This window comes from Pedobacter sp. Hv1 (genome assembly GCF_001412215.1).
Taxonomy (GTDB): Bacteria; Bacteroidota; Bacteroidia; order Sphingobacteriales; family Sphingobacteriaceae; genus Pedobacter.
In genome coordinates this window covers 344,942-460,284 of the sequence record NZ_LLWP01000009.1, presented here as the reverse complement: position 1 = coordinate 460,284, position 115,343 = coordinate 344,942, and the positions used below count along the sequence as shown (strand labels likewise).

General features: G+C 37.2%; 96 protein-coding genes (2 of these 96 running past the window's edge). 53 read left to right on the top strand and 43 right to left on the bottom strand.

All coding sequences use genetic code 11. The annotated features are described in order from the left end of the window. Positions 1-50 carry the 3' portion of a branched-chain amino acid aminotransferase gene (locus AQF98_RS18170; RefSeq protein ID WP_055133382.1) on the top strand. 1,015 nt of this gene lie to the left of the window's left edge, so the window shows 50 of its 1,065 coding nt (coding positions 1,016-1,065); its start codon lies off the left edge, out of view; its stop codon occupies positions 48-50. Between the two features lie 133 nt (positions 51-183). Then, complete coding sequence (locus tag AQF98_RS18165) at positions 184-2,307, top strand: S9 family peptidase (protein ID WP_055133381.1); 2,124 nt, start codon at positions 184-186, stop codon at positions 2,305-2,307. 42 nt (positions 2,308-2,349) lie between these two features. Here AQF98_RS18165 and AQF98_RS18160 read toward each other — a convergent pair whose 3' ends face one another. After that, positions 2,350-4,149, bottom strand: coding sequence for a hypothetical protein (locus AQF98_RS18160; RefSeq protein ID WP_055133380.1), 1,800 nt, complete (start codon positions 4,147-4,149; stop codon positions 2,350-2,352). Between the two features lie 94 nt (positions 4,150-4,243). Continuing rightward, positions 4,244-5,959: a hypothetical protein gene (locus AQF98_RS18155; RefSeq protein WP_055133379.1), complete on the bottom strand. Its 1,716-nt coding sequence runs from the start codon at positions 5,957-5,959 to the stop codon at positions 4,244-4,246. A 140-nt stretch (positions 5,960-6,099) separates the two neighbouring features. Between AQF98_RS18155 and AQF98_RS18150 the strand changes: the two genes are divergently transcribed. From AQF98_RS18150 to AQF98_RS18110, 10 genes are all read left to right on the top strand, one after another. Further along, the gene (locus tag AQF98_RS18150) at positions 6,100-7,641 is read left to right on the top strand and encodes a MiaB/RimO family radical SAM methylthiotransferase (protein WP_055133378.1); all 1,542 of its coding nucleotides are present in this window, start codon (positions 6,100-6,102) and stop codon (positions 7,639-7,641) included. Positions 7,642-7,732: 91 nt separating this feature from the next. Beyond that, positions 7,733-8,965 (top strand): sigma-54-dependent Fis family transcriptional regulator, encoded by a 1,233-nt coding sequence (locus AQF98_RS18145; RefSeq protein WP_055133377.1) that lies wholly within the window; start codon positions 7,733-7,735, stop codon positions 8,963-8,965. A 10-nt stretch (positions 8,966-8,975) separates the two neighbouring features. Continuing rightward, positions 8,976-9,479: an LptE family protein gene (locus tag AQF98_RS18140; RefSeq protein WP_055133376.1), complete on the top strand. Its 504-nt coding sequence runs from the start codon at positions 8,976-8,978 to the stop codon at positions 9,477-9,479. Positions 9,480-9,512: 33 nt separating this feature from the next. After that, entirely contained in the window at positions 9,513-10,688 is a 1,176-nt protein-coding gene (locus AQF98_RS18135) for a hypothetical protein (RefSeq protein ID WP_055133375.1), read from the top strand. Positions 10,689-10,702: 14 nt separating this feature from the next. Then, positions 10,703-11,062 (top strand): preprotein translocase subunit SecG, encoded by a 360-nt coding sequence (gene secG / locus AQF98_RS18130; RefSeq protein WP_055133374.1) that lies wholly within the window; start codon positions 10,703-10,705, stop codon positions 11,060-11,062. A gap of 185 nt (positions 11,063-11,247) precedes the next feature. Then, a complete protein-coding gene (locus tag AQF98_RS18125; RefSeq protein ID WP_200911917.1) occupies positions 11,248-11,808 on the top strand; it encodes a transposase in 561 nt (186 codons plus the stop codon). A gap of 178 nt (positions 11,809-11,986) precedes the next feature. Further along, the gene (gene groES / locus AQF98_RS18120) at positions 11,987-12,277 is read left to right on the top strand and encodes a co-chaperone GroES (protein WP_055133373.1); all 291 of its coding nucleotides are present in this window, start codon (positions 11,987-11,989) and stop codon (positions 12,275-12,277) included. 88 nt (positions 12,278-12,365) lie between these two features. Continuing rightward, positions 12,366-14,006, top strand: a complete 1,641-nt coding sequence (groL, locus tag AQF98_RS18115) for a chaperonin GroEL (protein ID WP_055133372.1) — start codon at positions 12,366-12,368, stop codon at positions 14,004-14,006. A gap of 152 nt (positions 14,007-14,158) precedes the next feature. Further along, positions 14,159-14,290: a hypothetical protein gene (locus tag AQF98_RS22395; protein ID WP_255352938.1), complete on the top strand. Its 132-nt coding sequence runs from the start codon at positions 14,159-14,161 to the stop codon at positions 14,288-14,290. Between the two features lie 115 nt (positions 14,291-14,405). Next, positions 14,406-15,065 carry an MgtC/SapB family protein gene (locus tag AQF98_RS18110; RefSeq protein WP_055133371.1) on the top strand — a complete coding sequence of 220 codons (660 nt, stop codon included), beginning with the start codon at positions 14,406-14,408 and terminating at the stop codon, positions 15,063-15,065. 1 nt (position 15,066) lies between these two features. Here the strand turns inward: AQF98_RS18110 and AQF98_RS18105 are convergent, their stop codons facing one another. Both AQF98_RS18105 and AQF98_RS18100 read right to left on the bottom strand, forming a co-directional pair. After that, positions 15,067-16,125 carry a HEPN domain-containing protein gene (locus AQF98_RS18105; protein WP_055133370.1) on the bottom strand — a complete coding sequence of 353 codons (1,059 nt, stop codon included), beginning with the start codon at positions 16,123-16,125 and terminating at the stop codon, positions 15,067-15,069. Between the two features lie 22 nt (positions 16,126-16,147). Further along, the gene (locus tag AQF98_RS18100; protein WP_055133369.1) at positions 16,148-16,405 is read right to left on the bottom strand and encodes a hypothetical protein; all 258 of its coding nucleotides are present in this window, start codon (positions 16,403-16,405) and stop codon (positions 16,148-16,150) included. 121 nt (positions 16,406-16,526) lie between these two features. Here AQF98_RS18100 and AQF98_RS18095 point away from each other — a divergent pair, with 121 nt between their 5' ends. Next, positions 16,527-16,931 carry a helix-turn-helix domain-containing protein gene (locus AQF98_RS18095; protein WP_055133368.1) on the top strand — a complete coding sequence of 135 codons (405 nt, stop codon included), beginning with the start codon at positions 16,527-16,529 and terminating at the stop codon, positions 16,929-16,931. A 335-nt stretch (positions 16,932-17,266) separates the two neighbouring features. On the opposite strand, the gene AQF98_RS18085 is transcribed toward AQF98_RS18095, so the two are convergent. Together AQF98_RS18085 and AQF98_RS18080 are read right to left on the bottom strand one after the other, a co-directional pair. Further along, positions 17,267-18,667 (bottom strand): alpha-L-fucosidase, encoded by a 1,401-nt coding sequence (locus AQF98_RS18085; protein WP_055133366.1) that lies wholly within the window; start codon positions 18,665-18,667, stop codon positions 17,267-17,269. 11 nt (positions 18,668-18,678) lie between these two features. Further along, positions 18,679-19,680, bottom strand: coding sequence for an energy transducer TonB (locus AQF98_RS18080; RefSeq protein WP_055133365.1), 1,002 nt, complete (start codon positions 19,678-19,680; stop codon positions 18,679-18,681). Positions 19,681-19,776: 96 nt separating this feature from the next. On the opposite strand from AQF98_RS18080, the gene AQF98_RS18075 reads away from it, so the two are divergent. After that, entirely contained in the window at positions 19,777-21,204 is a 1,428-nt protein-coding gene (locus AQF98_RS18075) for an L-serine ammonia-lyase (protein ID WP_055133364.1), read from the top strand. Positions 21,205-21,429: 225 nt separating this feature from the next. Here AQF98_RS18075 and AQF98_RS18070 read toward each other — a convergent pair whose 3' ends face one another. Genes AQF98_RS18070 through AQF98_RS18045 form a run of 6 tightly spaced genes read right to left on the bottom strand, consistent with a single transcriptional unit; the run spans position 21,430 to position 27,561 of the window. Continuing rightward, positions 21,430-22,776, bottom strand: coding sequence for a DUF58 domain-containing protein (locus AQF98_RS18070; RefSeq protein ID WP_055133563.1), 1,347 nt, complete (start codon positions 22,774-22,776; stop codon positions 21,430-21,432). Positions 22,777-22,822: 46 nt separating this feature from the next. Beyond that, on the bottom strand, positions 22,823-23,800 hold the full coding sequence (locus AQF98_RS18065) for a MoxR family ATPase (RefSeq protein ID WP_055133363.1): 978 nt from the start codon (positions 23,798-23,800) through the stop codon (positions 22,823-22,825). A gap of 3 nt (positions 23,801-23,803) precedes the next feature. Continuing rightward, the gene (locus tag AQF98_RS18060) at positions 23,804-24,985 is read right to left on the bottom strand and encodes a DUF4350 domain-containing protein (RefSeq protein WP_055133362.1); all 1,182 of its coding nucleotides are present in this window, start codon (positions 24,983-24,985) and stop codon (positions 23,804-23,806) included. Continuing rightward, positions 24,982-25,725 carry a DUF4129 domain-containing protein gene (locus AQF98_RS18055; protein WP_055133361.1) on the bottom strand — a complete coding sequence of 248 codons (744 nt, stop codon included), beginning with the start codon at positions 25,723-25,725 and terminating at the stop codon, positions 24,982-24,984. The genes AQF98_RS18060 and AQF98_RS18055 overlap by 4 nt, the downstream gene beginning before the upstream one ends. 1 nt (position 25,726) lies before the next feature. Continuing rightward, the gene (locus AQF98_RS18050) at positions 25,727-26,608 is read right to left on the bottom strand and encodes a hypothetical protein (RefSeq protein WP_055133360.1); all 882 of its coding nucleotides are present in this window, start codon (positions 26,606-26,608) and stop codon (positions 25,727-25,729) included. Then, positions 26,605-27,561: a stage II sporulation protein M gene (locus AQF98_RS18045; protein WP_055133359.1), complete on the bottom strand. Its 957-nt coding sequence runs from the start codon at positions 27,559-27,561 to the stop codon at positions 26,605-26,607. The genes AQF98_RS18050 and AQF98_RS18045 overlap by 4 nt, the downstream gene beginning before the upstream one ends. A gap of 93 nt (positions 27,562-27,654) precedes the next feature. On the opposite strand from AQF98_RS18045, the gene AQF98_RS18040 reads away from it, so the two are divergent. Next, entirely contained in the window at positions 27,655-28,386 is a 732-nt protein-coding gene (locus AQF98_RS18040; RefSeq protein WP_055133358.1) for an RDD family protein, read from the top strand. A gap of 5 nt (positions 28,387-28,391) precedes the next feature. Here AQF98_RS18040 and AQF98_RS18035 read toward each other — a convergent pair whose 3' ends face one another. The 6 genes from AQF98_RS18035 to AQF98_RS18010 form a co-directional block, all read right to left on the bottom strand. Then, entirely contained in the window at positions 28,392-29,102 is a 711-nt protein-coding gene (locus tag AQF98_RS18035; protein ID WP_055133357.1) for an SGNH/GDSL hydrolase family protein, read from the bottom strand. 39 nt (positions 29,103-29,141) lie between these two features. After that, positions 29,142-29,450, bottom strand: coding sequence for a DUF2752 domain-containing protein (locus tag AQF98_RS18030; protein WP_235524262.1), 309 nt, complete (start codon positions 29,448-29,450; stop codon positions 29,142-29,144). 33 nt (positions 29,451-29,483) lie between these two features. Then, the gene (locus tag AQF98_RS18025) at positions 29,484-29,966 is read right to left on the bottom strand and encodes a DUF5684 domain-containing protein (RefSeq protein WP_055133356.1); all 483 of its coding nucleotides are present in this window, start codon (positions 29,964-29,966) and stop codon (positions 29,484-29,486) included. Positions 29,967-30,065: 99 nt separating this feature from the next. Continuing rightward, entirely contained in the window at positions 30,066-31,124 is a 1,059-nt protein-coding gene (locus AQF98_RS18020) for a serine hydrolase (RefSeq protein ID WP_055133355.1), read from the bottom strand. Next, on the bottom strand, positions 31,124-31,819 hold the full coding sequence (lipB, locus tag AQF98_RS18015) for a lipoyl(octanoyl) transferase LipB (RefSeq protein ID WP_055133354.1): 696 nt from the start codon (positions 31,817-31,819) through the stop codon (positions 31,124-31,126). The genes AQF98_RS18020 and lipB overlap by 1 nt, the downstream gene beginning before the upstream one ends. A 9-nt stretch (positions 31,820-31,828) precedes the next feature. Next, positions 31,829-32,470: a 4'-phosphopantetheinyl transferase superfamily protein gene (locus AQF98_RS18010; RefSeq protein WP_055133353.1), complete on the bottom strand. Its 642-nt coding sequence runs from the start codon at positions 32,468-32,470 to the stop codon at positions 31,829-31,831. Between the two features lie 70 nt (positions 32,471-32,540). On the opposite strand from AQF98_RS18010, the gene dcd reads away from it, so the two are divergent. The 6 genes from dcd to AQF98_RS17980 all read left to right on the top strand — a co-directional run bounded on the left by dcd (position 32,541) and on the right by AQF98_RS17980 (position 43,069). Next, entirely contained in the window at positions 32,541-33,077 is a 537-nt protein-coding gene (gene dcd / locus AQF98_RS18005) for a dCTP deaminase (protein ID WP_055133352.1), read from the top strand. Positions 33,078-33,155: 78 nt separating this feature from the next. Next, the gene (locus tag AQF98_RS18000) at positions 33,156-35,834 is read left to right on the top strand and encodes a TonB-dependent receptor (RefSeq protein ID WP_235524261.1); all 2,679 of its coding nucleotides are present in this window, start codon (positions 33,156-33,158) and stop codon (positions 35,832-35,834) included. Between the two features lies 1 nt (position 35,835). Continuing rightward, complete coding sequence (locus tag AQF98_RS17995; protein ID WP_055133560.1) at positions 35,836-38,514, top strand: TonB-dependent receptor; 2,679 nt, start codon at positions 35,836-35,838, stop codon at positions 38,512-38,514. Between the two features lies 1 nt (position 38,515). Beyond that, a complete protein-coding gene (locus AQF98_RS17990; RefSeq protein WP_055133351.1) occupies positions 38,516-41,263 on the top strand; it encodes a TonB-dependent receptor in 2,748 nt (915 codons plus the stop codon). A 112-nt stretch (positions 41,264-41,375) separates the two neighbouring features. Further along, complete coding sequence (locus AQF98_RS17985; RefSeq protein ID WP_055133350.1) at positions 41,376-42,143, top strand: enoyl-CoA hydratase/isomerase family protein; 768 nt, start codon at positions 41,376-41,378, stop codon at positions 42,141-42,143. A 50-nt stretch (positions 42,144-42,193) separates the two neighbouring features. Continuing rightward, positions 42,194-43,069 carry an SDR family oxidoreductase gene (locus AQF98_RS17980; RefSeq protein ID WP_055133349.1) on the top strand — a complete coding sequence of 292 codons (876 nt, stop codon included), beginning with the start codon at positions 42,194-42,196 and terminating at the stop codon, positions 43,067-43,069. A gap of 20 nt (positions 43,070-43,089) precedes the next feature. On the opposite strand, the gene AQF98_RS17975 is transcribed toward AQF98_RS17980, so the two are convergent. From AQF98_RS17975 to AQF98_RS17960, 4 genes are all read right to left on the bottom strand, one after another. After that, positions 43,090-44,043 carry a Smr/MutS family protein gene (locus AQF98_RS17975; RefSeq protein ID WP_055133348.1) on the bottom strand — a complete coding sequence of 318 codons (954 nt, stop codon included), beginning with the start codon at positions 44,041-44,043 and terminating at the stop codon, positions 43,090-43,092. 47 nt (positions 44,044-44,090) lie between these two features. Next, on the bottom strand, positions 44,091-45,677 hold the full coding sequence (locus tag AQF98_RS17970; RefSeq protein ID WP_055133347.1) for a DUF1501 domain-containing protein: 1,587 nt from the start codon (positions 45,675-45,677) through the stop codon (positions 44,091-44,093). After that, positions 45,674-47,245: a DUF1800 family protein gene (locus AQF98_RS17965; RefSeq protein WP_055133346.1), complete on the bottom strand. Its 1,572-nt coding sequence runs from the start codon at positions 47,243-47,245 to the stop codon at positions 45,674-45,676. Before AQF98_RS17965 ends, AQF98_RS17970 begins: the two co-directional genes overlap by 4 nt. Positions 47,246-47,311: 66 nt before the next feature. Continuing rightward, on the bottom strand, positions 47,312-48,358 hold the full coding sequence (locus tag AQF98_RS17960) for a 3-oxoacyl-ACP synthase III family protein (protein ID WP_055133345.1): 1,047 nt from the start codon (positions 48,356-48,358) through the stop codon (positions 47,312-47,314). Positions 48,359-48,468: 110 nt separating this feature from the next. Between AQF98_RS17960 and AQF98_RS17955 the strand changes: the two genes are divergently transcribed. Further along, positions 48,469-48,750, top strand: a complete 282-nt coding sequence (locus tag AQF98_RS17955; RefSeq protein ID WP_055133344.1) for an ATP-dependent Clp protease adaptor ClpS — start codon at positions 48,469-48,471, stop codon at positions 48,748-48,750. A gap of 201 nt (positions 48,751-48,951) precedes the next feature. Here the strand turns inward: AQF98_RS17955 and AQF98_RS17950 are convergent, their stop codons facing one another. Continuing rightward, positions 48,952-49,554 (bottom strand): thioredoxin family protein, encoded by a 603-nt coding sequence (locus AQF98_RS17950; RefSeq protein ID WP_055133343.1) that lies wholly within the window; start codon positions 49,552-49,554, stop codon positions 48,952-48,954. Between the two features lie 99 nt (positions 49,555-49,653). Here AQF98_RS17950 and AQF98_RS17945 point away from each other — a divergent pair, with 99 nt between their 5' ends. The 5 genes from AQF98_RS17945 (at position 49,654) to AQF98_RS17925 (ending at position 57,174) form a co-directional block, all read left to right on the top strand. Then, complete coding sequence (locus AQF98_RS17945; RefSeq protein ID WP_055133342.1) at positions 49,654-52,149, top strand: TonB-dependent receptor domain-containing protein; 2,496 nt, start codon at positions 49,654-49,656, stop codon at positions 52,147-52,149. A 21-nt stretch (positions 52,150-52,170) separates the two neighbouring features. Then, a complete protein-coding gene (locus AQF98_RS17940) occupies positions 52,171-54,585 on the top strand; it encodes an outer membrane beta-barrel family protein (protein ID WP_235524260.1) in 2,415 nt (804 codons plus the stop codon). A 406-nt stretch (positions 54,586-54,991) separates the two neighbouring features. After that, complete coding sequence (locus AQF98_RS17935; RefSeq protein WP_055133340.1) at positions 54,992-55,546, top strand: NUDIX hydrolase; 555 nt, start codon at positions 54,992-54,994, stop codon at positions 55,544-55,546. 6 nt (positions 55,547-55,552) lie between these two features. Then, entirely contained in the window at positions 55,553-56,299 is a 747-nt protein-coding gene (locus tag AQF98_RS17930; protein ID WP_055133339.1) for a 1-acyl-sn-glycerol-3-phosphate acyltransferase, read from the top strand. Next, the gene (locus AQF98_RS17925) at positions 56,296-57,174 is read left to right on the top strand and encodes a TraB/GumN family protein (protein ID WP_055133338.1); all 879 of its coding nucleotides are present in this window, start codon (positions 56,296-56,298) and stop codon (positions 57,172-57,174) included. Before AQF98_RS17930 ends, AQF98_RS17925 begins: the two co-directional genes overlap by 4 nt. Positions 57,175-57,189: 15 nt before the next feature. Here the strand turns inward: AQF98_RS17925 and AQF98_RS17920 are convergent, their stop codons facing one another. Both AQF98_RS17920 and AQF98_RS17915 read right to left on the bottom strand, forming a co-directional pair. After that, entirely contained in the window at positions 57,190-57,942 is a 753-nt protein-coding gene (locus tag AQF98_RS17920; RefSeq protein WP_055133337.1) for a LytTR family DNA-binding domain-containing protein, read from the bottom strand. After that, on the bottom strand, positions 57,939-58,970 hold the full coding sequence (locus AQF98_RS17915) for a sensor histidine kinase (protein ID WP_055133559.1): 1,032 nt from the start codon (positions 58,968-58,970) through the stop codon (positions 57,939-57,941). Before AQF98_RS17915 ends, AQF98_RS17920 begins: the two co-directional genes overlap by 4 nt. Positions 58,971-59,223: 253 nt before the next feature. Here AQF98_RS17915 and AQF98_RS22190 point away from each other — a divergent pair, with 253 nt between their 5' ends. From AQF98_RS22190 to AQF98_RS17905, 3 genes are read left to right on the top strand one after another with little or no spacing between them, the layout of a single operon-like run. Continuing rightward, positions 59,224-59,400: a hypothetical protein gene (locus AQF98_RS22190; RefSeq protein ID WP_161805889.1), complete on the top strand. Its 177-nt coding sequence runs from the start codon at positions 59,224-59,226 to the stop codon at positions 59,398-59,400. A gap of 2 nt (positions 59,401-59,402) precedes the next feature. Next, positions 59,403-60,311 carry an ABC transporter ATP-binding protein gene (locus AQF98_RS17910; RefSeq protein WP_055133336.1) on the top strand — a complete coding sequence of 303 codons (909 nt, stop codon included), beginning with the start codon at positions 59,403-59,405 and terminating at the stop codon, positions 60,309-60,311. 1 nt (position 60,312) lies between these two features. After that, entirely contained in the window at positions 60,313-61,113 is an 801-nt protein-coding gene (locus tag AQF98_RS17905) for an ABC transporter permease (RefSeq protein ID WP_055133335.1), read from the top strand. 69 nt (positions 61,114-61,182) lie between these two features. On the opposite strand, the gene AQF98_RS17900 is transcribed toward AQF98_RS17905, so the two are convergent. Beyond that, on the bottom strand, positions 61,183-62,544 hold the full coding sequence (locus AQF98_RS17900) for a M20/M25/M40 family metallo-hydrolase (RefSeq protein WP_055133334.1): 1,362 nt from the start codon (positions 62,542-62,544) through the stop codon (positions 61,183-61,185). A 94-nt stretch (positions 62,545-62,638) separates the two neighbouring features. Between AQF98_RS17900 and AQF98_RS17895 the strand changes: the two genes are divergently transcribed. Next, entirely contained in the window at positions 62,639-64,225 is a 1,587-nt protein-coding gene (locus tag AQF98_RS17895; RefSeq protein WP_082435154.1) for a M20/M25/M40 family metallo-hydrolase, read from the top strand. 99 nt (positions 64,226-64,324) lie between these two features. Here AQF98_RS17895 and AQF98_RS17890 read toward each other — a convergent pair whose 3' ends face one another. Continuing rightward, positions 64,325-65,476, bottom strand: a complete 1,152-nt coding sequence (locus tag AQF98_RS17890) for a pYEATS domain-containing protein (protein WP_055133332.1) — start codon at positions 65,474-65,476, stop codon at positions 64,325-64,327. Between the two features lie 440 nt (positions 65,477-65,916). Beyond that, positions 65,917-67,320 carry an MBL fold metallo-hydrolase RNA specificity domain-containing protein gene (locus AQF98_RS17885; protein ID WP_055133558.1) on the bottom strand — a complete coding sequence of 468 codons (1,404 nt, stop codon included), beginning with the start codon at positions 67,318-67,320 and terminating at the stop codon, positions 65,917-65,919. Between the two features lie 164 nt (positions 67,321-67,484). Between AQF98_RS17885 and AQF98_RS17880 the strand changes: the two genes are divergently transcribed. The 4 genes from AQF98_RS17880 to AQF98_RS17865 are packed head-to-tail and all read left to right on the top strand — an operon-like array spanning position 67,485 to position 71,230. Further along, the gene (locus tag AQF98_RS17880) at positions 67,485-67,862 is read left to right on the top strand and encodes a BlaI/MecI/CopY family transcriptional regulator (RefSeq protein WP_055133331.1); all 378 of its coding nucleotides are present in this window, start codon (positions 67,485-67,487) and stop codon (positions 67,860-67,862) included. Then, entirely contained in the window at positions 67,859-69,835 is a 1,977-nt protein-coding gene (locus AQF98_RS17875) for a M56 family metallopeptidase (RefSeq protein WP_055133330.1), read from the top strand. The genes AQF98_RS17880 and AQF98_RS17875 overlap by 4 nt, the downstream gene beginning before the upstream one ends. Positions 69,836-69,853: 18 nt before the next feature. Further along, on the top strand, positions 69,854-70,783 hold the full coding sequence (locus AQF98_RS17870) for a TonB-dependent receptor plug domain-containing protein (RefSeq protein ID WP_055133329.1): 930 nt from the start codon (positions 69,854-69,856) through the stop codon (positions 70,781-70,783). Between the two features lie 12 nt (positions 70,784-70,795). Continuing rightward, positions 70,796-71,230, top strand: coding sequence for an energy transducer TonB (locus AQF98_RS17865; RefSeq protein WP_082435152.1), 435 nt, complete (start codon positions 70,796-70,798; stop codon positions 71,228-71,230). A gap of 201 nt (positions 71,231-71,431) precedes the next feature. Here AQF98_RS17865 and AQF98_RS17860 read toward each other — a convergent pair whose 3' ends face one another. The 10 genes from AQF98_RS17860 to AQF98_RS17815 form a co-directional block, all read right to left on the bottom strand. Next, a complete protein-coding gene (locus AQF98_RS17860; protein ID WP_055133327.1) occupies positions 71,432-71,965 on the bottom strand; it encodes a hypothetical protein in 534 nt (177 codons plus the stop codon). Positions 71,966-72,015: 50 nt separating this feature from the next. Continuing rightward, positions 72,016-72,978 (bottom strand): DUF1735 domain-containing protein, encoded by a 963-nt coding sequence (locus AQF98_RS17855; RefSeq protein WP_055133326.1) that lies wholly within the window; start codon positions 72,976-72,978, stop codon positions 72,016-72,018. A 10-nt stretch (positions 72,979-72,988) separates the two neighbouring features. After that, a complete protein-coding gene (locus tag AQF98_RS17850) occupies positions 72,989-74,620 on the bottom strand; it encodes a SusD/RagB family nutrient-binding outer membrane lipoprotein (protein ID WP_055133325.1) in 1,632 nt (543 codons plus the stop codon). Positions 74,621-74,631: 11 nt separating this feature from the next. Continuing rightward, on the bottom strand, positions 74,632-78,018 hold the full coding sequence (locus AQF98_RS17845; protein WP_235524259.1) for a SusC/RagA family TonB-linked outer membrane protein: 3,387 nt from the start codon (positions 78,016-78,018) through the stop codon (positions 74,632-74,634). Between the two features lie 216 nt (positions 78,019-78,234). Beyond that, entirely contained in the window at positions 78,235-79,449 is a 1,215-nt protein-coding gene (locus AQF98_RS17840) for a FecR family protein (RefSeq protein ID WP_082435149.1), read from the bottom strand. Positions 79,450-79,656: 207 nt separating this feature from the next. Continuing rightward, entirely contained in the window at positions 79,657-80,271 is a 615-nt protein-coding gene (locus AQF98_RS17835; protein WP_055133323.1) for an RNA polymerase sigma factor, read from the bottom strand. A 147-nt stretch (positions 80,272-80,418) separates the two neighbouring features. Next, the gene (locus AQF98_RS17830; protein ID WP_055133322.1) at positions 80,419-81,189 is read right to left on the bottom strand and encodes a succinate dehydrogenase/fumarate reductase iron-sulfur subunit; all 771 of its coding nucleotides are present in this window, start codon (positions 81,187-81,189) and stop codon (positions 80,419-80,421) included. Between the two features lie 87 nt (positions 81,190-81,276). After that, the gene (locus AQF98_RS17825) at positions 81,277-83,256 is read right to left on the bottom strand and encodes a fumarate reductase/succinate dehydrogenase flavoprotein subunit (protein ID WP_055133321.1); all 1,980 of its coding nucleotides are present in this window, start codon (positions 83,254-83,256) and stop codon (positions 81,277-81,279) included. Between the two features lie 30 nt (positions 83,257-83,286). Further along, positions 83,287-83,961, bottom strand: a complete 675-nt coding sequence (locus tag AQF98_RS17820; protein ID WP_055133320.1) for a succinate dehydrogenase cytochrome b subunit — start codon at positions 83,959-83,961, stop codon at positions 83,287-83,289. A 582-nt stretch (positions 83,962-84,543) separates the two neighbouring features. Next, a complete protein-coding gene (locus AQF98_RS17815; protein ID WP_055133319.1) occupies positions 84,544-87,681 on the bottom strand; it encodes an efflux RND transporter permease subunit in 3,138 nt (1,045 codons plus the stop codon). A 301-nt stretch (positions 87,682-87,982) separates the two neighbouring features. On the opposite strand from AQF98_RS17815, the gene AQF98_RS17810 reads away from it, so the two are divergent. The 11 genes from AQF98_RS17810 (at position 87,983) to AQF98_RS17760 (ending at position 100,078) form a co-directional block, all read left to right on the top strand. Continuing rightward, positions 87,983-88,348, top strand: a complete 366-nt coding sequence (locus AQF98_RS17810; protein WP_055133318.1) for a hypothetical protein — start codon at positions 87,983-87,985, stop codon at positions 88,346-88,348. A gap of 192 nt (positions 88,349-88,540) precedes the next feature. Next, a complete protein-coding gene (locus tag AQF98_RS17805) occupies positions 88,541-88,846 on the top strand; it encodes a hypothetical protein (RefSeq protein ID WP_152969754.1) in 306 nt (101 codons plus the stop codon). Positions 88,847-88,863: 17 nt separating this feature from the next. Further along, entirely contained in the window at positions 88,864-89,976 is a 1,113-nt protein-coding gene (locus AQF98_RS17800; RefSeq protein WP_152969753.1) for a 6-bladed beta-propeller, read from the top strand. After that, a complete protein-coding gene (locus AQF98_RS17795) occupies positions 89,966-90,442 on the top strand; it encodes a DUF1573 domain-containing protein (protein ID WP_055133315.1) in 477 nt (158 codons plus the stop codon). Before AQF98_RS17800 ends, AQF98_RS17795 begins: the two co-directional genes overlap by 11 nt. Before the next feature lie 16 nt (positions 90,443-90,458). Beyond that, entirely contained in the window at positions 90,459-91,586 is a 1,128-nt protein-coding gene (locus tag AQF98_RS17790; RefSeq protein WP_055133314.1) for a lanthionine synthetase LanC family protein, read from the top strand. After that, entirely contained in the window at positions 91,583-92,395 is an 813-nt protein-coding gene (locus tag AQF98_RS17785; protein ID WP_055133313.1) for a galactosyltransferase-related protein, read from the top strand. The genes AQF98_RS17790 and AQF98_RS17785 overlap by 4 nt, the downstream gene beginning before the upstream one ends. Further along, a complete protein-coding gene (locus AQF98_RS17780; protein WP_055133312.1) occupies positions 92,388-93,638 on the top strand; it encodes a glycosyltransferase in 1,251 nt (416 codons plus the stop codon). The genes AQF98_RS17785 and AQF98_RS17780 overlap by 8 nt, the downstream gene beginning before the upstream one ends. A 203-nt stretch (positions 93,639-93,841) precedes the next feature. Then, positions 93,842-94,369 carry a glycosyltransferase gene (locus AQF98_RS17775; protein WP_161805887.1) on the top strand — a complete coding sequence of 176 codons (528 nt, stop codon included), beginning with the start codon at positions 93,842-93,844 and terminating at the stop codon, positions 94,367-94,369. A gap of 25 nt (positions 94,370-94,394) precedes the next feature. Next, positions 94,395-95,516 (top strand): efflux RND transporter periplasmic adaptor subunit, encoded by a 1,122-nt coding sequence (locus AQF98_RS17770; RefSeq protein WP_082435147.1) that lies wholly within the window; start codon positions 94,395-94,397, stop codon positions 95,514-95,516. Between the two features lies 1 nt (position 95,517). Further along, positions 95,518-98,607 carry an efflux RND transporter permease subunit gene (locus tag AQF98_RS17765; RefSeq protein WP_055133309.1) on the top strand — a complete coding sequence of 1,030 codons (3,090 nt, stop codon included), beginning with the start codon at positions 95,518-95,520 and terminating at the stop codon, positions 98,605-98,607. Between the two features lie 16 nt (positions 98,608-98,623). After that, complete coding sequence (locus AQF98_RS17760; protein ID WP_055133308.1) at positions 98,624-100,078, top strand: TolC family protein; 1,455 nt, start codon at positions 98,624-98,626, stop codon at positions 100,076-100,078. 230 nt (positions 100,079-100,308) lie between these two features. Here the strand turns inward: AQF98_RS17760 and AQF98_RS17755 are convergent, their stop codons facing one another. Next, positions 100,309-101,856 carry a trypsin-like peptidase domain-containing protein gene (locus AQF98_RS17755; protein WP_055133307.1) on the bottom strand — a complete coding sequence of 516 codons (1,548 nt, stop codon included), beginning with the start codon at positions 101,854-101,856 and terminating at the stop codon, positions 100,309-100,311. A gap of 173 nt (positions 101,857-102,029) precedes the next feature. On the opposite strand from AQF98_RS17755, the gene dapF reads away from it, so the two are divergent. Next, positions 102,030-102,812: a diaminopimelate epimerase gene (gene dapF / locus AQF98_RS17750; protein WP_055133306.1), complete on the top strand. Its 783-nt coding sequence runs from the start codon at positions 102,030-102,032 to the stop codon at positions 102,810-102,812. 243 nt (positions 102,813-103,055) lie between these two features. Here the strand turns inward: dapF and AQF98_RS17745 are convergent, their stop codons facing one another. Beyond that, a complete protein-coding gene (locus AQF98_RS17745; protein WP_055133305.1) occupies positions 103,056-105,353 on the bottom strand; it encodes a helix-turn-helix domain-containing protein in 2,298 nt (765 codons plus the stop codon). A gap of 262 nt (positions 105,354-105,615) precedes the next feature. On the opposite strand from AQF98_RS17745, the gene AQF98_RS17740 reads away from it, so the two are divergent. Both AQF98_RS17740 and AQF98_RS17735 read left to right on the top strand, forming a co-directional pair. Further along, a complete protein-coding gene (locus tag AQF98_RS17740; protein WP_055133304.1) occupies positions 105,616-108,411 on the top strand; it encodes an outer membrane beta-barrel protein in 2,796 nt (931 codons plus the stop codon). 6 nt (positions 108,412-108,417) lie between these two features. Further along, a complete protein-coding gene (locus tag AQF98_RS17735; protein WP_055133303.1) occupies positions 108,418-109,197 on the top strand; it encodes a GLPGLI family protein in 780 nt (259 codons plus the stop codon). Between the two features lie 67 nt (positions 109,198-109,264). Here AQF98_RS17735 and AQF98_RS17730 read toward each other — a convergent pair whose 3' ends face one another. The 3 genes from AQF98_RS17730 to AQF98_RS17720 form a co-directional block, all read right to left on the bottom strand. Further along, entirely contained in the window at positions 109,265-109,960 is a 696-nt protein-coding gene (locus AQF98_RS17730; RefSeq protein WP_055133302.1) for a response regulator transcription factor, read from the bottom strand. Between the two features lie 11 nt (positions 109,961-109,971). Then, the gene (locus tag AQF98_RS17725) at positions 109,972-111,807 is read right to left on the bottom strand and encodes a sensor histidine kinase KdpD (RefSeq protein ID WP_055133301.1); all 1,836 of its coding nucleotides are present in this window, start codon (positions 111,805-111,807) and stop codon (positions 109,972-109,974) included. Positions 111,808-111,958: 151 nt separating this feature from the next. Further along, positions 111,959-112,327, bottom strand: coding sequence for a DUF3127 domain-containing protein (locus tag AQF98_RS17720; protein WP_055133300.1), 369 nt, complete (start codon positions 112,325-112,327; stop codon positions 111,959-111,961). A gap of 195 nt (positions 112,328-112,522) precedes the next feature. Here AQF98_RS17720 and AQF98_RS17715 point away from each other — a divergent pair, with 195 nt between their 5' ends. The 4 genes from AQF98_RS17715 to AQF98_RS17700 all read left to right on the top strand — a co-directional run. Continuing rightward, the gene (locus AQF98_RS17715) at positions 112,523-113,716 is read left to right on the top strand and encodes a class I SAM-dependent RNA methyltransferase (protein WP_055133556.1); all 1,194 of its coding nucleotides are present in this window, start codon (positions 112,523-112,525) and stop codon (positions 113,714-113,716) included. 78 nt (positions 113,717-113,794) lie between these two features. After that, positions 113,795-114,037, top strand: a complete 243-nt coding sequence (locus AQF98_RS17710) for a helix-turn-helix domain-containing protein (RefSeq protein ID WP_055133299.1) — start codon at positions 113,795-113,797, stop codon at positions 114,035-114,037. A gap of 80 nt (positions 114,038-114,117) precedes the next feature. Then, positions 114,118-114,765 carry an HD domain-containing protein gene (locus AQF98_RS17705; protein ID WP_055133298.1) on the top strand — a complete coding sequence of 216 codons (648 nt, stop codon included), beginning with the start codon at positions 114,118-114,120 and terminating at the stop codon, positions 114,763-114,765. Between the two features lie 90 nt (positions 114,766-114,855). Next, positions 114,856-115,343, top strand: partial view of a cell wall metabolism sensor histidine kinase WalK gene (locus AQF98_RS17700; RefSeq protein ID WP_055133297.1) — the beginning only. The gene runs 538 nt beyond the window's last position; only the first 488 of its 1,026 coding nucleotides appear in the window; it begins with the start codon at positions 114,856-114,858; its stop codon lies beyond the right edge, outside the window.

The following is a 115,343-nucleotide window of genomic DNA, read 5'->3' as shown; positions in this document are numbered from 1 at the left end:
TTCGCAATGGTTTAGCTGCCGATAAATTTGGCTGGAACTGGATTGTTTAAAAGCTAAAGATAACTTACAAGCGTTTCGATTTAAAAATCGAAACGCTTTTTTTATGCCCCATGGGTAACAACTGTAACACAATTTTTGATAACCTCTTACAATTGGTAATTTCGACTTTCCAAATTTTAAACCATGAATAAATCACTACTCTTCGGCTTAGCCATGAGCTTATGTTTAAGCACTTCGATCCAAGCCCAACAAAAAAGATTGTCTCAGGCACAAGCCTTGGGTACACAAGCCTCTTTAACCAAAACCATGAACCCTACTATGGGTTGGAGCGATGGCACGCATTACATTGAAATGGATAGCAAAGAACGTAAAATGTATGCAGTTGATATTGCTACAGGTACGCGTACTGCTTATACCCCACCTCCAAAAAGCGATGTAAATGTGATGATCAAAGACAAAGATGTTTATATCCAGTATGGAAAAGAAGAAGCCAAACGTTTAACCAATAACCCTGCAGAAGAACTGAACCCAACTTTATCTCCTGATGGAAAATATGTAGCTTTTACAAGAAACAGCGATTTATATGCGGTTGAAGTGGCTACAGGTAAAGAGACCCGTTATACTTCAGATGCTACCGATGTTATTTACAACGGTTATTCTTCTTGGGTGTATTTTGAAGAGATTTTAGGCCGTGCTACCAGATATAAAGCTTTCTGGTGGGCACCAGATAGTCAACACTTGGCATTTATGCGTTTTGACGATACCAAAGTGCCGATGTTCCCAATTAATGGCTCAACTGGACAGCATGGTTATGTAGAAAAAACACGTTACCCAAAAGCGGGCGATCCAAACCCAGAAGTAAAAGTTGGTTTTGTACCTACACAAGGTGGAAAAGTAGTTTGGGCAGATTTTAATGAAAAAGATGACCAATATTTTGGCACACCTTATTGGAGCTTTGATGGCAAAACCATGATGGTACAATGGCTTAACCGTGGTCAGGATAATTTAAAATTCTATTCGGTTGACCCTATAACCGGTGCAAAAAAGGAGATTTACGACGAGAAACAATCTTCTTGGGTAGATTTAGATTTTGATGGTAGAATTGAATACCTGGGCGATAACAAACACTATATCCTTAAAAGCGATAGAACCGGGTGGGCACATTTTTACTTGTATACTTTAGATGGCAAACTGATTAACCCAATAACTAGTGGCAATTGGCAGGTAAGCAACTTATTGTATACCGATGAGAAAAATAAAGTGATCTATTTTACCGCCCGCAAAGAAGCAAGTACACGTACAGATTTATACAGTGTAAGTTATAATGGAAAGAATTTAAAACGTTTAACTTTTGGCGACTATACCCACCAAGTACAGTTATCGCCAGATGGAAAATATTTTATCACTACCTACTCTAATGTAGCCACCCCTCCAAAACGTACTTTATTAAGCAATACCGGAAAAATTATCAAAGAGCTTGGCGATAGCAAGGCTGATGATTTTGACCAATACATTTATGGCAAAACCGAATTGATTTTTATTCCTTCTGAAGATGGAAAATACCAATTGCCTGCAACCATCACCTACCCAACAGATTTCGACAAAACCAAAAGATACCCAGTTGTTTTCAGTATTTATGGTGGACCAAACGCAGGTACAGTTACCAATACTTGGAAAGGTACCAGCAACCAATGGTGGGCTAATGAAGGCATTATCCAGATTGCGGTAGACCACCGTGCTTCTGGCCAATTTGGTAAAGAGGGTGTAGCCTTAATGCACCGTAATTTAGGCAAGTGGGAAATGAAAGATTATAGTACTGCTGCTAAATGGTTAAAAGCCCAAACATGGGTCGACAATAAAAAATTATTGATCACTGGCCATAGTTATGGTGGCTACATGAGTGCTTTAGCTTTAACGATGGGCGCTGATGATTTTGATTTCGGTTACGCAGGTGCACCAGTTACCAGTTGGGAATTATATGATACACATTATGTAGAACGCTTTATGGATACTCCACAAGAAAACCCAGAAGGTTATAAAGCGGCATCAGTTTTAACTTATGTAGACAAATACAAAGGGCTATTGCGCATTATGCATGGCGATATGGATGACAATGTACACGTACAGAACACCATCCAATTGGTTGATAAATTGACCAACACCAACAAACATTTCGAACTGATGATTTATCCAGGAAGCAGACATGGTTTTGGCCCTTCTAAAGCTGGTCACGACCGTGCAGAAAGATATCGTTTCTATTATCAGAACCTATTGAACAAACCAGTTCCAGAGGGTTTGATCAAATAAACAAAAAGCCCCGCTCTACATGCGGGGCTTTTTTATGAAGTATTAATGTGGATTTTCTTTTTGTTCTTTCCTCATTTGCCGACGTAGCCTACGCCGATCGCGGTCGTCTTTCATTTTTTCAAATTTGGCCACCTGAGCTCTAATTTCTGCTTCCTTTTGTGGCGTTACACCCACACTATATTTTACACCTTGATAGAGTGTTTTCCAAATAAAGTTAAAAAATGAGGCCGTAGGCTTTCTTTCAAAATTAATTTTGGCCGAAGTAAATTTTCCTTCTGCATTTGGGTTATCAGAATAAATGATCAATGCATTTGCCAAAATGGAAAGCAAACTTTTTTTAACCAATCGCTCACGTCCTTCTTCTTTTTTCAGCAAAGCAACAGACAAATCATTAAACCTAAAATCTAAACTTCCTTTGGCTACATTCTGATTGGCTTTAATATCAAATGCCAGCTCTTTAATCATCCCCTTATCTACCTGAATCATACCTAAAGGTTTGGTAATCTGGTTCAGCCTTCGCCCATCTAAATTGGTAATTGCGCCCTTATAATCAAATGCCCCTATTGGAGAATTTAAGTAAAACTTAAAGTTGATCGCCAATTTACCCTGTCCCATTACATAACTTACCAAATCGGCTTCCATCATTGGGTTTGTAGCCTTGTAGGCTGCTTCATTTGTAGCGTTCGTAATTACCCCACTGGTTTTTCCGAAAGTAATTTTGCCAATGTGTTTGCTATTTCTATCAAACTCCGCATAACTGATGTCAATATTGCTCAATCTGATTTTTTTAAGCGTGAGCTGCATTTTTAACTGTTGCAGCAATTGATGTGGAAATCTTCCTGTTTTGATCCTTTCAAGCTTAGGAAAACTGTTATCGTTAAACACGGCCACCCCACCATCGGCAATATGCATTTCATTGGCAATCAATTCTTGTTTCTGTAAATAAGCAGGTAAATTCAGGCCATCAAGACTGATATTATTTAACAAAATACTAAACCTGTCTCTGGCATAACCTGCTACTTTTGCAAATTCGCTTTGGCTATAACGAGGCACCAAACCAAACTGTTTAATGTTTACCTTTCCACTCGATGCATTAAAATGCAATTGGTCTACTTTAATATGGTACATGCTATCTGGGGTAGCATAGGTATAATTGTTCAGATTCAAATTGATGTCCTTTAACAAGTATAATCTTGTGGTATCTTGAGCAGAAAGCGAGTCGATTAGCCAATCTTTTAAACTTACATTGAGGTTGGCTACGGAATCGATGTCGGGTATTGCTCCATTATTGTTGATATATTTAAACCGAGCGTTTTTAAAATCTATGGTCTCTATTCTTAAAGACTTAAATAACATTTTAATATAATCGTAAGGCGATTTTTTAGGACGGGGCGGTCTATTGTCGTTAAAATCAAAATGTTTGTTCACCATCGTAATAGTCGGTTTATCAAACAACAACAAGCTGATGTCTATTTTTTTATCAAAATAAATATCAAAAGGGTGAAATTTCTTTATATCAAGCCGCTTTAAACGAATGTAATATAAGTTATTAGGCGCCTTTTTAGCAGCAATCAACGTCCGATAAACATTGGTATCTGGAATTATAGCTACATCGTGAATTGTAGCAGAACCTGTAATAAAATTGGTGTGTATTTCAGAAAAATCTATACTGTATAAACCGTGGGTTGAGGTTTGCACCAACTCCTTTAATTCTTTCTTAATTAATGGTTTAAACTTTACACTAATGTACCACGAAGCACCAACCAAAACTAAAGAAATGAAAAGCAGTATACCAAGAATCCATTTTAAAACCTTAAATTTTCGAGGTGCTTGTTCAGCCATATCAGATGTTCATTTTGTGTCATCCAATATACGTTTTTTATTAAACATCTATCTTGGTTCGTGTGACAAGAACCAAGATAGATAGATATAACACTTACTCTTTTTTCTTTTTAGGCTTAGGTATAGGCTTCATTGGCACCGCTCCAATTCCTACTGTTTCTCTAATCCCTACAAAAACACTCTTCCACATCAGGTTAAAAAAAGAAGCCTGTGGCAATCTTTCGAAAGCAACATTTACACTTCGCACAGCCTCGCCCTTGCTAGGGTTATCATTCTTAATTAAAATAGTATTGGCCAAAAAAGACAACAGCCCTTTTTTCTCTTTGGGCTTGCCCATATCTCCTTCTTTAAGTAGGTTAACTTTAAGATCGCTATAATAAAATTGCAAGGTCCCTTTTGAGCTTTTTTCGTTTGCCGTAATGCTAAAATCTGCTTTTTGCACTGTCCCTTTTTCAATTTCTATTAAGCCTAACGATTTTGAAAGTGGGTTTAACACCTGCATGTTAAAAGTACCGATATGGCCCACGTAGCTAAATGCAGCATTTTTATCGGTCAGGTTAAAATCTATCTTCACATTCATTTTTCCTGTACCCATAATGTAAGTGCTCAGGTTGGCAAGGGCATGGTTATTTTTAGTGAGTCTTAACGAATCGTTAGTTAAATTTAAAACGTTACCACTTAAATTATCGAGCTTAAGCGTACCACGTTCTTTAGCTTTTGGGTTGTACTCTGTATACGCAATATCTACCTTGTTTAAACTCAGCGTATCTATTAAGGTTTCAATAGGCAAACGTTTCAAAGCATTATGGGGATAATTCCTTCCCTTATCAAAATTCGGCGGGGGTAATTCCCTATTCATAAAAATAGCCACCTTCGCAGGACCAATGGCCACACGTTTGATATGGAGGTTACCATCGTTATTTAAGGAGATAAAATCTACCCCACTCAAACTCAATTCGCTAAAATTTAAATCGTAACGGTCTTTTTGAACGCTATACTTGCGGCTAAAAGTTAAATCAGGATACATTGGAATCATTTTCAACCCTTTTACTTTCAAAGTTTTTCTGCTAATCGAACCACGAACGGTATCAACCTTTAGGGTGTACATCTTGTCTTTGGTAACCGATTTATACCCATTCAGTTCAAAACCAATATCCTTGGCATGAAAAAACCTAGTTGTGTCGCTTTGCGAAAGTGAGTCGATGAGCACATCTTTTACATTAACTGAAAGATGTTTGATGGCATTTAGTTTTTTCCCTCCACTATAATAGTCAAAATCGGCATCAATAATACTAATTCTTCCTATTCTAATGGCTTTAATAGCCTTTTCTATTTGCTGATAAAGGGTTTTCTCGGTACGGGCAGTATCTTTCTGTTTAGGCACTTTATGGTAAACCATATCAATAGAAGGATTCTCTAAGGTTAGCGAGTTGATGTTGATCTTTCTCTTAAAATAGGCCGTTAAAATTCCTACCCGGCTCAATTTCAAATGGGCCAACTTGATTCTAAACAAATGGGTAGGTGCTTTTTTTATGCTTTTGAGCTGATTAAAAACATTGGTGTCTGGCTGCAGTTGAATACTGTCTAACACAATATTGCCACTTACTAGATTTAAATGGATGTCTTTAAAATCGATCCGATATAAATGATTAGAGCCCTCATAAACTCCTTCTTTAATTTTTGTTGTAACAATAGGCTTCCATTTTGCACTAAAATAGATAGCTACAGCGCCAACTAAAAGTATGAACGTAAGTAAAATACCTACTACCCACCATACTATTTTTTTTGTTTTACGTTTTTGAATTGGCATAAACTTAAGTTGATTTAAACAATACAATATTTAAGCCGTATTGTTTGGAATTTGTAAGGAGAGTTATTTTTGATGCTGACAATTTGTCATTTATAAATTATATTTAGTATTTTTGAAACCCCATAAAATTTGAATAATTAATGATTGATTTACAGCTTACCGATAAGAAACACGATGAAGAGCGCCAAGGAGAGGCCTTAGTTTTAGATGCTGCTAAAAAAGGCGATGGCAGGAAACTGTACATTGAAAGTTATGGTTGCCAAATGAACTTTGCCGATAGCGAAATTGTAGCTTCTATTTTAGCCGATACGGGTTTCGAAACCACTGGAGATTACCACCAAGCGGATGTAATTTTTATCAACACCTGTTCAATTAGAGAGAATGCCGAGCAACGTGTACGTAACCGCCTGTCGCAATTTGGTGTAGAGAAGCGCAGAAACCCCAAATTAATTGTGGGTGTTTTAGGTTGTATGGCCGAGCGTTTAAAAGCTAAATTTTTAGAGGAAGAAAAATTGGTTGATGTAGTGGTTGGACCAGATGCTTACCGCGATTTACCACAATTGATCAGTCAGGTTGAAGAAGGACATAAAGCTGTAAATGTAATTTTATCTCGAGAAGAGACCTATGCAGACATTAGTCCGGTTCGGATCAATAGCAATGGTATTACTGCTTTTATTTCAATTATGCGGGGCTGCGATAATATGTGTTCTTTCTGTGTAGTGCCATTTACCCGTGGTCGCGAACGCAGCAGAGATCCATATTCAATCTTAAACGAAGCCAAAGAATTATTCGAAAATGGTTACCGTGAGGTTACTTTGTTAGGTCAGAACGTAGATTCTTACCAATGGAACCAGCCAAAGGCAGAAGAAACAGCTCACAACGATTTAGCAGACGATTTAAATACCTTAACAGGCGATGCCTTGTTAGATGCTTTGAGCAAAGAGAGCGAATTGCCTTCTCATCGTTTAAAAGCTGGTTTAGGACATGCTGAAGTGAATTTTGCCCAGTTGCTAACCATGGTAGCTGCCATTAGCCCAGATTTAAGGATTCGTTTTTCTACTTCGCACCCTAAAGACATTACCGACGAGGTTTTATATACCATTGCGCAACACGATAACATTTGTAACTACATTCACTTACCTGTTCAGTCGGGTAACTCGAGGATTTTAGCATTGATGAATCGTACTTATACCCGCGAATGGTACATGAACAGAATTGATGCTATCAGAAAAATTATTCCTGGTTGTGCAATTTCTGCAGATATCATCGCAGGTTTCTGCACAGAAACAGAAGAAGAGCACCAAGATACTTTAAGTATTATGGATTACGCAAGGTATAACTTTGCCTATACCTTTTCTTATTCTGAACGTCCCGGTACTTTAGCCGCCCGTAAATATACAGATGATGTACCTGAAGCCGTAAAAGCCCGTCGTTTAGCAGAGATATTTAAAAAACAACAAGAAGATTCGTTGGCTTGTTTAGAAGACTTTGTAGGCAAAACAGTTAAAGTTTTGATCGAAGGTTTTTCTAAAAAATCTGACAAAGAATATAGAGGCCGCAATGACGAAAATGCAATGGTGGTTTTCCCTGTTACAGATTCTGTAAAACCAGGCGAGTATGCCCATGTTTATATAGAACGTTGTACATCGGCTACATTGATAGGTAGAGTAATAGAAAATTAGTTGCGAGTTACAAGTTGCAGGTTATAAGTTTGGGCGGTTAAGCACGAGATCCAAACCTTTAACACGTAACACACAACCCATAACATAAAAAATGGATATACAAGATATTAAAAATAGGTTCGGCATTATCGGTGGTTCGCCATTGTTAAACCGGGCAATAGATACAGCCAGACAAGTTGCCCCTACAGATATGTCGGTATTGATTACTGGCGAGAGCGGTAGTGGTAAAGAGGTATTTTCTCACATCATCCATCAGATGAGCACCCGTAAACACGGTGCTTTTATTGCGGTTAACTGTGGTGCCATACCAGAGGGGACAATAGATTCTGAATTGTTTGGTCACGAGAAAGGCTCTTTTACTGGTGCACACGAAGCACGTAAAGGTTATTTTGAAGTAGCCAATGGCGGAACAATCTTTTTAGATGAGGTAGCCGAACTACCTTTGGGCACGCAAGCTCGCTTATTGCGTATTTTAGAAAGTGGCGAATACCTGCGTGTAGGCTCTTCTAAAGTTCAAAAAACTGATGTAAGGATTATTGCAGCTACTAACGTAGATGTATATAACCGTGTTAAATCTGGGAAATTCCGTGAAGATTTATATTACCGCTTAAATACTGTGCCTTTGCGTATCCCTGCCTTGCACGAGCGTAAAGAAGATGTGTATCTGTTGTTCCGTAAGTTTTCTGCCGATTTTAGCGACAAATACCGTAGCCCGGGCATCCAATTAGAGCCAGAAGCCATTCAGATCTTAAGTAATTACAGTTGGCCAGGAAATGTGAGGCAGTTGAAAAATATTGCAGAGCAAATTTGCGTTCTAGAGAAAGATAGAAATGTAAGTGCACAGGCTTTGTTAAATTACATCCCTAACGAGCAGACCAATAATCTGCCAATGACGATTAATGGAAGCAACAAAGAAGATTTCTCTGAAAGAGATATTTTGTACAAAGTGCTGTTCGATATGAAAAAGGACATGATGGAGCTTAAAAAATTGGTGGCAGAAATTATTCAGAATGGTGGCAACACTTCGCATATTATGGCTGATAACCCTCAATACATCAATCAGCTGTACCAAGAAGTAGATTTGCCAAACCATAACGAAGCTACCTTAACCATTAAACATCCTTCAACCAATGCGCCAACAGAATACAATTATGCGCATGATGCAGAAGAGGTAGAAGAGTCGCTTTCTTTAATTGACAAAGAATCAGACTTGATTAAAAAGGCATTAAAAAAGCATAAGGGTAAACGTAAATTTGCCGCACAAGAATTGGGAATCTCTGAACGTACATTGTATCGCAAAATCAAAGAACTTAACTTAAATTAAAAAGATACAAATGAAAAAAATAATCTATGTTTTGGTAGTGGTAATGCTAAGTGGTTGTTATTCATTTAAGGGAGCTTCTACAACGGGGCTAAAAACGATAAAAATCTCACTTTTTGAAAACAATGCACAATTGGTAATCCCTTATCTAAGTTCCCAACTTACTGAAGATTTTAAAGAACGTATCCGTAACCAAAGTAAGTTGAGCATCACGCAGACAGGAGAAGTTGACGCCTCTTTTGAAGGGCGTATTACAGATTATGATATCAAACCTATTTCCATTCAGGATAATGCCAGGCCCATTGCCGGTGCCAACCGATTAACCATCACGGTTTCTGTTAAATACATTAACAAGGTTAAAGGTCACGAGAAAGAAAGTTTCGAACAACCTTTTACTGCTTTTACAGATTTTTCATTGGCTGGCCAATCCCTTCAATCGCAAGAACAAGCATTGATCAAAAAGGTAACGGTACAGTTAACTGAAAATATTTTTAACCGTGCTTTTGCACAATGGTAAAGAATTTGAAGTTTCAATGATTAACTTAGCGGCATGGAGCTAGATTTAGAGACCAAACAACTATTAGCAGATTTAATTGCAAAGCCAGAATTGGTAACGCAAGCGCATGCTGGTATGTTAACAAATTTGGCGAATACTTATCCATATTACCAACCTTTACACTTATTGCTAGCCAAAGCGAGTTTAAATGATGAAAATCATACCAATACATTGGCCACTGCAGCACTTTATACCAATGGAACGTTATTGCATCAGGTAATTTATCAGCCTGAAACTTTAAGAACCGTTACTTTTGAACAAGCAAGTACTAAGGTCGAAACTGAAGAAATAGCCCAACCTTTAATTGCAGATTCTGAAGATGAACAAGAGGTTTTTGAAGAGATTACTGAACTCCATCATACACCTATTGTAGAAACTTCTACTCCAACAACTGCAAAAGAAACACATCACTCAGACGAACAAGAAGTATATGATGAGATTGTGGAAGTAGATACCTCTGCATTTCCAACAACATTTGCTCCTGAAGAAAAGGACGAAGTAAGTCCTATCTCAGAAACTGTTCCAGATGAGCTTGCCATTGAAAGTATTGTGGCTACAGATTTTTTTGCTTTCGAAAAAAGCTTTAGCACAGAACAGGCTACAGAAACTGCAAAAGAAGAAGTTTTAGCTGTTGCACAACCAGAAGAATACAATTTAGAGGCCGAAGCACAAACCGTAAGTAAATACGACGATGACAAGCTACCTTACACCTTTTTATGGTGGTTAGCCAAAACGCGTAAAGAGCATGCGCAGATCTTCCAGCCTTATGTTACGCAGAAAAAGAGCGACGATCAAAATCCTAGCGAGCTGCAACAACAATATGTAGAGCATATTTTCCATATTCAAACTCCTTTTAATGTTGCAGACGAAGCTGGAAAAGGGCCAATAAACAGACAGGTTGTACCGAAAGGAATTGACATTATCGATTCTTTTATCAAAAACGATCCGCAGATCAAAGTACCAAAAGCAGAACAGATCAATAACGAAAATAAAGCGAAGAAAAGTGCTGAAGATAATTACGACCTCGTTTCTGAAACATTAGCGGCCATTTACATCGAACAAATGCTTTATCACAAGGCGATAGATACTTATGAAAAATTAAGTTTGAAATTTCCAGAAAAAAGCCGTTACTTTGCCGACCTTATCCAATCTTTAGAAAAGAAAATTTAACAACATATTATACCATGACAACCTTATTAATCATTTTATTAATTATTTTTTGCGTAGCACTAGGCTTATTCGTTTTAATACAAAACCCTAAAGGCGGCGGTTTAGCTACAGGTGGTTCTGGTAGTAACATGTTTGGTGTACAACGTACTGGTGATGTTTTAGAAAAAGGAACTTGGGTTTTATTAACTTTAATTGTAATTGTATCATTAGCCATTACAACAGTTAGCAAATCTGGTTCAGGTGCTGGTAGCACTGGTTCTAAAATAGACTCTCAAATTGAGAAATCTGTAACGCCTTCGCCAATTGGTGGTGGTGCAGCAACTACTCCTCCAGCTACTGCTACTCCTAAAGCTGGCGATACTTCAAAAAAATAATTTCATTAAAAGAAATACAAAAAACTCTTTTGCCAGTGGCAAAAGAGTTTTTTTTTGCCTTTTTGGTTCGTGTCGACACGAACCAAACAAACAATTTTAATATCTCCTCATTTTTCATTACATTTAATTTCATCCCTTTATTTTTTTGTTAAAAACGGGTTTTCGCTAACCCAAACAAAAATATTATGGATGAAATCATATTTACCGCAAGACGTAAATCTTATATAAAAATAGGTAAGATCTATTTTTGGACTGCAACTATCAATCATTGGCAAAAATTATTAAAAGACATTCAGTATAAGGCTGTAATTTTAAGTTCACTTTCTCATCTAAGTGTTAAAGGGAAAATAGATGTTTTTGCCTTTGTTATTATGCCCAATCATGTTCATTTAATATGGAGAATAAATGATATGAATGGAAAAGAATTACCTCACGTCTCATTTCTAAAACATACAGCTCATCAGTTTAAGAAAATATTAAAGGAGAATGATCAATTAAGGTTAACCAAATACAGGGTTGCTGCAACAAATAAAAATTATGAGTTTTGGCAAAGAGATTCTTTAGCCGTTGAACTTCATAGTAGTATGGCAGCTTATCGAACAATGGATTATATCCATCTTAATCCATTGCAGGAACATTGGCAATTGGCAGAAATACCCACAGATTACCCCTACTCATCTGCAAGTTTTTATGAAAACAATGATCAATGTTTTACCTTTTTAAAAGATTTGCGTGAGGAGTTTTAAATCCATATTTTTTATTTTCTGCCAGACTGACACTCAAATTATTGCGTAAATTCCATTAACTGACATCAAATGCAAATTTGACAAGTAAAATTAACTTGGCACAAAAACTGTTTAATCCATTTCATCGTATTACATTTACGAGTTAACTCAATTATAAAAACTAAAAATAAAAGTATTTATGTCATTAAATCTTAAACCAGTTGCTGGCACAGCAAACAGAGTGATTGTTGAACCTGCTGCGGCAGAAGAAAAAACAGCATCGGGAATTTATATTCCAGATACGGCTAAAGAAAAACCATCTAAGGGTACTGTAATTTCAGTTTCTGATGAAGATTCGGAAGGTAAAAAACCAACTGTAAAAGCTGGAGATGTAGTTATTTATGGAAAATACGGTGGTACTGAATTTCCTTATAACGGAAAAGATTATCTAATTATGCGTGAAACTGATATCTACGCAATAGAAGGCTAACTATATTAATCAAAATCAATCATATAAATTAGATATGTTTTGAGCTAGATAGCCTTGTCTCAATACGCATATCTCAAATCTATTAATAATGGCAAAACAAGTAAAATATAACGTTGAAGCACGCGACGCCCTGAAAAGAGGAGTTGACATTTTAGCAAATGCAGTAAAAGTAACCTTAGGTCCTAAAGGTCGTAATGTAATTATCGATAAAAAATTTGGCTCACCAGCGATCACTAAAGATGGTGTAACTGTAGCTAAAGAAATTGAATTGAAAGACCCAATTGAAAACATGGGTGCACAAATGGTTAAAGAAGTAGCTTCTAAAACTGCTGATATTGCAGGTGATGGAACTACAACTGCTACCGTTTTAGCGCAAGCAATTGTAACTGCAGGTATTAAAAACGTAGCTGCTGGTGCAAACCCAATGGATTTAAAACGTGGTATTGACAAAGCTGTAAGCACTGTGGTTGAGAACTTGAAAAAACAATCTCAAGCTGTTGGCGATGATAACAATAAAATTAAACAAGTTGCTTCTATCTCTGCAAACAACGACGATGTAATTGGTTCGTTAATTGCCGAAGCAATGAGCAAAGTGGGTAAAGATGGTGTAATTACTGTTGAAGAAGCAAAAGGTACTGAAACTGAAGTTAAAACAGTAGAAGGTATGCAATTTGATAGAGGTTACCTTTCTCCATATTTTGTAACTAACGCTGATAAAATGGAGGCTGAATTAGAAAGCCCTTACATTTTGATCTACGACAAAAAAATCAGCAACATGAAAGAATTGTTGCCTGTTTTAGAAAAAACTGTTCAAACTGGTAAACCATTAGTAATTATCTCTGAAGATTTAGATGGCGAAGCTTTAGCTACTTTGGTAGTAAATAAAATTCGTGGTTCTCTGAAAGTTGTTGCTGTTAAAGCTCCAGGTTTTGGCGACAGAAGAAAAGCCATGTTAGAAGACATCGCTATCTTAACTGGCGGTATCGTTATCTCTGAAGAAAGAGGTTATAAATTAGAAAATGCTGATTTAACTTACCTAGGTTCTGCAGAGAAAGTGGTAGTTGATAAAGACAATACTACTGTAATTAATGGTGCTGGTCAATCTGAAGATATCAAAGCTCGTGTTGGTCAGATCAAAGCTCAAATTGAGACTACTACTTCTGACTACGATAAAGAAAAATTACAAGAGCGTTTAGCTAAACTTTCTGGTGGTGTTGCTGTACTTTATGTTGGTGCTGCAAGTGAGGTAGAAATGAAAGAGAAAAAAGACCGTGTTGACGATGCCTTACATGCAACTCGTGCTGCTGTAGAAGAAGGTATTGTTGCTGGTGGTGGTGTAGCGTTTATCCGTGCAGTTGAAGCTTTAGCTGACCTAAAAGGAATTAACGACGATGAGAATACTGGTATCCAGATCATTCGTCGTGCTATCGAAGAGCCATTACGTCAAATCTGCGAAAATGCAGGTATCGAAGGTTCTATCGTTGTACAAAAAGTAAAAGAAGGCAAAGCTGATTTCGGTTACAATGCCCGTACTGATGTTTACGAAAACTTAATTGGTGCTGGTGTTATCGACCCAACTAAAGTAAGCCGTGTAGCATTAGAAAACGCAGCATCTATTGCAGCAATGTTGTTAACAACAGAAGTTGTATTGGCAGATGAGCCAGAAGAAGCTGGTGCTGGTCATGCACATCCACCAATGGGTGGCGGTGGCATGGGCGGTATGATGTAATCAGATGTTCATTCATGTAAAAAAGACCGCTAAGCAAAAGCTTAGCGGTCTTTTTTGTTTGATGGTTCGTGAGGACACGAACCATCATATTTTCATATTGTAACAAATTGGCACAGCGTGACGTCTGAGCAGATAACCAACTCATTAAAATTATGACAAAGGAAGAATTTTTAAAATCGAAAGGATTTAAAATCGCATTACCGATTGTACTGATTGCTATGGCCATAGCTATTTATAAAAATGGCTATGCCTTTGGTCAATGGTTGCACCAAGTGTTCAATTAACTTTTATTGCTATTTTGTGTAAGCATGAAATAGGAGGTGTTGCAAAACTTTAACACTTGTGTTATCGTTATTCGAATATAATTTTCGAAATTAGTTGAAATCTACAACCTATCATATGTCACAAGGCTTTTTCGGCAACGAACATTTTATTACACAAGGAGAAATCAATAAGTTTTTATTGGCCATATTGCTCTGCGGCCTTATTGGTGTAGAGCGTGAGTTTAGAAATAAACAGGCCGGGTTAAAAACAATGATCATGATTGGCTTGGGCGCCACCTTGTTTACCATCTTATCGGTAAAGATTGGCTTGAGCAGCCAAGACCGAATTGCCTCTAATATTGTAACGGGCATTGGCTTTTTGGGTGCTGGTGTAATTTTTAAGGAAGACAACCAGGTTAAGGGCTTAACCACCGCTTGTGTAATATGGATTGTTGCCGCTATTGGCATGGCCATAGGTGCGGGTTATTACGAGCAGGCCATTAGCGTAACCGCAATTGTGCTCCTTGCCTTATTGATTTTCCCTTTTGTAGAGAATTTTGTAGAGCATCGTTTTACAAAAAGAACTTATCGAATTGTTAAAAAGTATGAGAATGAGAGTTTAGATACTTATGAGGAACACATCAGAACATCTAGACTTAAATTGTACAGAGGTAAACAAGAGCTGGCAAATGGCATTATCAGCGGTACATGGACAGCTATAGGGAGCCCTAAAAACCATAAAAGATTTGTAGATAAAATGTTAAGAGACCAAAAGATTATTGCTTTTGATTTTTAGATCAATTAACGCCAAACTCCATTATTTTCCTATCTAAAATATCCATATTATATTGAAATAAATGCGTTGCCTTTTGTTGAAGCAATGCTACACTATTATTGAGATGCACAATTGAGGTATGGGCTATTTTATAGTGCTGGTTGTATCTCGAATTTACATAGGCATCTTCTAACAATTGTAGGTATTTGATTTCTTCTTCTTCAATAGGCGAAAATACCCCTATTATTTCTGGAGCAAAGCGTTTCAAGTGCTTCCTTAACAACATGGGCGAATGGCTTTTTACACCTTTGCCACGCAATACATGGAGCAAACAACGGTAGGTTAATTCGCAGGCTTGTTGTAGCATAAACATGGCGATATCATCGAGACCATTTTTAATATAGAGCTGTGCACCCTCGTAAAAATGTAAGGCTTTGTCCATGCCTACTTTAAACTGTGTTTCTGCCTCTAGCTTTATTTTTTCGAACAGACAGCTACTTGCAGGGTTAAAAAGCACTTCGTTGTTTTTTTGATAGATTACATTACGGGCCACACAGGCAGTGTTGTAAAAAACATGGCCGTTGTTGATCAAATGATGTAATAACCCATAACTATGTACCGTACATTGTCCCTTTTTAAAACCCAGTTGCGCTAAATCCAATAAATCTTCAAACTCTTGGTAAGCTTTGGTACAATTCTTTTCTAAAACAACCACCAGATCTAGCTCATCTGCACTGCGGCTTAGGTTATAGATAATGCCTACTGGTATGGCTCTTTTGATCAACTCTATCACCCCCTCTAATGACACCAGACTGTTTTCGACAAAATAGGGCTGTAATTTTATAGGTTGAGCTATGTCTATGTGGTCTTTTAGCTGTTTACAATGTTGCAATACGTTTAACAAGTCGTTGTAAAAGGCTCTATCTTGTGTACTCGCCGTTCTGTTTACCCGCTCTGCATACAATAGGTGGGCCCGGTAAAAACTCCAAAGTTTATCGGTGTATTGGCTTTTATTGTATTTATCAAAAAATGCCGCAAGTACATTATCGTTATACGGGGTGTTATCTTCTAGGGTTTGCATAGGCTGGATAGTTTAGGCTAAGCTAATTGAGTTCTATTTCTTTGCCTTGTATGCCATCTAACAGTTCGTGCAACCAATAGAGATCTGTTAAAAGGTCTTTAAAATCTGTAGGTAGCGCTTCTATGTTATAGAACAGGTAATCTATCAGCAACTTTCGCAAACCTTTACTTAACCTATTTGCGGGTACTTGTTTTAAGAATACCTTAAACTCGTTGAGTACTTCTTCGGGTATTTCGCTACCTATGGCGGTATTGATTGGGGGTTGGTTAATGCTGTCCATATCTGGTAAGATGGTTAATTGTTAGTTTTAAAGTTGTTTTTTCACTATTTTTAGATTTGCCAAACAATTATATCCACAAAAACTGAATATATCAAGCAAAAAAGACTAACAATCCACAATAATGGTAGAAAAAATAGATAAAACCCTGATTTTAAACAGAATAAAATCTCATTACAAGTTTAAATCTGATGTACAATTAGCTAAATTTTTTGGCATTGCCGGCACTACACTTTCAAATTGGTATGTTAGGGACACCATGAATTACGACTTAGTCTTCACAAAATGTGGAGAATTGAATCCAAATTGGATTGTTTTTGGCGAAGGGAAACCTACTAAGGGTTATCCTAATCTAGAAGATACTCCTTTTTCAATAACTGAAGAAGTCTTAGAAAAGATCAAGTCGGCCAAGGATATGGAGATTGCAAGACTACAAGAGTTGCTGGCATCGCACGAGGCTACTATTGCTGCACAGGCCATAGCCATGGAGGCCATGAAAAAACTACTTGATTTGCAGGGTAAGGGGTAGAGGTTAAAGGCGCATGAGAGCTCTAGTTTTTAGGCTATGGTTCGTGGGGACACGAACCACGGGAGTAATTCAAGTAATGATGGGGGTTGTTCAAGCAATGGTGGGAGCAGTTTGAGCGATGGTTGAGACAGTTCAAGTGATAGTGGAAGCAGTTCGAGCAATGGTGGGAGCAGTTCAAGCAATGGTGGAGGCTGTTCAAGCGATAGTGGAGACAGTTCGAGTGATAGTGGAGAGAGTCCGAGCAATGGTGGGAGCAGTTCAAGCAATGGTGGAGACAGTTCAAACAACGACCGGAGCCACTCAAGCACTCAGGCCCATTGTTTGATATTCTTTGCTTAATCCATTTTAAATACTAAAGCATGCTTTAATTCTTTTACTACTGTTGGCAGGGTAATTTCTAGGTCGTTCCCTACCTGTTTCCATTTAATACTTGCTTTTACACCTAACAAACTGATCTTTTTTGGGCTTTGTGGTGGGTTTTTAAGGGTAATTTTTTGGGGCGCACTATTTTTATCAGCTATGAGATAAAGGGCATAGGTACTTCCGTTTTTGCTTTTGGTAAAGCACACATTTTCGGTTTTATAGGGTGCAATGGGCTGGGTTGCATAAATGGCTTCTTTGTTAATGTCCATCCATTGGCCTATTGCGGTTAAGCGCTCTAATACTGGTTCCGGAAATGTTCCATCTGGTTTGGGGCCAACATCTAATAGCAAATTACCTCCTTTGGCTACAATATCTATCAGTAAATGCACTAGGGTATTTGTGCTTTTATAATTATCATTAGGTACGTATCCCCAGGCATCGCCCATAGTCATACAGGTTTCCCAAGGGTAGTCTAAAGGTTTTTCTGGCACTTTTTGTTCGGGTGTTTGGTAGTTTTCGTACTCGCCATGTACTGTTCTGTCTACCATAATTAGGCCCGGTTGTTTGGCCCTTGCCATAGCCGCAATGTTGGGCATGTTAATGTCTTGGTCCCAAGCGGGTATGGGTGCACCCCACGATAGTACTTCGGCATTTATCGTTGCTTTTGGCCTAACCCAGCCCCCATCTAACCACAAAATATCTACCTTGCCGTAATCGCTCATTAGCTCTTGGATCTGGTTATAGGTAAACTGCTTAAACTGTTGCCAACGTTGCGGGTGCAGGCGGATATCGTAATTGTTGTTTCTATCTGGTGTAGCGTAACGTGGCCACCAGTAATATTCGCTATGCCAATCGGGCTTTGAAAAATAGGCTCCAATCATAAATCCTTCATTCCTAAAGGCATCGAAAACTTCTTTGGTAATATTTGCTTTAGGGCTAGTAGAAAAAGGCACCTCTTTAGCTGTAATTTTATAGTCTGATTGTTTGGTATCGAACATCGCAAATCCATCGTGGTGCTTGGTGGTAAATACCACATACTGCATGCCCGCCTTTTTAGCATAGCTTGCCCAAATATTGGGATTAAAGTTTACTGGGTTAAATTGCTTGTTGAGGTTAAAATACCATTGCTTATAGGCCTCGTAGTTCTGGGTACTATCTCTAGGGATCCATGAGGCATCTTCTGAGTTGATGCTCCACGACTCTACAATACCCGGAATGCTATAAATGCCCCAGTGCATAAAGAGTCCAAATTTTTTATCGCCCCATTGGGTTAATTTGGCTGCAACTTTTGCATCGGTAGGCGCTTTGTAGCTTTGGGCAAATAATAGCCCACAGCTTGAAATTAGCAACAATAAACTCAGCAATTTTTTCATCAACGTTATGGTTATAGTTTAAAGCTAAAGGGTTGGTTATATTTTACCCTTACTGGTATGCCACGCATTTTAGCTGGTATCCAAAGCGGCGAGTAGCGCAATATCCGCCTTGCTTCTTCATCTAATAGCGAGTCTGCAGATTTGGTAATCGTGATATCTACAATCTTCCCATCTTTGTCTACTGTAAAAGTGGTCTGTACACGTCCTTGAATACCATTTTTGTAAGCCTCTTTCGGATAGCTGAGCGTGTTTTTAATGTAGTTGCTCCAAGCCTGGCTGCCTCCTTTAAACTGTGGTGGTTCTAAAGCAGTTTTATAAGTGTATTTTTTCCCGTTCTGAGTACTTTCTCCTGAAACCAGCTTACCCATTTGGTAAATTTCTGTATAGCTCATTCCATTTACCTCTTCTGTACCTGTCCAGGTGCCCTCTTTAAGACCATCTTTATAATCGCCTTCTTCTCTTCTTTCGCCTTTTGGCAAATTGCTGGTTTCTACTACATGCCCATTCCCATCTTTTACATAAACAGTACCTAACGAGTCTGCCAGATAAATCAGTTTATTGCCTGTATTAAATATTTCTCTTACAAATCCTGCATCATTGCCAACCATTTGGTCTATGGGTTGTGTATACTTGGTATATTCAATTTGTTTACGCAAGGTTCCATCCCCAAAATATTGATAGTTCATTCCAATTGGTATACCACGCTCGTAAGTTGATATATTTATTCTACGTCCTGCTTCATTGTATTTAATAAGTGGGCCTTCAAATACAAGTTTGGGCTCAAAGGCAGAAACCTTTCCTATCGTCTTTTTTTTGCCATTCAAATAAAGCTCTTGGAACACAAAGTTGGTCTCTCCAGAATCTGGTTCTTGAATTACACGCACAAAATCTGCACTATCTTTTATATTTACTTCTTTTCCATTGTTCTTAAAAAAGTAAACATTTTGTTTTTTTTGGGCTTTAGCTGCACTTAGTGTAAAAAGTAGGGCAAATAGGATAAATACGTTTTTCATTAATTCATTTTATTTGCACGAATATAACCGATAAAATACACATGCACAATGGCTGATCTTATTGTAGAATAACATAAAACTATTGTAAATTTGTGTATGCCAAATGAACAGATTTCAGTTTTCGATATTTTTAAGATAGGGATTGGCCCTTCTAGCTCGCACACTTTAGGCCCATGGAGGGCAGCACAGCAGTTTACTACTTCTTTAAAAAAACAGGCCCAACTAAGCGAGGTTGAGCAGGTAAAGATTCTGCTCTATGGTTCTTTGGCAAAAACTGGAAAAGGGCATGGCACCGATATTGCCATTTTATTGGGTTTGGCCGGTGGCGATCCGGTAACTTTTGATGTGAATGCCATTGACAGTACGGTTGCCGAAATTAAAGACACCCAACGTTTATTATTGGGTGGCGAGTACCAGATTAATTTCTCTTATACTGACGATCTTTTGTTTTTGTTTACCGAGAGTTTGCCTTTTCACCCGAATGCGGTTACTTTTCAAGCCTTTTTAAGTTCTGGAAAGGCTTTTTCTGAGACTTATTACTCTATTGGTGGTGGTTTTGTGGTAAAAGAGGGCGAGAATGGCAGTGAGAAAGAACAAGTTGATCTTCCGTTTCCGGTAGAGAAAGCAAGCGAACTTTTACATTGGTGCTTATCTACCGGTTTAAAGGTAAGTGAAGTGGTGATGGAGAACGAGGCTGCTTGGCGCCCAGAGGCTGAAACCAAAAAAGGTGTACTGCAACATTTTCAGGTAATTAAAGAATGCATCTATCGTGGTTGCCATACTGGTGGATTTTTACCTGGTGGTTTGGATGTGGCCAGAAGGGCATCGAAATTGAACCAACGCCTAATTGGCGAACAGGTTTATACCGATTATGATACTTGGCTTACTGCAATTAGAAGTGGTGGCAATGGCTTTAATTATATATTGGATTGGGTAAGTTGTTTTGCACTTGCCGTGAATGAAGAAAATGCTGCTTTTGGCAGGGTAGTTACAGCGCCTACCAATGGTGCCGCTGGTGTAATACCTGCAGTTTTACAGTATTTTATTGCTTTTTGCGATGGTTATACCGAAGAGAAGATTATCCAGTTTATTACCTGTGCATCTGAAATTGGTAGCATCTTTAAAAAGGGGGCAACCATATCTGCTGCTATGGGTGGCTGCCAAGCCGAAATTGGGGTATCATCTGCCATGGCTGCTGCTGCTTTAACCGAATGTTTGGGCGGTTCGCAACGACAGGTTTTAATGGCGGCCGAGATTGCCATGGAACACCATTTGGGTTTAACTTGCGACCCTATAGGTGGCCTAGTGCAGATTCCTTGTATCGAACGCAATACCATGGGGGCAATTAAAGCCATTACGGCTAGTCAGCTGGCTTTGCAAAGCAATCCTGATAAGGCCAAGGTAAGTTTGGATGCGGTAGTGAACACCATGTGGGAAACGGCTTTGGATATGAACTCTAAATACAAAGAAACTTCTGATGGGGGCTTGGCCACGAATATCCCGTTGAGTTTACCGGAGTGTTAGTATTAGTAATTAACCACAAAGGCGCAAAGGGCACTAAGCTTTTACGATCTATGTGAACTATGTTTCTATGTGGTCAGTTTTAAACGCAAACGCCGAAAGATAATTGGTTCGTGGAGACACGAACCAATGTTTATGTGTGGACGCGAACCAATGTTTGAATGTGGATATGAACCAATGCTTGGGAATAATACACCTTAAACCCTACACCTTTTGCCTTACACCTCTTTAAATCTGTTGCCTAGCTTTAATAGCCAAGTATCTGTTCACAACATTTACGGTTAGGTTTTGCGGTACGGTAAGTAAACTAAGAATTCCATGTTTGGCCAGTTCTTTTACCATTAATTTCTTTTCGAAGGTAAATTTTTCTGCAATGGTTTTAACATAAATGCCCTGTACATTTTGGGCCGGTTCTTCGCTCAACGATTTTAGCGTTGTATTTTCAAAAAACACCACCATTAACAAATGAAACCTAGCCATTCTTTTTAAAAACGGCAATTGCCTTTCTAATGCAGACATGCTTTCGAAGTTGGTAAAGAAAACCATTAAGCTCCGTTGTTTTAAGGTAGCTCTTACACTTATATACAAAGCTTCCATATCTGTTTCTAGGTAACGGGTTTTCTCTTTGTACAACACTTCCATAATCTTGTTCAGCTGGGTGGGCCTCCTATCGGCCGGCACAATACTTCCTGTTTTTTCCGCTATGGTAATGAGCCCTGCCTTATCTTGTTTAACCAAGGCTACGCTACTTAAAATTAGGCTGGCATTAATGGCATAATCTAACAAACTTAAGCCTTCAAAAGGCATTTTCATTGCCCTAGACTTGTCTATTACACAATAAATATGCTGCGCTTTTTCGTCGGTATAAGCATTCACCATCAAATCGCCTTTGCGGGCTGTGGCTTTCCAGTTTACGGTTCTATAATCATCGCCAGCTACATAGGTTTTAACCTGATCAAACTCCATGCTATGGCCAACACGTCTGGTCTTCTTGATCCCGATATCGGTTAAACGGTTTGAAACAGCCATCAGCTCGTACTGCCTCATCTTTAAAAACGATGGATAAACAGGCACTACTTTATCGGCTCCAATGTTAAACCTACGGCTTAATAAGGCCAAAGGCGATTGTACATAAAGTCTGGTTAGGCCAAAATCGTATTCACCACGTTTAGTAGGGCGTAAATAGTAGGTAATTGTTTTCTGTTCTCGTGGTGCCAGATGGGTAGTAAACCAAAGGTCTCTTTTCTGAAACTGGAAAGGGATTTCATCAATAATACCAATGCTCACTGGAAAAGGATAGAAGTTTTCGAGGTAGATTTTAAGTTCATTGTCATCGCCATTGCTCAAACGTTCTGGCGCATCCCTACGTAGAAAAACCTTACTGCCCTTGCGGTGTAGTAAAAACAGATCTATAAGAATTAAAACCATTAATGCACCAAAAGCAAAATAGGGCAACTGGGCCAATATGGGGGTGAAGAACGAAAATAAAAACAGGCATACACAGCAACCAAGGGCAATAAATAGCCTTTTGCCCAAAAATAGATCTATGTAATATTTTCTAAAAAATTTCTTCATCTCCATTTATATTCGTCATGGTGTTGCACAACGACGGTATATTTTACTATCTAGGTACTTCTATCTTTTTAATAATTTGTGCCACTACATCGGCCGTAGTTAGGCCTTCCATTTCTTTTTCTGGACTGAGCATAATGCGGTGCACCAGTACTGGGGTTGCTACTTTAATAATATCATCAGGGGTTACAAAGTCTCTACCCGCCATTGCCGCTATTGCTTTTGCACCATTTACAATAGCCAACGAGGCTCTTGGCGAAGCGCCCAAATACAACGATTTGTTATGACGCGTTTCGTGAATAATCTGCGCTACATAGGCCAATAATTTAGGCTCTACAAAAAGGGCTTTAATAGTTGCCCTTAGGCTCTTAATCTGATCAATTGTTAATACGGCTTTGATCTCTTCTAGCTGATCTTCTGTTTTATGTTGGTGTTGCTGTGTTAATATTTCTATTTCTTCTGCTAACGAAGGGTATTTTACCTCAATCTTAAACAAGAAACGGTCTAACTGCGCCTCTGGCAAACGATAGGTTCCTTCTTGTTCTATTGGATTTTGGGTAGCTAATACCATAAATGGTTCTTCTAATTTATAAGTATGCCCATCTACCGTAATCTGGCGCTCTTCCATGGCTTCGAACAAGGCCGATTGGGTTTTTGCAGGTGCTCTGTTAATTTCATCGACCAAAATAATGTTGCCAAAAATTGGTCCTTGTCTAAACTGAAATTCTGCTGTTTTAGGGCTAAATACCGCTGTACCCAATACATCAGAAGGCATTAAATCTGGCGTAAATTGGATTCTCGAAAATGTAGCCGAAATACATTTGGCAACCAATTTGGCACTTAGGGTTTTGGCCACTCCCGGCACTCCTTCTAATAAAAGATGTCCATCTGCCAATAAACCTGCAATTAATAAGTCTATGGTATCTTTTTGACCAACTATAATTTTGCCTAATGATTGTCTGATCTGCTCTACCGCTTGGTTCAGTTGGCTTAAATCGGTTCTTTGGTTAAACATTTCCTGTTCCATATGTTATTGGTCTTGTTTATAAAATTGTTCAATTAGTTTATTTAGGCGAATGAGCTGATTGTCTTTTACTACCTGCCCTGCTTTAAGGTTTGTTATTTCTTGTAAAAGTTCTTGAATAGTAGTTGCATCGGCACTTGATATGCTGGTTAACGCTTCTACAAATTCTGCATTAAGATCTGAAGTTTTTAGCCTGTATTTATTGCGGATATATTCGAGCAGGTACACCACCTTTTTCTCTGCAATATCTCTATTGTTTCTTTGTTGGTAATATACCCTACCCACTACCTCAACAAATTCTACTGAAGTATTTTTTGGCCTTTCTATTACCGGAATAATCCGCTGTCTTCTTTTAATTTCAAACAACACAAAAGCAACCAAACTAAATAAGGCAATGTAATAGGCCCATCTCAATTGATCGTATTCAAAAAACACCCGTAAAACCGAACTATTGTTCTGAGCTTTTTTGGTAAAATATTCGTCCCATATTAAATGTTGGGTTTTTGGCAGGTAAGAAAGGGCCTTAGCTGCATAGTCCATTCCATCTTCCTTAAGTAAGCTATAGTTGGTAAACAACTGTGGGTTGGCCATAAGGTACAAAGAGCCTTTGCCAAATCTGTATTGCACAAAATTGGCGTGGTATTGCTGTACCTGTCCCAATACAATTGCCCTTGTGGTATCTAAATCAGAAAAGTATTGTGCACTGGTTCCTTTATCGAAATAGTAGTCGAACTCTCTTTTTAAAGTAGGGTTAACAAAGTTGACAGGGAATTTTCTCTTGCCCGTAAAACTAAAATTGGCTTTTACCTTTAGCTTTAGGGTATCTAACAAAATACCTTTAATTTGATTTGCAGCAATGAAAATGTTATTGCCACTTTGCATGTACTTTACCATTTCGCTATAGTCTAGCGTATCAACCTTAAGGCTAGCCGCAATAAGCAGATAATTAGACTGGCCTGCTGGTTTTTCTTGTAAAGTATTGTAAATATCTGTTTGTGCAGTATTAACTTTTGTAGTCGGAAAAAGATCTGAAATTCGTTGACGTAAAATATAGGTTCCGAACGGAATTTTATCTTCGGCCAAATAGCTTGGTTTCCAATCTGTAGGTTTCGGACTAAAGTATTGTGCCATTAAGTAGCCCACCAAAAGAACAGCACCAATAATGAGGTATTTTCTTAATCCATTCATGCCTTCTGTTGGTTAAATTGTTGAAAGGATTCTTGAATTGGCTCGAAACTGCTTTTATCTATAAAAAACTCGCCATACCAAATGTATTCGAATTGGTTGGTAAGTTGGGCAAATTCTTGTTGTTGGGTTTGATTGGCAATTTCTAACACATAGGCTTGGTTGGTTTTTTCTGGCAGCCAGTGGATCAACTCTTTATCACTTAACTGTTTTAAAGTTTTAAGGTACAACAACCTTACTACCAAACGATAATTGCCAAGCTGCATGGCCTGTTCTATCTGCTCATCGAAATCAATTTCGTGAATATTTTCCAGCCCTTCTTGGTAAGGCACATTAATGGTTTTAGATTTACCGGTTAACAGTTTAAAATCTATCCCCATTAATTTAAGTACAATAAAAACAATAAGGGCAATTACCAATGCTACAAGCACGTATTTGATAATTGTACCTCCAATTTTATTACCCAGCACTTCATTAATTAAGCTCCATATCCAGCGCCAAAACCTATCCCAAAGGCTGGGTGCTTGTTGCGAATCGTCGTAAATGAAATCTCTTTTTTTGCTATAGTTTTTAATCGCTTCGTTGTCAAACTTCCGCAATTCTACTTTGCTATTGGTATCTACTTTTAAAGTTGGTTTTTCTTTTTTAGCCACAGCATGTTGTACAACTGGTTTTTGCAAAGCAGTGGCATGGACAACAGGTATTGCCCCACAGAAAAACAGCAAAAACAAGAGGATACGCATACTAATATTCTTCTGGGCTGGTAGTTGATTGTTCGGAGTTGGTATCGCCAAAACCCTCAATTCTATCAAGTAAGCCTGTACTTTCTTTCTGCTCTACCAAACTAAAGTAACACAAGGCTGAACATATTATGGGAATGATTAAAAAAACCTGAGCAATGTAACTTGAAAGAGAACTGATAATGGCATAAGATTTAGAAATAGGATTTGATGGGTTGGTAAACGTATTCACCATGGTAATGATAATAGCAGGAAGCTGTACAAAAGTGGTACAGGCATAGGTAATGATCCAAATCACCACTAAAATACCAAAGGTGATCCACCAGTTGTCTTTTAGTAGTTTAAAAGAACGGGTAAAAGAATAGCCTAAAGAAGCGTTTTCTAAAATTAGAATAGGATAAACAAGCGTTACTGCCGGAAAAACGTAAACTCCTGGAAAGAAACAGAATAGCAGACATACGAACAGGAAAACAGTCATAATTACACCACTCCCTAACATTCGAAAAAAGTAGTATTTAAAATAGCTCCAAACTTCTTCTACGGTTACTGGCACATTCCCTTTTTGAATGTATATAGAGATATAGCTTAAAACCGTAACATAAATTGCGGTATAATTAAGCACCATAAAAACGATTAAACCTAAATAATGCCAAGAAAAAATTGCACCCAATCTCGAGTATGGTGTATAATCTCCCGGATTTGCTGCAATGTTAACCAAACGCAATTGTACTACCATTGCATTGGCCATTCCGGCTAAAATAAAAAACCCGCAGAGGTAGATAAATGCTTTTAATAAGGGCTTAAAATTCTGCTTGACAAACAGGAAGGTATCTCCTATAATCTCGCCAAACTCGCGTACTTTTCTAAATTCTACTTTGTCTTTCATGGCAACATATTTTGATTGCGTTTGTATAGTTGGATAGGATAGATAATTACATACCAGATCATAAATGTTAATGATCCGATTAAAATACTAAGGCTTAACCAAATTGGCATTTCGGTATGGCGGGTAATGTAGCCTTCGAAAAAGGCCGCCAAGAGAATAATGGGAATGAGACCCAAGCCAATTTTAGCGGCATCTTTTGCACTGTTTCTAAAAGCCACCAAACGGGTATAAGTTTTAGGGAAAAGCAACCCATGGCCAAGCACTAAGCCTGCCCCTCCGGCAATAATAATAGCCAATATTTCTAGGGTACCATGTATCCAAATTACCAAAATAGATTGTGCACCCAAGCCTTTGCTAAAAAAATAATACTCAAATGCACCCAGCATAATCCCGTTCCTTAACAGAAAAAAAACAGGACCTATGCTAAATAAGGCGCCACTAATTACCATTAATAGCGTTACCCAAGTATTGTTGGCCGCAATGCGAAAAAACATGCTGAACTCGTTGTCTTGTTTGTACACGCCAAAAGGATCTCCTTTGGCAATATTTACATTGGTCATGTTTACATACCCATCGCCTAAAATTAGGCGGATAAAAGTATCATCATATTTAGCAGAAATAGCACCAATACTTGCCGAAATAAAGAAAAAGATAAAAGCATAGCCTATCTGTTTACGGTATTGATGAAAGAGCAGTGGTAGCTCGTATTTCCAAAAACGGATAAAACGACCTGTTTCTTCTTTTTTGTTCTTATAGATAGATTGGTGCAAAACCGAGGCAATGCCATTAAGGTACGCCGTAGTTTTAGATTTAGGATAAAACGTTTTTGCGTAAGCTAAATCGTTGGTAATATCAATAAAACGGTGTGCTAATTCGTCTGGATTGTTAGTTTGTAATTGCTCGTAACTCTTCCATTTTTCAGAATTCTGCTTTACAAACAGCGCTTCTCTCATAAAATTATCTTCCGGTGCTTAAATATTCTGTTAAAATAAAACAAAATTCTTATTAGTCAATAAAAAATAAAAAACCCTATTATATTTGGGCAAATGGAAACAGTAAGAGTAAGTACCAGCCAGCATGTAGATATTGATTACCCTGTTGCGGGCCTAGGAGAAAGGGTTGCAGCCAGATTAATAGACTTTGGGCTGTTTATAGTGGTATTCTTGATCTTTTTGCTTTTCTTTTCCTTAACAGGACTCATCAACTCTGGCCGGATGGTAATCATTGTGATGCTGTTGATATTTGGTGCTGGCTTTGTGTTTTACGACCTGATTTGCGAGATTTTTATGAACGGACAGAGCATTGGCAAGCGACTGTTAAAAATTAAAGTAGTTAGCTTAGATGGCGCTCAGGCTACATTAGGCCAATATTTTATCAGATGGGTTTTTAGAATTGTAGATTTTACCCTAACCTCTTGGGTGGGTGCATTAATTTGTGTAGCGGTAACCGAGAACAAACAACGCATTGGCGATATTGTAGCTGGTACCACTTTAATTAAAACCGTACCCCGTACGCAATTTCAGCATATTGCCTTTCACCCTACAATTGAGGAATATACTCCTGTATTTGATACCGTAAATGAAATGAGCGACCGTGATATTGAACTGATCCACGAAGTGCTCAATACTTATTACAAAACACACAATACCGACCTGATTTACCAAATGGCCGCAAGAGTGAGTACCCGTTTGAGCATTACTATACCAGAGGGAATGAATGAGCTTGAGTTTTTAAAAACTGTGGTTAAGGATTACAACCAGATTACGGCCAAAATATAACAAGCTTATTTAAGCGCTGCCATTACTGCTGGTGCCACTTTTAAAGCCCATTCGTTATACATTTTACCAGAGGGATGCAAGCCATCTGAAGCTACCAATGACAAATCTGTAGCCGCATTTCTAGAACCTGGTGTAATATCTGTATAACTTACACCCATAGCAAGGGTCTCTTCTTTAGCTATCGCATTAAATGCATCAATTTCTTGGGCAATGGTTTGCTGGTTTCTAACCCCCGATTTACCAAATGGTGTTACGCCCCAATCTGGAATGGAAACTACAAAAACCATTTTTTTATTCTTCCCCGCAAAATTGATCGCAGTTTGCAACAACTCTTTAAATTCTTTGCGGTAGGTAGTTTGCGAGTTGCCTCTATATTGGTTATTTACACCAATGAGCAAAGTAACCATATCAAAATTCTGATTGAGATTTTCGGCCTTAATTGCAGCCTGCAGTTCATCAGTTGTCCAACCAGTTTTGGCAATAATTTTTGGCGGAACGATATTTTTACCCATCGTATTTAACTGAGCGGCTAATTGATACGGAAAAGATTCCTTTTGGCTTACGGCCTCGCCAATGGTATAAGAATCGCCAAGGGCTAGGTAAGTTAAGGGGGTACCAATTGTTGGTAGCGTTGGCGTTGTTATCATTGTTTGTTCTGCTTTTTTATCACAGGCCAATAATAAGCATAAAGACAAAAAAATACTACTCCATTTCATATCTTAATTTACGAAAAAAAGCATCCAACAGATGTTGCGCTAATGCAACTGGTGTGTTGCTATCTTATAAGCATAGTTAACTACAACAACAATGCCTGTTGCGATGTACATCAATTTTAGCTCCTTTGCATTTTTATTCCATTTTAAAGTATATACAGTTAATGTGGCCACTGCACTTAATAAAAATGGAATAGCTGGTGGATATAACTGAAAACTCTCTGCTAGCCTTCCATGTACTAAGGCAAGTACCGCACGCTGAAAGCCACAACCCGGACAATCTAAATGGGTAAGGTACTTAAATGGGCAAGGGATTAAAAAATAATCCGCTTTGCCCAATAAGTTAGACAAAGCGGATACAATATAAATGACAAATAGTTGCAATTAAGCTTCTGGATTTGGCGGTGGACTAGGTGGATTGTTAAACGGATCGTTAGGCCGATTAAAAGGATTGTTTCCAAAACCGTTTTGTGCTTCTGCAGCCGAAGGGCCCAAGTATTTAGCGCTTCCGAAACCCAAAATTGGCCAAAACACAAAGCCCAATAAAACAAGACCTACGGTAAAACCTTCATCTTTACCATAACTCTTACTCATAAGGTTGTATAACCAGATGATAAACACAAAGTTGACACAAGGAATTAATAACCATAACAACCAAATGGTAGGTTTCCCTACAATCTCAATCATAATTAAAATATTATAGATTGGGATAATGGCGGCCCAGCCTGGTTTGCCAGCTTTTTCAAAGGTTTTCCATAAACCAATTATGGCAATAACACCTAGTGCAAGGCAAACAAGCCAAATCATTAAAATGATACCAGCAAGTGCGCCAAATGCCGATGAAGAGTAGTCTGATGAATATTCCATAGTTTAATTTTTAGTTATATAAAGATAAGACTTAAACTAAAACATCAAAATATTTTCAATGTTTAAACATTGATAACAAACAACTTACAACAGAACCTTTTATTTTAATTCCTGGAGTAATTTTTTTCTAAAAGTTGAACTGGTTAGTATACTGGCTTCAAAATCGCCAAAGTTTTTGTTAATGAGGGCACTTTCTGTTTGGCTTAGCCCGTTAAAGAAAAACGAACAGGCCAACTGAGCGCCTTTTTTAGGAACCGCATAAAATGCATCTGTTAATATAAAAGCAGTTGAGCCTCCCTTTTGGCCGATGTGGTTAAACTGCGCCTTATTATCTGGATAAGCCATTGGCCATTCTAAAATACTTTCTAGCACAGCTTGAGTTTCTGGAGCGAAAAATTTTCTACCAGCTATTTTTTGCATCAATTGGGCATAATTAGCGGTAGTAGATGCCACCAAGCGATCAGACCATAGCCTTTGTATATTTAAGGATAGGTTAGCGGGATTAAACTTTTTTATAAATGAAGGATCTGTTTTGAGCTTTTGGTGTGCTTCTTCACATTTTTGATGGTATTCGATTGCAGACATTGCCTTTAGCTGTTTGATCCATTCTCCTTCATTAACACCAGTTGGTTTTAAACAAACCATTAAGGCCGAAGCTGTAAAGTAATACAAGGGCTGATGTTCTTTTAGGCCTAGCTCTTTTAAGTTTTTGTTGATATTGGTTAATCCCAGGAGGTCTTGTAAAAATTCGGTATTGGCATTTGAGCTATACATGATCATCCCTTTAGCGATATCTAAAAGTTGAACACTATCTGCAGCACCTTTACCAATAGATTTAAGCCAGCTTGGTTGTGCACCACCATCGGTATTGGGAACATAATATTTGGCCAGATCTTTTACTGCTATTTTGGTAAGTGGCGATATTTTTTTAGCTGTACATTGTTTGGCAAACTCTATGGCAATTATTGTTTTAACTGCACTTGCTAAGGGCATTTGTTGTTTACTGTTAAAATCGATCACTGTTTTACCGTCTTCTATCAGGTAAAGTGAAGCTTTGCTAGGGTTTGCTTTAATAAACTGAATTACTTCATCTAGGTTTTGTGCTTGGGCAGCTGTTTGCACCAAGACTGCAATTAAAAAAAGAAGGCATTTTTTCATTAGCATAGATCCATTTTAAAGAGCACAGCAATGTGGTTTTTTAACTTGTTTTTTACCTCTTCCATATCCAATTCAAAGCCCAGCTCATTTTGCATAGAGGTTACATCTTTATCGTCGATGCCACAGGGAACAATATTTTTGAAATAATTCAAATCGGCATTTACATTAAATGCAAAGCCATGCATGGTTACCCAACGGCTGCAACGTACGCCCATGGCACAAATTTTACGGGCCTTTTCATTATCTGGATCTAACCAAACGCCTGTATAACCGGGGTATCTACCTGCTGAAATTCCATAATCGGCAAGGGTTAAAATCACGGCTTCTTCCAATGTGCGAAGGTAGAGATGGATATCTGTAAAAAAATTATCTAGATCAAGTATGGGGTAGCCTACAATTTGCCCAGGGCCATGGTAAGTAATATCGCCACCGCGGTTAATTTTGTAGTAGGTAGCTTTTTTCTCTTTAAGACCTTGTTCATCTAACAATAAATTTTCTGGATGTCCGCTTTTGCCTAAAGTATACACATGTGGGTGTTCGCAAAAGACCAAGTAATTTGGAGTTGCCAGATTGGTATTTTCGGTTCTATTTTTTGTTTTTAAAGCAACTGTTCCATCAAACAAAACTTCTTGTTTGGTCCATGCATCCTGATAATCTGTTAAACCCCAGTCTATAAACTCAACCGCTTTATTCATTGTATTTAATTACGCAACTACATAACCCAACATGTAATCGTCTTTGGTCTTAAAATAGTTCACTTCCAATTCTTTCAGTCCTTCTGGTAATTCTACCAAAACTTGTAAAGAACCAGCTTCTTTTAGCTTAAATGGTTTAATATGGATATGCTGCTTAAACTCCAATCCTTTTTTACCATGCCATTTGTAAATGGCCTCTTTTGCACACCAGCTTACGTATAAGCCATTGGTATTGTCGCCAATCTGTTTTTGCGCCAATTCTATATCCGACAAAAATTTATGTTTGATACTTTTAATTTTGTGCTTGATCAGTTCAATATCTACCCCAACTTTTTTATCCTTGCTGATAATTACTGCAGCATAATCGTAAGAGTGGCTTAAAGAAATATGGGTATCTGAATTTACCAGGTAAGGCTTGCCATGTTCATCCATTCTGCAATCGATATAATCGGCAGTGTTTAACATGGTTCTTAATAATACTCTGGTACTTAACCAATGTAATGCTCTTTTCCCATTACTTAAAGAAGCGATCACATCTAGCTCGTGCTGTTTCAGTTGTAAGCTAGAAATGAGTTGTTCTTCCGTTTCTTCAATTTTCCATACAGCTAGTATGGTTTCATCATCAATTCTTTTATTGAAAACTATTGGCATGTCTTATTTAGAAAATCAATACAAAAGTATCTTAAATTAATCATAATTTAGTCCAAAATACTTCACAAAAATGATACTCTCTGATAAACGAATACTTGAGGAAATAGATAAGGGCACCATCATTATCGAACCATTTAAAATAGACTGTTTAGGTACAAACTCTTACGACGTACACTTAGGCAAATATTTAGCTACTTATACCGACCGTGTTTTAGATGCCAAAGCACATAATAAAATAGACCATTTCGAGATTCCAAAAGAAGGTTACGTTTTACAGCCAGGCACTTTATACCTTGGTGTAACCTTAGAATATACAGAAACGCATGCGCATGTTCCGTTTTTAGAAGGGAAAAGCAGTACCGGCCGATTGGGAATTGATATCCATGCCACAGCAGGTAAGGGAGATGTAGGTTTTTGCAATACTTGGACTTTAGAAATTTCTTGTGCACAACCCGTTCGTATCTATGCAGGTATGCCCATTGGACAATTAATTTATTTTGCGGTTGATGGCAGTATCACCAACATGTACAACACCAAAGACAATGCAAAGTACAACAACAAAACTACCAAACCAGTAGAGAGCATGATGTTTAAAAATACATTTTAGGCACACCAACTAAATTTTTAATTCGATTATTTCTATAAAGCCTTATGTTTTCGTAACTTAAGGCTTTATTATTTGGTAATGAAAAGGAACTTAGTCATTTTATCCGTTGCATTTCTTGCTTTTTTTAGTCTTTCGGCATTTATAACTGACAATGATCCTTTGGCAGCCTTGCTCAAAAAACTGGAAGAGTATACCAAAAAATATCCTCAAGAAAAGGTACACCTCCACTTAGACAAACCTTATTATGCTGCAGGTGACGATATCTGGTTCAAAGCTTACATTGTAGACAGTCGAACATCAGAACCCACCGCCATTAGCAATATCCTTTATGTAGAACTGATCAATGATAGGGACTCCATTGCCAAACAGATTAAACTATCGGTAGAAGCAGGCATCTCTTGGGGCGACTTTAAGCTAGCAGACACCCTGAGCGAGGGCAATTACAGAATAAGGGCTTACACTCAATGGATGAGGAATGCTGGAACAGAATTCTTTTTTGACAAGACGGTAAAGATTGGAAGCTCTTGGAACAACGAAGTATTTGTTAAGGCAACAAACCTTTTAAGCACCGAAGGAGGTAACAATAAAATAACCAGCACCATTAAATTTACCGATAAACAAGGTAACCCCTATGCCAATGCTGCAGTAAACTACCAGGCACAGGCCAACAATAAAACCATTACCAAGGGTAAAGGAATAACCAATGGCAATGGAGAACTGATCATTAATACCAATAATAACCAGCTAGGTAAATCAGGTAAAATCATTGCAGCCATTACCGTAAACAAACAGAAAATTGTAAAACGCATTCCTCTTAAAACTACATCAAACAGTGTAGATGTACAGTTCTTTCCAGAGGGGGGATCGCTAATAGAGGGCTTACCAACAAAAATTGGGTTAAAAGCAATCAATACCGTGGGTATGGGCGAAGATATTAGCGGAACCGTTGTTGATAGTGACGGTGCTGAAATTTTAAAGTTCGAGACCACTCATCTAGGAATGGGTTCATTTCTCTTGAGCCCAACTGCTGGAAAGACCTATATGGCCAAGGTAAAGTTTGCCAATGGCACCGAGAAAACCTTCACTCTACCTAAAATAGAAAAAAGTGGCTATGCGCTCTCTATCAATAATACAGATACAGCCAAGGTGGCCGTAAAGGTAATGCTAAGCGCAGACCTGCTCAATAATGGAGAACTCAAGTTGGTTGCCCAGCACAATGGAGTAGTTTATTTTTCAAGTACTGTACCTACCTCTAAACAAGTGGTATCGGTAGCGGTAGCTAAAAGTGCATTGCTATCGGGCATTACCCAGTTTACCCTTTTTTCTCCAGCTAACATTCCGGTAAGCGAACGCATTGTATTTATAGACAATAGCAACAACAAAATCAATCTAGAGGTACAGCAGCTCAACTCAAGTTATCTTAAAAAGGGAAAAGTTGACCTTGCCCTTACCGCCACCAACAACAACAAACCCATACAGGGAAGTTTTTCTGTTGCGGTAACTAATACAGCTACGGTAACACCAGACCTAGAAAACGAAAGCAATATTTTAACCAGACTTTTATTAACTGGTGATCTGGTTGGTTATGTAGAAAAACCCAATTATTATTTTTTAGCTAACGATTCTAAAACCCAGACCGCACTAGACAACCTGATGCTAACTCAGGGCTGGCGCAAAATCAATTGGAAACTGGTTGATGATAACCAAGAACCTGTTATTTCCTTTCAGCCAGAAAAGACGGTAAAGATCAGTGGTAGAATTACCAGAGGTGGAGAACCTGTGGCTAATGGAAAAGTTGCGCTTTTCTCGGCATCTGATGGCCTTTTTGCAATTGACACCTTGAGCAATGCCAAGGGAGAATTCAACTTTGACCAAATTATATTTACAGATAGTGCCAAATTTGTGGTACAGGCCAGAACCGAAAAAGGCAAAAAAAATATACAGATAGACCTCGATTTGGTTCCTGGACAGGCGGTAACCCCGAACGAAAATACAGGCGATGTAGTGGTAAATGTTCAGGAAACCATGATGCCCTACCTGAACCAGAGCAATGATTATTTTGAGGAACAGCACAAAAAAGGACTCAAGGACCGAACCATTATGCTCGACGAGATCAAAGTAATAGAAAAGAAAAACATAGCCCCTGGATCTAAGAACCTGAATGGCCCTGGAAATGCAGATTATGTCCTTACGGCCAAACAACTGAAAACTGCCTATTCTTTAGCTCAATATATTGGTGCCCGTAGGCTTCCAGGTGTTACCCTTAGGGGGGGGCAAGCTTATTTGAAGGCTGGACCTATGAGCGTTTTTTTGGATGGGAGTAAGATGTCTCATGATTTTAAATTGAGCGAGCTAATTGATAGTGATATAGAAAGCGTTGAGGTTTTAAGATATGAATGGTATACCGCCATGTATGGTTTTGACGGAGGTAATGGCGTTTTGGTCATTACCACTAAAGGAGCAGCTGGCACAAGAATTTACCATAGATATACCCCTGGCATAGTAACCTTTGAACCAAAGGGCCTTTACGCAGAGCGGCAGTTCTACTCTCCGAAATACGATGTAGAACCTAGTGACAAGCCCGACCTGAGAACAACCGTATATTGGAACCCAAACCTGATTTCTGATAGCAGTACCGGCAAATTAGCTTTTAATTATTTCAATGCAGATCAAATAGGCACCTACAGGGTGGTAATAGAAGGAATTGACATGGATGGTAATCTGGCCAGAAAGGTCTACACGTATCAAGTTAACTAATATGAACAAAAAAATAATTTTTCTTTTCTTCAGCTTTCTCGCTCTCATCAGTTTTTCTGCTTTTGTTGCAGCAGACGATCCTTTGGCAACTTTGCTGAAAAAGCTGGAAGAGTTTACCAAAAAATATCCTCAAGAAAAGGTATATCTCCATTTAGATAAACCCTATTATGCTGTAGGTGATAACATTTGGTTCAAGGCCTATGTAATTGATGGCAAAACATCAGCACCATCTACGTTGAGTAATATTCTTTATGTAGAGTTGATCAATGAAAGAGACTCTATTACCAAACAGCTTAAACTGCCCATGGAAAGTGGAATTACCTGGGGCGACTTTAAGCTTGCCGATACCTTAGCAGATGGAAATTACAGGATCAGGGCTTATACCCAATGGATGAGAAATGCTGGGCCTGATTTCTTTTTCGACAAAACCATCAAAATTGGCAACGCTTGGGCCAACGAAGTATTTACCAAAACAACAAATGTATTAAGTACCGAAGGCAATACCGACAAAGTAAGCAGCACCATTCAATTTACCGATAAGAAAGGCAGTCCTTATGCAAATACGCAAGTGATTTATGAAGCTTTGATCGGCAATAAAATTGTTGCTAGGGGTAAAGAGCTCACCAATGGCAATGGAGAAGTTGTCATCCATATCAACAATAACCAAGCAGGTAAATCGGGTAAAATAATTGCCTCTATTATGGTTGATAAGCAAAAAATTGTGAAAAGCATTCCTATTAAAACTACTTCCACTGCTGTAGATGTTCAGTTTTTTCCGGAGGGTGGTACGCTTGTAGAAGGATTACCAAGTAAAATTGGGATCAAAGCAATTAATGCAATTGGTTTAGGCGAAAACATCAGTGGCCAAGTGATAGACAATGATGGTTCAGAAGTTTTAACGTTTGAGACTACCCATCTAGGAATGGGATCGCTCTTCTTGAGCCCGGTTGCTGGCAAAACCTATTCGGCCAAAGTAAAGTTTGCCAATGGAAGCGAAAAAACTATCCCACTACCCAAAGTAGAAAAAAGTGGTTATGCACTCTCTATTAACAATAATGATAGTGCTAAAGTAGCTGTAAAAGTAATGTTAACTGCTGATCTATTGAACAAAGGCGAGCTGAAATTGGTAGCCCAACACAATGGTGGTGTTTATTTCTCAAGTACAATACCTACCACCAAACAAATTGCTTTGCTCTCTATGCCCAAAAAGGAATTCATTTCTGGCATTACCCAATTTACACTCTTCAATGCAGACAATGTTCCGATAAGTGAGCGAATTATATTTATAGCAAACAATAGCGATCAAATTAAGTTAGATGCTCAAAATCTACAATCGAGCTATACTAAAAGAGGTAAAGTAGATTTAAATTTTATTGCTACAAATAACAATAAACCTTTGCAGGGTAGTTTCTCTGTTGCAGTAACCAATACATCGGCAGTTACTCCTGATCTAGAAAACGAAAGCAATATTCTAACCAGACTCTTGTTGACAGCAGATTTGGTTGGTTATGTAGAAAAGCCCAATTATTATTTCTTAAATCATGATTTAAAAACACAAACCGCATTAGACAATTTGATGCTTACCCAAGGTTGGCGTAAAATTAATTGGAAGCTAATTAATGATAATCAAATGCCTTTTCTTGCTTACCAGCCAGAAAAAACAATGAAGATAAGTGGAAAAATTACCAAAGGTGGCAAACCTGTTGTTAATGGTAAAGTGATGCTCTTTTCAACTTCTGGAGGCTTTTTTACAACCGACACTTTGAGCAATGCCAAAGGTGAATTTAGCTTTGACGATATTTCTTTTAGAGATAGTACCCGATTTGTTGTACAAGCCAGAACAGATAAGAACAATAAAAATGTACAAATAGATCTTGATATCGTTCCGGGGCAAGTAGTAACACCTAATAAAAATACCGGCGATGTAGAAATCAATGTAAACGAGGTATTGATGCCTTATTTAAACCAGAGCAACAGCTACTTTGATGAGCAATATAAAATGGGTTTAATGAACCGTACCATTATGCTCAAAGAAATCAAAGTTGTAGAGCAGAAAGTGTCGGCACCAAATTCGCAAAATCTAAATGGCGCTGGTAATGCTGATGCCGTAATTACGGCCAAAGACTTGCAAAACTCCTTCTCATTATCGCAATATCTATCTGGCAGACTTGCGGGCATTACCGTACGCAATGGCAAGGCCTATTTAAGATCGGGGGCACGACCAATGAGCATTAATTTAGATGGGATGACCATGAGTGATGATTTTATGCTTGATGATATAGTGGTACAAGATATAGAAACTGTTGAGGTTTTAAAAAATATTGGGAACACTGCAATATACGGTTCTGCAGGTGCAGGTGGTGTGTTGGTCATCACAACTAAACGTGGGGCTGGTACTAGCGATTATAATAGGTATGCCCCTGGCATTGTAACTTATTCGCCAAAAGGATTTTATGTCAATCGTGAATTCTATTCACCAAAATATGATGCAAACCCAGATCCTAAACCCGATCTAAGAACCACTGTTTATTGGAATCCACATCTGGTTTCGAATATTGAAGGGAAAGCCACATTAACCTATTACAACACAGACCAACCGGGTACTTATAGAATAGTGATAGAAGGAATTGATGTTGCTGGTAATTTGGCAAGAAGAGTTTATACTTACCAAGTAAATTGATATGCGTAAAAAACTTGCCATCCTTATTTTTAGCTTAATTAGCAGCATCTCTCTATCCGCTTTTGTAACAGATGATGACCCATTTACGGCCTTGCTTAAAAAGCTGGCCGAATACACCAAAAAGTATCCTCAGGAAAAAGTATACCTCCATTTAGACAAGCCCTATTATGGCATTGGAGATAACATCTGGTTCAAGGCCTATGTGGTAGACAGTAGAACCTCAGAGCCAACTACTACAAGTAACATTTTATATGTAGAGCTCATTAACGATAGGGATTCATTACAGAAACAGCTCAAACTACCCATGCAGGCAGGTATTACCTGGGGCGATTTTAAACTGCCAGATTCGCTAAGTGAGGGAAACTATCGCATCAGGGCCTATACCCAGTACATGCGCAATGCCGGTCCAGATTTTTTCTTTGATAAGACCATTAAAATTGGCAATGCCCTAACCAACAAGGTATTTACCCAAACCAGTTATCAGTATACCACTGAGAACAATGTAGAAAAAGTGAACAGTAAAATCCTGTTCAGCGATAAAAATGGAAAAGCCTTTGCCAATACAGAGATTGGCTACAATGTTGAGCTAAACGATAAGAATGTTTTTAAGGGCAAGGGGCTAACCAATGCCAACGGAGAGATCAATATTGCTTTTTTAAACACCCAGCCAAGTTTAGTTAAATCTGGAAGGATCATTGCCTCAATTTTGGTCGATGGACAAAAGATCACCAAGTTCATCCCCATCAAAACAACGGCTAAGGCAATTGATGTACAGTTCTTCCCAGAAAGTGGGTCGCTCATTGCCGATCTGCCCGCTAAGATTGCCATCAAAGTGGTCAACTCTAACGGCCTTGGAGAAAACGTAAGTGGAACCATTATAGACAACGATGGGGCTGAGGTACTAGCTTTCGAAACCACCCATTTGGGCATGGGCTCTTTTTCTTTAACCCCTGCAGCCACAAAAACATACAGTGCCAAGGTAAAAATGGTCGATGGTACTGAAAAAACAATCCAGCTCCCTAAACTGGAGAAGAGTGGATACCTGTTAACTGTAAACAATGCCGATAGCCTTAAGATGGGCATTAAGGTATTGCTAACTGCCGACCTGCTGAACAAGGGCGAACTTAACCTGGTGGCACAGCACAATGGCAATGTCTATTTTACCACCAAGGTACCTACCGGCAAACAGATTGCAGCGGTAACCATCCCTAAAAACGAACTTCCATCGGGCATTATACAGTTGACCCTCTTCTCGCCAGAAAACATCCCTGTTGCCGAACGTTTAACTTTTGTAAACAATGTAAACGATAAAATAGCACTCGAAATACAGCACCTCAAGCCCAGTTATGGCAAAAGGGAAAAGGCAGCTTTAACACTATTGGCTTCCAATCAGGCCAAGCCCCTACAAGGTAGTTTCTCCGTATCGGTTACCAATGCATCTGTAGTTACTCCCGATCCAGAGAACGAGAGCAATATCTTAACAGGGCTTTTATTAACTTCAGATCTGGTAGGCTATGTAGAAAAACCTAACTACTACTTCCTGAACAATGATGTTAAGGCCAGAGCGGCTTTAGATAATTTACTGCTTACCCAAGGTTGGCGTAAAATAGACTGGAAAGCAATTGACAATGCCCAGTTGCCAGCTATTAATTTCCCTGCAGAAAAGAGCATGAAGGTGAGTGGCACCATTACCAATGGTGGAAAACCAGTTGTAAAGGGCAAGGTCTCTCTTTTTTCTTCTTCTAGTGGCATTTTTGCTACCGATACCCTTACCGATGCCAACGGGCGTTTTGACTTTGACAAGATCGCTTTCAAGGACAGCACCAGGTTTACCATAAAAGCGGTAACCAGCAAGGACAATAAGAATGTGAGGATTAAGATGGACGATGCCCTACCACAGGCCATTACCATCAATAAAAACTTTGGAGATATAGAGCCCAACATCAATGTGGCCATTAAAGAGTACCTCATAAAAAGCAACGATTTCTTTGAGGAGCAATCCAATAAGGGTTTTCTTAGCCGTACAAATATGCTCAAACAGGTTGAGGTAGTTAAAAAAGTGAACAAAGCACCCAATTCTTCCAACTTGAATGGCGGCGGCAATGCAGACGCTGTGTTTTCTGCAGACGAACTTGAGAAGACCCCTTCCCTAACCCATTTTTTGCAAGGTAGGGTTGCTGGTATTCAGTTATATAATGGTGCTTTTTATTTAACAAAGAATAATCCCGGAATGACATTGCCGCTGACCGTTAATGCTCCACAACCAATGATGGTTATTGTTGATGGCGTAAATCTGAATCTTGGTGAGGAAAAATTGCCAGAAGATAAGTCTCCCAGTGCTTCTATTGATGACATTACGTTATTGGATATTGAAAGCGTTGAAATTTTAAAATCTGTTGGCACCACTGCTGCTTATGGCACAAGTAATGGTGTAATTGTAATTACCACAAAAACCGGAAAAGGAAGAAGCGATTTTAACCGTTATGCACCGGGTATGTTAAGCTATGCACCAAAAGGATTTTATGTAAACAGACAGTTCTACTCGCCAAAATATGATGTTAAACCAGATAACAAACCAGATTTAAGAACCACCGTTTTTTGGGACCCACATTTGATTTCTGATGTTAATGGAAAAATACAGCTCGATTATTTTAACACCGATCAGGTTGGAAACTATAGAATTGTAATTGAGGGTATTGATGCTGTTGGTAACCTGGCTAGAAAAGTATTTACCTACAAAATTAATTGACCCCAGAACTCTGGTGACATAAAAAGAGAAATTACATCATAACTATACAAGCTATCAATAATCTTGGTAATTTGGCTCGAAAGGTTTATACTTACGAAGTAAAATAACAATTATGAAAACGATCGAAGTTACGATAAAAGACCGCTTGGCAATTATTACACTTAACCGTGGAAAATCTAATTCATTAAACCGCGAAATGGTAATTGAATTAACAGATATGTTAACCAATATAGACAACGATCCAAATATTGGTGGTGCTATGATTACTGGTAAAGAACATTTCTTTTCTGCTGGCTTAGATCTAATTGAGCTTTATAATTACAATGAGCAGGAGGCCAAAAGTTTTTGGGATTTATTTTTAAATTTTATTTCCAAAATTACCTCCTTTAAAAAACCGCTCATTGCTGCTATTAATGGTCATAGCCCCGCTGGTGGTTGTGTAATTGCTCTTGCTTGCGATGCAAGGGTAATGGCCGAAGGAAAATACATTATAGGCTTAAATGAGGTACCTGTTGGAATTATTGTTCCGAATAGCATTTTTAATCTGTACGCATTCTGGTTGGGTAAAGCAAATGCAACCAGAAGTTTGTTAGAAGGTAAGTTATTTAATCCTGATGAAGCCTTAGCCATTGGCCTTGTTGATGAATTGGTTAACCCAGAAAGTATTTTAACCGCAGCAGAACGTAAAGCCAGAAAGTATATGGCCTACGAAAGAAATACATGGTCGCAAAGCAAATTGAATATACGCAGAGAGCTAATTGCAAGTACAAACGCCGACCAAAGTGCAGACCTAGAGGTGATGTTAAAACAATGGTGGTCACCAAGTACAAGAGCTATTCTAAAAACAATTATCGATAGCCTTCAACAAAAAAAGGCCTAAAATTTTAAACAACCTAAGTTGTAATTTTCTTATTTAAAATTTAAACTACCATGTATAATCAACCGATGTTAAGAGACGATGCGTTAAAAGGCAAAACCATTGTAGTAACTGGTGGCGGCACAGGCCTGGGCAAGGCAATGGGAACATATTTCCTAAAGCTTGGCGCCAACTTAGTCATCACGAGCCGTAAACTAGAGGTACTTCAAAAAACTGCAAATGAGATGTCGGCAGAAACTGGCGGACAGGTTTTAGCCGTACAATGTGATGTGAGAGATTATGCCCAGGTAGAAAATGTTTTAGCACAAACCATCCAAAAATTCGGAAAAGTTGATGGACTATTAAATAATGCTGCTGGCAATTTTATTTCGCCAACGGAACGTTTATCTGCCAATGCATTTTCGAGCATTATCGACATTGTTTTAAAAGGAACTGTAAACTGTACCCTGGCATTTGGCAAACATTGGATTGCAGCTAAACAACCTGCCAGTATTTTAAATATTGTAACCACTTACGCATTTACAGGCTCTGCTTATGTAGTGCCCTCTGCTTGTGCAAAAGGTGGTGTTTTAGCCATGACAAGGTCACTAGCAGTAGAATGGGGTAAATATGGCATTCGATCTAACGCTATTGCTCCAGGCCCATTCCCTACCAAAGGGGCTTGGGATAGGTTGTTACCTGGAGATTTGGCCGAGAAATTCGATTTCAAAAACCGTGTCCCTTTAAAGCGAGTAGGCGAAAATCAAGAATTGGCCAATTTAGCGGCATTCTTGATCAGCGATTTTGCAGGCTACATCAATGGCGAAGTGATTACCATAGATGGTGGCGAGTGGCTACAAGGCGCTGGTCAGATGAATGGTTTAGAAGCTATCCCTAACGAAATGTGGGACATGCTTGAACAAATGACCAGATCGGCAAAGGGCAGCTAAATAGCTTGACCATTAATTCATCACGAATTTTTAAAAATAACTTCGGTGGCCCCGAACCCAAACTTTTCTTTGCGAGCATCCATAAAGGTTTTTACCTGAGGGTGCTTGCTAATGATTTTATGGATATGATGCCTTAAAGTACCGTTTCCAACACCATGAATAAAAATGATAGAAGGCAGTTGATGAACAATGGCAGCATCTAACATTTGTTGGAAATGGGCCAACTGGATATTGATGATCTCAGATTCTGCTAAGAACTGATGATCATCTCTTAACTTTTCAATGTGCAGGTCTATTTCATTACCGGGAATTTTAACCTCTTGTTTCACTTCTGACCCTCTAAAAAAGCTCTCTTTTAGCTTTTGTGCATCTATTAACGGCACAGGTTCATCTAGTTGTAACAACCATGCATATTTATTGATCTCTTTTACCTCTTTTTTAGCGCCATTAAAATCTTTTGATTTAAACTTTTTAATGATTGCCAATGGCGATTTAGGTTTCAGGTTAGTTGTGGTAAAACATAGAATCTGAAAAATAAACTCTGGCCAGATTTCAATATCTGCAAGGTTGGCGCTATAAATCTGTTGCGTGGTTTGAGGTTGAATAGTGCTGGCGAACTCCCCTCTATAAGCTCCTTTTTTATCGGTAGTTAAGCTCAATAATAACTGATAAGAAGTCCTATTGATCAATGTAAAATGGACTACTGCACTGGCTTTATGGTCTTCGGCTACTGCCAAAAATATACCTGTATCTTTAAATTCTGCTGTGGCAATTACAGGTTGTTGTTGATCGTTTCCTCGAACAACAGCGCCAGAAGAATGTCCATGTACATGGGTAAGGTTACTGATGGCTACGGGTATTTCAAAACCATCTGTATCGGTAACGCCCAGTGTAAGTGCATCAATTATTCGGGTAATATAGCCTTCTCGTTTTTCGTCAACAAAACGGACAAAATCGCCAAGTTTAAAATTCATGTTTCTTGATTAAAATATTAGATTATTGTGCAATATCCGTTAAATAATTAACGTACAATCATCATATTGCGTACTTGCTGAAGCTCACCATTTTGCAAACGGGCATAATATACCCCTGCAGGGTAAGCTCTATTCTCGAAATTGATCGAATAAGTTCCTTCTTCTTTTATTCCATCTATTAGTGTAGTAATCAATTTACCCATGGTATTGAAAACCTGGATCAGTACATGCCCACCTTTAGAGGTATATTTAATGGTTGTGGAGTTGTTAAATGGATTGGGGTAATTGGTAATTAGATTTTTTCCGCTTTCGTGATTGGCCTGTGATAAATCTGTAGACATGCAGTTCGTTCCTGCTTTGATAATAGGTAACGATTGAAAGTTTTTGAGCATCACGTTCTGCAATATCGTTTGATCTACGCAAAACCACTTCTCTAATAAAGTAGCATATACAGACCTGAAATCGTATTGCATCGGAATGTTATCATTAACCGTAGTTGAAGCGCTGATGACAGGATTTGTACCCAAAACACCTCCTTGTATAGCATCGCCAAAAACAATAATTGGGGCAGCCGCACCATGATCTGTACCTGCGCCTGCATTTGATTTAATCCGGCGGCCAAACTCAGAGAAGGTCATTCCGGCAACTCTTTTCGAAGCCCCTAAACCTTCCAGATCGTCCATAAATGCTTTAATGGCGGCACTTACTTTTTCTAATAAAGTAGCATGTGTACCTGTATCTGTTGCTCCGGCATTTACTTGTCCGGCATGGGTATCAAAAGAGCCAATGTTTACCATGTACATTCTGGTTTTTAACCCTCCACCAATTAAGCGGGCTACAACTTTTAGCTGATCTGCCAAAGAATTGCCTGTTGGATAAGTGCCTTGTACTTTAACTTTATTGGCGGCATTTTTAATTACATTGGCATATTGTTGGGTTTGCTGCGAAACTTGTCTAATGTAACTCAGCTCCTTTCCTGCATTTGTATTTGGCGCAGGAGTTTGTATGCCATTGATAAGATTATAGAAATTAACAGGGTCTGAAATGGCCATCCCCATGTTGATAGCTGGGCCCTGAAATGCAGGCGATAGAAACGACCCTATTTGAATAGCCAAAGGGTCTGGCATTACCGTATTCGGATAACCGATTGGGAAATTGCTATATTCTTCTCCTAAATATCTTCCTCCCCAGCCCGTATTAATGATCTTATCAGAATCTGAAGCAGTTAACCAAATATCAGTTGCTCTAAAATGGCTAAAATTTGGTGTTGGATAGCCCACCGATTGAATTACCTGAACTTTTCCATCTTTGTACAGATCGCCTAATCCAGTCATTTTAGGATGGATACCCGTATTGTAGTTGCCCAGTTTGATGATTTTATTTTGAGGTAAAATAATATTTGGACGAGCCAGGTTTAAGTTGTCATAGTAATCCAATGGGATTACCATATTCAGTCCATCGTTACCCCCATTTAACTGAATAATAACCATCACATGGTCTGTTTCTTGGCTGGCGGCTGTAATTGCCGATAATAAACTTGATGCACCAAAAGCCTTAAGTGAAAAACCACTGATCAGTGAGGGTAGCAATACACCCGCTGGTAATGTTTTGGATATAAATTCTCGCCTTTTCATGACAATTGATACTCTTCAAGGTTCATAATGTATTTATAAAACTCCTTTAAGCGGGTGAGCACAATGGTAGTTCTCCCGTTATCATTAGGGCTAAGTTTATAATTGGTCCAAGCCTCAGTCCAATAATTATTGGTAACTTGGTTACTCAACAAAATGCTCTTCAGAAAAGTTTTCACTTCAGCGCTTACATCTATTGTATACAGGTGAGCGATGACTTCATTGATCAACTGGTCTGGATCTTCTGGTTTATTAAATTTAGCGGTATAGGCCAATGGATCAATCACAATTTTCTTATTGTTACGGGTATAACCAGTAGAGATAAAACGGTCTGTAAAAGCATTCCGTTTAGGTAAGGTATCAGAATTGATCCAAAGCTCGTAAAACTGGGGCACTTGATAATAGGCAGGCCAACCAGAAACATTGGGCGGATCGCCAATACTTTGTTGTAGGTTTTGCGCCTGCGATCTCACATAATCCCACATGTAATAAAGATTCACATAATCCAGCTGATCTGGAAATGCAATTTCAAATTCGCGACAAAGACTAATGGTAAAATCGACAGGAGATTTGATATTACACGAGCGGTTCTGTGTTAAAAAGAAATGGCTACTTGTAAATAAAGCTTTGAGTACAGGCTTGATTTGATAGTTATTATTCCTGAAGATTTCGGCCAGTGGTACAATTACATTTTGTTCGACATCTGCGGTAATATCATAATATACAAAAAAGCGGTAAAGCCTGCGACAGATATATAAACTCAGTTCGTTCTGCGCAAACAACATGTCCATCAAATCATCAACCTCTTTGGCACCATCTACTCCTGTTCGGCCTTTGATTAGTTTATTATTGTAAAAGGCTGAAAATTGTTTATCCGTTGTGTCGTGTCTGGTAGCATCAAATACCGAACTAATGGCAACCGCATCTAATCTATATCCGGTAAGCAGTTTGGCCGCTGCTTTTACATCAGCCTCATTATATTTAGAATTTGGGCCTTTACCCATGGTAAACAATTCTTGTAGCTCCCGAGCATAGTTTTCATCGGGTGCCGATTTCGTGTTGACATAGCCATTGAGGTAACGCAGCATGCCAGGATCAATAGTGACCTGTTTTACCAATTCTTTAAAACTGCCAAAAGCAAATGTCCGCAGTAAGTTGTTATGCTTATAAATATACCTGCTGTCTCCAATGGTTGCCGTTTGAGTAGCAAAATGGTTGTGCCAAAACAGCACCATTTTTTCTTTTAACGAAACTTGTTGGCTCAACATCTGGCCAGTCCACCACGATTTGAAGGAAGCTACACGCCTACTATTTACTGTACCATCGCCATAAGGGGCATTTACCCAAACGGCACCTGCTGGTACATCAGCATCGGTAGAGCTGGCATCATTGTAATTATTGATTGGAGGTGATGGCAAGGGTACATCTTGCAATAGGTAATCTACTACATAAGTTAGGGTTCTTCCGGTAAGCGAAGTGATATCTGCTCTTTTAACCCCAAATAAGCAACGTTTTAACAGATGCGTTAATTCTTTTGCGCTAAAATCTCCTCTATAAACATCAATTGCCATGTATTGTCACAATAATTAACTTAAACTTAAGACAATTAATCGACTTCTAAATAAAAAATTTAACAATTACCATCTAATCAGAGCACTGGCCCAAGTAAAGCCAGATCCAAAGGCTGCCAAGCAAACCAAATCGCCCTCAGCAATTTTACCTGCCTCCCATGCTTCGCACAAGGCAATTGGAACAGATGCCGCTGTAGTATTGCCGTATTTTTGAATGTTATTGAATACTTGGTCATCTTTTAGCCCAAGCAACTGTTGCACATATTGGCTAATGCGTAAATTGGCCTGATGTGGCACCAATAGATCAATGTCTTTTGCAGTGAGGTCATTTGCTTTTAACGCTTCTTTAATTACCTCAGGGAATTTAACTACCGCTTTTTTAAATACAGCGGGTCCATCCATATAAGGCAATGCCGCTCCACTTTCCAACTGCTCGGTTGTCATAAACAAACCGCCTAATTCTTGATCAGGATATCCTGGTTTTTCTGGCATCCATTTATTGGCATGTGAGCCAGGGTAAAACATGGCTAAGATTTCTGCATCGGCACCGTCACTATGTAAATGTGTACTTAATATTCCTTGTCCCTCTTTTTGAGTAGGCTGCAATACAACTGCACCAGCACCATCGCCAAAAATGACCGATACATTTCTGCTCCGCGTTTCAAAGTCCATGGCAAAAGAATGCTTCTCGCTACCCACTACCAGAATATTTTTATACATTCCAGTTTTAATAAACTGATCTGCAATAGATAAGGCATATAAAAACCCCGAACATTGGTTACGCACATCTAGTGCACCAACTTCTTTCATTTTCATTTCTCGTTGCAACAAAACCCCACAGCCCGGAAAATAATAATCTGGACTTAAGGTAGCAAAAATGATAAAATCAACATCTTGTGCAGTAATTCCAGCTCTCTCAATTGCAATTTTAGCGGCCTCAACTCCCATCGTAGTGGTGGTTTCTTCCAGCCTATCTGCAAACCTACGTTCTTTTATCCCTGTACGTTCCTGGATCCACTCATCATTGGTGTCCATAAACTTTGATAAATCATTGTTGGTATACACATTTTTAGGAACGTAGTAACCGATACCCGCTATTTTGGAACTTTGCATAATTTTGGTTTGAAAAACAAATGTAATTTAATTAAAAAGATTTTAGAAATCTGAAAAGTACCGTAAAGTTTAATATCTAAAATCTTCGATTTAATGCTTATTTTTGTAACATGGCAACAGAAACCAAGGAAGAAACGTTTACATTAGAAGAGATTTTAACCTCTCTTAAAACCGTTCATCGATTGATTTTATGGAACGATGATGTAAACACCTTTGAGCATGTTATTTGGTGCATGATGAAGTACTTGGACTATTCTGAAGCCCAAGGCGAGAAAATAGCCTGGGAAGTACACAACAAAGGCAAGTGCGCCATTTTAGAAGGCTCTTTTACTGAAATGGAAGTCTATCGTAAAATTTTACAACAAGAAGGTTTAACCGTTTCTGTGGATTAATTCATATTGTTCCAACCACCTCAGACACCTTAGAAAGGCTAAGACCAAAGCTCACAAACTACAAGCCTATGTGTGCTATGTTTCTATGTGGTCACAAATGCCATAGCTTAGATGGTAAAACAATATTAACCACCTCAGAAAGGCTAAGATTTACGGGCGAACAAAAATCTATGTTTTCTGTCTATTTAAAACCAAATTGATCTATTTCAGTTGAGCCAATACCTGTGTAAGTTCTGCCTGTGTACTTTGTGTTTTATCTTTAGCATACCAACCATGTAGCTGTTCGGCAATCAGCATCATATCTGTACTGTCTTTTTTCCATTGGGCCAATAAAGTTTGTAATACTTCTGGTCTAGGCCCCCATTTTGGCAATACAGGTTCTTTATTTTCATCTAAAATCAATAATACGGGGATTGCTCTTCCGCCATTGGTTAAATGTGCATCTATTAATGGCAAATGTTGATCTCTCAATACCAGTTTTAAATCGAACTTATCTTCAGCTGCCAAAACAATCTTGTTGATTATCGGAACAATCTGAGCAGCATCTCCACACCATCCTTCGGTAATCACCAAGAAATGATATTTCCCTTTCACCTCACTAATTGCCTTTAACATGTCTTCATTGAGTACAGTAGTTTTATCAACCCTGTTCATTCGCTGAACATTCATTTTGGTATAGTGCAGCATGGCATCAGAATCATCTGGACCAGTGGTTTTACCCTCCGTTAAAAGTTTGTTTACCAATTCACGATAGCTGGTATAGTCCAGTCCATCAGCATCAAAAATATTACTGTAATTAAGCATGATATAGCTGTAATAAAATAGTTACGCCTCTTTTTTTAAACCTCGAAGCCCGAACTTTGTCTTCCCCTTAAGGAAAACATTAAACGAGAAAAGATTTAGATGAGAATTATTACACACAAAGTTCTATTATTAACGTTAGCTATTTGTATTTTAACTGTAAAACTTTTTGCACAAACTGCTGGAGAAGGCAAAATAAGTGGAAAAATTGTTGAAGCAGCAACCAACGAACCAGTTTCTTATGCAACTGCATTTTTGTTAGATAGAAAAACCAAAGCCAATGTAAAAGTTGTGCAATCTGATATAGACGGAAATTTTGTAATTACAAATTTGCCAAAAGGCGTATTCACTTTTAAAGCCAGTTCTATCGGTTTCCAAACCATGGTTAGAGATTCCATTTCGATTACAGATTTAGTGAAAGAAATTGCCTTAGGCACTATTAAAATGAAACCTGCAAAGGGCAACCTCTTAAATGAGGTAACAGTAACAGCTCCTAAAGCCACCATGCAAATGGGGATTGATAAAAAGGTTTTCTCAGTAGATCAAAGTTTGGTTAGTGAAGGAGGTTCGGCATCTGATCTTTTGCAAAATGTACCATCTATACAAACTGATATTGACGGTAATGTAAGTTTACGTGGTTCTTCTGGTGTAAAGGTTTTAATAGATGGCAAACCATCATTAATTGCTGGTGGTAGTGTGGCTCAGATCTTACAATCTATTCCGGCAAGTTCTATCGAAAGCGTAGAGTTGATTACCAACCCATCGGCAAAATACGATGCAGAAGGGCAATCGGGTATCATCAATATTGTTTTAAAAAGAAACAAAAAACTGGGCTTTAATGGTTCAGTTGCTTTAACTGCGGGTAACCGCGACAATTACAATGCAAACACCAGCTTAAGTTTCCAAAACAAAAGAGTTAACCTTTATGGCAATTACAGCTACCGTTATGGTAACAGAGTTGGAGGTGGCTACAACAATATCAATTATACAAAGGCACCTCAAGAATCATTAACTTTTGCCAATCAAAATACAGATTCAAGATCTTTAGATAAGGGCCATAACCTTAAAGCGGGAATGGATTATTATCTAGCAGAAAAAAGTGTACTTAGTTTCTCTGCCAGCACTAACATTAGAGACAATAACAGAAATGAACTTTTAGAGATTGATCAATTTAATGGCATTCGTAATCCTTTACAATTAAGCAATCGCTCAAACATTAACAATGGCAGCGGAAATAGCTATGACTTAAATTTAGATTTTACGCAAAAATTCAAGAAACCTAAGGAGGAATTGACCATGAATTTTGGTTATTCTGAAGGTAACAATGATAATTTTCAAGTTTACAATACACAAATTTATAACGTAAACGGCAATACTGTTAATCCATCACCAAACATTCAGCGTAATGATGGCTATGGTTTTAACCGCAACTACAATGCGCAATTAGATTACAGCTTGCCAGTTGGGAAATTAGGTAAAATTGAAGCGGGTTACAGAAGCCAGATTCGCATTTCAGAAAATAGTGCCATTGCCGATATTTTCAATACCACTTCTGGTCAGTACGATTTCAATTATGCATTAAGTAATGAGTTCAACAGCAAAGATCAGGTACATGCCATTTATGCAAACTATCAGAACCAGATCAAAAGCTTCGGCTACCAAATTGGCTTGAGAGCTGAAGATGCTGCTTTAAATACACGTTTAGGTGCTTACAACATCAATAGCAATTTAAATTATACGCCAGGTAAAGTGGCTTATACCAGATTATACCCAAGTATATTTTTAACCCAGAAATTTACTGGCGAACAACAATTGCAATTGAGCTATAGCCGCAGGGTAAATAGACCAAGGGGATGGGATACCAATCCTTTCCTTGATGTTTCTGACCCATTAAACTACCGTCAGGGTAATGCAAATCTAAAACCAGAGGATGTACATGCCTTTGAATTGAGCTACAGTAGATATTGGACCAAGTTCTCTATCATTTCATCATTATACTTCCGTCAAACCAATGATGTGATCCAAAGGATCAGAACCGAGCCTAATGCCGAGGGGATTACTTTAAGTACACCACAAAACTTAACCAAAAATATTTCTAGTGGTGTAGAGTTAATTGGCAAGTACGATGTTTCAAAATCGTGGAATTTTACTACCAACGTTAACTTGTACCAGAGTAAAATTGAAGGTGTACCTGCCTTCGGAATTGTAGAAAACTCGGGTTTTAGCTACAATGCCAATCTTACCAACAACTTTGTTTTGCCTTATGGCATTACCTTGCAGGTTAAAGGCGATTATCGTTCAAGAGAGGTAATGGCTCAAGGGATTAGAAAAGCTAATTTCGGAATAGATGCTGGTGCTAAATATGATTTCAAAAATAGGAAAGCAAGTTTAAGCTTAAACATCAGAGACGTTTTTGCAACCAGAAAATGGCAGATGACTACAACCGGAGAAACATCGGTAGTTGATTTTAGCCGTTACATGCAAAGAACAATGGCCAACCTCACTTTCTCTTATCGTTTTGGTAAAACAGATTTCAACTTTAAGAAAACCAAAAAAGGTGATGAGCAAAGTTCTCGCCCTGACGAAGAATCATTTTAATATTTTTATCTTAGTACTATCTTGAAAAGACCATTCCTCAGTTTCTTTATTGTTATTGTACTAAGCTTGTTATCTTTTGGTGCCTTTGCTACCGAAAAGGGAATCATTAGAGGGAAAGTTGTTGAAGAAGATGGAGCACTACCAGTAGCTTATGCCAGTGTAGTGCTTTATAACGCTCTTGTTGAACAGCCCTCTTTAGCCAATACACAGACCGACGAAAATGGCTTTTTCAAACTGACGAATGTTAAACCTGGCACCTATAAAATAAAGGTAAGCTACGTAGGTTTTACCAATCTTGTTGTGAATGAGATCTTTATTACTGATAAAGAATTTGATAAAAATCTGGGCACTTTAAAGTTGAGTAGCGAGGCCAATAGCCTTACTGAGGTGGTAGTTACCGCACCTAAACCATTGGTAGAATTTGGGGCCGATGTAATTACCTATAATGTAGGTTCATCTATTTTGGCAGAAGGAAGTACTGCAACAGACATTCTAAAAAATGTGCCTATGGTACAGGTAGACATTGACGGCAATGCTACCATTTCTGGTAAAAGAAGCACCAGGATATTTATAGATGGTAAACCATCTGATTACATGACCTCTAACATTGCCGATCTTTTAAATGTACTGCCTTCTGATGCCATAGAGAAGATCGAAGTAATGACCAATCCGCCTTCTAAATACTCTGGCGATGGAGAGGGCATTTTGAACATTGTAATGAAAAAGGGCTTTAAAGTTGGCTTTAATGGCAATGTAGGCATAACTGCAGGTGTGCAGGGCAATACCAACACCAATGCCAATGCCTCTTACAAAGGCAAAAACTACAACATTAATGGAAGTGGTGCATTTAGACAAAATATTGGCAAAGGAAACAGCGAGAGCTACAGAACCAACTTTTTTCCAGATACTACCTTTTATTACAACCAGTTTAACAATAACAGAAATGAAGGTAATGGCGGTAATTTTAGGTTAGGTTTTGACTGGGACATTACCCCAAAACAAGGGCTACGTTTTTCTACCAATTACAATATCAATAATAACAACAATATAGCTGGTAACGATTTTTATTACCTGAACGAAGCGCAAATTGCCACACGTTTACGCAATCAACAAAATTTGGGAGAGGGCCATAGCAACAACTTTGTTTTTAATGCCGACTATAACTTGCAAACGGATACCAGTGGTGGCAAATTGTCAATGGGCATCACATTCAACACCAATAAAAATAACGATCTCCGCTCTTACAATAGGACTTATGCTTTCCCAAGTAATCTGAACCCAAGTTTGCAGCAAAATGACAATGAGGTAAGTAACCGTGGCTTAAATTTCAACCTAGATTATGATAAACCCGTATTTAATAAACGTGATCAACTGGAATTTGGAATTGCCTACAACTACCGTAAAAATGACAACGACCTATTGGTCCAGAATTTCAATTTCAAAAACCAAGAATACATTACCGATCAGAATTTAACCAATAAGTTCTTTTATAACGAAAATATCTTATCCGGCTATGCCTCTTACAATTACCGAAAAAAGGGATGGGGTTTAAAAGGTGGTGTAAGAGCCGAATATACAGATGTAAATTTCGATCTTTCTACAGGTACAAACTACCATGTCAACCCTTACCTAAGTTTGTTCCCCAACTTCTCTATCAACCATTTTTTCAAGAAAAGATACAATTTTGGTGCTACTTACAGTGTTCGCATTAACAGACCCAGAGAAAATGCCTTAAACCCCCAGGTAAATAATTCTGATACTTTAAACATTTCATACGGCAACCCAAATCTATCGCCCGCCTATACCCATCAAATGGATTTCAGTTTTGGTGCCTTTGGCAAAAAATGGTCATTTACTCCACGCATCTCTTACTCTACAAGCAAAGGGGTAATAGAAAGATACCGTATGGTTAAAAGCAACGGTATCTCAGAAAGTACCTTTGACAATGTTGGCACCAATTATTCGATGGCATTCATGCTGATTGGTAATTTTAGGCCAACCAATAAAATTTCTGCAAATGGCAATTTCAGTGTCATCCAAAGCAGGTATGCTTCTAAAATAAATTCTTCGCTCAACAGAGATGGCTTAAGTGTAAGGGCTTCTATGGGTTTTTCTATGCAACTCCCATACAAAACCGCTTTCGAATCTAACTTAAACTATGCCAACAACATCAATGCTCAAGGCCGTAACAAAGGTTCGATCAATAGTAGTTTTGGCGCAAGAAAGAGCTTCTTTAAAAACACGCTCTCTGCACGTATCAGTACCAACGATCCATTTGGTCGCAGAAACAACAATTCGTTTAATCAGGGCAGCAATTTTACCTCTCAAAGCTATTCTACCAATAACTCTAGTAATGTATCGTTTAGCTTAAACTATCGCTTTACCAAAGTAAAAACCAACAAAGTAGCTATTCCCCCACCACCAAGTAAAAAGTAAGGTTGAAAGCTTAAAGTAGAAGGTGTAAGGTAAAAGGTGTAGGGTATAGGGCGCAATGCTTAAAGCAGAAAGCCTAAAGCGGATAATAAGGTTAGGGCCTAGGCCTTACAACCCACAACCTGCAACACATAACCCTCAACTGATCATTCACAAAATGTGAGTATATTCACGGAATTGGAAAGTAGATATACCCCAATGAACTATTGCACCAATGAACAAATGAACTAAATATTTTGTCAGTCTGAGCCTTTCGAAGACAATGAACCTATGATAAGGCAGAAAGCCCAAACCCACAACCTGTAACACATAACCCACAACTGATCATACATCATCCCCTCAATGAACTAATGACTAATGAACCAAACTGACAACTGGTAAATTAACCTAAAGTCCGTATCTTGCGGCCATGAGCACCCACAATCCTTGGAAAGTCTTAAACAGTAAAAAAATTTACGATAACAATTGGATTTCCTTAACCGAGCATCAGGTAACCAATCCCTCTGGTGGAGAAGGAATTTATGGTGAAGTGCATTACAAGAATATCGCCATTGGTATTTTGCCTTTAGATGAAGCATTGAACACTTGGCTAGTAGGGCAATACCGTTTCCCCCTCAAAGCCTACAGTTGGGAGATTATTGAAGGTGGTGGTGCATTAGATACAGACCCCATTACAAGTGCTCAACGCGAATTGGCAGAAGAAAGTGGTTTAACCGCTCAAAAGTTTACAGAAATCCAAAGATTGCACCTCTCCAATTCTGTAAGCGATGAACTCGCTATTATTTACCTTGCACAAGGTTTACAAATGGGGCAATCCTCACCAGAGGAAACCGAAGAATTGGTGATCCGTAAACTTCCGTTTAATGAAGCTTACGATATGGTAATGGATGGGACCATTACCGATAGCATGAGTGTAGCAGCAATTTTAAAAACTAAAATATTAATCCAAGAAGGCAAGATTTAAATTAACATGAGCAAATTTTTAGGTTACCTATTTACGCCAATCTTTTACTTTTTCTTTTTCTTAATGTTGGTCATTTTCCAACCCATCCAGTGGGTTTGTTATCGATTCTTTGGTTACAAAGCGCACAAGGTTTCGGTTGATATTTTAAATTTTTTCTTAACCTATTGCAATTGGTTTTTGGGTAACTCGGTAACCTTTGTCAATCAGCAAAACTTGCCAACTGATAGGCCCATTATTTTTGTGGCCAACCACCAAAGCATGTATGATATTCCTGGTCTCATCTGGAACCTACGCAAACATCAACCTAAGTTTATTTCTAAAATTGAGTTAACCAAAGGCATTCCCTCTATTTCTTACAACCTAAAATATGGTGGCGGTGCCAATATAGATCGCAAAGACAGTAAACAGGCCGTGTCTGAAATTATAAAACTTGGCCGCAGAATGAAAGAAAATAACTGGAGTACCGTGATCTTTGCCGAAGGTACCAGAGCTAAAGATGGCCAGCTAAAAACCTTTCAGGTGGGTGGTATCGCCACGCTTTTAAAAGTAGTACCCAATGCCTTAATTGTACCGGTTGCCATTGGAAATTCTTGGAAAATTGTGCGTTATGGTAAATTCCCACTAAGCTTTGGCGAGCAGATCCGTTGGACAGTTTTAAGCCCAATAGATCAAACAGACAAAAATGCCGAAGAAATTACCTTGGCTGCAGAAAATGCCATCAGAGCTCAATTGAACCAAAACACAGCTTCATGAAATTGATCAAGTATCTTTTAATTGGTTTTTTAAGTATCGGCCTAAGTGCCTATGCACAAAAGAAAGCTAATGAAAACACCCTTTTGTGGGAAATTTCGGGCAAAGGTTTACAAAAACCATCTTACCTATTTGGCACTTACCACTTTGCCGGAAAAGATTTTATTGACACCATGCGTGTGCTCAATGCCAAGCTCAAACAAGCCGATGCTGTGGTAGGCGAATTCGTAATGGATAACACTATGGCGGCCAAACTCATGCCCCACATGTTAATGAAAAACAATTTTTTAGATAAATTACTCACACCAGAAGAATATCAACTGGTAGCGAATTATTTAAAGAAGGTATCGGGTTACGATCTAAAATTATTCAATTCTATGAACCCCGCAGCGGTCCAGCTAACACTTTTGCAATTTACGGCTCCTAAAACTTTCACTAAAGATAATCCTGCATTAGACCAATACTTTCAAGATTATGGCAAAACAAACAACAAAAAGGTATTAGGTTTAGAAACCGTAGAAGACCAAGCTTCCATTTTGTTTGGCAGCAATTTACAAAGGCAAAAAGAGCTGCTGCTTAAAAGTGTACAAAACGAAGAGAAAAATAAAGCAGAAGGTCAGAAACTGTACGATTATTATATTGCCCAAAACATGGAGCAACTAACTGAGCTTTTCAACAGTACTGAAGATTATACTGAGAAAGAAATGGATCAATTGCTCAAAAACCGTAATCAAAAATGGATGGCCCAACTTCCCACTTTAATGCAAAAGCAATCTTTGTTTATTGCTGTTGGTGCTGGGCACCTGATTGGCAAAGATGGCCTCATTAAAGGACTACAAGCAATAGGTTATACCGTTAAGCCTGTTGCTACAAATTAAACTCTATAATAGTAATTAGATATTTTTTCCGTCAATTAGTTTAAAGAATTCATCTCTATAGGTATCACCTATTGGGATGATCTTAGCAGCGATAGAAATTCTACTCCTTTCAATGCTTTCAATCTTGTCTAATGCAATAATGTAAGATTTATGTACCCGAATAAATTCTCCCTTAGGTAAGGTCTCTTCCATTTTTTTCATATTCTGCAAGGTAATTACCCTTTCATTTTTGGTAAAAATAGAAATGTAATCTTTTAAGCCCTCGATATACAAAATATCGTCCAATTGAATTTTTTGAATTTTATGTTCGGTTTTTACAAAGATAAAATCTTGTACTGGCGCTACATGATTGGCGGCAGCTACAGGAGCTGCTACTGGTTCTGGAACCGCCACTACAGCAGGTTCTGCCTTTTGTAACTGATGATGAACTTTTTCTACCGCTTTGTAAAAACGATCAAATGCAATTGGTTTTAACAAGTAGTCTGATACATTCAAATCATAACTCTCCAATGCATATTGAGAATAAGCTGTAGTTAAAATATAATTTGCTTTTCCGCTGGCAATCTTTAAGAACTGAATTCCGGTTAGATCAGGCATTTGGATATCAAGAAATACCAAATCTATCCCTCCTGCCTGTACCAACTGTAAAGCTTCAATTGCATTTTCAGTACGTTTTACCAATTGCAAAAAAGGCACTTTAGAAACGTAATCTTCAATAATGTCGAGCGCTAGTGGCTCATCATCTACGGCAATACATTTTAATATCATAAGTCTAACATCAGTTCTGTGGTGTAATGGGTAGCCGAATTTACAATATTTAATTTATACCTATTCGGATAAAGTAATTGTAAGCGACGTTCAACATTGTTTAAGCCAACTCCGCCCATGGCATCTTTATTGGTTTTACTCTTTTTATTGCTTACGCTAAAGTGCAATATTTTTTGGTTGGCAATAATATTAATTTTTATCGGATCCTCATGATCGTTCGCCACACCATGTTTAAAGGCATTTTCTACAAAAGATATCAAGATCAATGGTACAATCTGTTGCCCATCAATTTCTCCATTTAGAGTAAACTGTACAGCGGCTCCATCTTTAAACCTCAATTTATGTAATTCGATATAACTTTGTACATATTCTACTTCTTTGCTTAAAGCTACCCAGCTATCATTACTTTCATAGATCATGTAGCGCATAATTTCAGAAAGTTTTAAAATCGCATCTGCAGTTTTATCAGATTTCTGATAAGCTAGTGAATAGATGTTATTTAAGGAATTGAACAAAAAATGCGGATTAAGCTGAGATTTCAAAAACTGCAGCTCCATGTCTTTTTTCTCACTTTCTAAGTTGCGTTGCACACTTTCGTTCGAGAACCAATCAACAGAAAATTTAATGATACAGCTACTCACTAAAATGAAACCAGAGAAAAAAGTACTAATCACTGCATATTCATTGATAGACATGTAATGCACCTCATTTTTTCTGTTTATTGTTTTAAGCATATCTTCTGGATAGAGCGCAGAAATTACGGTTTTAACAAGAACACAAATAAGGATGATAAGGATAAAGGACAATACATAAAGCCAATATTTTTTCCTTTTCTGGATTAGCTCTGGAATAAGGATGATATAGTTAATGTAGAACATGGAAAGATTAAGTACGCTAAACAACCCATAAGAAAAAACATAATCTTTAGTAGTTGTTTTAGTATTACCTAGAAGGATTCCTGCAACAGCAAGCAATAAGATAATCCCCCAAAATATGGAATGGATAATAATTGCCCCTTTATTCTTCATGTTGATATTCATCTAAAAATGCCTTTAATTCTATCCAAAGTAATTAATCTATTCATTTTTTACCTTTCGCTTTCGACGAACTGGCATTTTTTTTCTACCAAAAGGCCAATTTAAACAACGAGTTACAAAACTATCCATTTTAACCGTTTATCTAGAATAAAATACACTTGGTCTAAAAGATTTTAGCATGTTTTTTTTAATCATTCTATTTGTTTCAACAAACCAGAACAATAAGACCTAAAATAGAAGAACCATGAAAAAGTTATCAAACGTATCGCCATTCTTACTTTTATTATTTCCAGTATTTATCATGATGGTATTGGCTTTTGCTACCAGCACTAACCATAACCAAAATGAAGAAGTTGCTTTAAAAAGCACACCTTCTGCTACAAACACAATTGTAAAAGCTACTACTGCAATCTTAAAATAAGTATGAGTAACTTCGCTATAGAAACAGTAGGCTTAAACTATCACTTTGGTGCACAAACCGTAGTGAAAGATCTTTCACTGCAAGTACCAAAAGGAAGCATTTATGGTTTCTTGGGGCCAAATGGCGCCGGAAAGACCACAACCATAAAAATCCTTTTGAATTTGTTAAAGTCGCCAGCAGACCAAGTATTTATTTTTGGCAAAGAATTGAATGCCAATCGCATTGCCAGTTTAAAACGCATGGGCTCTTTAGTAGAGCAACCTGCCATATATACCCACTTAACAGGAAAAGAAAACCTGATTAACCGTTGTACACTTTTGGGCATTCCTAAAAGTAAAAGTGCCGAGATGTTGAGCTTGGTTGGTTTAACAGAAGCTGCCAATAAAAAAGCGGGCAAATACTCTTTAGGCATGAAACAGCGCTTGGGTATTGCCCTTGCATTAATTGCCGACCCCGAACTTTTATTATTAGATGAACCTACCAATGGTTTAGACCCCAATGGAATTATTGAAATCAGAAACCTAATGATTGAATTGACTACCAAACATGGAAAAACCATTTTGGTATCAAGCCATCTTTTAGCAGAAATAGAAAGAACAGCTACCCATGTAGGTATTATCAATAAAGGTGAATTGCTTTTTCAAGGCACCATTGGCGAACTACATGACCTGAGCAAACCAGTTGTTAAAATTGAGACCAATGACCAAGCTGCTGCCGCCAATATATTAGGAACCGCAGGCGCAGAACTTGTTCAACAAGATGAAAACACCATTTCTGTAACCTTTAAAGGGAAAGAAGACATGGGAAATTTGAACACTTTATTGATACAGAACGGACTTGTAGTTTACAGTATCAATAAAGAAAGAAAAGACCTTGAAAATTTATTTTTAGACATTACCTCAAAAAACTAATATGGTACGCTCATTATTTATCTCGCTGAACTCAGAGTTCTACAAATCTCGCAAAACACTTGCCTTTTGGGCGGCCATTATTTTACCAGTTTTAATCTGTGGCTTAGTTGCCTTAGGTTTTTACGGTAACGCCGACAAAGTATTAAAAATGAACTACCCAGGCCTTATCCTTTGGGCACAATTTAGTGGTGCTACATTGGGTGTAATGGGCATGCTGATTTTGCCTTTTTATGTCATGTTTATGGCCTTTTCGGTTAACAACATCGAACATAAAAACGATACCTGGAAAACCCTCTTTACCCAACCTTTGAACAAGTTCTCTATCTACGCTGCCAAATACCTGTATGCGGTAATGCTATTGTTCATCTGTCTTTTTCTATTTGAAGTATTAACCATTACAAGTGGCTACCTTTTGCAGGCCTTGGTTCCAAAATTCACTTTTAACGATTATAATCCACTCGTTCTACTCACCAAATTTTATAGCAAGTTATTCTTGGCCTCGCTAGGTATCCTTTCTATCCAATTTGTATTGAGCTTGCTTTGGTCTGATTTTTTAAAACCAATGGGCATTGGATTTGTAGCTACAATTGCTGGAATGATTACTGCAAATTTAAATTGGAAATATGCTTACCTTATTCCATATAGTGATCCAACCTTGGCCTTACGTGTAACCAGAACTGGTAAAAATGCAAAAATTGAAGACTTCCCTGTGTTTTCGCAAGAGATCTGGGTAAGCTTGATCTGTGCAGTAGTGATGTTTATTATCGGCTACTTTATCTTATCAAAAAGAAATATCAAATAAAGATTTTAGTTTAGTTTTTAGTTTAGTATGAAAAGGGCAGTTTAACACTGCCTTTTTCATTTGCTAAAATTATCTACCAGGTTTTGGTGTAATTACTAAACTTTCGTGTCCATCTTCATCTACAGACTGCACGCCAAAATAGTAATTGTCTTTAGAGTAGGCCAAGGTAGCAGCGTTTTCTTTTACAAAAAACTTCCTTTCCCAAAATGGGCTGGTTGTTTCACGCATCAACACATAATAGCCTGCTGGCTTTTTACCTTTTGGTGCTTCCCACTTCAATGCGGTTTTATTGGTTAAACCTGCAGTAAGTACTACCACATTTTCTGGCTCTTGGGCAGATAAAGCAAGGTTTGCCATTACAGACAAATTCATTCTGGTTACCTTTTGCAAGTAGTTATAATCTACATATTCAGGCAAATCGCCATATTTAAACCCATTTTCTGTTCTAATATCCTGATGTTGTCTGTTAAAGTCTTCATTCATCTCTGTAATCCTAACCGCAGCAAATCCCTGTTGCGAAAATGGAGTATGATCGCCCCCACGTAGAAAACGATCGCGACGATAAATCAATTTTACTTCCAGTTGGTCAACATAACGCTCCGCTACTTCTTTAATGTATCTTGCTGCCTGACGGGCTTTACCGTCATTCTCAGTACCTGCAGACTGACGTGCCGCCGCTTGTGCTGGGGTTTCTAAAGCAGAAACACCTTCGCTAAACACACGCACACTTTTATTGTCTTTCAGGTCGGTTTCCATTCCATAAGAATTACCTACAATATCATTGTTCATTAATAGATGTACATTCCAACCTTCTTCCTTTGCCCTTTTGGCCAAATTTGTTGCGCCGTATAAGCCTTGTTCTTCGCCTACCATGGCCACAAAAACCAAAGTAGCGCTAAATTTTTGCTTGCTCATGATACGGCACATTTCCATTACGGCAGCTACACCAGAAGCATCGTCATTTGCCCCTGGGGCAAAATCTTTTATGTTCATCACATCGGTAACCCTCGAATCGTAATGTCCAGAAACCATGAGCATTCTTTTATCATTAGGGTCTGTACCGGGTAAAATAGCCATTACATTTTTAAGCACTACTGGTGCGGTAATTCGTCTGCCATCTGCAGCTTGTACAAAGGAATCATACGATACCTGTAACCTGCCTCCGCTGGCCGCTCCATACTTTTCAAACTCACTTTTGATCCACGTTCTTGCAGCTCCAATACCTGTTGTTTTACTTACGGTGTCGCTTAAGGTGTGTCTGGTTTGAAATGAAACCAGTTTTTTGATGATTTGTTCTAGATTAGCAGCTCCAACCTCGTTTACCATTGCACTGATGTTGGCATCTCTAATTTCTGTTCGTTGGGCATATAACCTTTTACCTGAAAAAGCTAACAATAATAAAAGGATGCCAAAATGTTTTAATCTGACCATAAAAAGGATGTGTAAAAATATGAATAGAAAGGTACAAATATTTAGCATTACCTGTAAATTCACCCACAACAACGTTACTTAAACTAAATAAGATATGATGAAAAAAATTACTTTTAGTGCACTGGCTTTAGGCTTGTGCTTTTCTGCATTTGCACAAGAGCCTTTAAATACGGCTATTGTACAAAAGATCAGAACAGAGGGCTTAGAAAAATCTAAAGCCATGGATATTGCCTACCACATTACAGATGTTGCTGGGCCACGTTTATCTAACTCTCCTGGCTTAAAAAGAGCACAAGATTGGGCTGTTAAATATTTTAAGGAAATGGGCCTTAAAAATGTTCATTTAGAGGCTTGGGGCGATTTTGGTAGAGGATGGCAAGTTGACAAATATTATGCAGCTACTACAAAGCCTTTCTATCGTCCGATTATTGCTTCTCCAAAAGCATGGACACCTGGCACAAACGGCCCTATTAAATCTGAGGTAGTATTGATTAAAGCAGATACCATTACCGATTTGGCGAAATACAAAGGTAAATTGACTGGTAAAATTGTAATGATTGAATCTGCAACTATCCAACCTTTAAAAAACTCGTACGTAGCAGATGTAGTTAGATACACTGAAGAAAAATTAGCAGAAATGGCAGCAGCCCAACCAGCTGTTCCGGGTGCAGGTAGACCAGGCAATGCGGGTAACCGCCCAGGTGCCGATGGTAACCAAAGAGCCATGATGATGAGAATGGTATCTGTTAGAGCGGCGATTGACAGCATGTTATTGGCTGAAAAAATTGGATTGAAGTTAACATATGCTAGAGGTAGCTATGGTACTTTCTTTACCAGCAATGGTGCTTCTTATAAATTAGATGCTAAACCAGTTAACCCAGAGTTAGAGGTAAGCAGTGAAGATTATTTACACATTTTACGTTTATTACGTGGTGGCGAGAAAGTAGAAATTGAAGCTGAAGTTAAAACTTCATTTTACGACAAAGATCCAAAAGGATATAACGTAATTGCTGAAATTCCTGGAACTGATCCTAACTTGAAAAGCGAAATTGTAATGCTTGGTGGCCACTACGATTCGTGGCACTCAGGAACTGGGGCTACAGATAATGCGGCTGGTTCTACAGTAATGATCGAAGCCATGCGTATTTTAAAAGCGATTGATTTTAAACCGAAACGTACTATCCGTATTGCTTTATGGAGTTCTGAAGAGCAAGGTCTATTTGGTTCAAGAGGTTATGTGAAAGAACATTTTGCAGATCCAGCTGATATGAAACCAAAAGCTGAACACGAAAAATTAAGTGCGTATTACAACTTAGATAATGGAACAGGAACCATTCGTGGTGTATATTTGCAAGGCAATACCGCTGTTAAGGATATCTTCCAAACTTGGATCAATCCTTTTGCAGACCTAGGTGCTAAAACCATTACTGTTGGCAATACAGGTGGTACCGATCACCAATCTTTTGATGGTGTTGGTTTACCTGGCTTCCAGTTTATCCAAGATCCGATGGATTACAATACCCGTACCCACCACTCTAACATGGATACATTTGACCGTTTGGTAGAAGATGATTTGAAAAAATCTGCAACTATTGTTGCTTCTTTTGTTTACCATACTTCAGAAAGAGCAGATAAATTACCACGTAAAGAGATGCCTAAACCAGCACCTCCGCGTCAGTAAGCAATTTTAACAAAAAGGCCACCCTAGAGGTGGCTTTTTTGTTGAGTTAAGTACGTATCATTAGTCTTGCTTGTAGCCAAAATAAAGTAATAGTTGAGCTTATCGTTTCCTGAACAGTTCCGGCGCATCTGTCAATTCAGCCAAATCCAATTCGAGTTTTGTTTTGCCTTCATCACATTCTACCCCAACGGTAAAAGCTCCCCACCCAATAATATTGTATTGGGCAACACCATCTAAAACCTTTACTTTTTGTACCTCGTTCATAAAAGAGGGATGCAGGTTAAATACAACTTCTCCTACCAATGGCTGATTTGGATCTGTAGAAGTTACTGATAGATTGATATTGAACCAATTCGGATCGAAGCTACTTTCTCTTATTATGGCAGTAACTTTTCGGTCTCTGGCTTCCGCTTTTCCTCCCCATTTGCCTTTTTGAGGGTCGTCTGGGAGTTGTTGAGACTGTTTAAACTCTTCTCTTTTGCCTTTCATTGAATCAGTTGCTGGTGTAAATGTTTGTACTAATGCCTGCAGATCTTCTTCCTTTAACTTATTCAACTCCCTGGCCCTATTCAGTTTGTTTTCAGCCCTATCTCGTTCTCTGTTTGCTTCTCTTAGGTCTCTATCTTTTTGATCCAATATATATGGAAACTCTATCCTTGTCCATAAATAACCAATAATAGCCCCCACTATCGGATAGAAAATAATGAGTGCATAACTAAATACATAGAAATTTAAATGGCAAGACTGATCGGCACATATTGCCCCTTTCAAACTGGTATTTATATTGTCCGCCGCATCCGCTATCATTTTTAAAATGGCGTGAAATTGCACCATACTTAATCCAATAATAATTTTGGTAATCCAATCAGAAATTTCTTCCAAGCTACTATTATCGGTATAATTAGGGTCTGTTGGCTGCAAAGGTTTTCCATATTTGTCTAATTGCACTACAGCCTGCTTGTTCTGATACTTTTTAGGAATGCCAAAAATGAACCCTAAAACACAGCCAGCAATAAAAAATGCTGCAATAACCGTAAGGATAGAAAATATAACAAAGACCTTATTTTCTTTAAAGGACAGATACATCGCTAATAACAATAGCAATGTGATCGCTGTAGCGAAGGATATAGAATTTTTTATAGCCGACCTCACAGACCTTGTCTGATTTACTGGATCTATCTGATCTGTTGGATCGAGAGTTTTTTTGTTTCTGGTTAAGATCGTGTTAAACCAGTTGAAAAATCTTTTCATGACAATAAGCGTTTGAGAGTTATTTAAATAGAATTTAATTAGCACTAGTCTTTATTTACTCAGATTTGCTGTTAAGGTAAACAGGCCAAGGAAGTTCCCATTATCAACATCATATTTTAAAGTAACCGGTAGCCACAGTGATTTAGATTACTCAAAGCTATATCGAGAAGCAAATGAAACTGAGGTGGCAATTACCTTAGTTCTCAGGGTATTTTTACGGTAGTGAAATGGGAGTTTTACAGTTGATCGGCTTCTAATAATGAAAGGATTTCACGATTATTCATTATAAAAGTAACCGCAGAGGGTTTTCCTTTTGATAAAGCAAAAGTAATGGCGAACCATTACATGAAAAATGCAAAAAGCCGCTATTAGCGGCTTTGTAGATATAATTTGGTATGGTTTAATTAAAGCAATATCAACTGATTAACATTTAGATCCTGCTAACTCAATGTAAACTCTTGGTGTCTATCCGGAATTTCTACATTTTGATAACCTTTGGCTATTAATTTTTCTCTGAAAACCTGCTGTACATCATAATCGCCATGTACCAAGAATATCTTTTTTACTTTTGCTGGGTCTTGACCAGATATAAACTTCAATAGGTCTTCATAATCACCATGTGCGCTCATAGACTGGATACTTTGCACTTCTGCAACTACCTGAAAACGTTCTCCATAAATGCTCACTTCTTTGGCCCCATTTTTTAGTTGCCCACCTAAAGATCTAGGTTCGCAATAGCCCACCATTAAAATGGTATTTTTGCTATCGCTAATGTTGTTTTTAATGTGGTGTTTTACGCGTCCGGCCTCGGCCATGCCCGATGCAGAAATAATGATGCAAGGTTCTGGGTTGGCATTTAAAGCCTTAGATTCTTCGGAATCTTCAATGTAATGCAGGCCTTTAAAATCAAATGGATTATCATCGATCTTTAAAATATCTAATACTTCCTCATTGTATCCTTCTGCATGGTTTTCGATAATCTGGGTTGCCTTAGCCGACAAGGGACTATCTACATACACTTTAATGGCAGGTAATTTCCCTTCTAAATCGAGGTTATTTAAAATATACAAAAGTTCTTGAGTACGCCCCACGCTAAAAGCCGGAATAATTATCTTTCCCTTTTTCTGCACGCAGGTTTTTAAAATTACATCTAAAAATGCCTGTTCTGTTGGTTGTGCATCTTGATGCAAGCGATCACCATAAGTAGATTCTAATAAAATATAATCTGCTTGAGGAAATGTTTGTGGAGACCTAAGTAACAGATCGCCATATTGGCCAACATCTCCGCTAAAACTTAAATGTGTGGTCTGGCCATTTTCTACAATTGTTAAATGCACAGAGGCACTCCCAATAATATGTCCGGCATCAATAAACTGTAAGGTTACACCATCCATTAACCTCGTTTCATTGTGATAATCTACTGCAACAAAATATTCCATTGCTCTTAACACATCTTCTTCTTCATAAAGGGCTTTTTCTAAAGGTTGACCTCTTTGTTGCAACTTCTTGTTTTTATATTTCAAATCGCCGGCTTGTATTTTAGCAGAATCGAGTAATAATATTTTACTGAGTTCTTTGGTGGCTGGTGTTCCATAAATTACACCCTTAAAACCTTGTGCAATTAAACGAGGGATTAAACCACTATGGTCTATGTGTGCGTGCGACAATACCAAAACATCAACTTCTGCTGCATTAAAGCCAAAATTTTCATTCAACTCATCAGTTTCCTGTCCCATTCCCTGAAATAGGCCACAATCGAGTAATATCTTTTTGCCATTTTGCAGGGTAATCAAATGTTTGCTACCTGTAACATTGCGAGCAGCGCCGTGGAAGGCTATTTTCATATGTTTTTTAAATTTATTTTTCAATATAGTAAAAAAATATCTCGAAATATTTCGCAAACTAATATATTAGTTTTAGATTTAGATAAGTATTTGGTGTACAAATGCTAAATTAGTCTCTATAAAAAAATAAAAAACGCTCAGGAAAGCGCAAAACAACAATTATCATGGAAATTAAAGATTTAACGAAGGCAGAGGAACAGATCATGCAAATTGTGTGGCAACTAGAAAGCGGATTTGTAAAAGAGGTGATGGATTATTTACCCGAGCCGAAACCGGCTTACAATACCGTTTCTACCATTATCAGAATTCTAGAGGTGAAGGGCTTTATTGGTCACGAAGCTTTTGGAAAAGCACACAAATATCACCCCTTAATTAGTAGAGAGGAATATAAAAGACATGCTACCGAAAAATTATTAGGTAGTTATTTCGAAAACTCTGTAGAAAGCATGTTCTCATTTTTTGTAAAGGAAGAAAAATTAGACTTAAGTGATGTGGATGAAATTTTAAAAATGATCAATAAATTCAAAAACAAACCAAAATGAGTTGGGCACATTATCTCTTGCAGGTAAATATTTACCTGGTTATTTTTTACTGTTTTTACAAGCTGTTACTAGATAAAGAAACCTATTTTGTTTTAAACCGCATTTACTTAATCGCATCAGGTGTGCTTTCATTAGCCATTCCCTTTTTGCGGTTCGAGTGGTTCAATAAACAAAAGGTTACTCAACACATTTATACTAGTGTAGACCAACTCAATAGTTTGGTCAATAAAGCTACAATTGTAGAAGACGCCAAAGAAGAATTTAACTGGGGCAATTTAATTGTTTTGATTTATTTGTTAGGGATCTTGTTTTGTTTAGCTCGATTCATTTTTCAACTGGTTGCTGTAAGAAGGTTATTAAAAACCATTGGCAATGGCATGGCGTTCTCGTTTTTAAACAAGAAAGTCATTTCCAATAATGTCCCAGAAGCCGCAACGGTTAATTTACATGAAGATATTCATGTTAAACAACTGCATACCTTAGATGTCTTGTTTTTCGAATTTTTAGGGATCATTACTTGGTTCAACCCAATTATCTATGCCTATAAGAACACCATAAAAAACATTCACGAGTATCTTGCAGATGAAGCTGCCGCCAAGTTTCAGGGCGATAAAGAGGAATATGCAATGTTATTGCTCAGCCAAGCTTTTGGCGTAAGACCAAATTCTTTAACCAATGGTTTTTTCACCAAATCGTTAATTAAGAAGCGGATCTTTATGTTGCACAAGCAACGCTCTAAAAAAACAGCCATTTTAAAGTATGGATTATTTGTGCCGCTTTTTGCACTTACTTTAGTATTATCATCGGCCACTATCCGTAAAAATGATCAAATATTAGGTGTTGTAGATAAACTATCCTCAATTACGGCCAAGTCATTTGTGAAAGATGTACTGGCTACACCATTAAATGTGGTGCAATTGATCTCGCCACCACCACCAAGAATTGAGCAAGCACCACAAGCACAAACCGTAATTTATGATGTAGTTGCTGAACCTACAGAGAGTAATAATGAGGTAGATCCAAATGCTTTTGAGCCATTTTACAAACATGTTTTCAATGCCATCATCTATCCTGTTGCCGCAGCAAATAACAAAATTCAAGGTAATACGATTGTTAATTTCACCGTTAAAAATGGAAAAATTACCGATGCTGTTGTACAAACCGAATTGGGCCATGGGCTTGACCAAGAAGTCTTAAAACCCATTTTAAATTATACAGATTATATTAAAAGGGACGGCAATTATAGCTTAAAAGCTACTTTTAAATTAGATGGTGCAGACACACCTCTACAGAATGAAAATGCAACTACAGCAGACGGCTATACCCCATTAGCCATTACCATTACTGGAATGGCACCAAAGGAAGAAGCTGTTGAAAAACCTGCACCTAGCTTTGTAGCTGTATCTGCTCCTCCGGTGTTTCCTGGGGGCATACAAAAGCTGAATAGTTACTTAGACAAGAAAATTAAGTACCCTATTGCTGCTTTAGATAACGACGTACAGGGAACTGTAATGGTGAACTTTATTGTAGAGAAAGATGGCTCATTAAGCAACCTTAAAACAGACCGAAAATTGGGCTTTGGCCTTGATGAGGAAGCGATAAGGGTATTAAAAATGAGCAAATGGCTTCCAGCTATCCAAGATGGCAAAACGGTAAGAGTCAACTATAGTATTCCTATTAAGTTTACTTTAGATCAGGACAAAGGCGAAAATAAAGCCAATGTAATTGCCAGTATTCGACTCAAGAATTTCCCAGAAGGCCCAAATAAAGAGCCATTGTTTATTGTAGATGGCGAGGTTAAAGAAACGGTTAATGTACTAAAAGACCTTGATGCCAAAAAAATTGATGCCATTGATGTATTAAAAGGGCCAAGTGCGATCGCCTTATATGGCAAGAGAGGCGAAAATGGGGCAGTGATCATCACTTCTAAAAATCCAGAAAAAGCAAGAGTATCAGCTACTCTTTTTAAATAATACCAAAAACTGAAGCAGATGAAAAAGATCATTCCTTTAGTATTAGTTACCTTGTTGATGTTGGTTTCATTACAAAGCACATCAGCCAATACTGTGCAGCAAAATGTAAAAAACAATGCTGCATGGCTTGATTTTTATAAACATGTTTTTTTCAATGCTGCCTACACTGAAAAAGCAAAAGAAGCCAACTTACAGGGAAATAGCTTGGTATTATTTACCATTGCGGCAGGAGGGCAACTTAAAAACTTAAAGGTTGAAGCAGAGTTGGGTTTAGGTTTAGACCTCTCTATTGTGAATGGTATTCTCTCTTACGCAAATTTTAAAAAGTTAAAAGTTGGCAAATATGCTTTAACCACATTGTTTTTAATTGACGAGAGCAAGGCAGAAATTAGAAACAAAGACATTAAAATCCCCCAAGGTTATACTGCATTAGAAAAGATAGTGGTTGCTGCTTTTGCTCTCATTGGTTGCGGCCCCGGCCCTAGTACTTCTCGGATTGTCTCCACACCAAAATTATATACTTTTTCTTCTGATATAATGGTTGCTTTAGAGGGCAAAGTACTCAACAGCTTTAAAAACAATACCAAAGACATTCAGAACATTAAGGGACTTCGTATTTTAAAGCGTCCACCTCCAATTACCGATTATGATAACATAGGTAAAAACAGCATAATTGTTAGCCCTATAAAACAAAAAGAAAATGCTGACACTACCCAAAAGAAGAACACAAGCATTCAACTGCGTGGTACCAGTAGCCAAATCAACAGTCCACTATATATTGTTGATGATGAATTAGTAGACAGTATTAATGCAATAGATCCCAACAAGATTCAAAATATCACTATACTCAGAAATGCCTCCGCTTTTGCCTTATATGGAGACAGTGCAAAAAACGGTGTCATTATCATTACAACCAAAAAAGAAACTAAACAAATAAGTAAACCCTAAAACCAAAATCACATGAAAAAAATGTTTTTCTCATCGCTATTTGCGATGCTAATGCTCGTAGTATGCCAAAATGAAACGGCCTATGCACAAAAAAAAGCCACCGACGCTAAAGCAAGTGACGTTACTGTGCATGAGTTCCAAAAAATGAAAACTCCACCTGTCTATCCTGGCGGCATTGCAAAATTCTATACCGCTGTTTTTAAAGCCGTTAAATATCCAGAGGCAGCTGCCAAAGATCATAAACAAGGTACCGTGGTGGTATCATTTGTGATTGAAAAAGATGGTAGCATGGCTAACTTTAGTGTAGATAAAAAATTAGGCTATGGCACTGATGAAGCAGCCATTTCGGCTCTAAAAAGTGCTAAAAAATGGAACCCGGGAAAAGTTGATGGTAAAGCTGTACGCGTGAAAATGAATGTACCAGTTAAGTTTTCTTTGGCAAGCTAGACCCTTACTTTGCTAGATTGATACTCCACAAAAAACCCCAGCCTAAATGGTCGGGGTTTTTTGTTGTTTAGTCTCCTTTGTCTCGGATATTTAAATCTACTGAATTTATAGCTCAAATACAAATTACATTTACTAGCCGTTTTTCATGTCTAGCGTATAAGTTGAGTTGAAAATGGTCAACTTATCGCTACCAGAGAGACCTTATTGTACTACAAACATGAGTGGGCTTTCTAAAGTATTCATGTTGGGAAAGGTTACAAAATTGAGCGACAATCGGTATCTTTTACCTACAACCAATCTATATTTCGAAAGATCGATTGTACCTGTAACAGTATACTTTGCATGTTCATTCATATTTCCAGTTTTAAAGTTGTCTTGTCCATTGTAAACAATGTTAACAGCTCCATCAAAAACGGTATTGTTTTGTTTATCGTTAATTTTATTGGTACCAATAAAAAACTTATTTCCTTCTGATGCAGGATTTCCGAAGGAATTTATGGTCAACACTTCGATAAGGTAACCCGATACTTCCTTAATGTCGTCCATTGAAACCAGATTTGCCTTAAAAGTTATTTTATCTTTTATTCCCACGGTGGTATTGGCCAGTGGTTCGTAATTGATACCAGGCTGCTTGCCATATTTTGCCTTGGCAACATTATGGCCATCTTTTTTACAGGCACCCAAAACAAGCACCAATAACAGCATTGTGCCATACTTATATAATATATTTTTCATATTACTTTTTTAAATTAAATCGTTTTTGACTTTAGGTTAGTTAAATACAATTAGCGCATTTGTTTAAATGTCCATTTTTCGTGGAAGAAGGTTCGATCCTCATCATTCTGAATCATCACATATTTAACTTCTAATGTTCGTTTACCTCCTACAAGTGTCCATTTATTTACGCCACTTGGATCTAACCTCGCCGCTCTTCCATTGGCGTTGTTGCCTTGTCCGTAGTAATTTTCAACCGCAATTACTTCTTCATTATCGTTCATAATGAATACTGGAGAAAAGTTGCCATAAACCGATGGATTACCACTGCTTCTTATTGGATGATAATAAGAATAAGGTGCCCAATAGTTTTGATCCCATTCGGCCACAGAGTTGGCTGTTCTTGTTCTCAGCTCTTGTTCCATCGGATATAGGCCAGTTAGGGTAGAACTGATCAAATCTTTCATTGGGCTAAGTGCTTCAACATCATAAACACCATCGTACTTGTTCTTTGCATTGATATTGATCAAGATTTTACTAAAGTTAGCACTGATAATACCGTATGAAGACGATTTGATGACCAATGGGAATGCGTAAAGTTTACTGATATCAAACATGGTGGGTTTAAAACTCATCGTAAACGCTGCTCTCTTTTTTCCTTTTGGTATGGTAACCGAACTAGTCGACAAACTATACATCGACGTTGGAAGTGGAAGATACGTTGTTTTGTTTTCCGTATTATACTGTGTAAGGATATCGTCTGTACCGATACCAATGTCTACTTTGATATCTTGTGGTGCTTCTTTTTCGGCACCAGAATAGCTCACCTCGAAAGTTACCGAACCATCTGGCGTTAAGCTCAGTGCATGGGTAAACATTGCCGTTGTTGTTCCTGCTTTTACAATGTTAGAACTATTGGCAAACTCGATGATATTTTTGGTCTTTGCAGGGTCTAAGATTAATCTGTCGTCTTTTAAGCACGAAGAGAAAAATATCGTTACCAGACCTAATAGGGTATAAAGTTGTTTTTTCATGGTTTATTAATTAATCTAAGTCCCAAAATATGCGTGACAAGAAAGGAGAAATTCCCTTTGGCACATTACTTTCATTGTAGGTTACTTCAGTAGATGGATAAGGGATGCGTGAAGGGAGTTTGTCTGCTCGAGAAGATAACGATTCGAGAGAAGCAAACGAGAGCACAGGATCTGCCGAACCATTTACAATATATGGATAGGTAGTCCTTCTAAATTCATTAAAGGCCTCATCACAATTGATGGTATTTAAAGCAATGTACTTTTGCGTAATAATAGCTTCTAACCTTCTATTGGTTACATCGAGGTTATAATCTCCTGCTAATGGCGTAGCTGTTTTATTCCAGTTTACAATATAACTTAAAGGATTTGCAGCCTTGTATGCAGCAACATCAGTAGCTACATTTTTAGTTGCATCAACAACATCGCTTACATTTTTATACAAATAGGTAAACGAGGCTTCAACTCCTTTATTAAAGGCTGTTTCTGCATCTCCAGCAATGTAACCCCTTAAATGAGCTTCTGCTTGCAAGAACCATGATTCTGCTGCCAACATCACCACTTGACTTTGTGTTGGTCCTTTGGCAATACCTAGCGAATTTGTGGTACTATTTGTTCCGGTAAACCATGATGACAAACCTGCAGCTGGCGCAATAGGTACCGTAGATGAAATATTACCTAATTGCGATATTGGCCCATTGGGAAATCTGTAATAGATCACTTTCCCTCTCCAAGAGTCGTTGAGCTTTTGGCCATTATAAAAAGAATAAATCCATCTGCTAGGTATTCTGCTTGTACGTGCCCTATTTCCTTCATTGTCAAAAGCCAATGTATTAAATGTTGGGTTTTGTTTGGCGGCCTCCTTTAAATAACCAGGATTAACCACAGCATCATCTGTAATAAAGCCAGCATTAACATCTAGTTTGGCAAATTCGGCCATGGCATACGACTTCAGTTCTGGCACACCAGCCATTTTAATCAATAACCTTAATTTTAAGGTATTTGCAAAAGATTTCCATTTGCTCATATCCCCTTTAAACATCGGGTCTATGGTTGGTTTCACATCTGCCACACTACCTGGCTTACTTACATTATTGGCAAAACCATCATTGATAATCTTAATTGACAATGACAGTTGAGACACCAAATCCTTGTAAATGTCTTCGGCTTTATCGTATTTAGGCGTAAGCATTTCATTGCCTTTAAATGCGTCAGAATAAGGTACATCATTGTACTGATCAACTAAACGGGCAAAGGCAAAAGATTTCATAATCCGGGCAATTGCAGTAAAATTGCTCGAACTCATCTCATCTTTATTGTAATTAATAATGTATTGATAATCTATCACATTTCTATAGGTGCTTGAAAAAAGTGTAGTAAAATCTGCACTGGTATAGTTATAGAAAATTACTGGCGATGTGGAGAAATTTGCACTCCCAGAATTGGCAAACTGGCCACCTGCATCTGCCAGAGAAGTATTAAAAGTAGAAGTTAATGCCGCTGAGGTAACAATTGCCTGTGGCAGTACCAAAGCTGGCGTAACAGAGGTTGCTTCATTTGGATTGTTACTATTGATATCCAAAAACTTTTTGCACGAGGCTAAAGAAATGCAGCTAATCAGTAATAAAAAAATATGCTTTTTCATTTGAGTTGTAGTTATAAGGTTAATGATACTGATGCTCCATAAAAACGAATTGGAGGTGTTTGGCTCAACGTTGTAATACCAATAGCGTTTAAGCTAGAGTTTACACTATTGCTATACTCAGGATCAGTATACATGTTTGTTTTAGGTTTCCATATAAATAAGTTCCTACCCTGTAAACCCAGTCTGATATCTTTGATAAAACCTAATCTGTTAACCAAAGATTTAGGGAGGTTATAGGAAATGGCTACTTCTCTCAATTTCCAGAATGCTCCAGAAAAAGCATAGTTTGTAGCTACACCGGTATTATAAGAAGCACTTGCCCAAAATTCACTGCCACCATTTCTAACCGAAATATTTGTATTTTCTACATAGGTATTGGTAACTGGATCTAAATAAGATGAGTTAGGGATCACAAAACGCTCGCGGTTAAATGATGTTGTTTTTAAACTTGCACCAGAAAAATCAAACCCAGCACCTACTTCAGAGTACATTACATTGCCAGCTCTATACTCGAACAAAGCTGAGAATCTGAAACCTTTAAAGTTAATCTCGGCATCTAAACCTAACCTATGTCTAGGCTCGGTATTACCAAGTTCTGTATAAGTAGCTGTATTTGCAGTTGGATAACCAGTAAGTCTATTTACAATGATCCTACCTTCGGGATCTCTGTAATAATCAGAACCACGTAATGTTGGGAAGGTCTTTCCTTTAAGTGCGTATACACCACCATAAGTAGTTGTGGTAAGGATAATCCGATCTAAGTCGTTATTAAGGTCAACCACTTTATTGGTATTGTAAGTATAATTGGCTCCTAAGATCACATACAGGCCATTATTTAATCTTAATGGTTCTACTTTAACAGCAGTCTCTAAACCTTGGTTACTTACCAAACCAATGTTGGTGAGATAAGAAGTGAAACCGGTAGCTGGAGAAACCCCAATAGCCATGGTTTGGTTGGTGGTATTGGTTTTGTAATAGGTTGCACTTGCCGTTAAACGAGATTTAAAGAATTCCACATCAAAACCTGCTTCGAAAGACTTGGTCATTTCTGGGGCGATATCTTTGGCCACAATTCTACTGCCAATGGCATAACCCGGAACCGCATTATAAGGGAAGCCTGCTGCTTGTCCAAAAGTTGGAATCAATGCATAAGAACCGATTTGTACCGATCCTACTTGCGAAACGCTGGCACGTAACTTTATACTTTCGACATTTTTTACATCTTTAAGAAATGGGATGGCTTCTGAGGCAATAAAACTTAAACTTGCAGAAGGGTAAAAGAATGACCTGTGTTTAGGGTCAAGTACCGAGCGCCAATCATTTCTTCCGGTAAGATTTAAACTGAGGAAATTTTTATAACTAAAACGAGAGTCGAAGAAAATACCAATTTGTCTACTTCTTGTGATCGACTCATTGGCCAATGGTTTTTCAATACTATTGTTCACATTAAATAAATCTGCAGTTATCAACCCTCCTTGGGTTTGACTAGACAAACTTTTAGCATTATTATCTCTAATACTGGCCCCAACAATAATATTCATGTTGATGTTTTTGGTAATTTGCTTAATGTACTGAGTCTGTAATTCGGGATTTAACTGTGTAGAGAACGATGCTCCATCAGAAACAGAACCTAATATATTGTTCAGGTAATTATTTTTGGCCAATGCAAAATCGGTGTAGGTAAACTTATTGCTCCAGTTTTTATTAGAGGCATTCTGCGTAGCTAAACTCACCCTAAACATAACCGATAGATCGTTAATAGGGAACCATTTCAATTGAACGTTTCCTGTCAGATAATCGTTTCTGGTAGTTCCTCTATTGTTGGCTAAAGAAAAATATGGGTTTGTATAATATTTATTAAAGTATCCATTCGGGTCTGCAAAGGGATTGTTTTTCCAATCTTCATAACTGGTAATTGGAATATTGGCTGGGGTTTGTAAAATATTGTTGTAGGTACCAGATACAGAAGTTGATGTATTGTATCTATTTTGTACATAGTTGGCACTAAATGATAATTTGATATTCTTCGCTAAATCTTTATCACCATTTACCCTAAATGAAAAACGATTGTATTGATCGCCAGGAACAATAGATGTTTTATCAAAGTATTGTGCAGATATATAATAAGAGGCTTTTCTTTCGCCACTTGAGATGTTAAAGTCTGTTTGGCTGGCCACCCCTAAATCCCAAAACTTATCCCTTTCATTGGTATAAGAATAAGGTACGCGTTGTACAGATCCGTCTGCCAAAGGTAAGCCTACTACTTTTAAAGAACCGTCAAAAGCTGGTCCAAATTGTTGGTTTTCTTGTGGGTCATAAGTTGGCACATCATCTGGGCCTGTACCAGCTCCATAGGTTTTCTGTAATTGAGGGAAATAACTTACCGTTTCGAAACTGGTGGTTTGAGAAAGCCCAATCCTGGTTTCTCCATTTTTAGCTCTTTTGGTGGTAATCATGATTGCACCATTTGCTGCACCTGAACCAAAAAGTGCTGCAGCACCGGCTCCATTCAAAACTTGGATATCCTCTACATCTTCGGGATTTAAATTACCCAAAATTGTATTGGGCACCACAACGTTGTCAACAACAATCAAGGCTTCATTATCGCCCAAAATTGATCGATTGCCACGCAGTACTAGCCTTACAGTTGGGTTAACCCCACTGCTTACCGTGTTTACCTGTAAGCCAGCAACCTTACCAGACAAAGCACTCCCAATATTGAATGCTTTAGATTGGTTTAATTTAGCACCAGAAATGGTAGTACTTTGTGTACCTAGTTGCCTTCTTGCAACGGATGCACCGCCTGCGGTAACCACCACTTCATTTAATCCATTTTGGTTTGAAGCTAAGGCAATATTTACATTTGAGGTTTTACTGATATCTACTTCTAAGGTGATGAAACCTACATACGACACCAATAGTGTTTTTGCCTGCTCAGGTACTTTTAAAACAAATTTACCATTGTTATCTGTAGCCGTACCTAATTTGGGTATTTCTTTTACATTGATACTTACCCCATGAAGGACCTGATTATCTTCCTTTGAGGTAACCACACCTGTAATGGTACGTTCTGCCCTTTCGCTAAAATTAGGTGTTCTAGCTGTTGGCTTTTCTAAAATAGTGACACTCTTTTCTTTGATGGTATAAGTTAAAGATTGCCCGATCAAAGAGCTGGTTAATGCTTCTTCGATACTAGCGCTTACTAGTCTAATGGTAACAGGTTTGGTTTTGTTAAGCAGATCTCGATCAAAAAAGAAGTCGTACCCACTTTGTTTACGAATTTCTTTCAATACATCTTCTAAGTCTGCATTGGTTTTGTTGAGGTTAATTCTTTGAGCAAAACTCGCAGCATTAACCTGCATTAATGTTACGATAAGGAGTAAGACGGTCAATCTCATAACTAAAAGAATTTTCGGCATACGACGATGTCGTGCACCTAATTTTTTGGTACAATATTTATACATTTGTAGAGTTTGGTTTTGCCGCAGGCTAATTGTTTAGAACCCAATAGCATGTGGCTGGTTTTATAGTTGATTAATTATCGATATGATGCCAAACAACGGCCAGGGGTTTTTCGCGAAATCCTTGGCCTTTTTAGCATTATAGTTAGGTATTTATGTTTTAACTATAATCCTCCTTCCTATTATTTTAAAGTGAATTTTTCCGGTTGATTCCATCATTTCCAGAACTGCAGAAATATTATTTGCCCTAGAGATCCAGCCTCCTGGTTTAATGTCTATTGGCATAGTATTTTCGTAAACTACTTCTACATCGTACCATCTCGAGATTTTACGCATGGCCATTTTAAAATCATCGCTCTTAAATATAAAATCGCCATTTTTCCAAGCTATTGCTGCTTCTGGATCTACTTCGGCCACCTTAATATTATTGTTCATCATTGTCGACTGTTGTCCTGGTTTTAAAATTTCAGCCGCCCCATTTTCTAACCCTGGTTCAGCAGAAACTTTCAACTTACCGGTAATCAGTGTGGTGGTTACTTCTGGCTCGTCTGTGTAACTATTCAAGTTAAATTCTGTACCAAGCACTTCTACTACTTGGTTATTGGTGATTACCCTAAATGGCATCTCTTTATTGTGGGCTACTTCAAAGTAGGCCTCCCCGTTTAGTTCTACCCTACGCTCTTTCAACGCTGCAAAACTGGTCGGAAACTTTAACGTTGTAGCTGAATTTAACCATACTTTTGTGCCATCTGGCAATTGTAATTGATAATGTCCCGCCCTAGGAATTTCAATCGTATTATACTCCGTAACTGTATTTTGGCTGGCCTTATTTGGGCCATAAACCAATAGCCCATCTCCAGCTTTTGTAATTTCAACCCCCTTTTGGCTGCTAAGGAGGTTATGACTGGCATTCTTCAGCTCAATACGTTTACCATCGGCCAAGGTTAAATAAGCTTTATTGCCACCAGAAACAATATCATGGGTAAATTCTACCTTTTTCGATATTAAATCAGTTGGTGTATCCATATGCAAATAAACACCTAAACCACACGTACATATAAAAAATACAGCTGCCGCATATTTTTCAAAAAAGAGCACTAATGTTCTCTTCTTGGGTTTAGACTGAAAATTTTCGGCTATCGTATTTTCAATTTTTGCCAACAATTCATCATTATTTCCTATTTCAGTTTCGTTAGCAGGGGTTAAAGCCATTTTTTCTTGTTCTTCATCCAGTACAAACGCTAACTCCTCTTCATATTTAGCTTGTTTAAATAGTGCCATTACTTCATTAAACTCTTTATTATTGAGCTCATTACGCACGTATTTTCTAAACAATTCTATAATCTCACTCTTCATTTTCCTGTCCATATTTTCTTTTGGTTATTAGTAATACAATTGGGAGAGATGAAACATCTACGTGCAAGAAAAAAAAAGATAGAATATTTAATAAAGATGAACAAACGTGTAGTACAGGCTACTTTATAGCACTATTTTAGATCGACATAAGGTGCGCCTATTGGCCTACAATAAAAAAATAGAGGAAAGGATAGAGACAATGTATCTTGCCTCAGTTGGTTATAGGGAATGGGGAAATTCGTAACAGATGAGGATAAAGAACAAACATTTGGGATCTTGGTGGTTCAGAAATTGCCTGATGGATTTTAATGCCTTTACCATTTGGTTATTCACCGTGCTTTCTGCTAAGCCTAACTCCAACGCTACTTGTTTATAGCTTCTTCCTCGTACTTTGCATTTGATGAAGATTTCTCGACACTGCTTTGGAAGCTTATTGATAGCAATGTTAAAGAGAGAGTCACTTTCGTTATAATTAATCGTTAGTTCAGTGGTATTCTCTTCTATAACCGTATAGCGTTTGATTTCATCTACAATTGCGATTTCATGTTTTGTTCTTTTCAATAAGTTGAACAATTGTCTACGGGCAATGGTATATAAATAAGGTTTAAAGGCTAGTTCAGGATTAATTTGTGCTCTGTTCTCCCAAATTTTTATAAAAGCATCATGCACTACATCTTCGGTAAGCTGAGGCGATTTGGCTACTTTTAAAATAAAGCGTTTCAAATCATCAACATGCCTATAGTACAAAGCAGCAACAGCCTGTCTATCGTTTTCTTGTAACAATAGAATCAATTCTTTTTCGCTAAGGTTACTAAAGTTGGTTATTAATTGCATTTGCTTAAAGCGAATATATAAAGATTTATCTTATAATTAAAACAGAGTTAATACTTGTGTATTTCCTATTTTTTAAAAATACATGTTAAAAAGAATAGGCCTTGACTTTTGGTCAAGGCCTATTCTTTTAAGGTATGCAAGTAGGCTTTATCCTTCTTCTTCGCTGATAAATTTAGCTGAGTAGTAATCTCTGTTCATACGAGCAATATTCTCCAATGAGATTCCTTTAGGGCATTCTGCTTCGCAAGCGCCAGTATTGGTACAGTTACCAAAACCTTCAGCATCCATTTGAGCTACCATGTTCTGTACACGTTTGTAGCGCTCAGGCTGTCCTTGTGGCAACAAAGCCAATTGAGAAATCTTTGCAGAAACGAACAACATTGCTGATGCATTTTTACACGTTGCTACACATGCCCCACAACCAATACAAGCTGCCGCTTCAAACGCTGCATCTGCTTGTGCTTTCGGAATAGGTAGGTTATTGGCATCTTGTGCATTACCAGTATTAACCGAAATAAAACCACCTGCCGCAATTACACGGTCGAATGCAGACCTGTCTACTGTTAAATCTTTAATTACTGGAAATGCTTTTGCTCTCCACGGTTCAACCACAATGGTATCTCCATCTTTAAACGAACGCATGTGCAACTGACAAGTAGTTACTGCATCTTTTGGCCCGTGCGGACGTCCGTTGATGAACATTGAGCACATTCCGCAAATACCTTCGCGACAGTCGTGGTCAAATACAATAGGCTCATCACCTTTTGTAATCAAGTCTTCGTTTAAAACATCGAACATCTCTAAAAAAGACATATCTGGAGAGATATCTGATAGCTTGTAATCTACCAGTGCTCCTTTAGTGTTGTTGTTCTTCTGACGCCAAACTTTTAGCGTTAAGTTCATATTTCCTTTACTCATGGTATTGAGATTTTAAGTATCGAGTAGCAAGTATCGAGTAGCAAGATAAATTTTCAAGTCTTGATACTTGATACTCACATCTTGCTACTATTTATAACTTCTTTGTGCTATCTTAATATTTTCAAACTTCAGCTCTTCTTTATGCAGCTCAAAAGTTCCATCGCCTTTATTTTCCCAAGCAGCTACGTAAGCATAGTTTTCATCGTCACGTAAGGCTTCTCCTTCTTCTGTTTGATACTCTTCTCTAAAGTGTCCACCACAACTTTCATTACGGTTTAAAGCATCCAAACACATCAATTCGCCTAATTCAATGAAGTCGGCTACACGACCTGCTTTTTCTAGTTCTGGATTATATTCATTAGAGTCTCCTGGTACACGAACGTCGCTCCAAAAATCTTTTTTCAATTGTTGGATTTCAGCAATTGCCGATTTCAATCCTTCAGCATTACGAGCCATTCCACATTTTTCCCACATAATTAAACCTAATTTTTTGTGGAAATAATCTACAGATTTAGTGCCTTTGATGCCTATTAATGTATCTAAAATCCCTTTCGCTTTAGCTTCAGCCTCTACAAATGCAGGGTGGTCTGTTGGAATTGCTTTTACAGAAATCTCTTTCGACAAATAAGCGCCTATAGTATATGGAAGAACGAAATAACCATCTGCCAAACCTTGCATTAATGCTGATGCCCCTAAACGGTTGGCACCATGGTCTGAGAAGTTGGCCTCACCAGTACAGTATAAACCTGGAACAGTGGTCATCAAGTTATAATCTACCCATAAACCACCCATAGTGTAGTGAACTGCTGGGTAAATACGCATTGGCATTTCGTAAGGATTTTCTCCTGTAATTTGCGCATACATATCGAATAGGTTACCATATTTCTCTTTGATCACTTCTGTACCTAAACGGAAACAAGTTTCTTGATCAGGATTATGGTTACCAGCTTTAGAAGCTTCTATTTTACCGTAACGTTCTGTATTTGCTTTGAAATCTAGATAAACTGCCAACTTAGAAGAGCCTACACCGTAACCGGCATCACAACGTTCTTTAGCCGCTCTCGAAGCCACATCACGAGGTACCAAGTTACCAAAAGCAGGATAACGACGCTCTAGGTAATAATCTCTTTCATCTTCAGGAATATCTGAAGCTTTACGGGTATCGTCTTTCTTTTTAGGCACCCAAATTCTTCCATCGTTACGTAACGACTCAGACATTAGGGTTAATTTAGATTGATGATCTCCAGAAACTGGGATACACGTTGGGTGAATCTGCGTATAACATGGGTTGGCAAAAAAAGCACCTTGTTTGTTTGCTTTCCAAGCTGCAGTAACGTTACTACCCATTGCATTGGTAGAAAGGAAAAATACGTTTCCGTAACCTCCTGTTCCTAAAACCACAGCATGACCAAAGTGACGTTCTAACTCGCCAGTAATTAAATTACGAGCAATAATACCACGGGCCTTGCCGTCAATTTTAACCACCTCTAGCATTTCATGACGGGTAAACATTTCTACCTTACCCATCCCTATCTGGCGCTCTAATGCACTGTAAGCCCCTAATAACAATTGTTGACCAGTTTGACCAGCAGCGTAAAAAGTTCTTTGCACTTGTGTACCACCAAAAGAACGGTTATCTAATAAACCACCGTATTCTCTGGCCAATGGCACACCTTGAGCCACACATTGATCTATAATATTTGCGCTTACTTCGGCTAAACGGTGTACGTTTGCTTCACGGGCACGGTAATCTCCACCTTTAATGGTGTCGTAAAATAAACGATAAGTACTATCGCCATCATTTTGATAATTCTTTGCGGCATTGATACCTCCTTGAGCAGCAATAGAGTGTGCTCTACGAGGCGAATCCTGAAAACAGAAGCACTTTACCTTATAGCCCATTTCGGCCAAGGTTGCAGCAGCAGAAGCTCCGGCTAAACCAGAACCTACTACAATTACTTCTAAACTTCTTTTATTTGAAGGGTTAACCAAAGGCACAGACGACTTAAATTTCGTCCATTTATTGGTCAATTCTCCTTCTGGTATGTTTGAATTTAATGCTGACATTATATTTAGCTTTATTCGTTCAAAATTATTTTAAAGACCTAAATAGATCCAAACTGGCATTGCTGCAAAAATTAAAGGGATAAGAATGGAAAACCAAACTCCTAAAGCTTTAATTATTGGTGTATATTTTTTGTGGTTCCAACCTAAGGTTTGGAAGGTCGATGCAAAACCATGTAATAAGTGATAACCTAAAGAAATCATAGACAGTACATATAAAATTACCCATCCAATGTTCGAAAAGGTTTCTTTCATTACAGCATATAAATCTTCATGTCCGTGTGCATCAACTGTAGGAATCCCGGTAAAACGAGAAACAGTCCAGAATTGCGACAAGTGAACGATTAAGAAGATCAATAACAAGGTACCCAATAAGCCCATAGAGCGAGAGTACCATTTACTGTTTGCATTGCCATCGTTATAGGCATATTTAACAGGTCTTGCTGCTTGGTTTTGAAAAGTTAAGCGTGCACCTTGAACAATGTGCAATAATAATCCAGCCATTAAAACAACTTCCATGGCACGAATAATCCAGTTGGTGGCCATAAAATGTGCTCCTTCATTAAAGAGTACACCTGTATTATCGAAAAACACGAAAGCGTTTAAAAAACAGTGTACTACTAAAAAAGAGATCAGAAAAAGGCCTGTGATGCCCATTATTAATTTTTTTCCTATTGATGAGGAAAAAGCATTTGCGATACTACCCATTAGCTTTTTATTTTTTATTCAGTTAGCACAAAAGTATTTAAAATATGATTTAAAATAGGAATGCTTTGTATAAAAACGCAATAAAGAAGCTATTTAGAAACATTCTAAAAAAAAGAGGTTTCAATTTTCTAAAATTCATCTATCTAATCGACAATTCTTCTAAGGCAGTAGGCGCTTAAAATATTGTAAAAGAAAGGGTTTAAAAAAAACAAGATCACAATTGGAGAGCAAACCTGAAAGAATAATTCATACAAAAGAAGATAAAAGGTTATTGAAAATCCTACTCTAAATCTTACACATTAAGGAACCCTTACCTTAACATCACAAGCATAGTAAGTAGGCATTATAAGGCTGCAATATTTCGATAATAGCTAAACTACATTAATTCAAAAGGCCTAATTCCTTCAATTAACGGCTAAGTAGATTAGAATATAACCAAATGGAGTAATGTCTTCAAACAACCATGATAGGTAAATTCTTAAATTTATGGACAAGATAACTCCTACAGAAAGGGAATTTTCAGAAAATATGTTAAAAACAATGCCTACCTATAGATACAAAGTAGGATAGCTTTTTTGGGCATTATCTTTTCTTCCACAAAAAAACAGGCAATGCAATAAATATAGCAAATGTTGAGAATATCAATCCACCAATAGTGCCAATAGCTAACGAGAACCAAAATATTTCGTTTTGTCCTTCCAATAAAAAAGGAATTAACCCACAACTACTTGAAATAATAACTAGCATGATAGTTTTTGAACGATTGGCAACAACTTTTATAAGAAGTTGATTATGTAAAATTGAAGGCCGTCTTTTTTTTGCATTATTAAAATCATTTACAATATAAATTGCAGCATTAGCCACTAAACCGCCCACCATGACAAAAGCAGCATAACCACCTTGATCAAAATAAAAATCGCCCCATACAAAAATTAAGAAAAGACCTATGAAAGAAATAGGTATAATACTAACAACAAATAAAGATTCTTTCAAATTCCCAAATAAGATACTGCAAATAAAAAAAACAGAAACAATTAGTATAAAAATTAACTCATACTCCCTCTGTGTTTGATTAGAATTCCAATTTCCAGCAAGATCTTCTGCGGTATAGCCTATTGGCATTCGTTGTTTCATTTCATCTAAAGTCTGATCTAAATATGTTTTGCCAAACTGTGAAGAACCAATATAATTAAAACTTACAACACGTACATATTGTCGATCTTCTTTATATATAGAATTGGCTGCTGGATGTAATTTTAGACTACCTACCTTTTCTACCTGAATAGTTCTTGAGCTATCTAATGTTACACCATGGTGTAACATGTCATAATAGGAATATGTATCTGCCAGTTTCTCTTTAAGCACTACAGGGTAAAATTGGTTGTCCATCGTTATTTGAGTTACGTAGCCTGTAGGTTTCGATAGATTATCTAATTGATTTAAGATTTCAAATTGACTGGTATTATACAACGCCATTTGTTTAGCATCCAGATTCAATATGTATTCTTCGCTTTGTTTTTCCTCATATCCGACTTGTTCATTTATATCAATTTTTTGTATCCGTTTATGATTAGCTAATCTCTTGGCAAAATCATTTGCCTGTTGTTCCAATTCATCGTAATTGTATCCTTTCATCTTAACTTTAAAACTGGGTATTTCCTCTTGGGCTTCATTACTGAAACCTCTTCCTACACCAAAGATATCCCATGTTACCCCTCCCCAAGATAATGAACGTGCAATGAGCGATGATTTAAGTCGAAGAGGAAGCTCAGAATATTCAAGATCCTCCTTAAAGGTAATTTCTATATCACCCTGTTGCCCAGAATAGATTTTGGTAATAAACTTATCTATTCCCTTTATAGTTCTTAAAAACTGTTCAAGATCTATAATAATATCATTCATCTGTTCCATCGAATTGCCATAAGGAAGTTGTGCATTTACATACAGTTTTGTCTTTTCAGGATCTCTATAGCTAGACTTATCATATATATTATTTAAAAATATGCGAAGGGTACCACCTGTTATCTTTTCAAGATATGGCTTTATATTTTCTTGAAATATTTGCGAACCTATTGATGAATTATAAAAATTACTATACCATTTTTTGTCATCTAATTTTGTAGGCAACATAAACAATGGCAAGCCAAAGCCTATCACTACTATAAAAATGAAAGATTTTCGATATTTTGCAAGCAATGCAGTGAACTTAAAATAGCGTGCTTGACTTCTTAATTTATCTTTTATTTTTTTTACACCATAATTATTTATGTTCGTTGAGACTTTCCCATTTAGCAGAAAATAAATTGCAGGGTTGAACCATAATGCCGAGAGGAGCGAACTAAAAATAGCAAGGATAATAACCATACAGAAATCGCTTAGGTTCTTCCGGTCTTCGGCTGGCAATAAAAACACTAGGCCTAGAGCAACAACTGTAGTAAGTGTAGCACCTAATAGGGCCGTAAATACTTTAGGGTTACGAAACCTATAAAAATAATCTAATGTCACTATAGCATTATCAATCATGAGACCAAATGCAATGGATAATCCGGCAATAGTATAAAGGTGAACATTAACCTTAAACAGCCAGACAAAAACTACGATAATGCAGAAACTAACTACAAGCCCTAAAAATAAATTCAACAGATATTTCCAACTCCTGTATGCAAATAGGATAAATACAAATAAGATCACAATGGATAGACCAGTGCGTTGGTAATTTTTAGCGATCTCTTTAGATAAGAATTCCGTATCATCATAATTCAACCTAAGTTGATAGTCCTTAGGTAATTGCCTCTCTGTATTTTCGACTAACGCCTTTAAGGCATTACCTAGAACTACTCTATTCTCACCCTTCTGCACATAAATACTCAAATTGACAGAATTCTTACCATTAACCCTAAAGTAATTTAGGGGTTCCCGCTCTTCTATATAAACATCGGCTATATCCCCAATATAGTAAGTTTGTTTATCACCACCTTCTATCCTTATCTTTTTTATACTAGATATGTCAGCTGTTGGAGCAACAAGACGAATAAAGTATTCATTGGCATCTTGGGTTCTGATAAGTCCTGGGTAAACATCTTTATAAATAACCGACAAAGCGCTTGTTATCGAGTTTGGGTTAATATGCCAAGATTCGCACTTCTCCCTACTGAAGCGCAATGTTAACTGCAAGCCAACAGCACCTGAGACAACAATTGTTTTTATACCAGGGTAAGTTGCAAGTGCTTTTCTAAAGATACCTTCACATTTTTGCTTGATTTGGAATGGCTGTTGATGAGCATTAATGGTATAAATAAGTAATGGAGACTCTTTTTGCTCTGAATCCATATCCGAGAATATAAGTGGATAAGATGCATTTTCTGGCAATTTGGGTTGTACCTGTCTTAAGATTGAGGTTACCTCGAATTGCTTCATTTGCATATCTGCACTTTTATCAAAAAAAAGCTGTACTGAACCTTGGCCAAAACTAGAAACTGATTTGATGTCTTTTAGTTGGGCCAATTGTGAAAAAGCACCCTCTAAAATAGAGGTGCCTTGTTGCTCAACTGTTTCTGGGCTTGAATTAGGGAGGGAAAAGGAAACATAAAGAGTTTGGGTAGGCTCTTTTGGTAAAAGATCAACCTGCAACTTAGGGATAAGCAATATTCCCAATATAGCAAAAGCAATAAACAATAATACTATGCGAAAGGGAGAAAGTAACTTACTAATAGAAAACATATTGACTAGAATTTCTCATCTTCATCAAATATAATATTTTACACCAACCAGCAAAAATTCAATCCTTTTTATTAACAATAGACATCTATCTATATAATCATCAGCAGTATACAGAAAGACCCAAAGTACTTGCACTTAAAATATGATTGAACAAAATTTGGCTTTTAAAATTTTAATTGCCACGATGCATTTATCCTGAAAAATTTGCAAAAGTCAAAATAATATTTATTTTTGTTATACATCTCCCTATCTGTTTTATTGAAAATGAAAGATTTATTTAAAACCTTTAAAGTCAAAAAACATGATTGGAAAACAAAAAACATTAAAAAAAATCACTATGGCTACTTCTGTATTAGCCATGGGTATTGGATTGGCCGCAGCCGTATCTTGGGATAGTAATGCTCAGAGTTCTTCTGGAACAGGATTTTATTCTGGCTTTTCAATGGGGCAAGTTTGGAGAGAAAGCTCTGGCACTCTTTCAGCTACTATTGGTGGAACTCCCACAGGGGTTACAGGCTCATTAGGTGGCTCAATTACAGGTACACGATATGATTGCTGTCTTCCAAGTAATGCACAAAGTGCTTGTAATTTTTCCAATGAAAATGCCGTTTGTAAATCAGGGATAAATAGACCTTCTCATACAGATCCCGTACACCCTAAACAATAATGCATTAGCTAAATTATTTGAAATAAATAGCTAATTAAACATTGTTAACTAAGGATCCATATTCATGATAATGGAAGATAGTGACCCCCATTATCTCGACGAATACATATTGGATATAGTCCAACCACATCATTAATATAAATTAATATGATTACGAAAATTTCGCAAAACAAAAAACTTAGAAAGATTACCATGACGACTTCGGTTTTGGCTATGGGCATAAGCCTAATTGGTGCTTTTTCAACTGACAGTAGTGCCAGAACCTCTAGTGGGACTGGGGGAGGAGGGCTTGGGCCTGATTGGCAAACAAACAAGAAAATGGCATCCATTCAGAAAATTGCAGGGAGTCATACCGAATACCGTTATGTCTCACTTGGTGGCCCTATGGGTGGTTATTACTACCCTGTCACCATTAATGACTATAAAACAATTTCATGCTGTATACAAGCAACAGATAGTGATGCTTGCAACATGGCCGCCCAAAGTTCAAGTTGTTAAATAATAAAGGTAATCTAATGCATAAATCTCATATCAAAGTATTTCTCTTGATGTTATCAATTATTTTTAGCGCTTGCCATAGAGAGGCGGAAAATGGAAGTAATAAAAATACCATCATCGATTTGGAAAATGATTCTCCAAAAGATTATCTCGTATCCGATTTGTTTAAATCGGCTGAATTTATTCCTTTGGAAACAACGAATGAAAGTAGGTTAACCGAGATTAACGAAGTACTATTTTTTGACGGCATATATGTAATCTTAGATATAAGACAGAAATGTTTGTTTGGGTTTGATAAAAATGGGAGGTTTAGATTTAAAATATTCCCAAAAGGGAAAGGCCCTCTTGAGCTAAATAATATAACAGATTATACAATTAATAAAAAAAATAAGTCGATTGATATTTACGATTTTTCACAAAGAAAAATTGTATCATTTGATATGCTGGGCAATCCATTACATGAAAAGAAGATCGACTTTTTTTTCAGAGAATTTGCTTGTACATCAAAAGGAGATTACATAATCTATGCCCCTGATTTAGTAAATTCCGAGTCGGTAGGGTCTGGGGCATTTGTTATTGATTCGTTAGGTAAATTTGAACGTTCATTTCTAAAGATTGATGCAAAAGGCAAATATATTCAGCCTATTAATTGCTTATCTGGCTATGGTGATTCCATCATTTTGGTTTCAAACTATACGAAAGATATATTTATCATTAATAATGATAAGATCAATAAGAGATTTACTGTCAATTATCCAAATGACTGGATGCAAAGTCTTATGCTATCAAATGGGAGTGGTAGCCTTTTAAATTTTGTATATTTAAAAAAACTAGATGATCCAAAATCATTCTCAGTCTTCTTAAATGCGATTACCGGGAGGGAATATCATTTGAATTTTATTTTAAATGATCTATTTGCTCTACCTATTACCATCCCCCATCTCTTTAAAGATAGCCAAACATTATTGGTCTTTTTGAATGCAGAACAAAAAAACGATTTTCAGAAAATATTAAGTCAAAAGAACCTGCCTCCAGATTTCAATAAAAAATTATTGAATCAACTTAAGCTAACTGTTGATAAAATGGAACCTTCTGACAATTACTTAATGATAAAGCTTGATGTTCGATAGCAAAAGTTATAACATATTTATTTTATTCAAACTTAACATAATATTAGTTTTAATAACTTGTGTTAATTCATGCAATCAAAAAGAGGCAAATAAATCGAATAAAAAAAACACGCCCTCAATAAGCAACCAAAAGTCAATAAAGAGGTTTTCAAGCCTAACTGTATTAGATACTTTAATTAATGGCGTTAAGGATGTTGGCACTATTAAATTTAAGTCAGATACAAGTTTTACTTTTCATCTTAAATGTAATAGCAGGGATTCTTTAATAATTTACAAATTAGAAACCGGATGTGCTTGTACAACTACTGAGACACAAACACCTAAAACAGTTAAACCTGATGAGATTTTAGGAATAAAAGTGCGTTATAACACCAATATTAAGGGATCCTTTATACAGGATATTCTTGTTTTCAATAATTCAAATACAAATCCAATTATTATCACCATCAAAGGAATTGTTAAATGATGTAATATCCCCCAATATGAAGAGGTTTATTAATAAGAATGAGATTCGCTTTTTCAACTATCTCCTTCTCAACGCTAGTTTTAATGATTATGTTGGCTTACTTGATGGAAAATCAGCAGTAGCTTTATATTGTTATTCTACTGATCCTGAAAAAAAAGACGAATGGAAGAATAGTGTCGCCTTCTCATTTTTAGAAGAAATATTATCTCAAATTAATTTATCCACTCCTTTAACTTTTGGGGGTGGTATTGCAGGTGCTGGAATTTTACTAGAACACCTCACACAAGAATACAACTTAGAGGAAAATACCCATGAGCTATTGGAAGAAAGCGAACCTTACCTATTAAGCGCAGTTTATGGTGCAAGATTACAAAATTCGAGCATTGCAAATGGTGTTAGTGGGCTAGGGCTGTATTTTATGCATAGATTCCGGTCAAAAATACCTGCTCAACCATTTCAACAATTACGATTTAAAGAAGCGGCCATTGCCTGTGTAGACCAAATTGCAAAACAATGGCAAGAACATAAAATAAGTCGACAAGATCTGACTATTTTTCATGGAATTTCTGGAATATGTTTATTCCTTAACTGGATAAATAAATTGGGTTGGCATGAGCCTTTTAGTAAAAAATTGCTTAAAGAAATTATGTCGGATATAATAATAACCTTAAACACGACAATCTTTTCATGGCAAAAGACAGAAGCTTATTTTTGTTTACTTCACTGTGAATTATTAAAAAATGATGCCGCATTCAAAGAAGAAATTATAAAGTCGTTTAAAAAATATCTAGAAAAGATAGCTAAACAATTGGAATCTATCGATTTCTATAGTGCATCCTTTATAGCATTATGGTTAGAGTTAATTGCCAAGGAACATAATGTAGGTAAAGCGAAAATATTAAGTTGTAACATAAAAAAACGAGGAAGCCAAATATTGAAAAAAAATGCGCTTTGCAATTTATTCATATACAACCCCGAAAAAAAATGTGTCCCCATAGGCCTATTAGATGGAGTATGTAGTACTGCTTTGCCTCTACTAAGTCTTGAAACAAAAGAATACAGATGGCTATCCATTTTTGGCATTAACATTTCTACACAAATATCGCATTCAGTACATGGAGAACATCTTATAAATGCCTTATGAAACACCTAACCAAATTAGATTTAATGGATGTTTCTTTTCTTATTCCTGTCCGTATCGATAGTTTGAGCAGGTTGGAAAACCTAGAGATTGTTGTCAAATACTTAAATAAGTATTTTAACACTCATGTTTTAGTAATGGAAGTAGACGAACAATCAAAGATTTCGGAAGTAATAAAAGAAAATTCTGATTATACTTTCCGATTATCAAGAACTAGTATTTTTAGACGTACTGAAATTAATAATACTCTTATTCATTCTTGTAAAACTCCTATTGCTGTTTTATACGATTCAGATATTGTTATTTCTCCATTCCAACTATTTCAAGCGGTAAAACAGATCCGATCAAAACAACATGCATTTTCACTCCCTTATGATGGCCGTTTTTTACAAGTCGACTATTATAATAAAAGAATATTTAAGAAATGCATAAGGATCGATTTCTTATCAAGTGGTATTAATCAATATTCTATTGACACTAATCATTCGTTAGGTGGTTGTTTTATGTTCGATGTATTAGAATATAAAAAAACAGGTTTGGAAAATGAGCATATCGAAGGCTGGGGGCATGATGATGCTGAACGTATTAAACGTATACAGAAGCTTGATTATGTGGTATATCGACCTGAAGGACCTCTATACCATCTTTGGCATGAAAGAGGCGACAACTCTTTCTTTTTTGATGAAAAAAGAGAAAGGAAAAGCTATGAAACTTATTTCAGAACATGTTCCATTTCGAGAAAAGAAATAGAGCATGATATAAAGAGTTGGTCATGGATACAATCTGATAAAATTATTAAGTTCGATGACTAATCTTATTTTATTTTCTGCCGATAAAATGCAAGGCTTTTTTGGTTTAGGTTCCCATATGGAAGAGCTTATAAACTATTTTAGAAAAAAGGAAGACATATATATTACAATTGTTTTTACAGCTTCGGATAAATACCCCGAATGTACTTTTGTACAAAAGGATGGTATAGATATGATCTATGTTCCATGTCCAGAAAATAGATTATTGCTTTCAATGGAAGATAGTCTTCCATCAAACACACTTGCATTAAGAGTATTACAGATTGTGTATCCTTTTTTAAAGGATAAAGAGAAACTAGTATGTTGGTTTAATTCACTTGCAGAATTAAATCTATTGAAACGTATTAAAGATTTTCTTGACTGTAAGATTCTCTATGTGCACCATGCCTGGGGTTGGAAGGATTTTATTCGGGTAGAAGATGCAGTTTTCATAGAAGAATGGAAAAAAGGAAATGATGCCTTTTGCGAAAAAGCATTTCAATCAATACACTACCAATTACAGATGGCAGAACATTCAGATTATACAATCACTGTAACTAGGCAGGCTGAAAAATATTTTAATCTGGCATTTGGGATCTCAGCAAGTAAATTAGTTACCATCTACAATGGCATTAAGCCTCCAAGACTTTCACTAATTAACAAAGGGAAAATTAGACATGAATTAGGAATAGCAGACAACGAAGAGATAATCCTCTTTTCGGGCAGAGTAGTTGAAAATAAAGGGGTCCTATTTCTGGTAGATGCATTTAAGCAACTCCTTAAGAAAAAACCTAATTGTAGACTGGTCTTAATAGGTACAGGTTCATTAAACGAAGTTCTAAAGGCTGCTTTGCCTACATGGGGCAAACTAACTTTAACAGGCATTATCACACGAGAATGGGTACAAAAATGGTATGCCATTGCCAACGTAGGTATCCTCCCTTCTTTAATGGAGCAATGCAGTTATACCGCTATTGAAATGAGATTTTGGAAAATACCATTGATCATCAGCGCTGTAGATGGCTTGGATGAGGTTTTTCAAGATAATGTGGATTGTCTAAAAATTCCAGTGACCTACGATCAAAATAAAGAGAGAGTGCTATCTCCTATTCAGATTGAAAATTGTCTATATAGATTACTAACAGACAAGATCATCTGTGAAAAAATAGTGAAAAATGGTTACAAAAAAGCCTTCAAGCAATTTACAGCCAATGAAATGGGACAGAGCTATTATAAAGTAATCACACAGCTTTATTCATCGACATAGACAAAATAAATATGCTAGAATCAAATAGAATAATACAGGGTTTATGGATAGGAGAATCGTTAAGCATTTTGCAGCAACTATGCATCAAATCGTTTTTATATCATGGTCATGCATTTCATCTGTACGTTTATAATTCAGTTAAGAGTATCCCAGCCGGTACGATTGTAAAAGATGCGAATGAGGTAATTAACTCTAAACATATCATGAAAGACAAATTTGGCAGTTATGCTACGTTTTCAGATTGGTTTAGAATAGGGTTATTATTTAAACATGGTGGATGGTGGGTAGATATGGATACCATTTGTTTACAGGCATTTGATTTTGAAGAAGAGTATGTTTTCTCATCAGAATTGGCTGGAACAGCAGAGAAAATTGCAAATGCCCCCATAAAATGTCCAAAAAACTCAGCATTTATGAAAGAATGCTTGGGGGTAATTAAACAAAAGGATTTATCAAAAATAGAGTGGGGAGAAGTTGGGGCTAGGCTTTTGCAACAACATATCGAAAAATATAATTTTTGGCACTTCATTGCAGACCCGAATATGTTCAACCCAATTCCATATGATCATTTCTCTTTACTTTTTACAAATGTGAATATTGATTTTAGCGAAGAGACACATGCGGTTCATTTTTGGAATGAAATGTTGCGACGCAACAGTATAGATACGAATTTGAACTTTCATCAAAAAAGCTTCTTTGAGAGAGTTAAATTAAAATATTTAAAACCATAAATGCTTATTTAATCATTAATCTAAAATGTATAATAGCTGCTTAAAGATACCTCAGGGATTATTTTATATGTTTCTTCTAGTCTGTTCTTATTCATGTAGGAATAAGTCCATTCAATCTGAGCATGAATCTAGTATCCCTCCTTTACAAGAAAGCGTTACTGTAGTACATACTGCTTTTTCCGAAGTCAAGAATTTCGAGTATTTCATTCGGATGAACGGCAAAGTCCATTCTGCCCAAGAACAAGTTATTTTGACTGCAACTGGTGGTATTTTGACATCTATAATGATAAAAACGGGTGACATTATCCGTACTGGTTATGTCGCAGCCCAGTTTGAGACTTCAACACTCCAATACAGGTTAGAAAGGGCCAAGCTTGCAAAATTTAATGGCGAAAAGGAATACCTAAGCCAGTTATTGGGTTATGAAAGTCTGCTGAAGGATAGATCAAAGGAGCAATCAGAAGACATTAAACAGAAATTAAAAATAAGCACAGGTCTCTCAAGTGCAGAACAGGATATAAAAGAAGCTAATTATGAAATATCTAAATCAACCATCTACGCTCCGTTTACTGGTATAATAACCGACCTAAAAGTACAACGCGGCCAACAAGTTAGACCGGGGGAAGAACTTTTTCGAATGTATGATCCGAATAACCTATTGCTCCAAGTAAAGGTATTGGAAACAGATGTTTACCTCCTTAAAAAAGGGACCATTGCTGAAGTAATGCCTATTGGTAACAAAAGCAAAAAATACAGTGCTTTTGTCTCAGAAATAAATCCATATGTAGATGTTAACGGGATGGTTGAAATAAAGCTAAAATTGACCTCTAGAAATCTCCAAACGGAAACTTTTTTCCCAGGCATGAACTGTACTGCCATAATTAAAATTCCTATGGGAATTACCTTAATTGTACCCAAAGAAGCAGTAGTGATGCGCAATGGTAAAGCAGTAATATTTACTTTAGAAAAGGGCTTAGCCAAATGGAATTACGTTACTACCGGAAAGGAAAATGATAAAGATATTGAGATAAAAGAAGGTCTTAAACCTAAACAGAAAGTAATAATTACCAATAACCTGCAATTGGCACATGATGCGCCCGTAAAAGAAAATGTCGATAGTGACTCTTTAACAGAAAGTGTAAATTAGTATGGTTCGTTTTCTCATCAGACGTCCGATTGCTGTTTTAATGATCTTTATTGCATTAATCAGCATCGGATTGATACTAGTAAAGAGGATACCTCTTTCTTTATTGCCCAATGTTGACGTTCCTCAGATTGTTGTTCGTATCAATTATCCTAACACGGCCGCGGTTACACTCGAAGAGAATATTCTTCGATCTATAAGAGAAGGTCTATCTAATATTAAAGGGTTGAAAACGGTAGAAAGTCGGGCAGCAAACCATATAGGCTTAGTATATCTAACTTTTGAATACGGCACCAATATGGGACTAGTTTACATAGAAATTAATGAGAAAATAGATCGCCTAACTAATGTTTTACCTAGAAATTTGACTCGTCCGCAGGTTATGCGAATTAACACCTCAGATATCCCAATAATACGGATGCAAGTATTACCTAAGGCAAATGCCAACTATCAGCAGGTATCTGATCTAACAGAAAAGGTTTTAAAGAAAAGGCTCGAACAGTTGGATGGTGTTTCTCTAGTAGACATTAATGGCAAGCAACAAAGTATCATTAATATACAACCAGATAAACGGGCGCTTTTAGCCCTAGGACTAAATGAATCTATTATTCCCGAATCCATCCGTAATGCCAATCAGGAATTAGGGGGGTTAAGCCTTCGAGAGGGGCAGTATCGTTATTTTGTAAAGTTAGCCAATGCATTAGATGGTATTGAAATGATAAAGCAACTGCCCATAAGAACCAAAGGAGGTAGTATTCTTACCCTATCATCAGTTGCCAACATCACGCAAGACCCAGAGACACTAACGGGCTATCATCTGTTTAATGGCACTAAAGGTTTGGCAGTTACTGTTCAGAAACAGCCCGATAGTCGCATGACCGAGTTGGTAGCCTTAATTGAACTGTCCGTTGCACAATTTAAAAAAGATTACCCACAGGTTGATTTTGTGCTGTCACAGGATCAGTCTTTTTTACTAGAGGCAGGTATTGACAATTTATGGCAAGATCTTATTTATGGTGGCATTTTAACTATTGGCTTACTATTTCTATTGTTAGGCAATAAGGCTTCTCCAACATTAATGAGCATCAGTATTCCGGTTTCATTGGTTATTACTTTTATTTTCTTTAAACTATTTAATATCTCCTTTAATATTATTTCTCTCTCTGGTCTAGCCTTAGGCATTGGGATGCTTATTGATAACTCCATTGTAGTCATTGACAATATTACTCGCAAGCGGCGCAGTGGAATGAGCATGGAAGAAAGTGCAGTTCAAGGCACTAACGAGGTAATAGTGCCTGTTATTAGTCAAGTACTCACCACAGTAGCGGTATATGTTCCTCTAGTATTGTTAAGCGGTATTGCGGGTGCATTGGTATTGGATCAGAGTATTGCCCTTTCTATTTCATTAGGGGTATCCTTACTCATCGCTTTTGTATTAGCCCCCTTACTATATCAACTTTTTTTAAAAACACCTCCCGACAAGCTAAAAGAAGACACTCCTTTTTATACTTGGATATCAAAAAAGTATCATCTAATGATCAGCCATATTTTAAAATATAAGTTATGTTATTTCCTTATTACCATAAGCATTATGCCCTTAGGCATCTGGATAGCAAGCTTTCTACCTATAAGTAGTTTACCACAAATAGAAAAGAAAGAAAGCTTAGTATTAATTGATTGGAACCAACCCATTGACGCAAATGAGAACCTAAGAAGGCTAAAGACACTACTAACTATTATACAACCCTTTTGCGAAGTGACCGAGGCTGAAGTGGGTATTAAACAGTTCTTACTACAACAAGAGAACAATGGTATACAAAAGGCTGAACTATATTTCGGTTGCAAAAATCAACAAGAGAAAGAAAAAATTGATGTAAAAGTAAAGCAATGGTTATCCAAAAATTATCGGGGGGCAAATATTAAAATTATTGATGCACCCAATGCGTTCACACAGTTATTCACTACATCAACTCCATATCTTGAAGTGCGCATCAAGCCCTTAAACCCGATGAGTCCGGATCAGGATTGGAAGAATCTCAGAAATATCACAAAAGAATTACCTACAAATAGCTTTTCAATGGGAGAAGGTTTTTTGACTGAAACTAATATAGAAATTACTCTTAATGAAGTCCAGATGGCATTGTATGGGGTTGGAAGACAAAATATTTCGGTATTGCTGGAAGAACTGTTTGGCTCCTATACAGTTTCTGAAATTAAACGCTTTGGAGATATAAAAACCATAAGATTAAAAAGTGAAAAAGAAGATTTACAAGGGAAATTAAATAGTGCCATCCGTGGAGGGAATGGAGAGTACTACCCACTTTCCACCTTTGTGTCAATCTCGTATGCAGAACAGCCAAAGTTTATTACAGCTGATAAAACAGGTCAATACCGTTCCCTCCTTTTTGAACAGGAGCCTTCAGATGGGCTAAAATCCTTCCAAACTAAAATAATTAAGTTAGGTGTAAAAAATGGCTACAATGTTAGTTTCCATGGCCGCTATTTTGAGAACAGGGAGCAGCTCAACACAATGTGGTGGATTTTTTTGACTGTTTTGTTTCTGATCTATCTCATTCTAGCTATTCAATACGAAAGTTTAATACAGCCATTTGTTGTGATGTTAACCATTCCTTTAGGGATCACAGGTGGCATGTTTTGTCTTTGGATATTCGGCGGAACCCTAGACATAATGGCGGCTGTAGGCTTTGTAGTCATCTTGGGACTTGTAGTGGATGACCCGATCTTGAAAATAGAAACACTAAACCGATTAGAAAAAAAGTACTTATCAGAAGGCCTTAATCATGATGAAATGTTACTACATCGAATGATTCATGAAGCGGGTACTATCTGCCTAAAGCCTTTATTAATGGTGTCTTTAACAACCAGCACAGCCATGGTACCTGTTTTGTTCATTGATGGTATTGGTAATGATCTACAAAAACCATTGGCAGTAGTTATCATTGGTGGATTAACGGTTGGCACTTTTTTCACAACATGGTTTGTACCTCTCTCCTATTGGTATATAAGCAAGTGGAACCACAGAAAAAAACACAGAATAGATGAATTAGCTGCTCCATTTGACAAAGAAAATTGATAGCTAAGTAATAAGTATGAAGAAATATAGTATTGTCATTTTTATTTTTTTTAGTTATACCAGCATCATAGATGCTCAGGAAAAGACTAATTTTACCTTACAGCATGTTATTGAACAAGCTCAGGATAAATCACTTAAAGCTAAACTAGCTCAAACGCAAAAGGAATTGAGTTATTATCAATTTGTTACTTACAAAAGTGATCTTAATCCGCAAATTTCCTTATATGGGAATCTTCCAGTATATAACAAAGAATATTTTAGTGTTAGACAGCCAGATGGATCTATTAAATTCCAGTCAATTAGCCAGAGCAATAGTAATCTAGGATTTAGTTTAAGCCAACAACTTCCCTTTTCTGGCGGGGAATTGTCTTTAAATACTGATCTTACACGTTTTGATGATTTCAAAGGTAGAATAAAGCAATATAGCTCGACGCCTATATTCTTAAAACTGACTCAACCATTATTTGGGACAAATGAGTTAAAATGGAAAAAAAAGATTGAGCCATTAAAACTTGAAGAATCAAAAAAGCAATATATACAGGATATTGAAAATATTGCGCAACAAGCTATTGGCTTCTACTTTGATGTAATTGATGCTCAAAACAATATGCAGATAGCCCAAAGTGGGCTTTTGGTTTCACAAACTAATTATAATATTGAAACAAAGCGTATCAATTTAGGTACTACAACAGAAGATAAATTATTACAATTGGAATTACAAACCCTACGTAGTAAACAAGATCTTGAAAAAGCTAGATATAATTATCGTAAGGCACAACTTAATCTTAAAACATTTATTGGCATAAAAAATAACGAGGAATTAGATCTCTTAGTTCCTCAAATCATACCAATATTTACTATTGATATGGAGGAAGCATTAAAATATGCCAAAGAAAACCGACCTGAATTTATAGCTTTTGAAAGAAAAAAGCAAGAAGCTTTTCGAGATGTAGCTATTGCCAAATCCGCTAAACAACAGGCTAATCTTACGGCAAGCTATGGCTTAAATAATAGTGGTAATAATCTTAGTACTGCATATAAAAATCCTAATGATCAACAAAGATTTAGTTTTGGATTTAATATCCCATTTTTGGATTGGGGTAGAAGGAAAGCAAGATATAATACGGCTAAGTCACTCGAAAAACTGATTCTCACAACGAATGAGTTTGATGAAATTACTATTTTTCAGGAAATTACTGCATTAATAACTGATATGAAGTTATTAAGCTCCAATATCCTTCTCGCACAAAAAACAGATTCGGTTGCGCATCGTCGATTTAATATCGCAAATAACCTATATCAGTCAGGTAAACTCTCCATTACCGATATTAGCTTAGCGCAGGGTGAAAAAGACAATGCCCGCCGCGAATATATTGGGGCGCTGCGGGCCTATTGGGATGGCTACTATCTATTAAGAAGAGTTACCTTATATGATTTTGAGAAGAAAAAGTCATTGGTTTTGCCAAAATGATTTTACTCATTCTTGTTATAAGAAAATATGCAAAGAATTAATACTGTTCTGAATTTCATCGCTCAGCTCATAGTAACTGAGATGGCTTCAATATAATGAAAATCATCATCTATGATATAACCAATTTACGGTAGATAGGTAATAACTTTTAAAGCTAATTTTTGCGCACAAAAAAGGGGAACAGCACAATGCCATTCCCCCAAGTTATAACAGGTATTATTAATTAATCTTTATTGAAACGAGATGGTATAAATTCCACGATCGCTAATTCCAGTGATGGTTGTTTTTCCATCTCTAGAGGTTGGCAAGGCTTTTTCTACCTCATCAACACTGTTTACTGCTTTACCATTGATCTTGGTAATTACTACTCCTTTGGCAATATCATAATAATCAAACAATTTGCCAGGCTCAACTTTTGTAACCACCACGCCATTTGTTATGCCATATTTTGATTTGATGGCTGCAGAGGCAGGAGCAAATTCTGCACCTAGTGCACTAGCATTTACACCAGTAGCTTTATTTGCATTAGCAGTTGAATTAGATGCTAAAGTTGCATTGCTTTCTGGCTTTAAAGTTACGCTCACATTTTTGGTAGATCCATCGCTTTTTAAAACAGTTAAAGCTACTTTATCACCAGGGCGCATACGACCAATTTTTTCTTGTAGGTCTGGCGAGTCATAAATTTCTACACCTTCTACTTTTTTAATGATATCGCCTTCTTTAATTCCTGCGGCAGCAGCACCTCCGTTAGGCACTACGCCACTTACATATAGACCGTTGATCTCTTTAACTTTAAGTTCTTCTGCTTTATCTGCATCTAATGCTGCAAAAGTTACCCCAATATATCCACGTTTTACCACGCCATATTGTTTAAAATCTTCTAAGATTTTTTTAGCCAAGTTTACAGGAATTGCAAAACCATAACCTTCATTTCTACCAGTTTCTGAAGCAATGGCTGCATTAATACCCACTAGTTCGCCATTGGCATTTACCAAAGCGCCTCCACTATTTCCTGGGTTAATGGCTGCATCTGTTTGGATATAAGATTCGATGGCACTATTTGCAGGGCGTTCTGGTCTTTTACCTGTACGTTGCATTTCTGCCCACTCTTCTTGGGTCATAGATTGGTTTTCTCTATTCAAAATACCAATATTTCTTGCTTTGGCACTTACAATACCCGCAGTAACGGTAGTTTGCAAATCTAAAGGGAAACCCACTGCCAACACCCATTCTCCAACTTGTACATTATCTGAGTTACCCATTTTTACAAATGGCAAACCAGTAACATCAACTTTAATTAAGGCCAAATCTGTATTGGCATCTTTACCAATTACTTTTGCGGTAACCTTACGTCTGTTAGACAAGATCACCTCAATTTTATCTGCATTATCTACTACGTGATTGTTGGTTACGATATAACCATCGGCAGTTAAGATTACTCCAGACCCCGAAGCTGCACTTGGCACACGTGACCTTCTACTGCCACCTCCGCCAAAAAATTGTTCAATCATGTCTGGCATACCACTACCGTTATCGTTAGAGGCTTTTGCATTATAGGTGGTCTTGATATGGACTACCGCTGGCGAAACCGCAGCCGCAGCTTGTACAAAATCTACTGCTCCAGCAGATGAAACTTTAATTGGGTTACTGGCAAACATCATGTTTTGCTTTTCTGTTAATGAAAAGCCATCATTTTTGCGCTCTAATAGTTTATAAGCGCCAATTGCAACTGCTCCTCCTAAAAAGGCAGCAAACACTATTAATCCTATTTTTTTCATTGTTTATATTATTTATTTATCTTTTTACGAATGACTTACTCAAATTTAATACCATATAAACGATATTTGTACTTGTAACACATCTCATTTTGTGTTAAAAAATGTTAAATCAAATTTAGCTTTAGATTTCTCATTTTCAATAAACAAATATTTTATTCTTAAATGAAGAAATAATGAATATCAAATTCTCAAAATATCAAGGTGCCGGCAATGATTTCATCTTAATAGATCACACTGATGGTCAATTAAAAAACATTGATAATGAGCTTGTAGCTAAGCTTTGCGACCGTCGTTTCGGAATTGGAGCTGATGGTTTAATGTTTTTGACCAAGCATACAACCTACGATTTTGAAATGGTTTATTATAATGCTGATGGCAACATAGGTAGCATGTGCGGTAATGGGGGGCGTTGTATCGTTGCTTTTGCCAAACATTTGGGAATAATTGACAGTGAAACCAATTTTTTGGCAGTTGATGGCCCACATTATGCCAAAATTACAGCCGAAGGCAATTGGGTAGAGCTTCAAATGATTGATGTAGACACCATTACCAAAGACGGAAATGCTTTTGTTTTAAATACGGGTTCTCCTCATTATGTAGAAAAAGTTCAGAATTTAGCAGAGCTGGATGTATTTACTACTGGGAAAGCCATCCGTAACAATGCAACTTACCAACAAAACGGAATCAATGTAAACTTTGTAGAAGATAAAGGCGACCATTTTTTTGTACGCACTTTTGAACGTGGCGTAGAAGATGAAACCTATGCTTGTGGTACGGGCGTAACAGCGGTGGCAATGGCAATGGCACAACAAAAGGAGGCCGGACATATCCAAACCCCAATTGAGGTTTTGGGTGGCAAACTACAGATCAACTTTGATTACGATGGCTCAAAATTTACCAATGTGTTTTTATGTGGCCCCGCAGAAAGAGTTTTTGATGGAACGCTAGAAGTTTAGCAGTTAGTATCAAGTATCAAGACAGATTTTGTGAGATTTGAGAGATGAGATGTGAGACAGGAGATGTGAGATGCTAGATATGAGTTATAAGGCAGAATGCATTTAATGAACAAGGATAAAAAAGCATTGGTTACAAATTGATAGTTTTAGTTCTACACCTCCAAACTATTCCCCATTCTCTATTTACTATTTCCCATTTCCTATTAACTATTTCCTATTCCCTACCTACTATTCCCCACCAATCTAATTCCCCTCTGCCAAATAAGCTGCAATGGCAATTTTAATTTCACCGAATGCATAAGATTTGCCCAAGTGTTCGCGAAGATCATTTAGCCTAATCGATTTTAACTTAACTATGGTTGCCGTAATCTCTGCCAATCTTTTAGCCGGAACCAATTCACTAGCTTCTATCTCTTGTTTCGCTACAAAATGTGCCAAATGACCTTCTATGGTACTTTGGGTTATTTTTCGCTCTTTCGCAATTTCGGCCAATGTTTTGCCCTCTTTAAATAGAACAAGCGTAACCTCTTTGGTATCTATTTTGGGTAATGCGGCACTTTTAGCCTTCTTAGCAGCTTTTGGCCTACTATAAAATTCATCTGCCGAGGGGTTGAATTCTTCTTTGTTTGGCAGTGTATAGGCTTGTTTAACCTGTTCCTCTCTTTTGGCACTCTGGTATAAAGCCAGCACTTCTTCTTTGGTTAATTCTACTCCTTTATTTGCAGCAGCAAGCATGGCCTTTGCCTTGCGTATTTTTTTAAACTGCTCGTAAAACATGGCTTCCATATCAATAAGTTCGGCCAAGTATTCTTTCGTCTGTTTTTCTGTTTTCACAACTTCAATAAGCTCAAAAATACTATTGCTCATTTGTTCCAATTGTGGATTAAAGTACCCTTCTGCAGCTTCGGTTCTTTCTAACAATAAAGCTAAACTTTCGGTATCTCCAGCAATAAACAACCGTTCTATTTGCTTCAAAAACTTATCTGCATTTACCTTTAATGACATTAAATCTTGTTGCAACTTAACTGCCCATTTTAAATGAGTTTGTTTATTCGAGCGTTTTTCATCCTTGGTATAACTAAAAACATGCTCGAAAACATAATTATCAAGTATCGTAAAACTAAAACTTTGCAAAAGTGAATGTTTTAAAAAAGCATCGCTTTCCTTTTTAATTTGGATGCCTAAGTCTTCCTGTTCTTCTTTGGTTCTTGCAAAATAGGTTACATTCTGGTCTTGTCTAATCCCTCTATTGGAAATTAACGATGTCAATATCAAACCATCGAGCGAACGCAATCTAGAAAGTGCTACATAGATCTGTCCTGGGGCAAAGGCATCTCCAATATCAATAATTGCTTTATCAAAGGTTAAACCTTGGCTTTTGTGTACCGTAATTGCCCAGGCCAATTTTAGTGGAAATTGGGTAAAAGTCCCAGCAATTTCTTCTTCTATTTCGTTGGTGGTTTTGTTGGTGGTATATTTGATATTTTTCCAAGTATATTTTTCTATCACCAAGCTTTGCCTCCTACCATCAGCTTGTACTTCAATTACATCGTTACTTAGTTTAGTTACAACTGCTATCTTTCCATTAAAAAAGCGTTGTTCGCCAGTTGGATCATTTTTAATGAACATTACCTGAGCACCAACTTTTAGCTCCAACCTTTTCTCTGCCGGATAAGCACTCTCACTAAATTCCTTTTCTACAACAGCTCCATAATAATAAGACTTGCCCTTTAGCTCATTTAAACTGTTTTTATTGAGTGTATCTGCTTTGCTATTGTGCGTAGTAAGTGTAATGTAATTGTCGGTTAATTCAGGTTGGTAGTTTGCTCTGTAATAGGTTTTAAGCAAAGCCATATCCTGTTCGGTAACTTGGTTATTGCGTAAGTTATTTAACAAATGGATAAATGTTTCATCTGCCTGACGATAGATTTTTTCCAGTTCGATGTATACCGGTCTACTTCTTTCAAGCGCCAAAGCATCAAAAAAGAAGGCACTCTTATAAAAAGAACTGAGCAAGTTCCATTCTGTATTTTTTACAACTGGTGGCAACTGATGCAAATCGCCAATAAACAACAGCTGTACACCACCAAAACTAGCATTGTTTTTACGGATATAGCGCAATACCATATCAATTGCATCTAACAGGTCAGCCCTGAGCATACTCACTTCATCAATAATCAATAACTCCAGATCAAGCAGGATACGGCGCTTGGTGGCATTCATGTTTAAATGTTTGATGATAGATTTTGGGGTATGGTAATGCTGATACTCTGTAACTGTAGTGGTTGGTGCTACTTTGGGTAAAAAAGTGCCAAAGGGCAATTGAAAAAGCGAGTGAATGGTTACCCCAGCTGCATTGATAGCTGCGATACCTGTAGGTGCAACAATAACTGCCTTTTTATGTGTTAACGAAATTAGGTTACGCAAAAATGTAGTCTTACCCGTGCCCGCCTTTCCGGTTAAGAAAATATGTCTTGATGTTAAATTGATAAATTTAGCAGCAAGTTGGGCGGGGTGTAGTTCTTCTGATGGTTGTAACATGGTATGTCTAAATCACGGGCAACTTAATATACGGCTTTCGTCTTGTACTCCTTATACTTATGATAAAAATATAGTTTGAACAAAAAGAAATTGCGTATTACTTATCGATTCTTCTTTATAAGCAAATAGCCTGCAAAATTAGGGTATTTAAATTTGTTTTCTTCGTTATGTTAAATAATGTTATTTAGTGTTAAATAATTCAACTAAATTTTTAGTATTAAAATTTTAGTTTTATATTGGCTCCACCAAACAAACCTCTTAAATGAAACAATTTTACCTTGCACTACTGCTGTCTTTAGGCCTTAGCAGTGGGCTTTTTGCACAAAATCCTTATCAAATTAAAGGTATTGTTGCAGATACTACCAGTAGCAGCCGACTACACAACGCAACCATTAGCATTTTAAATGCAAAAGACTCAACGCTCTATAAGTTTACACGTGCAGCAGCCAATGGAACATTCTCCATTCCGACTATGAAAAAAGGCAATTTTATCTTATTGCTTACCTATCCAAATTATGTGGATTATGTAGCTCCATTTGCTTTAGATTCTGCCAATCTTAGTGTAGATTTTAAAGTAATTAGCATGAACTCTAAAGCGCAATTATTAAATGAGATTATTGTTAAGGGTAAAGCTGCAGCCATCAAAATTAAAGGAGATACTACGGAGTTTAATGCTGCTAGTTATACCATACAGCCCAATGATAAGGTAGAGGATTTATTAAAAAAACTTCCTGGTATACAAGTAGACAAGGATGGAAAGATTACTGCCCAAGGAAAAACAGTGCCTAAAGTACTGGTAGATGGAGAAGAGTTTTTTGGCGATGACCCTACGCTTGTAACCAAAAATTTGAGGGCAGATATGGTTGATAAAGTTCAATTATTTGAAAAAAAGAGCGATCAAGCGGCTTTTACAGGTGTGGATGATGGACAAAACACGCAAACCATTAATATCAAACTAAAGGAAGATAAAAAGAACGGTTATTTCGGGAAAGTTGATGCAGGCATTGGATCTGATGGTTTTTACCAAGGCCAGGCGATGTTCAATAAGTTTAAGGCCAAGCAAAAATTCTCCCTTTATGGTACCACAAGTAACACCAATAAAACAGGGCTTGCATGGGGCGATAGTGATAGGTTTGGCGGCGGCGGAGGTGATATGCAATTTATAGACGGAGGAATGATGGTCTCTTTTGGAGGTGGCGGTGATGAAATGGAATCGTGGGGTGGTCAATATGATGGCGAAGGCATACCTAGAGCAAATAACGGAGGTGCCCATTACGATACCAAATGGAACAAAGACAAAGAATCGATCAATGTAAACTATAAAATTGGTTCATTAAGTGTAAAAGCAAATAAAAACACCATCAACCAAAATACTTTACCAGAAAGAATGCTCAATACCAACGAAGATAAGCTTACCGACAATTACATGTTTAGACAGAAGGTTGATGCCACTTATCAGATTAAATTAGATACCACCTCTAATTTAAAGATCATGATTGATGGAACTCTAAAGAACAACGAAACATCGAGTAATTTCAATAGCATTGCAACACGGGGCGATAACAGCTTGAGTAATAAATCAACTAGAGACCTAAGCAACAACGGTGATGAACAAACTTTTAATATTTCGGCTTTTTATACCAAAAAGCTAAAAAAAGCTGGGAGAAATTATTCGATTAAGATTGCTCAAATGGTAAATGAGAAAGATAACGAAGGTTATTTAAAAGCCAAAAACGAATTTTTCAGCCCTATCGGACAATTGGATAGTATTAAAAATACAGACCAATTTAAGCTCAACAAACTAAGATCTAATTCGTTTAGTTCGAACATTACCTATGCAGAACCTTTTAGTAAAAAACTTTCACTATTATTAAATTACGGCTTTGGTTTAAATAACAGCAATGCCGATAAACGTTCTTATAATACCTCTGCACCTGGCAAATACGACCTCTTAGACCCACTGTTTAGTAATGATTTTGAGGCTACACAAATTACCAATCAAGGAGGTGCTGTATTTAACTACAAAAGCAATAAAACGACGTTAAACTGGGGTACAAAGATCAATGCCGTTAGTTTCGATCAATCTGAAGCTTATTCCAATACTCGATACAAAAGAAGTTTCCTAAATTGGATTCCGCAGGCAAGTTATCAATACAGGATGTCGCAACAAAAATCGTTAAGGTTAAATTATTATGGTTACACTTCGCAGCCTAGCCTAACACAATTGCAACCTGTTAGAGTAAACGACGACCCATTGAACATCACATTGGGTAATACAGACCTGAAACCCTCTTACAGTAGTAGTTTTAGTATCAGTTACAACTCTTATAAAGTACTAACCAACCAATCCATTTATATTAGTGGTAGTTATGGCTTTGTAAACAATCAGATTATCAATAATACCATTACCGATGATGCGGGCAAAACCATATCGCAATCTATCAACCTAAGAGACAAGACACCTGTCAACTATAATCTGTTTGTAGATTTGGGTAGAAAAATAAACGTTCTTGATACTTATTTTGGTCTGAATTTCAGCATGAACGGAAGTACCAATTATAGTTATATCAATAGCAAACTCAATGAAACCAACACCAATAATTATTCGGCTAGTATTAACCTAAGCAAATCAAAAGAGAAGAAATACGAAATTCAATTTTATGGAGGTCCGAGTTATAGAACACAAAACTTATCGTTACGCCAAAATTCAAATAACGATGGGTGGAGTTTTCGAGGTAGTGGATCATTCGCTATTTTCTTCCCTGGCAAAATACAATTAAAATCAGATGCCCAATACACCTATAATGGAAAAACGCAATCGCTCAACAGCAGCTTTAGCCAAGTGATCTGGAACTCTAGCCTTACTAAAAGCTTCTTTAAAGGAGAAAATCTGAAAATGAGCATTACTGGAAACGATCTTTTGAACCAAAACAGAGGCTTTGACAGAAATGCTTCTGAAAACATGATTACACAAACAAGCTATAGCACAATTAGGCGCTATTTTATGTACTCAATTACATGGGATTTTAACAAAATGGGTGGCGTATCTAAAAACTAAATAGACATGAAATTAAATCAAATTATAATTACCTGTTTGCTGTTGTGTACAATACAAACAGTAATTGCCCAAAATGCCCGCTTTGCAACACAGGGTGTTATTCAATACGAGAAAAGGGTGAATATGTACGCATTGATCAAAAAACAGATCAATACACGTAACGAAAGCTACATGAAACCCATGTTTGAGAATTACCAAAAGAACCAACCTCAATTTAAAAGCTTAAAAAGTACCTTAACTTTCAGCAAGGAGCAAACGTTATTTAAGCCCATTGAAAGCGACGGCCCACCTAATACCATGTGGGGAGATGATTTTGGAGCCTCTACACAAAATAATATCATTTTCACGAACACTGAAGTTGGCACCAGCATTAGCCAGAAAAAAGTATATGAGGAAACCTATTTAGTGAAAGATAGTACCCGAAAAATTAATTGGAAAATAACCAACGAAATTAGAAATATTGCTGGCTACGATTGCCGTAGGGCAAATGCAGTGATTATGGACTCTGTTTATGTGGTTGCATTTTATACCGATCAAATTCCCATTTCTGGCGGACCAGAATCATTTACAGGCCTACCAGGGATGATATTGGGCGTAGCCTTACCTTACGAACATGTAACCTGGTTTGCTACCTCGGTATTAGACCAGCCTGTAACGGACGATAAATTAAAGGCACCTGTAAAAGGCAAACCTGTTAACAATAAACAATTGATCACCACCTTAAAAGCTGCTTTGAAAGATTGGGGCGAATACGCACAAGATGCACTCAAAGGTTTTTTACTCTAAACAATAAAAATGCAAAAAGAAAGCCCCGGTTAATTAACTGGGGCTTTCTTTTTGATTGATATAGAGATTAGTTAACCAATAACTTATAACCTTTTCCATGTACATTTAAGATCTCTACTTTCGGATCTTCTCTAAGATATTTGCGCAGCTTGCTTAAAAAAACATCCATGCTTCTGCCATTAAAATAGTTATCGTCATGCCAAATGCTCAATAGCGCTTCTTCTCTGGTTAAAACCGTATTCTTTTTTAAACACAACAACTGTAAAAGCTCAGCTTCTTTAGTAGACAACTTTTGTTGTTTCCCGTTAAAATGGATCAACTGTGTAGTATAGTCAAAATTATATTTACCAATTTCAAACTGGGTTTGTTCTGGCTCATTTACTGGATTTTCTTTGGTGGCTACTCTTTTCAGTAAAGCATTGATACGTAACAACAGCTCTTCAATACGAAAAGGCTTTGTAATGTAATCGTCTCCACCTAAATCATAGGCTAGTGCTTTATCTTCCATCATGGCCTTTGCAGTAGCAAAAATAATGGGCACATGCTGATTTATTTTCCTAATTTCTTTACCAAGCGTAAACCCATCTTTTTTGGGCATCATTACATCTAAAATACAAAGATCGAAGCTCTGCTTAGAAAAGGCTTTCAAACCTTCCTCACCGTCAATACTCAATACAACATCAAACTTGCCTTTTAGCTGCAAGTAATCCTGCAATAACAACCCTAAGTTGGGATCGTCTTCTACCAGTAAAATTTTCTTCATTTGTGTTTTAATTAGTTGTTTTGTTTAAACGGTATGGTGACCTCAAATGTTGTACCCTTATCTTTTTCACTCTGCACTTTCACACTCCCATTCATCTGGCTAACAATATCTTGCACATAGTTCAATCCTAATCCAAAACCTTTTACATCATGTAGGTTACCAGTTGGCACCCTGTAAAACTGATCGAAAATACGTTTGGTTTGGTCTTTTGTAAGCCCAATACCTTCATCGCTAACTTCTATACAAAGATTTTTAGTGGTATTTTTTGTACTGATTATTATTTTTGGAGCGTCTAAACTATATTTATTTGCATTGTCTATGAGGTTATAAATTACATTAGACAAATGTAACTCATCGCCCATAATGATCTCTTGTTCAGCATTGAGGTTAAGGGTAATGTCTGCATTTTTTTTCTGCAATTGCAAACTCATGCTATCTACTACAGCTGTGATCAGGTCGTTAATGTTAACAGGGTTATGCTCTAAATTAATTTCCTTTTTATCCAATCTGGCCACACTTAGCACCCGCTCAATGTGATTGCCCAAACGTACATTTTCGTCGTAGATAATTCCTGCCAAACGATTGATCCTGCTTTTATCTTCAACAATTTCTGGATCTTTTAAAGCTTCACTCGCAATCATGATGGTAGCCACGGGTGTTTTAAACTCATGAGTCATGTTATTGATGAAGTCAGTTTTCATTTCAGACAATTTCTTTTGTCTGATAATGGCATAGATGGTATAAGTAAAGATAAAGATCAGCACCAACAATAAAGCTGCTGATGAGGCCATGGTAGCAAATATATTGTCTAGCAACAAAGAATTTTTTTGAGGGAAATACACAAATAGAATACCTGGGTCTCTAATGATATCTTTATTAAATAGTGTAAAACCATAGGTATTCTTTGGCAATACATCATTCGTAATATGAGATACATTCTTATATAACACAGAATCTTTCTTCGCCAATTTTACCCAAAAATCGTAATCGAGGTTAATTCCTTTATTCAGCAATTCTCTTTTAATAAGTGTATCCAATTTATCTCTACTTGGTATCCGATCTGCCAATGGCACATCTTTATCAGCCATTTCTTTAGCTGCAGCCTGAAAAACACTTACACTCCCATCATCTAATAATCGAGCGGTATCCGCATTCAGATCGTTCAAGGCCTGCGTATATCTTCTTTTGGCAATGGCGTCTTCAATTTTAAACTTCTTAGCCAATGTACTGTCTACTGTTGGCACAGAAACAGCCAAGGGCATAGCATCTCTAGGGTCTTGTACCAGGTATCTGATACTATCTGGCAAACTTGATGGTGATAGGTTAAAAGTTTTTGCCCTATTCGGATCATAACTCAAATAGGTAGTTCTGATTAGATTGCCGTTTTTATCCTTGATATCTCTGGTAATCAACGATACTCCCGAATGTAAAAGATTAGGCAAGTTATTGTATTCTTCTTCAGAGAGAATAACACCATCGCCAAAGTTCATTTTAACCAGCTTATCCTGATAATTAAGGGCCTCTACAATTTGACGGAAGTTCTCTTGTTTCCTTTTCTCTTCTTCTTCTTTAAATCTATCTCTTAAATCTACATACTCTTGGGCTCGGTCTAGATCATTTTGCCTTTTTTTTAATTTAAAATCTAAGTCTTTTTTACCAATATGATCTACGGCATTTAGGGCCTGAACTTTATTTACCACAGCACTTAATGCCTGGTTTACGTTTTGTTCAAACAGCTTAGAATTTAGCTTATAAGATTCCCTGATGTAATACAATTGCATTACAAATACACCTAGCAATGCAAAGGTCATTAGGGCCGTGATTAACCAAAGGCTTCTTTTTTTCATTTTACCTATCCAAAAATAAATGATTAATGAGCAAGTTATTTGGTTTTAACACTTTTTAACACAATATAAACCAATCAATTAAATAACAAAAAAGCCATTCCGATGATCGGAATGGCTTTGATTTATAAATTTGTTTTCCTTAAAAGACTACTTAAAACGGTAGATCATCCTCTTCACCTGCTGGTGCATTCAAATCTACTGGAGCAGCATATTGTGGAGCTGCCGCTGCACCTGCTGTATTTGTTAATGCAGTTAAACGCCAAACTACTAAACTATTAAAATATGAAGTTACTCCTTCTTTGTTTGTCCACGGGCGACCGCGTAAATTGAAAGAAACTTCTACCTCATCACCTGCTTTTAACGTATCGAACAAAGCTGTTTTATCTTGTAAAGCTTCAAACCTGATATATTCAGGATAAGTAGGGTTTTCTGCGTATTCTATAATTAAATCACGTTTTTTAAACGTTTCACTTACTTGTTGTAACGCACCGATTTCGTGCACCTTGCCTTTAATTTCCATTTCAATACTTATAATTATACTATCAAACCAAATCTCTCAATTTTTATTGAGAAATCTGCAATCATTCACATCAAGTTTTCCACACCCAAGAGAGTTAATTAATTATATCGTAAAGAAATTATTATCGTTTCAATTATGGATAATCCATTTTCAAACTAAATCTCTTTTTTTATTGGTAACTTTGCCATTGATATGATGCAAGTTTTCCAAACCAAAAGCAAGGTAATTATTACCTGCAACAAAAGGCTTTCTAGCTACTTACAAGATGAAGTTACCGCTTTAGGCTACGATATTGTAAGGGCTTTCCCCACAGGTGTTGAATTAAATATCACTTTAACCGAGTGTATTAAGCTCAACCTCAATTTAAGATGTGCTAGTCAGATTTTATATTGCATCAATAGTTTTAAAGCCAACACACCAGATGAGCTTTATACTGCTTTGGTTGCTATGGAATGGGAAGAATTGATCGATTTTTCGGGTTACTTCTCTGTAACCTCTAATGTAGATAACCCAACTATTACTACCCCACTTTTTGCCAACTTAAAGGTAAAAGATGCTATTGTAGATCGTATTAAGGACAAAAAGGGTATCCGCCCGAATTCTGGTGCAGATGCCAATAAAACAGTAGTTCACTTGTATTGGAAAGATGATGAAGCTGATGTATTTTTAGATACCAGTGGCGAAACTCTTGCTAAACATGGTTACCGCAAAATTCCTGGAAAAGCACCAATGTTAGAAGCTTTAGCTACCAGCGTAATTTTGTCTACACAATGGGACCAAAAATCTCCATTTGTTAACCCCATGTGTGGTTCTGGAACATTAGCCATTGAAGCGGCCTTGTTGGCCACCAACCGCAGACCGGGTTTATTTAGAATGAATTATGGTTTTATGCACATTATGGGCTATGATGAAGAAGTATTTTTTGCAGAGCGAAGAATATTAAAAGATCAAGTAGTTAAAAATATTGATTTTCAGATCATTGCAACAGACATTTCTGAAGATGCTGTTGATGTAAGTCGCAAAAATGCCAAAACTGCCGGTGTAGATACATTAATTACTTTTGAAGTTTGTGATTTTGAAGAAACACAGGTTCCAGAAGGTGGCAAAGGTGTAGTGGTGTTTAATCCAGAGTATGGCGAACGTTTAGGGGTACACTCTAAACTAGAATTGACTTACAAGCGCATTGGCGATTTTATGAAAAAACAATGCAAGGGCTATTTTGGATATATTTTTACAGGTAATCCAGACCTAGCCAAAAAAATTGGCTTAAGGGCCGATAAAAAAATAGAATTCTATAACGGAAAGCTCGATTGCCGGATGTTAGAGTACGAATTGTATGATGGCACAAGGAGGGCTGAAGAAGATAGGCCAAAGCCCAAACTAGATTAAATTGCTAAAAACAGAAATTAACTAAAACTGTTGGCCCTTCTTTTGCGTTTATAGCTTCATAATTAACCTATTGATTCTATGAAAGATCAGTTAAAAGAGGAAATGAAAGTTGTGGCAGGCAACATTAGAAAGATCAGAGAATTCAGGAACTATACCCAAGATTATTTAGCCGCTAAATTAGAGATCTCTCAAAATGCATACAGCAAAATAGAATTAAGCTATAGTAAGCTTACTTTAGACAGGCTTTTTCACATCGCCCTTATTTTAGATGTAAAAGTAACCCAGCTACTTTATTTTGACCAAGCGCTTTTTAAAAAATAAAGACGCTTCGCTGAACAACTTTTCAACATTCAACCGTTTACATTTAAATTCGCGATAACTTGCGGGCATAGAATATTTTTATGCAAAAAATCATCGATCAAACCATCAACTTTGTTAAAATTACTTTGGCCAATGCAGAAACTGGACACGACTGGTTTCATATAGAACGCGTATATAAAACTGCCCAAGCCATTAATGCCATAGAAAAGGGTGATGAACTTATTGTAGCATTGGCGGCCTTATTACATGATATTGCCGATAGCAAGTTTAACAATGGCGATGAAGAAATAGGCCCACAAAAAGCTGGAGCATTTATGGAAAGCATTGGCTTAGCTCCCGATATAATTTTGCATGTACAAGAAATCATTAGAAATCTCTCTTACAAAGCAAGTTTAGGCCACATTACATTTGCCTCTAAAGAATTAGACATTGTGCAAGATGCCGATAGACTAGATGCCATCGGTGCCATAGGCATTGCCAGAGCTTTTACTTATGGTGGTTATAAAAATAGGGTATTGTATGATCCTGCAATTCAACCAAACCTGAATATGAGCAAGGAGGAGTATAAAAATACAACTGCCCCAACTATTAATCATTTCTACGAAAAACTCCTGTTGCTAAAAGATTTGATGAAAACCGATGCAGGTAAAACAATAGCTGCACAACGCCACCAATTTATGTTGGACTATTTGGATCAGTTTTATGGAGAATGGGAAGGCAAAAAGTAAGTCAAAATCTTCTTTCTAAAGTCCTATAGAGTAGTTCATCCTCCTATTTAATTTAACATTTACTTAACTTATAAATTGTAAATTAGCTTTATGAAGTTAAGCGTCCTTGTTCTGATCACTGCACTAGCCGTTGGCCTTTCTATTGGCTTGGTTAACTACCACTTTCAGGGTAGTTGGTATTACCTTTTAATCTCTTTTGGGATTTCTTTTGTAACCAGTTTTTTGGTTTTCTATTACCTGTTAGAAAAATATATCTACACCAAAATTAAATTGATCTACAAGCTGATCCATAACCTTAAACTGGGTAAAGATTTAAAAGAAGCTTTAGGAGAATATGTAAGTTCTGACCCTATTAATGATGTAGAACAAGAGGTAAAAGAATGGGCCGGTGCCAAAAAGAAGGAAATTGACCTATTAAAAAAACAGGAACAATTTAGACGAGAGTTTCTTTCAAACGTTTCTCACGAATTTAAGACTCCACTTTTTGCCATTCAAGGCTATATAGAAACTCTGCAAGATTGTATGGTTGACGATCCGGAAATGGCTATGAAATTTCTAAAGAAGGCCGAAAACAATGT

Coding starts and splice junctions, on each gene's coding strand:
- AQF98_RS17705 (WP_055133298.1), top strand. CDS start 114,118: ATGCAAAAAATCATCGATCAAACCATCAACTTTGTTAAAATTACTTTG.
- AQF98_RS17915 (WP_055133559.1), bottom strand. CDS start 58,970: ATGAAGAATAAAGGGGCAATTATTATCCATTCCATATTTTGGGGGATT.
- AQF98_RS17835 (WP_055133323.1), bottom strand. CDS start 80,271: ATGCAATTAATAACCAACTTTAGTAACCTTAGCGAAAAAGAATTGATT.
- AQF98_RS17870 (WP_055133329.1), top strand. CDS start 69,854: ATGAAAAAGATCATTCCTTTAGTATTAGTTACCTTGTTGATGTTGGTT.
- AQF98_RS17975 (WP_055133348.1), bottom strand. CDS start 44,043: ATGAATTTTAAACTTGGCGATTTTGTCCGTTTTGTTGACGAAAAACGA.
- AQF98_RS18075 (WP_055133364.1), top strand. CDS start 19,777: ATGCCAAATGAACAGATTTCAGTTTTCGATATTTTTAAGATAGGGATT.
- AQF98_RS18080 (WP_055133365.1), bottom strand. CDS start 19,680: ATGAAAAACGTATTTATCCTATTTGCCCTACTTTTTACACTAAGTGCA.
- AQF98_RS17715 (WP_055133556.1), top strand. CDS start 112,523: ATGCAAGTTTTCCAAACCAAAAGCAAGGTAATTATTACCTGCAACAAA.
- AQF98_RS18110 (WP_055133371.1), top strand. CDS start 14,406: ATGTCACAAGGCTTTTTCGGCAACGAACATTTTATTACACAAGGAGAA.
- AQF98_RS17775 (WP_161805887.1), top strand. CDS start 93,842: ATGAAAGACAAATTTGGCAGTTATGCTACGTTTTCAGATTGGTTTAGA.
- AQF98_RS17765 (WP_055133309.1), top strand. CDS start 95,518: ATGGTTCGTTTTCTCATCAGACGTCCGATTGCTGTTTTAATGATCTTT.
- AQF98_RS17920 (WP_055133337.1), bottom strand. CDS start 57,942: ATGATATTAAAATGTATTGCCGTAGATGATGAGCCACTAGCGCTCGAC.
- AQF98_RS17825 (WP_055133321.1), bottom strand. CDS start 83,256: ATGTCAGCATTAAATTCAAACATACCAGAAGGAGAATTGACCAATAAA.
- dcd (WP_055133352.1), top strand. CDS start 32,541: ATGATACTCTCTGATAAACGAATACTTGAGGAAATAGATAAGGGCACC.
- AQF98_RS18045 (WP_055133359.1), bottom strand. CDS start 27,561: ATGAGAGAAGCGCTGTTTGTAAAGCAGAATTCTGAAAAATGGAAGAGT.
- AQF98_RS18010 (WP_055133353.1), bottom strand. CDS start 32,470: ATGCCAATAGTTTTCAATAAAAGAATTGATGATGAAACCATACTAGCT.
- AQF98_RS17755 (WP_055133307.1), bottom strand. CDS start 101,856: ATGAAAAAAATAGGATTAATAGTGTTTGCTGCCTTTTTAGGAGGAGCA.
- AQF98_RS17710 (WP_055133299.1), top strand. CDS start 113,795: ATGAAAGATCAGTTAAAAGAGGAAATGAAAGTTGTGGCAGGCAACATT.
- AQF98_RS17840 (WP_082435149.1), bottom strand. CDS start 79,449: ATGGACAGGAAAATGAAGAGTGAGATTATAGAATTGTTTAGAAAATAC.
- AQF98_RS17745 (WP_055133305.1), bottom strand. CDS start 105,353: ATGTTACAACCATCAGAAGAACTACACCCCGCCCAACTTGCTGCTAAA.
- AQF98_RS17930 (WP_055133339.1), top strand. CDS start 55,553: ATGAGCAAATTTTTAGGTTACCTATTTACGCCAATCTTTTACTTTTTC.
- AQF98_RS17850 (WP_055133325.1), bottom strand. CDS start 74,620: ATGAAAAAGCATATTTTTTTATTACTGATTAGCTGCATTTCTTTAGCC.
- AQF98_RS17720 (WP_055133300.1), bottom strand. CDS start 112,327: ATGGAAATTAAAGGCAAGGTGCACGAAATCGGTGCGTTACAACAAGTA.
- AQF98_RS17805 (WP_152969754.1), top strand. CDS start 88,541: ATGACGACTTCGGTTTTGGCTATGGGCATAAGCCTAATTGGTGCTTTT.
- AQF98_RS18035 (WP_055133357.1), bottom strand. CDS start 29,102: ATGAAATGGAGTAGTATTTTTTTGTCTTTATGCTTATTATTGGCCTGT.
- AQF98_RS18155 (WP_055133379.1), bottom strand. CDS start 5,959: ATGCCAATTCAAAAACGTAAAACAAAAAAAATAGTATGGTGGGTAGTA.
- AQF98_RS17860 (WP_055133327.1), bottom strand. CDS start 71,965: ATGAAAAATATATTATATAAGTATGGCACAATGCTGTTATTGGTGCTT.
- AQF98_RS17845 (WP_235524259.1), bottom strand. CDS start 78,018: ATGAGATTGACCGTCTTACTCCTTATCGTAACATTAATGCAGGTTAAT.
- AQF98_RS17735 (WP_055133303.1), top strand. CDS start 108,418: ATGAAATTAAATCAAATTATAATTACCTGTTTGCTGTTGTGTACAATA.
- AQF98_RS17985 (WP_055133350.1), top strand. CDS start 41,376: ATGAAAACGATCGAAGTTACGATAAAAGACCGCTTGGCAATTATTACA.
- AQF98_RS17800 (WP_152969753.1), top strand. CDS start 88,864: ATGCATAAATCTCATATCAAAGTATTTCTCTTGATGTTATCAATTATT.
- AQF98_RS17795 (WP_055133315.1), top strand. CDS start 89,966: ATGTTCGATAGCAAAAGTTATAACATATTTATTTTATTCAAACTTAAC.
- AQF98_RS18095 (WP_055133368.1), top strand. CDS start 16,527: ATGGTAGAAAAAATAGATAAAACCCTGATTTTAAACAGAATAAAATCT.
- secG (WP_055133374.1), top strand. CDS start 10,703: ATGACAACCTTATTAATCATTTTATTAATTATTTTTTGCGTAGCACTA.
- AQF98_RS17810 (WP_055133318.1), top strand. CDS start 87,983: ATGATTGGAAAACAAAAAACATTAAAAAAAATCACTATGGCTACTTCT.
- AQF98_RS17885 (WP_055133558.1), bottom strand. CDS start 67,320: ATGAAAATAGCCTTCCACGGCGCTGCTCGCAATGTTACAGGTAGCAAA.
- AQF98_RS17945 (WP_055133342.1), top strand. CDS start 49,654: ATGAGAATTATTACACACAAAGTTCTATTATTAACGTTAGCTATTTGT.
- AQF98_RS18135 (WP_055133375.1), top strand. CDS start 9,513: ATGGAGCTAGATTTAGAGACCAAACAACTATTAGCAGATTTAATTGCA.
- AQF98_RS17900 (WP_055133334.1), bottom strand. CDS start 62,544: ATGGTCAGATTAAAACATTTTGGCATCCTTTTATTATTGTTAGCTTTT.
- AQF98_RS18105 (WP_055133370.1), bottom strand. CDS start 16,125: ATGCAAACCCTAGAAGATAACACCCCGTATAACGATAATGTACTTGCG.
- AQF98_RS18040 (WP_055133358.1), top strand. CDS start 27,655: ATGGAAACAGTAAGAGTAAGTACCAGCCAGCATGTAGATATTGATTAC.
- AQF98_RS18100 (WP_055133369.1), bottom strand. CDS start 16,405: ATGGACAGCATTAACCAACCCCCAATCAATACCGCCATAGGTAGCGAA.
- AQF98_RS17925 (WP_055133338.1), top strand. CDS start 56,296: ATGAAATTGATCAAGTATCTTTTAATTGGTTTTTTAAGTATCGGCCTA.
- AQF98_RS17995 (WP_055133560.1), top strand. CDS start 35,836: ATGAACAAAAAAATAATTTTTCTTTTCTTCAGCTTTCTCGCTCTCATC.
- AQF98_RS18025 (WP_055133356.1), bottom strand. CDS start 29,966: ATGGAATATTCATCAGACTACTCTTCATCGGCATTTGGCGCACTTGCT.
- AQF98_RS18085 (WP_055133366.1), bottom strand. CDS start 18,667: ATGAAAAAATTGCTGAGTTTATTGTTGCTAATTTCAAGCTGTGGGCTA.
- groL (WP_055133372.1), top strand. CDS start 12,366: ATGGCAAAACAAGTAAAATATAACGTTGAAGCACGCGACGCCCTGAAA.
- AQF98_RS17890 (WP_055133332.1), bottom strand. CDS start 65,476: ATGAAAAGATTTTTCAACTGGTTTAACACGATCTTAACCAGAAACAAA.
- AQF98_RS17905 (WP_055133335.1), top strand. CDS start 60,313: ATGGTACGCTCATTATTTATCTCGCTGAACTCAGAGTTCTACAAATCT.
- AQF98_RS17740 (WP_055133304.1), top strand. CDS start 105,616: ATGAAACAATTTTACCTTGCACTACTGCTGTCTTTAGGCCTTAGCAGT.
- AQF98_RS18060 (WP_055133362.1), bottom strand. CDS start 24,985: ATGAATGGATTAAGAAAATACCTCATTATTGGTGCTGTTCTTTTGGTG.
- AQF98_RS17895 (WP_082435154.1), top strand. CDS start 62,639: ATGATGAAAAAAATTACTTTTAGTGCACTGGCTTTAGGCTTGTGCTTT.
- AQF98_RS22190 (WP_161805889.1), top strand. CDS start 59,224: ATGAAAAAGTTATCAAACGTATCGCCATTCTTACTTTTATTATTTCCA.
- AQF98_RS17725 (WP_055133301.1), bottom strand. CDS start 111,807: ATGAAAAAAAGAAGCCTTTGGTTAATCACGGCCCTAATGACCTTTGCA.
- AQF98_RS18150 (WP_055133378.1), top strand. CDS start 6,100: ATGATTGATTTACAGCTTACCGATAAGAAACACGATGAAGAGCGCCAA.
- AQF98_RS17910 (WP_055133336.1), top strand. CDS start 59,403: ATGAGTAACTTCGCTATAGAAACAGTAGGCTTAAACTATCACTTTGGT.
- lipB (WP_055133354.1), bottom strand. CDS start 31,819: ATGAATAAAGCGGTTGAGTTTATAGACTGGGGTTTAACAGATTATCAG.
- AQF98_RS17965 (WP_055133346.1), bottom strand. CDS start 47,245: ATGGCAATTGATGTTTATAGAGGAGATTTTAGCGCAAAAGAATTAACG.
- AQF98_RS17820 (WP_055133320.1), bottom strand. CDS start 83,961: ATGGGTAGTATCGCAAATGCTTTTTCCTCATCAATAGGAAAAAAATTA.
- AQF98_RS18160 (WP_055133380.1), bottom strand. CDS start 4,149: ATGGCTGAACAAGCACCTCGAAAATTTAAGGTTTTAAAATGGATTCTT.
- AQF98_RS18020 (WP_055133355.1), bottom strand. CDS start 31,124: ATGAAAAAATGCCTTCTTTTTTTAATTGCAGTCTTGGTGCAAACAGCT.
- AQF98_RS17760 (WP_055133308.1), top strand. CDS start 98,624: ATGAAGAAATATAGTATTGTCATTTTTATTTTTTTTAGTTATACCAGC.
- AQF98_RS18000 (WP_235524261.1), top strand. CDS start 33,156: ATGAAAAGGAACTTAGTCATTTTATCCGTTGCATTTCTTGCTTTTTTT.
- AQF98_RS17955 (WP_055133344.1), top strand. CDS start 48,469: ATGGCAACAGAAACCAAGGAAGAAACGTTTACATTAGAAGAGATTTTA.
- AQF98_RS17875 (WP_055133330.1), top strand. CDS start 67,859: ATGAGTTGGGCACATTATCTCTTGCAGGTAAATATTTACCTGGTTATT.
- AQF98_RS18145 (WP_055133377.1), top strand. CDS start 7,733: ATGGATATACAAGATATTAAAAATAGGTTCGGCATTATCGGTGGTTCG.
- AQF98_RS18050 (WP_055133360.1), bottom strand. CDS start 26,608: ATGAAAGACAAAGTAGAATTTAGAAAAGTACGCGAGTTTGGCGAGATT.
- groES (WP_055133373.1), top strand. CDS start 11,987: ATGTCATTAAATCTTAAACCAGTTGCTGGCACAGCAAACAGAGTGATT.
- dapF (WP_055133306.1), top strand. CDS start 102,030: ATGAATATCAAATTCTCAAAATATCAAGGTGCCGGCAATGATTTCATC.
- AQF98_RS17990 (WP_055133351.1), top strand. CDS start 38,516: ATGCGTAAAAAACTTGCCATCCTTATTTTTAGCTTAATTAGCAGCATC.
- AQF98_RS17960 (WP_055133345.1), bottom strand. CDS start 48,358: ATGCAAAGTTCCAAAATAGCGGGTATCGGTTACTACGTTCCTAAAAAT.
- AQF98_RS17830 (WP_055133322.1), bottom strand. CDS start 81,189: ATGAGTAAAGGAAATATGAACTTAACGCTAAAAGTTTGGCGTCAGAAG.
- AQF98_RS18065 (WP_055133363.1), bottom strand. CDS start 23,800: ATGGAACAGGAAATGTTTAACCAAAGAACCGATTTAAGCCAACTGAAC.
- AQF98_RS17730 (WP_055133302.1), bottom strand. CDS start 109,960: ATGAAGAAAATTTTACTGGTAGAAGACGATCCCAACTTAGGGTTGTTA.
- AQF98_RS18070 (WP_055133563.1), bottom strand. CDS start 22,776: ATGAAGAAATTTTTTAGAAAATATTACATAGATCTATTTTTGGGCAAA.
- AQF98_RS17935 (WP_055133340.1), top strand. CDS start 54,992: ATGAGCACCCACAATCCTTGGAAAGTCTTAAACAGTAAAAAAATTTAC.
- AQF98_RS18125 (WP_200911917.1), top strand. CDS start 11,248: ATGGATGAAATCATATTTACCGCAAGACGTAAATCTTATATAAAAATA.
- AQF98_RS17865 (WP_082435152.1), top strand. CDS start 70,796: ATGAAAAAAATGTTTTTCTCATCGCTATTTGCGATGCTAATGCTCGTA.
- AQF98_RS17980 (WP_055133349.1), top strand. CDS start 42,194: ATGTATAATCAACCGATGTTAAGAGACGATGCGTTAAAAGGCAAAACC.
- AQF98_RS17770 (WP_082435147.1), top strand. CDS start 94,395: ATGTATAATAGCTGCTTAAAGATACCTCAGGGATTATTTTATATGTTT.
- AQF98_RS18140 (WP_055133376.1), top strand. CDS start 8,976: ATGAAAAAAATAATCTATGTTTTGGTAGTGGTAATGCTAAGTGGTTGT.
- AQF98_RS17950 (WP_055133343.1), bottom strand. CDS start 49,554: ATGCTTAATTACAGTAATATTTTTGATGCTGATGGACTGGACTATACC.
- AQF98_RS17780 (WP_055133312.1), top strand. CDS start 92,388: ATGACTAATCTTATTTTATTTTCTGCCGATAAAATGCAAGGCTTTTTT.
- AQF98_RS17815 (WP_055133319.1), bottom strand. CDS start 87,681: ATGTTTTCTATTAGTAAGTTACTTTCTCCCTTTCGCATAGTATTATTG.
- AQF98_RS18165 (WP_055133381.1), top strand. CDS start 184: ATGAATAAATCACTACTCTTCGGCTTAGCCATGAGCTTATGTTTAAGC.
- AQF98_RS17855 (WP_055133326.1), bottom strand. CDS start 72,978: ATGAAAAAACAACTTTATACCCTATTAGGTCTGGTAACGATATTTTTC.
- AQF98_RS18055 (WP_055133361.1), bottom strand. CDS start 25,725: ATGCGTATCCTCTTGTTTTTGCTGTTTTTCTGTGGGGCAATACCTGTT.
- AQF98_RS22395 (WP_255352938.1), top strand. CDS start 14,159: ATGACAAAGGAAGAATTTTTAAAATCGAAAGGATTTAAAATCGCATTA.
- AQF98_RS17970 (WP_055133347.1), bottom strand. CDS start 45,677: ATGAAAAGGCGAGAATTTATATCCAAAACATTACCAGCGGGTGTATTG.
- AQF98_RS17785 (WP_055133313.1), top strand. CDS start 91,583: ATGAAACACCTAACCAAATTAGATTTAATGGATGTTTCTTTTCTTATT.
- AQF98_RS17880 (WP_055133331.1), top strand. CDS start 67,485: ATGGAAATTAAAGATTTAACGAAGGCAGAGGAACAGATCATGCAAATT.
- AQF98_RS17790 (WP_055133314.1), top strand. CDS start 90,459: ATGAAGAGGTTTATTAATAAGAATGAGATTCGCTTTTTCAACTATCTC.